Genomic DNA, 115,343 nt, shown 5'->3' with positions numbered 1-115,343 from the left:
CACTCTCGATTTGCCGCCTGCTGAGCTGCATGCCTTTGCTGCTGCGGTACAGCGCCGTTTCCGTAACCCATTTATTCGCCATGCGCTGCTTTCTATCGCGCTGAACGGCATGACCAAATTCCGTACCCGCCTGCTGCCGCAACTATTGCTGGCGCAGCAACAACAGGGTAGCTGGCCGCCGCGCCTGACCTTCGCCTTTGCCGCGTTGCTGGCGTTTTATCGCGGTCAGCAGGGCGATAAAAGTTGGCCGTTGCAGGACGATGCCCACTGGCTGCAACGCTATGCCGAACTCTGGCCAGCGGTGCAATCGCAACAGTGGCCCGTGGAACAACTGGTCAGCACGGTTCTGAGCGATGCCAACCACTGGGGCGAAGATTTAACCCGGCAGCCAGGGCTGGTGGCTGCGGTAAGCCAACACCTGCAAAACATCATCGTTCACGGGATGCGAACGGCGCTGACACAACTGAGATAACGCTATGCAAGATGCGATAAGAATACATTCACGCGATAACGTCGCTGTGGCGTTGCGCGATTTGGAAGCCAATACCCTCGTTGAAATCGATCACGTCCGTGTTGAGCTGCGTCAGGCCGTGGGTCGCGGCCATAAATTTGCGCTGCAACCGCTGGCGACCGATGCGCTGGTGATCAAATATGGATTGCCGATTGCGCACGCTACGCAGCCGATTGACGCGGGTGAAATCATCCATTCGCAGAACGCGCGCACCAACCTGAGCGATCTCGACGAATATGATTATCAGCCCGATTTTCTTGCACTGCCGCCGCAGGCAGGGGATCGCGAAGTACAGATTTACCGTCGCGCCAGCGGCGAAGTGGGGATTCGCAATGAATTGTGGATCCTGCCAACCGTGGGTTGCGTTAACGGCATTGCGCGCCAAATTCTGCAACGTTTTCTCAAAGAGACGGACGATGCGGCAGGGATCGATGGCGTGCATCTGTTCAGCCATCCGTTTGGTTGCTCGCAGTTGGGCCAGGACCATGAAAACACCCGCACCATGTTGCAGAATATGGTGCGTCATCCGAATGCTGGCGCGGTGCTGGTGATTGGTCTGGGCTGTGAGAACAATCAGGTGGATGTGTTCCGCGACACCCTCGGCGCGTATGAAAGCGATCGCGTGCAATTTATGGTGTGTCAGCAGCAGGATGATGAAGTGGAGGCCGGACTCGAGCGGCTGCACGCGTTATACAACGTGATGCGTCACGATCAGCGCCAGCCGGGCAAACTCAGTGAGCTGAAGTTTGGTCTGGAGTGTGGCGGTTCGGACGGTTTTTCCGGCATCACGGCGAACCCGATGCTGGGGCGTTTCTCCGATCAGATGATCGCCAATGGCGGCACCACGGTGCTGACCGAAGTGCCGGAGATGTTCGGGGCGGAGCGCATTCTGATGAGCCGCTGCCGCGATGAAGCCACCTTTGACAAAACGGTGGCGATGATTAACGACTTCAAACGCTACTTTATCGACCATCAACAGCCGATTTATGAAAATCCTTCACCGGGCAATAAAGCCGGGGGCATCACCACGCTGGAGGAGAAGTCACTGGGTTGTACGCAAAAAGCCGGGCAGAGCCAGGTGGTGGATGTGCTGAAATACGGTGAGCGCCTGAAAACACCAGGTCTTAATCTGCTCAGCGCGCCAGGCAATGATGCCGTTGCCACCAGTGCCTTAGCGGGCGCGGGCTGCCATATGGTGTTGTTTACCACCGGACGTGGCACGCCTTATGGCGGCTTTGTACCGACGGTGAAAATTGCCACCAATACGCAATTGGCGGAGAAAAAGCCGCACTGGATTGATTTCAACGCCGGACGACTGATTGAGGGCATGAGTATGGATGCGATGCTGGCCGATTTTGTCGAGATGATCGTCGCCATTGCCAACGGCAAGCCAGCGCGCAATGAAGCCAATGACTTCCGTGAACTGGCGATTTTTAAAAGCGGAGTGACGCTGTAAACCGCGTAGCGGCGCGATTTATCGCGCACGAAATTGCACGATAAATCGCGCCGCTACGGGAAATAATTATACTGCGGTGCGCGTCTCGCGTTCTGCTTCGGCCTGACATACCGCCGCGGTAAACAGAATATCGGTTGACGAGTTCAGCGCGGTTTCGGCTGAATCCTGCAACACGCCAATAATAAAGCCCACCGCAACCACCTGCATCGCCAGATCGTTGGGTATGCCAAACATATTACAGGCAACCGGGATCAGCAGCAGGGACCCCCCCGCCACCCCTGAAGCGCCACAGGCGCACAGCGAGGCCACCAGGCTAAGCAGAATCGCCGTCGGCACATCAACAGAAATCCCCAGCGTATGCACTGCCGCTAGCGTCAGCACGGTAATGGTGATTGACGCACCTGCCATGCTGATGGTGGCACCCAGCGGAATCGAGACTGAATAGGTGTCTTCATCAAGGCCCAGGCGTTTCGCCAGCGCCATATTCACCGGAATATTGGCCGCGGAACTGCGGGTAAAGAAGGCGGTCACGCCGCTTTCGCGGATGCAGGTGAACACCAGCGGGTAAGGATTGCGGCGGATTTTGTTGAACACCAGCAGCGGGTTGACCACCAACGCCATCAGCAACATACAACCCAGCAGCAGCGACAACAGGCTGGCATATTCCCACAGCGCATCAAAACCGGTGGAGGCAAGAATCGATGCCACCAGGCCGAAAATACCCAGCGGCGCACAGCGGATCACGCAACGTACCACCCAGGTCGCGGCGTTTGAGGCATCATTGAGGAAAGCTTTGCTGCTCGGGCTGGCGTGACGGAATGCCAGGCCAAGCCCCAGTGCCCATACCAGAATCCCGATGTAATTGGCGTTCATCAGCGCTTCGATCGGGTTTGCCACCATGCTCATCAGCAGGCCATGCAGCACCTCGGCGATCCCGGACGGCGGAGTGATTTCAGTTTTACCGACATTCATCGACAACATTTGCGGGAACAGATGGCTGAAAATCACCGCCACCACTGCCGCAAAGAAGGTGCTGAGCAGATACAGCATGATAATCGGGCGGATATTGGTTTTCTGCCCTTGCTGATGGTTAGCAATCGAGGAGATTACCAGAACCAGGACCAACAGCGGTGCCACAGCTTTTAGCGCGCGAACGAACAGTTCACCCAACAGGCCGACCGCCAGCGCGGCATCACGCGAGAACCAGGCCAGCGCCACACCGGCAATCAGACCCAGCATAATTTGTTTTACCAGGCTGCCCGCAAACAGCGCGCCCAGACGTCCAATGATGTTTGTTTGCATATCACGATCTTTTTATATGGCGGTAATAAGTTTGCTGCGCGGAGCCACCACGCAGCCCTAGTTTAACGGGCGGAGTATAAGGAAAACATGCGTTGAAGAAAGAGAAAATTCTGTCTTTGTGGGAATGATTGGGTTTTCGATCTGCTAATGATGTCATCTGTGACAGCAGTATAAAATGTGACTGTTTATGGTTGCAAAATAAAGCAGGGGCGATTAACGCCCCTGTAGCAGATTATGATGATATCTTCTTCTGGTCGTTTCTGCGGTTAACCCAGGCATTAATCAGCAGTGTTCCCCCCAAAATCACCCCAACCACCGTCAGCGAAACCCCCACCGGGATATGCCAGAACTCGACGATCAGCATCTTGATACCGATAAACACCAGCACAATCGCCAGACCGTATTTGAGCATTGAGAAACGCTCGGCCACGTTTGCCAGCAGGAAGTACATGGCACGCAGACCGAGGATGGCGAACAGGTTAGACGTCAGCACGATAAACGGGTCGGTGGTGACGGCAAAGATTGCCGGGATACTGTCGACGGCAAAGATCACGTCGCTCAGCTCCACCATGATCAACACCAACAACAATGGGGTGGCAAACAGCACGCCGTTTTTACGCGTGAAGAATTTCTCACCCTCCAGACCATCGGTCATGCGCAGGTGCTTGCGCAGCCAGCGCACCAGCGGTTTGTCGCCGACTGCGTTGTCATCTTCTTCTTTCGCCAGCGCCATTTTCAGGCCAGTGAACAGCAGGAAGGCACCGAAGATATACAGAATCCAGCTGAACTGCGTAACCAGCCAGCTACCACCGAAAATCATGATGGTACGCAGCACGATCGCGCCCAATACGCCATAAATCAACACACGACGTTGCAGTTGCGCCGGAATAGCGAAGTAGCTGAATAGCATCAACCAGACAAAGACGTTATCGACTGCCAGCGCTTTTTCCAGAATATAACCGGTGAGGAAAGCGAGGGTTTGGGCGGTGGCAACCTCGCGCCCGGCGGTGCCGTTGAGGTACCACCAGAAGGCGGCGCTGAACAGCAATGAGATGGAAACCCAAACCAGCGACCAGACAGCCGCTTGTTTGAATGACATTGTTTGTGCGCCGCGACGTCCCTGAAGAAAGAGATCGATGGCCAGCATGATAAGCACTACGACAGCAAAGCTGCCCCAGAGTAGTGGTGTGCCTACAGATTGCATAAGCGTATCCTGTCCTGAAAATAAAAAAGGCTGATGTCAGAAGACGTCAGCCGCTTTATTAGGTATAAGCAAACCTCGCCTTCCGGCAAGGTCTCACTTACAACTCAGAATAGATTCCGCGTTGCCTGATGACCGGATGGGCAAATAGCGCATCGTAATGACGATCAATCAGCTTACAAGTTACTCCCCTTTGCTGTTGCGTAAATTACGTGCTGCAAAGTGAATAAGCAATAAGACGTCGGAAATATTTAGACATATTTACACAACAAACCACATTTCGTAGCGGCGCGATTTATCGCGCCGCTACGGGGGTGTATCATCAATTAGCCTGATCTGCCGGGAAAACCACGCCAGTCTGACGGCGGATTTCCGTCAGCAGCGCTGCGGTGATCCGCGACGCCTGTAACCCCGGGTGTTCCACCAGGCCCTGGCTTACCAGTTGCGCAAAGGTTTCGGCCTCATAAAGCATCGAGTTGATATGCTGTGGTTGGGTCAGGTTCTGGCTCTCGCCGCCACGCGGGGTAAAACGCAGTTGCTGGCACTCGGAAATTTTCTCGATCACCAGTGAACCTGCTTCGCCCTGAATCTCACTCGGAATCAGTGAATCGCTGACTTTCGAATGCAAAATCGTCACATCAAAATCGCCGTAGCCCAACACCACCACGCCGTGTGCATCCACGCCGCTTGCCAGCAGTGACGCTTGTGCAGTGACCCGTTGTGGTTCACCCCATAACGTCACCGCCGCTGCGAGGCAGTAGTAACCAATATCCATGATCGAACCATTGGACCAGCGCGGATTAAAGGTATTGGGGTTTTCACCATCAAGATAACGCTGATAACGTGATGAATACTGACAATAATTAAGCAGCGCTTTGCGCAGCTTGCCGACCTGCGGTAACGCTTTTTGTAACTGCAAAAAAGTGGGCAGGCTGGCAGTTTTAAAGGCTTCGAACAGCACCACCTTGTTGTCACGCGCGCAGGCGATCATCGCTTCTGCTTCACGCAGGTTGGAGGACAGCGGTTTTTCGCAGATCACATGCTTGCCGTGCGACATAAACAGCAGCGCCTGCTCGCAGTGCAAGGCATTGGGGCTGGCGAGGTACACCGCATCAATGGCATCGCTGGCGGCCATCTGTTCCAGCGAGGTGAAGGTTAGCGGGCAAGGATAATCTGCGGCGAACGCTTCAGCCTGCTGCTGGCTGCGCGAATAGATGGCGCTCAGTTTCATTTTGCCGCTTTCATGTGCGGCGTCGATAAACTGGCGGGTGATCCAGTTGGTTCCCACAATAGCGAAGCGAATCACGTACGGTTTCTCCGGCAAGGGTAAAACGGCAGAGTAACACGCTGACCCGGTGGCGTAATTAGCAAACGCAGGCGAAATTTGATCCTGAGATCCGCATTCCAATATGATGATGCAGCTACGATTTATAACCCGGAAAGAAGAGGACGCGCGGGTGAGCGGAAGTAAAAATGCCCTGAACTGGACCACATTGCTGATTGCTATCCCCGTGGGGTGTGCGGCCTCGCTGGTCACGCTGGCTTTTCGCGGGGTGATCGATCTGATTAACCGTTTGTTATTTAACAGCGATAACGAAATCACGGTGGCGATGCACGCCTGGCCGTGGATTTTCTGGCCGCTGTTGGTTGGCGCGGGCGGCCTGTTGGCCGGGTGGTTTTTACGTTATGCCGTGACCATCGAGCAGCAGGAAACGGTGAAAACCGATTATCTGGAGGTGATCAACGCCCGGCTGGATGCGGTGCCGACCAAAACATCGCTATTTCGCGCCCTGTCATCGATCGCCAGTATCGGCAGCGGTGCCTCAATCGGTAAAGAAGGGCCGATGGTGCAGCTCTCGGCGTTGTGCGGCAGCCTGATCGGGCGCTGGTTGCCAAAATCGCTTGGCCTGCGTAACAGCGATATTGTGGCGATGGCCGCCGCAGCCGGACTTTCGTCGGTGTACCACGCACCGCTTGCCTCGGCCATTTTTGTTGCGGAGATTGCCTTTGGCATCTCCGCGTTGCAACGTCTGATCCCGCTGGTGATCGCCTCGGCGGTTGCGGTGATGACCATGTGGTCGCTGGGGTTCCGCAGCGCGCTTTATCCGCTTTCCAATGTGACTTTCCAGATGGATATCACCAGCCTGCTGCTGACGGTGGTGATTGGGCTGGCATCCGGGCTGGCCGGCTGGTTGCTGATTAAATTGATTGCGCGCAGCAAGACGATGTTCAGTCGGGTACGTTCCCTGCCGCTACGGCTGGGCGCTGGCGGGTTGGCGGTGGGCTTTCTGGCGCTAATCTCCACCGATATTCTGGGTAACGGCTATGAAGTGATCGTCAAAATCATCGATGGTCATTATCTGCTGGGTGGCTTGCTGGCGTTGTTGGTATTAAAAATCCTGGCGACCACGCTTTCGGTTGGCTCCAATGCGGTCGGCGGATTGTTCACCCCTTCGTTACTGATTGGCGCGCTGCTGGGGGCGTTGCTGGCAAGTTTAGGGGCGGTGTTGCATCTGCCGGTCGGCGATACGTTGTTATACGCGGCGGTCGGTATGGCGGCGGTGCTGGCGGCCGTCAGCCAGGCACCGTTAATGGCGATGCTGATGGTGCTGGAGATGACGCTTAACAGCAGCCTGCTGTTCCCGTTGATGATTGCGTCGGTGCTGGCCTCGATGCTGGTGTACCGCCTGCAATCCGCCAGTACCTATCCGGTGGTCAGTGGGCATCTGAGTCGTTCCGAAGCTAAATACGATTTCGATAATATGCGTGTCGACCAACTGATCATTCCCGGTGCCGCCTTGCAGCCAGAGGAATCGGTGGGGCAGGCGCTGGCGGTCAGCTCGCTGAAGCGTGAGCGTTATGTCTATGTCATCAATGCCAGCGGCCAGTTTCTCGGCGTAGTGTCGATTCACGATATTGCGCGCAAAGTGCTGGCGGAGGAGATCACCCTGCATTCACCGGTCAGTACGGTGATGGACAGTAATTTCCCGTGTATTTATCAGAACCAAAGCATGCGCGAAGGGTGGGAGGCGTTTGCCCGTGTCACGCTGGAACGTCTGCCAGTGCTGAATAACCCGCAGGAGCGCCGTTTCCTTGGCGCGTTGACTAAAACCAGTCTGATTCAGAAGGCGCAGGAATTTTTGTAATCCTGCCAGGAGCAGCGCCCGATGCAGGGCGCTGCTGGCGGCTTAACGAATGGCGTAGGTTTCAATTTCTACCCGCTGCCAGGTTCGCAGCATCGAATCCACCTGCACTATGGTGCTGGCCGGACGGATGGTGCCAAAGGTTTCAAGATGCGCCTTTGCCACCTTTTCCGCATCGTTGATGTCACGGACATACACCACGGTACGAACCACATCCTCCATTTCCATATCCGCCTGCTGAATCACGCTGGCGATGGTGTTCATGATCGATTTTGTCTGCTCGTAAGCATCGGCCTTTTCAAAGTCAGGCGTGGCGCAGGTGCCTGAGATATGCAGCTGATTGTCGGCTTTGACCGCCCGTGAGTAACCAAAAACAGACTCATAGGCACCGCCGGAAGAGATTTTAACTTTCGTGGTCAGACTCATTTTATGCTCCATAGATACACAGGTGATAAAGAGAGGTCAGGACGGCAAGGGCTTGCCGGTACGGTCCTGCATTTTCCACAGCGCCAGCAGACCCAGCACTGCGCCGCCCATCAGGTAAAACGCCGGGATTAGCGTGATACCGGTTTTTTCGATCAGCCAGGTATTCACCAGTGGCGCGGTGCCGCCGAGCAGTGAAACCGACAGGTTGTAGCTAATGGCGAAGCAGCTGTAGCGTACGGTGGTGCCGAATAGCGAAGTCAGGGTGGCAGGGATGGTGCCCTCGAAGAACAACATGCCGAGAATTAACACCGCCATACCGATGACGATCGCCGCCAGGCCATGACTTTGAATCGCCCAGAATACGGGGATCGCAGAAAGGATGATCAGCACACAGCCGGTCAGGAGCATGCGCTTTCTGCCAACCCGGTCACCCAGCATGCCGAACAGCGGGATAAACAGCAGCAGCGCGAGGGTCGCAATCAGCGACAGCCGGGCGCTGAATTCGGCGGATTTCCCCATAAAGCTCACCAGGTAGCTCGGGATATAACCCAGCACGATGTAGTAGTTGATATTGAAGGTGGCGACCAGACCGGCGCAACGTAGCAACTGCGGCCACTCTTTAAGGAATAATGTCCAGCGCGCTGGGGACTGCGCTTCGGCGCGGGCTTTACCGGCCTGCATTTCACGAAATACCGGGGTTTCATCGACGCGCAAACGGATAAACAGCGCGACAATGCCCAGCAATCCGGCAATCACGAACGGCACCCGCCAGCCCCAGGCAATCATGGTGTCATCGCCCAATGTATTGCTGATCACATTGACGATAACCCCGCCCACCAGGAAGCCGGAAATGTTGCCAAACTCCAGCCAACTGGTGAAAAAGGTGCGGCGTTTATCCGGGCTGTGTTCGGCGATAAAAATGCAGGAGCCGCCATATTCACCGCCGGTGGAGAGCCCCTGCAACATGCGCATCAACACCAGCAGAATCGGGGCGGCGATGCCTATGCTGTGATAACCGGGGATCAGCGCGATGCAGAGGGTGGCAATCGACATCAGGCTGATGCTGGCAACCAGCGCGGTACGGCGGCCATATTTATCGCCAATCGGGCCAAACAGAAAGCCCCCTAACGGCCGGATAACAAATCCGGCGGCAAACGCCGCATAAATGGCGATCAACTCGTTGTAGCTGTTGCTGGTGGGGAAGAAAACTTTTGCCATCGTCATCGCCATCGAGGAGTAGATAGCGAAATCGAACCATTCCACCATATTCCCCAGCGTGACGCCGGTGACTGCGCGAGTTAAATTTCCGTCGCGCGCCATGTGACGCGATGTCGGTCGCTCCTTTACATAGCGAACTGCTCCCTGAAGTGCTGGATTTATTGTTTGTTGTTTCATTGTCTTACCCTGTCTGTTTGAAGTGGAGTACGACGCCTGTGAAAAAAATGCTTAACGCATATAACTGCCCCCGGAGATAACCAGGGTTTCGCCGGTGATATAGCCCGGTTGTGAACTGAAGGCCCACACCCAGTCGGCGATCTCTCCGACACTGGCCGCGCGCTGCATCGGCACGGCTTTAACACCTTCATGAATACGCCCGCTTTTTAGCGTGCCTTCGGTCTCGACCCAGCCGGGGGCGATGGCGTTCACCACGATTTTTTTGCCAACCAACTCAATCGCCAGCGATTTCACCAGCGACACCACCGCAGCTTTCGAGGCGCTGTACAACAGCTGACCCGGCGAGACGGCAAAGGCATCGACTGAGGCAAACATCAGCAACGCGCCACCCTGTTCGCTGATAAATTCGCTGGCGACTTTGGCGGTATTTACGCTACCCAGCACGTTGACGTCGAAAATCTGGCGATAGAGCGCATCGTTGCTGCTCTCCAGCGTGGAAACCGGAAAAATCCCCGCAGCGTTGATCAGCGCGCTAACGCGACGGCCCTGGAGCGCACCGGCCACCGCGTCGCGTAACGCGCTGTAGCTGGTGATATCAGCCACCACCGGCGTGATGCCGGGTTGTGGCGGTATTTCGCTGCGATCGATGGCGATCACCGCCCAGCCTTCGCGCTGAAACTTCTCCATCACGGCTTTGCCCATCCCGGAGGCGGCACCGGTGACCAGGGCAACAGGTTGTTTGTTCATGGTTTTTCTCCCGTCAGGCGGTTAAGGAAGCGTTGTGCAACAGGCTGCTATGCATGGTTTCCAGCAGATCCAGCGTGCGCCAGGTTTCATCAAGGTTGGCTTGCCACAGACGGCGCACGATATCGATACGTGCCTCATGCGGCTGCTGGGCCGCCAGCAGGCTGGCGATGTTGGGGATGCCCTGTTCACGCAGCTGAATCATGCGCGCGATAAGCCGCGTTTGCTGGCAGTAGGTCGGCCATTGCGGGCCGCGTGGGGCAGAAAGCCCGACAAAATAGAGGTTCTCCAGCGTGGTCGGCAGGGTCATGGCGGCGGTGCGTAACGGTACGCCATCCTGCCAGTCGAGCAGGGTCGCATCGAGGAACGGTAAACGGGTGTGAAAACCGGTGGCCCAAAGAATGCTGTCGTATTCTGTGGCGCTGCCATCGCTGAAATGCACCGTTTTGCCGTCGATATGAGCGATGGCCGGACGCACGCCGATACGGCCATGCTGGATCCAGTACATCAGCAGGGTGTTGACCACCGGCGGCTGTTGTTCGAGGTCCCAGCTTTCTGGTTGCGGCATGCCGGGATAGTTTTCCCAGCGGCCCACGGAGATCATGGTCAGCACCTGGGTGACCGCATTCTGCATTTCCGGCGGTAACTGATTAAGGAAAGGAATTTCAGCGCGCGGCATACCAAGCAGCGCCTTGGGCTGGAACACCTGACCCCGGCGAATCACGATATCGGTAGTCAGACGATGCTGAGCGGCGTCAACCGCCAGGTCGCAGCCAGAGTTTCCGCAACCCACCACCAGCACCTTGCCTTGCAGCTGATCGGTGTTGCGATACTGGCCGGAATGCAGCGAGATACCGCTGAAGTGGCTCGCTTCTGCCGGGAACGCGCAGTCCCACAGGTGCCCATTGGCGACCAGCACGCCCTGGTAATGACGTGTCTGACCATTTACCGTCACCTGCCAGCCTTCGCTACCTGCCTTACCCAGCGGAACAATGCGTTCAACCGTGCTATTGAAATGGATTTGTGCTCTGAGGCCGAAGTGGTCGGTGTAGCTGTCGATGTAGTGCCGCACCTGATCGCGGCTGGGATAGACTGGCCACGACTCGGGCATTGGGAAGCCATCAAAACCGGAGCTTTTTTTCGGGGTAATCAGATGCAGGGCATCGTAGTCATGATGCCAGTGGCCACCGACCTGGCTACTTTTCTCAAAGCAATCAGCGTCGATACCCAGCTCTTGCAAGGTGCGCAGCGCCGCCAGACCAGCAGCTCCTGCACCAATCACACAATAGCGCGCCTGTGATGTCATACGTCTCTCCTGCAAAGTTATTGCAACATTGGGGTAACGTGATTGACATAGTTTTAAGCGGCTATTTGCACGGGATGAATAGGGTTATGATTTTGGTTCATATAGGTTTGCCCTATACCCACCGTTTTCCATCAGCATTCGATATGGCTGTACGCCATCTGTACCTCCTGCAAATAACGTCGCATCAGCTGCATCATTTCGCGGGTGGCGGATGAGATCGCGGTATCGGCGCGGTGGATAAAGGCAAACACCTCAAAAGCCGGAGGCTCGATCGGCACCCACTTCAGTTTGTCGCTATAACCCAGGTGGTGGAGGATCGGACGCGTAGCGATAAGATCTCCCAATCCCCGCGCCGCCAGTTCCAGCGCGGTAGCCTGGTGCTCCACTTCAATAATCGGCTCCAGCCGTGCGCCAATCTCCTGCGCCCGTTGGTTGAGCAGACGGCGAATCGGATCGCTGTTATGCCAGGTGGCTTCGCTGAGAATCAACGGGGCGTTGAGCAGCGCCTGCATATCCTTACTGCCTTCCAGCCGCGCGTCGCTGGCTGAGATATAGCCAATCTGCGTGGACCACACCGGTTCACTGATCACCAGGTTTTTGTTGTTCACCGGCAGCATCACCAGACCTGCTTCAATTTCGCCATCAATTACCGAGCGCGCGACCTCCGAGGAGTTGGTTCCGACCAGTCGCATCCGCACCCCCGGATAGCGCGCGCGGAACTCACAAATCAGATCGGCCAGAAAATATTGGTAAGCGGAACTGAAGGTGCCAAACGAGGCGAGACCATCCTTGAGCTGGCGCACCGACTGCACCGCTTCGTAGCCGCGTTGTGCCGCCTGGGTGGTGGCGCGGGCATGGGGTTCGAGACGTAGTCCGGCCTCGGTCAGGATCAGACGACGGTTGGTGCGAATAAACAGATGGGTGCCCATCTCGCTTTCCAGCCGCAGAATCTGGTCGGACAGCGACGGCTGCGAGATATGTAACGCCTCAGCCGCTTTCGAGATGGTGCCAAAATCGATAGCGGCAAGAAAATAGTTCAGCTGCTGAAGTGTCATTGCGCCAACCCATTAAGTGAGGGAAATCAGACGCCTCTGAGCATATGCGCTACCACAGGAAAAGCAAACCGGTCAGGCGGCGTTGCCGCGTAGCGCCTGGTCGGTCATCCACAGCCGCGCATCGAACTCCAGTTGATGGTAATCCGGCTCCATATGACAGCAGAGTTGATAGAAGGCTTTGTTGTGATCTTTCTCTTTCAGGTGCGCCAGTTCATGCACCACGATCATGCGCAGGAAGGGCTCCGGTGCGAGGCGGAAAAAGGTGGAGATGCGGATTTCCGCTTTGGCTTTCAGGTTGCCGCCCTGCACGCGGGAAATGGCGGTATGCAGGCCAAGGGCGTGCTTCATCACCTTGATTTTATTGTCCCAGATAACTTTGCTCACCGGCGGCGCGCTGCGCATATAACGGTTTTTCAGGCTTTGCGTGTAGTCGTACAGCGCTTTGTCGCTCACCACATCGTGGGTATCCGGGTAGCGCTGCTGGAGAAAAGCCCCCAGACGTTGGTGGTCAATCAGCGTCTGGACCTGGGTGAGGATATGTTCAGGGTAGCCCTGGAGGTAGATTAATGACATTGGGATTCCCGGCGAAAGACAGTATACTGCGCCCCCTTTTTAGGGCGAAAATCGCGCAAAGTGTACCACGCCGGAGATTCCATGAGCCAACTTGAACTGACTGAACGCACCCTGACGTTGCACCGCTTTCCACCGATGCGTGAAGAAAGCCCGTTGCAGGCGTGGGATGCGGCAGATGAATATCTGTTGCAGCAGGCGCTGCCGGATGGCCCGGTGCTGGTGTTTAACGACAGCTTTGGCGCGCTGACCTGCGGATTAAATCCGCGCCAGGTCTGGCACGTCAGTGATTCCTGGCTCAGTCAGCAGGCGGTACGCCAGAATCTGCATCTTAACCAGCAGGATGAAGATCAGGTGACGTTCCTCGACAGCCTGGCGGCGTTACCGTCGGCCCCGGCGGCGGTATTGATCAAAATTCCTAAGACGCTGGCGCTGCTGGAACATCAGCTGCGTGCGTTGCGCGATGTGGTCACCCCGGACACCCTGATTCTGGCGGCGGCAAAAGCCAAAGATATCCATAGCTCCACGCTGCAACTGTTTGAACGTATTCTCGGCGAGAGCAAAACCTCGCTGGCGTGGAAAAAAGCGCGTCTGATTTACAGCCGCTACACCGCGCCCAAGCTGCCTGCCCTGGCGCAAACCACTGTCTGGCCGCTTGACGGCACCGATTATCAGATCCACAACCATGCCAACGTGTTCTCCCGCAGTTCGCTGGATATTGGCGCGCGCTTTTTTATGCAGCATCTGCCGCATGATATCGAAGGGGAGATTGTCGATCTTGGCTGTGGCAATGGGGTGATTGGCCTGATGGCGCTGGAGCAGAATCCCCAGGCGGAGGTGTTGTTCTTTGACGAATCGTACATGGCGGTGGCATCCAGTCGTCTGAACGTTGAAGTGAACCGACCGCAGGATGTGGATCGCAGCCAGTTCCGCGTCAATAACGCGTTGAGCGGCTTCCCGTCCGATCGTCTGCACGCGGTGCTCTGCAACCCGCCGTTCCATCAGCAGCATGCGGTGACTGACCACCTGGCGTGGCAGATGCTGCGTGATGCCAAACGATGTCTGCAATATGGCGGCGAGTTGCGCATCGTTGGCAACCGCCACCTCGATTATCACCACAAAATGAAGAAGCTGTTTGGCAACTGCACGCTGGTGGCGTCGAATGCCAAGTTTGTGGTGCTGCGTTCGGTCAAACTGCGTTAATCACAGGCTGAGCGCCAGCTCGGTGGCTTGTGCGATGGCGCGGCGGGCATCCAGCTCCTGCGCTACATCGGCCCCGCCAATCAGCCTGACCTTTTTGCCGCGCGCAGTGAGTTGATCTGCCAGCACCCGCAGCGGTTCCTGACCGGCACAAATCACCACGTTATCCACCGCCAGCACCTGGGTTTGGTCCTGATGACGCAGGTGCAGACCCTGGTCGTCAATCTTCAGATACTCCACATCGCCCCACATGATGACGCCGTGGGCCTGCAAACTGGCGCGGTGAATCCAGCCGGTGGTGCGCGCCAGCCCGGCACCCGGTTTGCCAGATTTACGTTGCAGCAACCAGATCTGCCGATCAGCGGGCAGCGGCTGGGGGGGAATCAATCCGCCACGAGCCGCCAGTGCGCGGTCAACGCCCCAGCTTTGGTAGAAATCTTCGTGATGACCTGTCTGATGCAGCAGATATTCTGCGGTATCAAAACCGATGCCTCCCGCGCCAATAATGGCCACCCGCTTGCCGACCGGTTTTTTATCCCGCAATACGTCGAGATAGCTGAGTACGCACGGATGATCGATGCCGGGTAACGTCAGTTGGCGCGGCGCAATGCCGGTGGCGACGATCACTTCATCGGCGTCCTCCAGTTGGTCGGCGCTGACGCGGCACTGGGTATGAATCTCCACGCCAGCGGCCTGGAGTTGGTGGCGGAAATAACGCAGCGTTTCGCTGAACTCCTCTTTGCCGGGGATCTGACGGGCGATATTAAACTGCCCGCCAATCTGCGCCTCGGCTTCATATAGCGTCACCTGATGCCCGCGCTGTGCCGCCTGCAAGGCAAATGCCATACCCGCCGGTCCTGCGCCCACCACCGCCAGCCGTTTGGGTTGAGTGGCAGCGGTCACCGGCATCAGTGTTTCATGACAGGCGCGGGGATTGACCAGACAGGAGGTCACTTTGCCGACAAAAATCTGGTCAAGACAAGCCTGATTACAGGCGATACAGGTATTAATCGCTGCGTCATCACCCGCCTGGGCTTTGCTGACAAAGGCGGCATCGGCGAGAAACGGGCGCGCCATCGACACCATATCCGCAATGCCGTCACGTAACAGCTCGGCAGCCACCGCCGGATGGTTGATGCGGTTGGTGGCAATCACCGGCACGGAAACGCGCTCGCGCAGGTGTTTGGTCACCCAGGCAAAACCGGCGCGTGGCACGCAGGTGGCGATGGTTGGAATACGCGCCTCGTGCCAACCGATGCCGCTGTTAAACAGCGTGACGCCGCACTGCTCCAGTTTTTCCGCCAGATCCAGCGTTTCATGCAGCGTGCTGCCGTTGTGCACCAGATCCAGCATCGAGATGCGAAAGATAATAATGAAATCGTTACCGACCGCCTCGCGTACTGCACGCGTCACCGCCAGCGCGAAACGTTGACGGCGTGCCACATCGCCACCCCAGTCGTCGTCCCGCTGGTTGGTGTGCGCCACCAGAAACTGGTTTATCAGATAACCCTCTGAACCCATGATTTCGACGCCATCGTAACCGGCCTGCTGAGCGAGGCGGGCGCATTGGGCGAAGTCGGCGATGGTTTGCCGAATGTCGGCGTCGCTCAATGCCTGGGGCATAAACGGATTGATCGGTGCCTGCAACGGTGAAGGGGCGACCAGATTGCGCTGATAACTGTAGCGTCCGGCGTGCAGGATTTGCAGGGCGATTTTGCCGCCCCCGGCATGTACCGCATCGGTGATGGTGCGATGCCAGCCGCACTGACTTTCCTGATTAAGAATGGCCCCACCCTGGGCGACCACCCCTTGCGGATTGGGCGCGATACCGCCGGTAACAATCAATGCCACCCCTTCACGCGCGCGTTCTGCATAGAAGGCAGCGAGCCGGGATGCGCCATCGGCATGTTCTTCCAGGCCGGTATGCATGGAACCCATCAGAAAGCGGTTTTTGAGTTGGGTAAAGCCTAAATCCAGCGGAACAAACAACTCAGGATGCGGAGTCATAATCACTCATAAATTAAGTGGTCGGATGAGTTAACTTTAGCGTCAATTAATTGGGAAGGAAGTGCAATGCATCCAGCTTGTGAGAAGTGTCAAAAAAGCGCGATAAATCGCGCCGCTACCGCAAGGTGCCATGCGCAATCTCGCCTCTGACGCTGGATGATCTTGCCCGTATCACGTTATGCGTAACAGCTTTTCCGTAACATGGTTTTGAGTGATCTTCATCACAGTTTTAACCCCTGTAACCCGGTTTTATGACCCCCATTGCAACACCACTGAATGGGGAAGTTATGAAAATCGAAACGCAATCCTGCGTGATCACCGGAAAACAACAAGTCAGCGTGGCGCAGCAGCAGGTGGAGTGGAACGGCAAAGGCACGCTGGTACGCATTACGCGCGGCGGTATTTGCGGCTCAGACCTGCATTATTATCAGGAAGGTAAAGTCGGTAGCTATGAAGTCAAGATGCCGATGATCCTCGGCCATGAAGTGATTGGTTTTGTGGTGGAAAGTGATGATCCACGCCTGAAGCCGGAACAAAAAGTGGCGGTTAACCCGTCCAAACCTTGCGGTGAATGCAAATATTGCCGCCGTGAGCAGGAAAACCAGTGCGTTTCGATGCGCTTCTTCGGCAGCGCCATGTATGTGCCGCATGTCGATGGCGGGTTTACCCAGTACAAAGTGGTGGACAGCGCGCAGTGCATCCCTTTCCCACAGGACGCAGACGAAAGCGTGATGGTGTTTGCCGAGCCGCTGGCGGTGTGCATCCATGCCACCCACCAGGCAGGCGATCTTACCGGTAAGCATGTGTTTATCTCCGGCGTTGGCCCGATTGGCTGCCTGATCGCCGCAGCGGCCAAAGCGCGTGGTGCGGCATCGATTGTCTGTAGCGACATCAGCGAACGTTCACTGGCGATGGCCCAGCAAATGGGGGCCACTGACGTGATTCATGCCGCCAACGGCGACTTCACCCCTTACCTGGCAGACAAAGGCTACTTTGACGTGTCTTTCGAAGCCTCTGGTCATCCTTCTTCGTTGCAACGCTGCCTCGACGTGACCTGCGCCAAAGGTACTCTCGTGCAGGTGGGTATGGGCGGAGCAATTCCCTCGTTCCCGATTATGCAATTGATTGCTAAAGAGATTAACCTGGTCGGTTCCTTCCGCTTTACCCATGAATTCAATACCGCTGTCGAGTGGCTGGCACAGGGCGTGGTCAACCCGCTGCCGTTGTTCAGCGGAGCATATGGCTGGCAGGACATTGATGCGGCGTTGCAGTTTGCGGGCGACAAAACCCGGGCGGCAAAAGTCCAGTTAACATTTTAAGGAGATACGATGAGTCAGCTATTTTCCCTCGAAGGTAAACGCGTACTGATCACCGGTTCGGCGCGCGGAATTGGTTTCCTGCTGGCACGCGGTCTGGCGGAAGCGGGTGCGGAAGTGATCGTCAACGCCACCACCCCAGCCGGGGCCGAGCAGGCGGCAGCGAAACTGCGTGACCTTGGCTTGCGTGCTCAGTCGAAAGCCTTTGATGTTACACAATCGGCGCAGGTGCAGCAGGCGGTAGACGAGATTGAAGCCGAGTGGGGCGCCATTGATGTGCTGGTGAACAACGCGGGTATTCAGCGTCGCCGTCCGTTCCTCGAATTCCCTGAGCAGGACTGGAATGACGTGATTGCCGTGAACCAGACCGCGGTATTCCTGGTGTCACAAACGGTGGCGAAGAAGATGGTGGGACGTCAGCAAGGCAAAATCATCAATATCGGTTCGATGCAGAGCGAACTGGGCCGCGACACCATCACGCCGTATGCCGCTTCCAAGGGGGCCGTCACCATGCTGACACGCGGTATGTGCGTTGAGCTGGCGCGTCACAATATCCAGGTCAACGCCATTGCACCGGGCTACTTTGTTACCGAGATGACCCAGGCACTGGCTGACGATCCGGCTTTCACCGGTTGGCTCACCAAACGTACCCCAGCGGCGCGTTGGGGCAAACCTGAGGAGCTGATTGGTGCAGCGGTGTTCCTCTCCTCAAAAGCCTCCGATTTCGTCAATGGTCACTTGCTATTCGTCGATGGCGGTATGCGCGTGGCGGTGTGATGTGACTGGCGCATTCACCAGGGTGCGCCTAAACCTTAATCACCTCTTGTTTCTCTATGGATAATAAAAAATGCCAATAACCATAATCGTTCTGGGCGTGGTTCTCCTGCTGGTTTTAATGATTGTTTTCAAGGTCAACGGCTTTATCGCTCTGGTGTTTGTCTCCGCTGTGGTGGGGATTGCCGAAGGGATGACGCCGCTGAATGTCATGGCGTCGATCCAGAAAGGTATCGGCTCAACGCTGGGCGGGCTGGCGATGATCCTCGGCTTCGGTGCCATGCTTGGGCGGCTGGTGTCGGACACCGGGGCCGCGCAACGGGTCGCGACCACGTTGATTGCCGCCTTCGGGAAGGAGCGACTGCAATGGGCGCTGGTGGTCACCGGGCTGATTGTTGGTCTGGCGATGTTCTATGAAGTGGGCTTTGTGCTGCTGCTGCCGCTGGTGTTCACCATCGTTGCCGCTGCCGGGTTGCCGTTGTTGTATGTCGGTGTGCCGATGGTGGCTGCGCTGTCCGTTACGCACTGCTTCCTGCCGCCGCATCCTGGTCCAACGGCCATCGCCACTATTTTCGGCGCGAACCTCGGCACCACGCTGTTGTACGGCATGATCATCACCATCCCGACGGTCATTGTCGCCGGTCCAATCTTCTCGAAGTTCCTCAAAAGCTTTGAAAAGTCACCGCCGGAAGGGCTGTATAACCCGAAAATCTTCACGGAAGAGGAGATGCCGGGCTTCGGAATCAGTATCTTCGCCGCCGTGATCCCGGTGGTGCTGATGGCGGTCGCTGCGGTGTTTGAATTAACCACGCCGAAAGAGAATCCGCTGCGTCAGTTCTTTGAATTTATCGGCAACCCGGCAGTGGCGCTGTTTATCGCCGTGGTCATTGCAGTCTTCACCCTTGGCCTGCGCAATGGGCGCAAGATGGAGCAGGTGATGGATATGTGTGGCGAGTCGATCGCTGCCATCGCCATGATCATCTTTATCATTGCCGGTGGCGGTGCCTTCAAGCAGGTGCTGGTGGATAGCGGCGTGGGTAACTACATCGCCGATATGATGAAAGGCTCCTCGCTGTCTCCGCTGCTGATGTGCTGGACGGTGGCCGCGATGCTGCGTGTCGCGCTCGGTTCTGCCACGGTTGCGGCGATCACCACCGCGGGTATCGTGACGCCAATCATTGCGGCGACTCATGCCGATCCGGCGTTGATGGTACTGGCGGTCGGATCCGGTAGCGTGATCGCCTCGCACGTTAACGATCCGGGCTTCTGGCTGTTCAAAGGGTATTTCAACCTCAGCGTGGTTGAGACGTTGAAAACCTGGACGGTGATGGAAACGCTGATCTCGATCCTGGGTCTGGCGGGCGTGTTAATCCTTAACGCGTTGATCCACTAAATAATATGGCTGCACAGGGAGGTGAGCTATGACAACAACGTTGCAGGATATTGCCGAGCGGGCGGGCGTTACCCGGATGACCGTCAGCCGTTATCTGCGCACACCGGATAAGGTCGCAGCACAAACCGGCGAGCGTATCGCACGCGCAATGGCTGAGCTTAATTACGATCCCCAACGCCCGGTAGCGATGCCGGGTCATGCACCGGGACGTACCTTGGGAGTGTTGATCCCATCGTTTAAAAATCAGATCTTTGCCGATCTGCTGAGTGGCATCGAACAAGCCACTCGCGCCAGTCACTGTCAAACGCTGATCGCCAACTACAACTATGATCCCCTAGCGAAGAGGAGCTGGTACGTAACCTGCTTTCCTGGAATATTGACGGCATTATCCTGAGCGATAAGCACCATACGCACCGTACCGTGAAATATCTGCGTGCGGCTAACATCCCGATTGTTGAGGTGATGGATACCCAGGGGCCGTGTCTGGATATGCAGGTGGGTTACAACAACTTCGATGCGGGCTACGACATGACGCGCACGTTGCTTGAACAGGGGCGGCGCTGCATTGTCTATCTCGGCTCGCTGGACGATCGGCGTGATGAGTGTCGGTTTCAGGGCTTTCGTAAAGCCATGCAGGAGCAGAAGTTACGGGCGGCACGCATCAACCCTCGCGCCATATCATCCCAGCGTCTGGGAGCCACCATGCTGGAACAGGCATTGCGGCTGCACCCTGAACTGGACGCGATTTTCTGCACCAATGACGATTTGTCCCTCGGCGCTTTGTCGTGGTGCCAGCGTCAGGGGATTGCGGTGCCGGATAAGATCGCCATCAGTGGTTTTCACGGCCTGGAGAGCAGCCGTGAAATGTATCCCAGCCTCGCCAGCGTGGTCACGCCACGCTATGAGATTGGCTACCAGGCGGCAGAACTGCTGCTGAAGAAGATCGCCGATCCGGCGTTCACGGTGGACAGCGTTGATCTTAACTACCAGATTTTTATCGGTGAAACCCTTCAGTCACGGCAGCGGATCCACGAAAAACGTGACTGATAACCGCTGGCGAAATGGGTGTTGTAGCGGTAGCTGGACCCGCTCTCGGCCATGCAATAGGTACACATCTCCACCACCTCAATCTGCGCAGCCGGGATACCGCGTTGTTGCAGTAAGCCCCGCGCCAGATGCGGCAAGTCAAACCAGATCCCGTGCTGTTGTGGTTGTGCCTGGGGACGGATAGCACGCAGATTTTTCGGTTGGGTTTCGGACCAGCTCAGGGAGGGCAAACCCGGTTGTTCCTGCATTTCATCCACTAAATTTCTACCCAGTTCGTAGCAGCACGGCCCAATCGCCGGGCCGATGGCGACATGCAGCGTGTTCGTTTGCGCGCCCAACGTGAGTAGACGATCGATGGTGCTGTTCAACACGCCGGACAGCGTGCCTTTCAGGCCAGCATGCACCGCCGCCACCTGGCGACTATGGGTATCGGCAAACAGCACTGGCAAACAATCGGCGGTGTACACCGCCACCGGTCGAGATCCCTCGCCAATCACCGCGTCAGATTCGCAGCTTTTGGGCGGCAGGTTATCGGTCGCCATCACCACGGTCGCGCTATGGCGCTGGTGTCCGTAGGCCGCGTCGTCAGGAGCTGCAACGCCCGCAGGCTGAAAGGCGTACTCCAGCCAGCTCAACGCATCCAGCAGGGATGAACGTGGAATCTGGAGTGGGTGGTGAGCCATAAGTATCTCCTTTATCTTGCCGATCGCTTTGTACTGCCAACCGCGTTGGTTAACTGCTACATTTTTAACGCTTTACCTAAACTGACCGCAATCGCTTAAGGATGAAATGATGAAAAAAACCACCTGGCTGGCCGCCTCCGGCCTGATGGCATTGGTGCTGACCGGCTGCGCGCAGCCAAACAAACAGCAGGCACAGATGCAGCTTGCCCAGCAATCGGTGCTGGCCGTCAACTGGTTCCAGCAGTCGGGCGAATATCAGGCGCTGAGCTGGCAGGCATTCAATACTGCGCGTATGGCGTTTGATCAGGCCCCTTCGCTGGCGGGTAAGCCGAAAGCGGTGATTGTCGATCTTGACGAAACGATGATTGATAACAGCGCCTACAGCGCGTGGCAGGCGAAGAATGGTCAGCCATTCAGCGGAAAAACCTGGTCTGCCTGGACCCAGGCGCGCCAGGCGACGGCGGTACCGGGGGCGGTCGATTTCGCGAACTACGTGAACAGTCACGGCGGCATCATGTTTTACGTCTCCAACCGTGACCAGAAAGATTACGCCGCGACGGTGGATAACCTGAAGAAGCTCGGTTTCACCGGGGTGAGTGAAAAAACGGTACGACTCAGTACTGGCAGCTCCAACAAACAGGCGCGTTTCGATGCCATCAAAGCGGAAGGTTATAACGTGGTGCTGTACGCCGGGGATAACCTGAATGATTTTGGTGGGGCGACATGGCATCAGGGCAACGCGCAGCGTCAGGCGTTCGTGAGCAGCAACCATCAGCGTTTTGGCACCCAGTTTATCGTCCTGCCTAATCCACTTTATGGTGACTGGGAGAGCGGGATGGCGGAAAACTACAACAAGTTGACGCCAGAACAGCAGTTGCAGGTACGTGAAGCGCGTCTCAAAGCGTGGAACGGTAAATAATTCGTCAGGCAAAAAAGCGCCTGTGATGCGGGCGTTTTTTATCCGCTTTAGGTCCGGCAATATTTACTTTTCATTGCAACTATTACTACCCTCATTATTTTCCTGATCTCTTGCCACCACAACCGGTCGATAATGGCGTGTTATTCTGCAATAAAGCTTATTTTATGGTGAAATCGTCTAATCATAAATTTTATAATTAAGATATTTCCTGGTAAAAATGGTCTGCCTGGTATGGAAGATCGAAAGTCCTGATCAAAGTACGTGTATTTTTTTGTCATTGCATTAAAAACTCACCATTGAAATTAATATATAACTTTATGGTTTTAATGCATATCATTCGGCGTAACATTGCGACCATCTCTTGCATAACCTTACATTTCTCTGACGTAAACTGAATCTCAATTTACATTGAGAGGCATTTTGTCGCACGTAGAAATATTCCTGGTGCATAACTACTCTTAAGCGTCTATAACCATTTTCTGTGAGGAATCTCCAGTTTTTCCCCTGAATCAGGTCTTATTCACGGCGTTATTCGCCTGGATGCGATATTCCCGGACATTAAGAGAAGATAATTGTGACGACACTCAAACCCTTATTAGCGAAAAATCGCAGTTGGGCATTACAGCGCCGCCAGCGTAATCCGCACTATTTCGAAAAATATCTTCATCAGCAGAAACCCCATTCCTTGTGGATTGGCTGCTCCGATAGCCGTGTTCCGGCGGAAGTGTTGACCGGCGCGCATCCCGGCGAGCTTTTTGTCCATCGCAATATCGCCAATATGGTGGTGCCTGATGACGACAACTTAATGAGCGTATTGCAGTACGCCATTTTCTATCTCGGCGTACAACGCATTGTGTTGTGCGGCCACTACGGCTGTGGCGGGGTGCAGGCCGCGCTGGGACTGCCGGAAAGCCCGCTGGCTAAAGAAGAATCGGCGCTGGCGCGTCGCATTGCAGCCCTGCGTCGTGACCTGGCGCAGGGACTGGCGGCGTATCGTGCTGCCGATGCGCAGGAAGAGGAGAGCGACAAACTTAACCGTCTGGTGGAGGCCAACGTGCTGGCCCAATTTGCTCAACTGACTGGCAGCGAACCGGTGCGTTCGGCATGGCAGGCCGGTCAGACGCTGGACGTGTTTGGTTGCGTGTATGACCTGCAATCAGGACATCTCAAAGAGTTAATTCAGCAATCTACAGAGGAATCGATACCATGAATCTGCATACCTTGCGCCAGGATATCCCGGCCGGTCTGGTGGTTTTTCTGGTGGCGCTGCCACTCTGTCTCGGTATTGCCCAGGCCAGTGGCCTGCCGCCGTTTGCCGGTCTGCTCACCGGGGTGATTGGGGGGTTGCTGGTCACCGCGTTAAGCCCGTCGCGCTTCGCCGTGAGCGGCCCGGCCGCCGGGTTAGTCACCATTGTGGTGGCGTCAATCGAGACGCTGGGCAGTTTCTCCGCCTTTCTCACCGCATTGATTCTTGCCGGTTTGTTGCAGTGCCTGTTTGGTTTGTTGCGTGCCGGACGTTTTATCGCGCTGGTGCCGGGTAGTGTTATCAAAGGAATGCTGGCCGCGATTGGTATTTTGCTGATTATCCAGCAGATTCCGGTGGCGCTGGGGGCCGCAGGCGATGCGGAGCTGGTGTCGCTGGTCAATGGCGAGTTTGCCTTCTCCACCTCGGCGATGCTGGTGGCGGGCGTTGGCCTGGCGATCCTTTGGTTGTGGACCACGCCTGTCGTCAAATCGATCAAAGCGTTGAGCTGGATACCGGGTCCGTTGGTGGCGGTGCTGGTCGGCTGTCTGGCGACGCTCTTCGGTTTGGCTGGCCTGCCGCGTATTGCCCTGCCGGAGTTTGACAGCATGGCTCAGCTTGCTGCTGAGTTGGAAACTCCCGACTGGCTGGCATGGCGCAATCCATCGGTGTGGGTGGTGGCGGTGACGCTGGCGCTGGTTGCCAGCCTGGAAACATTGCTCAGTCAGGAGGCGCTGAAAAAGCTGCGTCCACAACATCCGGCACCGTCACCCAATAAAGAGATGTTTGCTCAGGGGGTGGGAAATCTGACCGCCGGTTTACTTGGGGCGATGCCGATCACTGCGGTGATTGTGCGTAGTTCGGTTAACGTCAGCGTGGGTGCACAAACCAAGGTATCGATTCTGCTGCATGGCGTGCTGCTGCTGATTTGCGGTTTGTGGTTCAGCGATTTACTGAATGCCATCCCACTCGCCAGCCTCGCTGCGGTGTTGTTGTATACCGGGTACAAACTGGCGACGCCACGCTTGTTCATCGAACAAATACGTATGGGTGCGCAGCAATATGTACCGTTCCTCGCCACCATTGGCGGCATCATCGTGTTTGGCATGCTGGCGGGGATTGGCATCGGTATTGCGACCCAGCTTTTGTGTAGCCTCTATCAAAGCCATCGTAATGCGTTGCAACTCACCCGTTATGACGACCATTACGTATTGCGCTTCCAGCAGAATCTGACCTTTATTCACAATCCCAAATTGCAGGGACTACTGGCGGAGATCCCGGAAAATAGCGTGGTGATTGTGGACCACGATAATGCTGAGTATCTCGATCCGGACGTGAAGGCGGTACTCCAGGATTTTGGCGAAAGTGCGGATAAACGTGGCATTCGTCTGAGTCAGTGGCCAGTCGCGGTAAAATAGCAATCGGTTAGCCACTGAAATTTGTGTTTTGGCTTAAAAATCGGATATCTCGGATATCCGATTTTTTTGTTTACAGGGCATAATTATCCCGCTTTTCTCCAACATCCTTTAGTACCGGCGATGGATTCAGCCGCAGAGTTGAAGGATGAACACGAGCTTAATTAACGAATCAGATTACTAACTTTTCAGGTTTAATGCCTGCTGATGCCCACCGGCGTATGGCAGCGACTTTCCAGGTTACAGGGTTCAGACGTATGCGCGTTAAGCTGTTTGCAGAGAATAATTTTAAGAAGAATGCTCTCTCACTGTTCCTCATCACGCTTTTCTTCTGCTTTATCGGCAGCCATTTGCGTGTGCCGCAGGAGCTGTCGCTGTTCTGGCCGGTCAACGCGCTGATTGCCGGGTTGATGGTGCGTCATCCTTATCTGCACCGCATCTCCAGCTATGTGGTGTGCTTTGTCGCGATGGTGTTTAACGACACGGTATTTTCAGGCTGGGCGCTGCCTGCGGTCACTCTCAATGTAGCGAATATCCTGTTTATTCTGGTCGCGGTGAGCATGCTGATTAAGCATCTGCTGCCGCCCTCGGCGAATAGCCAGGTGATCAACGCGATGCGTATTTTCCCCGCCTGTCTGTTGGCGGCGCTGGCCTGTGCTACCTGGGGTGCCTGGGCGCAGGAAGTGGATTTCAACGCTCGCTTTATTACCGCCTGGGGCGACTGGTTCAGCGAACAATTCTCCACGTCGTTGATGTTGCTGCCGGTATTACTGGCACGCCCGCTGCGTACCGTCCCCTGGCGTTCATTGTTGCATCCCGGAAAACTGCTGCCGCTGACGGGCGTGGTGCTGTCGCTCACCATTGGCGCGATGATTGGTGGCGCGGGTAGCCTGACGTTCCCGGTCCCGGCATTGATTTGGTGTGCGATTGTCCTGCCAATCCCCATCACCAGTCTGGTGCTGCTGCTCACGGGCATCACCGAGATTATCCTGGTTTCTCACGGGGTGATGAATATTCAGGGCGATGATGCCTTGTTGCCTATCAGCCATCTGACCTCGGTTCGCCTCGGCGTCGCCACCATCACCATCAGCCCGTTGCTGGTGGCTGTCAGTATGGATGCCATCCGTCAGCTAAACCAACGTTTGTCATTACGCGCCAATTTTGATTTTCTCACCCAGCTGTTATCGCGTTCCGGGTTGTATGAAAATCTGCGCCAGGAGCCATTCTCACCGCAGCGAGCGGCAGGTGTGGTGATGCTGGATGTCGACTATTTCAAAACCATTAATGACAACTTCGGTCATGATGCGGGTGATGGTGTGCTGGAAGAGATCGCTCGCCGCATTCAGGATGTGGTGAATAATCGAGGTCTGGTTTGCCGTTTTGGTGGCGAAGAGTTCGTGGTGGTGGTGTTTGATTACAATCACAGCCAGCTTTATCAACTGGCCGAAGCGATTCGTCAGTCGATGGTCAGAGAGAAATTCTGGTTGCAGGGAAATACCGTCACCGTGACGGCCAGCCTGGGGCTGGCGCTTGGCAATGCAGTGAATGAGCGTGAGTGGCATGGGGTGGTGAACCGCCTGATTTCGGCGGCTGACAAAAATCTTTACCTGTCGAAGCGCAACGGTCGCAATCAAACCTCGCCCGCTGTCGAGCCACGCGCGCTGGTTAACGACGTGGCCTGATAATCACATGCTGCTTTTCAGGGCGCTGCTCTGCTGATGGCGCTCCAGCGCCAGTTCGATCAGACGGGTAATCAACGAGCGATAATCCAGACCGGCTGCCTGCCAGAGCTTTGGATACATGCTGATGTTGGTGAAACCAGGCAAGGTATTGACTTCATTGACGATGATTTCCCCGCCTTCAGTCAGGAACACATCGACACGCGCCATCCCGCTGCATTCCAGTGCCTGAAACGCCTGCAATGCCACGGCGCGAATCGCTTCGCTATCGTCTGTGCTGATCGTGGCGGGGACAACTACCTGTGCACCGTTCTCGCTGATGTACTTGGTGTCATACGAATAAAACGCATCGTGCACCACCACTTCACCGCAGGGGCTGGCGACCGGCTCATCATTACCCAATACGGCGCATTCAATTTCGCGACCCTTAATACCTTGCTCAATCAATACCTTGCGATCGAAGGTAAAGGCGAGATCGAGCGCTGCCGCAAATTCTTCGAGACGGCTGACTTTACTGACGCCAACCGAAGAACCCTGATTCGCCGGTTTGATAAACAGCGGCAGGCCAAAACGATCCACCACCGCCTGTGCATCAAGCCGGGCACGTTGCGCCTGAGTGACGCTAATCCAGGGGGCAACCTTAAGACCGGCATCGCGCAGCAGACGTTTGGTGAAATCTTTATCCATGCTGACGGCGGAACCCAGTACGCCAGAACCGACAAACGGTAGATTAGCCATGCGCAGCAGGCCTTGTAGCGAGCCATCCTCGCCCAGCGTACCGTGGACAATCGGGAAAATGACATCAACCTGCGACAACGGGTGGGCATTCTGACGCGTGATCAACTGCTGCGATGCCTGGCCGGGCACCAGCGCCACATTCTCGCCAGAGCGATTAAGGGCAATCAGTGAGGGGTTCTCTGCATTTAGCAGAAAGCCGGATGCATCATTCAGATGCCACTCGCCCTGTTTATCGATGCCCAGCAACACCACTTCAAATTTGCTGGTATCAATGGCCTCAAGAATATTTTTGGCTGATTGTAATGACACTTCATGCTCGGCTGATTTACCACCGAAAATGATCCCCACACGTTGTTTTGCCATTGTTTTTTGTCCGATTGCGATAAAGCGAATGGCTAAGATAGCACGGGGTGGTAAGAGGGGAAATCAGATGAGGAGAAGGGCGGAGAGCGGCAAAAAAATCCCCTCGAAAGAGGGGATGTGTGATTTATTCAGGCCAGCATCTGGGAAATGATGAATGAACCGTAACGCAGTTAGGTTTCCGTTAATGCGGGTGTGAATGTAACCGTGTGTTTTTGCAACGCCCATCAGGCGCATTGTACTCATGTTTTTTTAGAAGATGGCGTGTTAGAGAAAAGGGATGCCCAGCCTCATAGTCGCAATTCTGGAAGTGGCATTTATAAGGTGTATCACCGGTGTGGGTGTTAATATGAATGCTCAATCCACGACGTGTCGAAAAACTTAATCCGCAGTCATCACAACAATAGCGATGCTCTTTGTGACATCGATTGATATGGATCTTAAGTTCAGATAAGGATTTGAACGTTTTTTTGCAACCACTCTCCTGACAAAAAAATCTCTTCGTACTGCATGAACTATTCTAATATGCTGGTTTAATTCACCAGAGGTATTAAATCCTCGGTTACACTTCTCACACCGATAGTTTCGCAAGTTGCCATGCTTCGCAAGGTGTTGTGCCAGCGCACTCGGATAGAAAAAAGAGCGATTGCAACCAGCCTGATCACAGAAATAGGTTTTATCCCGGGTATGGATATTATAATGTTTCGCTAAACCACTACTGTGAATATAATCCAGTCCACAACCCTCCCAGTCACATTTAAAAGGACGGCCATCAGAATGAATATCTTTCAGATGAGCATGGTAATTTTTCTGTAAGTTGCTTTGGTAATTACAGTTGGCCCACAAGCAAACGTAATTGTGGGTAGGAGGGTCAATGATAAAACTTTCATCCAATAGCGATGTTTTATCAATTTTCCCATATAAAGCTCGACCAGTTTTCACATCCCAGTTGGGATTCTTCCATAATTCCTGTTGTTTCCATGCAATAAAGCCCTGTTTATAAGTGATATGCGTTTTATCACTATTTTTTCGAGCCAGACCATCATGATCGTTAAAGGTTTTAGGATTGTTTCCAACCATGGAAAATAGATTAATCCCGTCAATCCTTCCCGCAGGATCAGGATTCATCCAGCGCATTATCCAGGGGGCATAATATCGATAACCATAATAAACCAGGCCAGTTATGTCGCGATCTTTACCTGAATAATGAAGGGTTTTATAACATGCTTCTATTTGGCTGCGCGTTAACCAGATGGCTGTTCCGCCGTAAGGATAATATTCTTCGCGGCTGATGATTCCCGCTTCGCCATCAATTTCCAGTGTACTGCTGTGATTCCGATTCTGAATGCTGTGGCGTTGAAGTTGGTTATCCGTTCCTTCAGGCATACCTGACAACCAGCAGTAGATTCGCAAATTATTGACGGTTATCACCGTTAATTTTTCTTTCTGTCTGGTTCCCGTATGGCGCATACGCATTTCAATTCCTGGCAAATAACGGATGACATGCTGTTGCACCGAATTGGCATTTTTTTGTGACGAGGATTTTAGCACGCGTGTGCCAGGCACGCAGTAACGATACTGCTCACGCTGCATGATATTTCCGTTTGATTGCATTGTACTTTTCTCCATCAGGATGAAAAGCGCAGGATTATAGAAATCATATCCAAAAAATAGCCTTCCCTGATGTCAGGGTTGCAAAAAAAATTCCCCTCGGAAGAGGGGATGCCTAATCTATTCAGGCTAACACCAGGGAAATAATGCCTTAACTATACCAAGGTATAGCTTGCGTGAATGTCGGGTTGATCAAAAAAATGGCAAATTGATTCTCGTGAGTAGTAACAGCAGCAGGATCATATCGACGACTTCGCTTAATGCTTGCCAGTTACGCGATGGGTTTAACTGGAAGGCATTACGTAATGACTTGAAATTTATTGATGTTATTTTTTCAAGGTAACGAATTATTAATCTGATATTTTTATTTTTTTTCATAAAAAAATATGAAAATTCCTGGTGTTTAATTGCATGGAACTGTTTACTGTCAGCCGTTTTTTTCTGCGATACATGCCGAAATATGTAATTTCAGGCGTTGCATTCCTTCAGAACTCTCATTTATATTGCGCAAGAATTACACACGGAAAGATTTGTCCTGCCATTTTCCCTGCCATTTTTACAAGGAGTAAATATGAGCAATTCTTATCAAAATGAGATCCCGAAGGCGCGAGTCAATATCAAACTGGACCTACATACAGGGGGGAGCCAGAAGAAAGTTGAACTGCCACTTAAGTTATTGGTTACGGGGGATTTTAGTCATGGTCAGGAAACTCGCCTGATTTCTGAACGAGAAAAAGTCGAAGTTAACAAAAACAATTTCAACAATGTACTGGCGGAGTTTTCGCCTGCCATCAATCTGAATGTACCGGATACACTTGCCGCTGACGGCAGCGAACAGTGGCTGAACCTGACTTTCCGCGAGATCAGCGACTTTGAACCGGAACAGGTTGCCCGCCAAATCCCGCAACTTAAAGCGATGCTCGCGATGCGCAATTTGTTGCGCGACCTTAAATCCAACCTGCTCGATAACGTTACCTTCCGCAAAGAATTTGAAGCCATCCTGAAAGATCCCGCGCTGAGCGATGAATTGCGCGCTGAACTGACCTCCCTGGTGCCAGAAAAGGCCTGATCACCCGTCATTTAATGGATTAATACGAGAGAATAGTCATGTCTGCAAAGAATGAAACTGCTACTGGCGGTCAAACGACTGTGCTTGAAAGACCAGCTTCGGCCGGTATTTATAACTCCCTGTTCGAAAAAATTAATCTCAATCCGGTGTCGCAACTTCGTGAGTTAGACATCTGGCAGGACAATCAGGCAATGTCCGATGCCAGTGCGGATGAACGCGTTACCGCAGCGATGCAGGTGCTACTGGAATGCCTGAAACAACATGGTTCGAAAGTTGAGAAGCTCGACAAAACGTTGCTGGATCTCCACATTGCACACCTTGATCAACAAATCAGTCGCCAGCTTGACCTGGTAATGCATCACCCCGTTTTTCAGCAAGTTGAGTCCACCTGGCGTGGTCTGAAATCTTTGGTTGATAAGGCCGATTTTCGCCAGAACGTCAAAATTGCCCTACTGGACCTTTCCAAAGAAGCCCTGCGTCAGGATTTTGAAGATTCACCGGAGATTATCCAGAGCGGCCTCTATCTGCAAACATACGTCAGCGAGTATGACACTCCCGGTGGTGAACCCATTGCGGCGATGATCTCGGCGTGGGAGTTTGATGCTTCCGCCCAGGATATTGCCCTGTTGCGTAATATCGCCAGGGTGGCGGCCTCGGCACATATGCCATTTATCGGTTCCGTCGGCCCGGCATTTTTCCTGAAAGAAAATATGGAAGAGGTCGCCGCCATCAAGGATATCGGCAATTACTTCGACCGCGCCGAGTACATCAAGTGGAAGTCCTTCCGGGAAAGTGATGATGCGCGTTATATCGGCCTGACTATGCCCCGTGTGCTGGGACGGCTGCCTTATGGTCCGGATACCGTGCCGGTGCGTAGCTTTAACTACGTCGAGGAGGTGAAAGGCCCGGATCATGACAAATATCTGTGGATTAACGCGTCCTTCGCCTTTGCCGCCAACATGGTGCGCAGTTTTATCCACAATGGTTGGTGCGTACAAATTCGCGGTCCACAGGCGGGTGGTGCAGTACAGGACTTACCTATCCACCTCTACGATCTTGGCACGGGTAATCAGGTAAAAATACCTTCCGAAGTGATGATCCCGGAAACCCGTGAATTTGAGTTTGCCAATCTTGGCTTTATTCCGCTGAGCTACTACAAAAACCGCGATTATGCCTGCTTTTTCTCGGCTAATTCGACGCAAAAGCCGGTTCAGTATGACACTGCCGATGCCACCGCCAACAGCCGCATCAACGCACGACTGCCTTACATTTTTCTGCTATCGCGAATTGCGCACTATCTGAAGATGATCCAGCGTGAAAATATCGGTACCACCAAGGATCGACGTCTGCTGGAGATGGAGTTGAACACCTGGGTACGTAGCCTGGTCACGGAGATGACTGATCCCGGCGATGATCTTCAGGCATCGCACCCCCTGCGCGACGCTCGGGTAGTGGTGGAAGACATTGAAGATAACCCCGGCTTTTTCCGCGTGAAGTTGTTCGCGGTGCCGCATTTCCAGGTGGAAGGCATGGATGTCAACCTGTCGCTGGTTTCACAGATGCCAAAAGCGAAATCGTAAGGGTGGTAATCAGGGATGAAAACCGAACAACCGCTGTGGGGGCGGGGGGTGATGATCTCGCCCCAGCATTTCCAACAGCAGACGGCCTGGATGGATTGGCGCAGTGAGTGTCTGGCAAACATGGGGCTCAATCATCCCTGGGGGGTATTTCAGGCTGAGTTTGAACTGGAATCGCTAAGGCAGGGTCGGCTTCAGCCCCGGCATCTGCGGGTCCGTTTTCGCGATGGAACGTTGATTGATACGCAAAATGCCGATCCACTCCCTCCGACACTGACATTGAGTTCTGAGCACAAGGAGGGGGTCGTGGTGCTGGCGCTCCCGCAAATGTACGCCAACGGCGGCAATTGTCTGCAACCCGACCAGGTGGCGGAACGTCCGGTGCGTTTTCGTCAGCACTGGCGCGACATTCGCAATCTGTTTGGTGATGACTCAAAACAGATTGCCGTGTTGCATCCGGAGCTGGCGCTGCGCTTTGCCCATCAGGACAACAGCGATTGGTTGACCTGTCCACTGGTGCGTCTGCAACGGGATGCGCAGGGAACCTGGGCAATTGACAGCCAGTTTCTTCCCCCGCTGCTGGTGATGAGTGGACATCGCGGGTTAATGACTTCTCTGGAACAACTGATGACGCAGCTGCGTGCGCGGCTGGTTCGTCTGATGGCGATGCGTCGTGAGAGCAACCAGCGTATGGCTGATTTCGCTGTCGCAGATGTGTCGTTGTTCTGGTTGTTAAATGCGTTGAACAGCGCTGAGCCGGTACTGGCAAATTTCTTGCGCTATCCGCAAAGCGCGCCAGAGCGGTTATATCCGGAACTGGCACGGCTGGCGGGTAGCTTGCTGACATTTTCCCTTGAGCACCAGGTCAACGCGATACCTTGCTATCAGCATGATGATCTCAACAATGTATTTCCGCCGTTATTGAGGCTGCTTTCCCAGCTGCTGGAAGCCAGCCTGCCTTCACGCGTGGTGGCGATTGAGATGAGCCATGATCGCAGGCTGCGCCAGTGGCGTGCTCGCCTCAATGATCCTCGTTTGCGTGAAGAGGCGGATTTCTATCTTTCGGTACGCTCACCCTTACCCGTGGTGCAACTTCAGGAACAGGTTCCACGTCAGTGCAAAGTGGGCAGCCCGGATGATGTTGTCAGCCTGGTGAACACTTCACAGTTGGGGGTTCCACTCCAGCCATTGAGCCATGTTCCAGCCGCCATTCCGTTGCGGCTGGAAAATCAATATTTCTCACTCGACCTGTCGCATCCGGCAGCACGCGCGATGCTGGAGAGCGGTTGCTGCATGTTTTACGTCCCCGGTACCCTGGGTGACCCGGAACTTGAACTCTTTGCGGTACTAAGAACATGAGTGACAACCAACTGGAAAGTCCCGTGGATATTGATGCACTGATGCTGAACTGCTGGCTCCAGGTCATCAGTCTTCGGCATCAGCCACAATTCAGGGAGGGAGAGGGCAAAGCGTTATGGCAGCGTTGCGTGACTGACATCGAGCGGGTTCAGAAAGCCCTGCGTAATGCAGGCGTCAGTGACGAAAGCCGTCACGATATCCTGCGCGCGCATTGTGCATTACTCGATGAAGCGGTCAAGGGGCGTGGCGTGCAGGATGATGCCTGCACGCAGTGGTATCACCTGCCGCTTCAGGGGCACTTTCTGCATACCATCGATGCCGGTGAAACGTTGTGTGACCGGATGCGGCAGGTACTTAGCCAGCCCGCTGCGGATGCTCAGGTAGTGAAGTGCTTTCATCGGGTGATGTTGTTGGGATTCCTTGGCGGCTATCCGTCGCTGGACGTTGCGGAGCGTCAAAACCTGATCGGTGCGCTCAATGAACGTGTTCCCCCTTGCTCGCTCACCACTGATCAGCCTCTGTTGGTTGGGGCTGGCAGCGGTTTGTCGCAGGGCGTGTTGAGCCACTGGCCGGTTCGCCTGGGAATTGCCGCGTTGCTGTTGTTGGCTTTGTGGTGGGGGCTGGATCGCTGGCTGGATCAACTGATAGCGACACTGCTGCCAGAGGTGAAAGGATGAAGTCTGCACTTCAGCGTTGGAAGATGTGGTGGGCTGCTTTCCGTCGTCCTCCATATTCTGCTCCGTCATTCAGTAAGGCTTTGCCAGAAGCGGGCTATCGCCTGCCGGTGGTGCTGTGTTGCGGCGATGACGCAGAGGGCTGGCCGCAGGGAGAATTTGTCCGACTCGTGCCACAGGGGTGCTGGATACGCATCACGGCCAGCAGCGAGCTCCAGCATGTTTTGCGTCAGTTGCTGCAATGTCGTCCTGGCTGGGGTGGGCAGATTGCCGTCTGTATCAGCGTTAATCCGCAGCAGCATACACAACAGTCAGCGCTGGAAAACCAGCTTCATGAATTACGTTGGCAAATTGGTGTGCTGCGGCGTGAAACGCGGCAGGCGTTGCCGTTGCTGATAACCATCAGAGTGGCGGGCAACGTCACGCTGACGGCAACTCCTCTGTGGCAAGTCATGACCTCAGAGGCGGGAACGCAGATCTGGTACCAGGGACAGGCACCACAATCCATCGAGCAGTGGTTAGCAAAGGCGGATAGCACCGTGCTACAGCAGCAGATGCTGTTTAACGCGGTGGAGCGTGGTTTCAGTCAGCAGGTGCGCCAGATCTTTACTGCGCAGCATCCGGATGTTGATGCAGTGCCACCTTATGCCATCCTCAGCGCGCTGCAATCCGCGCTGGTGCAGGAACAGCCGGATTCACTTTGGCGGCAATGGCTGTCCAGGCACACCGCTTTGCAGTTGGTTGCTGGCTGGTCGGCAAACCAGGATGAGTATGCCCAACCTGATTTCCTCCTACCCTTGTTACCTCGCGGGCAGGGCTTTACCCCTTTTCGCCGGGCGCTGCCGGTTGTCCTGACGGGCTTGTTTGTTTCCGCGATCATCGCAATGAGTTGCAGCGCATGGCACAACCAGTCGCTTATCCGTCGTATCGCGTTTGATCTCGCCAGTTACCAGGCTATCGCCATGACTGAGGCAGCACCAAAAGCGGCGGCAGTTGCGGTACTGAGAGAGGATGCTGCTCAGCTGAACCACTGGGCTCGACAGGGGGCACCTTTGTATCTGGGACTGGGGCTGTATCGTGGTGAGCGTCTGCACCTGCCCGTCTTGAATGCTATCCGCAGCTGGCAGCCTCCTCCACTGCACCCACTCCAACCTGAACCCCAACCGACGATTGCCCAGCTTGACAGCCTGGCCTTGTTTGATTCTGGCAAAGCCGTGCTGAAACCGGGCTCTACCAAAGTACTGATTAATGCCCTGATTGGCATTCGAGCCAGACCGGGCTGGCTGATTGTGATCAGCGGCCATACCGACAATACCGGCGATCCCGGATTTAATCAGCAGCTTTCACTGAAGCGTGCCGAAGCCGTGCGTAACTGGATGCGGGACACCGGTGCTATAGCGGAGAGCTGCTTTGCGGTGCAGGGATACGGTGTCAGCCGTCCTCTTGCTACCAACGATACATCGGAGGGGCGCGCGACCAACCGGCGTGTCGAAATCCATCTGGTGCCGCAGGCAGATGCCTGTCAGGTGCCAGATGACACCCTGCTGTCATCACGGGATGGTGACGGTAATCAACACTTAACGGAGTAAAAATTATGGCGATTCCAGTTTATCTATGGCTGAAGGACGATGGCGGCGGGGCGATTAAAGGCTCGGTCGAGGCTGAAAACCGTGAAGGAAGCATTGAGGTGGTTGCAATGAAACATCAGGTGCATATCCCCACCGATGACAACACCGGCAAGGTGACAGGCACACGTATCCATGCGCCATTGCAGTTTACCAAAGCGATCGACTCCTCCAGCCCCTATCTCTACAAGGCGGTGAGCACCGGCCAGACGCTTGAGAGCGCTGAACTGAAATATTACCTCATCGATAGTGGTGGGAACGAAGTGGAGTACTTCAACATCAAGCTGGAAAAAGTCAAGGTGGTAAAGGTGAGTCCACTGGTGCATGACATCAAAGACGCCACCAAAGAGAAGCGCAATCACCTGGAAGAGATTGAGCTGCGCTACGAGAAAATCACCTGGAACTATAAAGACGGCAACCTTGTTCATTCTGATGAGTGGAATGCGCGACCTGTCGCGGTTGCTGCTGGCTAAACCAGCGCGGGCGGCATTGCCGCCCGCTTTTATTCTGCTCGGCAAACAACACCGGAAGTTCACACCTGATGGGCATGGGTTACGGCCAGGGGCGGTAGCGTGCCTGAATTGGAGAAAGAGATATGGAACATCAATCCGCCGTTTTGTTGCGGCGCCTCAATCCCTTCTGCGCGCGAGCCCTCGAGGCTGCGGCCTTTTTATGTCAGACGCGTGCCCACGCAGAGATCACGCCTGAACACTGGCTGCTGAAGTTACTGGAGGCAGGGGAAGGTGATCTGACGGTGATCGCCCGTCGTTATGCATGGGATTTGGATGCCATCTGGCAATCTTTGTTGCGTTATCTGGATACTCTGCCTCGTACCGTACGCAGCAATCCCTCGCTTTCAGCTCGCTTGCAAACATTGCTGAAGCAGAGCTGGTTGTGTGCTTCGCTGGAAAATGAAAGCACTCAGATTCGCACGCTCCATGTGTTGATGGCGATCGTGGATACCCCAGCGCTGCTGGTGTGTGATGAACTCTGGCCGCTACTGACATTGGGTAAAACTCAGCTTGATCGCTTGTGCCCACTGCTTGAAGAACAGTCCGATGAGCGGGTCAGACCGCCTGAGATTTTTAGTGCCGCAGCGGCATTGCCTGTTCCCGGTATAAAACACGATGCACATCAGGCGGTGCTGGATCGTTTTACCCTTGATCTCACGGCCCGCGCTCGCGCTGGTCATATCGATCCGGTATTCGGGCGTGACAATGAAATCCGTCAGATGGTGGATATCCTCGCCCGCCGACGCAAAAACAATCCGATTCTGGTAGGGGAACCTGGCGTGGGTAAAACCGCGCTGGTGGAGGGGCTGGCGCTGCGTATCGTGCAGGGAAACGTACCGGATAGCCTGAAGTCAGTTAGCGTTCGTACTCTTGATCCGGGCCTGCTCCAGGCGGGGGCGGGTGTAAAAGGTGAGTTTGAACAACGGCTGAAAAATATCATTGCGGCAGTACAGCAGGCAACCAGCCCGGTGCTGCTGTTTATTGATGAAGCCCATACCCTGATCGGTGCAGGCAATCAGGCGGGTAGCGTCGATGCTGCCAATCTGCTGAAACCGGCACTGGCAAGGGGGGAACTCCGCACTATCGCGGCCACTACCTGGGGTGAATACAAACAATATTTCGAACGTGATGCAGCATTGGAACGGCGTTTTCAACGTGTGCAGGTTGATGAGCCAGATGATGAAACCGCTTGCCTGATGCTACGCGGCCTGAAACCCCGCTATGCACAACACCACGGCGTCTACATTTCAGACGAGGCGGTGCGTGCTGCGGTGGCCCTGTCGCGGCGTTATTTGACGGGCCGCCAACTGCCGGATAAAGCCGTTGATCTGCTGGACACCGCCAGTGCGCGGGTACGCATGAGCCTGGACACTGTGCCGGAATCGCTGGTACGACTCAGGGCGCAAATTGTCGCGCTTGAGATCGAACAACAAGCATTGCTGGAGGATTGTGCTGTCGGCCATTATGACGGCAACAACCGCCTGGCGGAGACCCGGCAGCTTATCCGCCAGCATAATGACGATCTGGCTGTGCTGGAAACGCGATACCAACAGGAAAAAAAACTAACGGAACAGCTGCTGGCTTGCCGCAGCGATCCTTCCCGCGAACAGGAGATTGCCGCGCTACAGGATGAGCTGATTAAGGTTCAGCAGACTGCACCACTGCTGGCGCTCGATGTGGACGCACGCACGGTGGCGAATGTCGTCGCTGACTGGACTGGCATCCCGCTCTCCTCATTAATGAAAGATGAACAGAGTGAGTTGCTGATGCTGGACAACGTGCTGGCCCAGCGCATTGTTGGACAAGATCACGCGCTGCATGCAATTGCACAGCGGTTGCGGGCAACCAAAACCGGTCTCGCTGCGGAAAATGGCCCACAAGGGGTATTTCTGCTGGTGGGTAGTAGCGGATCCGGAAAAACCGAAACCGCCCGGGCGCTGGCGGATACCCTTTACGGTGGTCAGCGCTCGCTTATCACCCTCAACTTCAGCGAATATCAGGAAGCGCATACTGTCAGTCAGCTTAAGGGTTCACCTCCGGGATACGTCGGTTATGGTCAGGGCGGTATCCTTACGGAAGCGGTACGTAAGCGTCCCTATAGCGTGGTGCTGCTGGATGAAGTGGAAAAAGCGCACCCTGATGTGTTGAACCTGTTTTATCAGGTATTCGATCGCGGAGTTATGCGCGACGGTGAAGGTCGCGAGATCGATTTTCGCAATACCGTTATCCTGATGACCTCCAATCTCGGCAGCGACCCACTGATGCAACTCCTGGAGGAGCATCCCGACACCAGCGATGCTGAGCTACAGGAACGGTTACGTCCACTGCTGCGAGACCATTTCCAGCCAGCCCTGCTGGCACGCTTCCAGACGGTGATCTACCGGCCACTCACACCGGCAGCGATGCGCACCATCGTTGCCATGAAGTTGGACCTGGTCAGCCAACGCCTGGCTCAACATTATGGCGTCTGTACCAGGCTTGAAGAAAACCTGTATGACGCCCTCACCTCCGCCTGCCTGCTGCCGGATAGCGGCGCACGTAATATCGACAATCTGCTGAATCAACAGATTCTCCCGGTACTAAGCCAACAACTGCTGAGGCTGATCGCTGCCGGGCATAAACCCACCGTCCTGAAGCTGGGCTGGGATATTGAGCAGGGCATTGTGCTGTCTTTGGAAGATCAGAGCGTTGGTGTGGCTGGTGGATAAGCATGGCTACATTCACCCGCTGCGTAAAACGATACCTGTGCTGAACAGCGTAATACTCGCTGCCGATTAAAGACCCCTTAAGGATGGAGGAGCCGAAAGTATGTCCGAAATAATCCGTCGTATTTCGTGTGCCGCTTTTTTAGCCGGCATGGCGTTTTTGTCGATCTGTATGCCGTCAAAGGCCGGGGCCGGTGTGATTAAAGCGATTAATCACACCCACTGGGCAATTAATCGCTTCAGCATCAATGGTCAGTCCGGCATCGATATTATCGGCCCGTATCAGGGCGGCGGGGGTGGCTGTTGTTTTAGCGTGCCGGAGAAATGGCAGCCGGGAATGACGGTGAGGGTGGACTGGGAAACCGGGGTCGGTGATATGGAGGGTTTTCCGGGATTTGCTGACTGGGAAAAATATCTGTCCTGGAAAAAAGAAATGAAGGCCCTGAGCCGCCAGCATACCAGGACGGTGCCGCTGCCGGATTATAACGGTCAGGATACCTGCGGAATCACCATCCATTTCCTGCCCTGCGACGAAATTAAAGTGACCACCAGTTGCTGGTCGCCGCGAAATGCGAACTACCCGATTAAAGAACCCTTAAGGATGGAGGAGCCGAAGGTATGTCCGAAATAATCCGTCGTATTTCGTGTGCCGCTTTTTTAGTCGGCATGGTGTTTTTGTCGATCTGTATGCCGTCAAAGGCCGGGGCCGGGGTGATTAAAGCGATTAATCACACCCACTGGGCAATTAATCGCTTTAGCATCAATGGTCAGTCCGGCATCGATATTATCGGCCCGTATCAGGGTGGCGGGGGAGGCTGTTGTTTTAGCGTACCGGAGAAATGGCAGCCGGGAATGACGGTGAGGGTGGACTGGGAAACCGGTGTTGGATCTTCTGATGATTTTCCCGGATTTGCTGACTGGGAAAAATATCAGGCTTGGACGAAAAAGAACCACGCGCAAAAACGCCAGCATACCAGGACGGTGCCGCTGCCGGATTATAACGGTCAGGATACCTGCGGCATCACCATCCATTTTCTGCCCTGCGACGAGATTAAGGTGACCACCAGTTGCTGGTCGCCGCGTAATGCGAACTACCCGATCAAAGAACCCTTAAGGATGGAGGAGCCGAAGGTATGTCCGAAATAACCGGCAAAGCACAGGTCTGGTATCCCCCGGCATTTCCGGCGCAGGGCCGTTTACCGGCGGCTGCCACGCTGGTGGGCGAAAACTGCAAAAAGCAGAACAGCCGGGAGCGGGCGTATCGTCAGGAACTCTGTCTGGCTGCCGGACGGCGGGTGGAGCCTCCCTGCTGCAAAACGCTGCATATCAGCCTGTTTTTCGACGGCACCGGCAATAACCTGAATAACGACCTGTATCTGTCTGACCCGCCACATCCGACCAATATCGCCCGGCTGTTCAGTGCCACCATCGGCAGTGGTTATGCGGGCGGTGTCGGTGCACAACAGGCGCAGTTGTTCGATATCGGGGCGGAGAACTATTTCAAATTCTATATTCCCGGCGTGGGCACGCCGTTCCCGGAAATTGATGACCTGGATTACAGCACATGGGGGCTGGCATTCGCCAGTAACGGGGAGGACCGGATTAACTGGGCGCTGTTGCGTATTATTGATGTGCTGAAAAGGACGTTAAAAGACCCCGGTCAGGACGGCCTGAAACTTTCCGAAAGCGAAAGCCGCGCAGCGCTGGAAAATATGAAAACCAGCTGGGCCCACTTCGGTTTTGGCGGCAGTCATAACCGCTATGAGGAATTTACCCGGCAGCTGCGGGCGCTGAAAGCCCGGCTGAAAAACGCACTGGAGCAGCCGGAGCCGGGCAAACCGAAGTTGCTGGGTATCAAACTGTATATTTACGGCTTTTCCCGGGGAGCCGCCGCAGCGCGTGCCTTTGTCAGCTGGCTCAGTGAACTGCTGCCCCCTCCCGCAGCGGGTGAAGACAGACCCGAGCAGTGTCTGGCGGTGGAGGGGATGAAAATTCCCCTCAGCGTGGAGTTTCTCGGTCTGCTGGACACGGTGGCTTCGGTGGGAGTGGCACATATGGTCCCTCTGGCTGACGGGCATATGTCGTGGGCGGATGGCACGCTGGAGCTGCCGGATGAGACCACCTACGGCGGCCTGATTAAACGCTGTGTGCATCTGGTGTCTTCCCATGAGCAGCGCCTGTGTTTTCCGCTGGATTCCATCCGGCGCGGTAACGGGGAATACCCGGCGAACAGCGTCGAGGTGATTTATCCGGGCATGCATTCTGATGTGGGGGGCGGGTATCCACGGGGCGATCAGGGGAAAGCAAATGATAAATTAGACCGTTTACTGCTATCTCAGATTACTTTGCATGATATGTACGCTGCTGCATTTACAACAGGGGCACCATTAAAAGTTCCAGAATTTTCAATTCCAGATGCACTGAAGCAGCAAAACTGGAGGATATTAGATTCTGAATTACAGATTGAATTTGCGGTAGCCCCGGATTTAATCCACCGCTTCAACGCCTGGCGCGAACGCACCCTTAACCTCCCCACCCCCGACACCCCTGATGATCTTCAGGCCGCCGATTACCAGCCCACTCAGGCTCCGGTCTGCCTGGAAGTGGCCGCCGATGCACAGATGGCCTGGATAACCGGCTGGCGCATCAACCGTTATGCGCTGAAAACGCTGTTGCAGACTCCTTTCTATCAGCGCGCCACAGACACGCAGGCCGGTCCGGAGGTCCGCAGGCAGGCCAGAATCCAGCGGGATAAGGACCAGGCTGCCGTGGAGGCCAGAAGACGTAAATCGGTCAGGCTGAAAGATTATCTCCCGGAGCCGGGTATTAAAGACTTCGACCCGGATATGGCGCAGACGCAGTTAAGGGAGGCGGCACAGGAATTTGCGGAGGATTATCACAAAGTCTTTCGCAGCCTGAACAGCGCAATGGAGGTGTTGGTGGATAAGACGCAGCAGGTGGTCTTTCTGCTGAACAGCGATGATGAGGAGACGGAGTACTTCAGAATGAAAGCGGCAGGGGAGCAAAAACACCGGGAACTGCTTGAATCTGCTGACGGGTTACTTATGGCGTTGTTTGATGACCAGGTGCATGACTCGCGCGCCTGGTTTCTCCACGCCAGTCTGGGCAGTCGTGAACCCTGGGGCAGCTACTTCCGCTACCGGATGATTTACTTTGGCGACAAGTGCAGCAAGTCGCTGGCAGCGCTGGTGGTTGACGGGAAGGTACCGGGGATGGTCACCCAGGATGAGCCAGTCCTCCTCCGCTTCAGGGTCAAATCCGACAGGGACATTCCCCCGGCTCTGGCCGTGTACGACGTGGAGGTAGTGGACCGGCAGAGCGGAGCGCCCGTGCCGCTGCTGGCGGAGTCTGCCAGTCTGCGTCAGTTCACCCGGGAACCCGGTGTGGTGGTGGCACAACAGAGAGCGATCAACAGTGAACAGCATCTGGCCCAGGTGAAAAGCGCCCTTCAGGAAGGATGGCGTGAAAAGGCACAGTCAGCAATCGCATAACCAAAGGATAATCAACGGATGATGAGCGAACTACCTCCCCAACCAATCCAGACCGGTGGAGACCCGCGTACCTTCAGCGAATACGTCACGTTGCGTGATGAGATAGGCAAACTTTCTCATCCTGCCCGGCCTGATGTGGACTGGCGACATGTCGAGAAGCTCTGTCTCGCATTGTTTGAGTTGAATGGCGTGGAGTTGCAAAGCGCCTCCTGGTACACCCTGGCGCGCATACACACGGCTGGGGTGCATGGCTTGAACGAAGGGTTGAGTATCCTCGAGGCGCTGATTGCACGCCAGTGGGCGGTACTGTGGCCGCAGGCCATGTCGGCGCGCATGGATATCATTAGTACCCTGGTACGTCGGATCCAGAACTTTCTGCGTTGCTGTATGTTTCAGCATCAGGATGAGTTAACGGGGTTGTATCGCAGCGAAGCATTGCTCCAGTCACTCCGTGATACGCTCACAGGCTATGGCATGAGAGATGCAGCTCAGACAGGCGCTCTGTACGAGCAGATAAAGTCTGCGATCGCGCATCTTAAGGAGGGGGCGGTAAATATGCCGCAGCCTCTCTACGAACCGCCGACTCCGAAAGTCTATGTCATTCAGCCTACAATGGGAGCATCAGCTTCAATGTTAAAGCCTTTCGTCAGCGGTGCCTGTTGCGCGCTACTGGCTGGGGCGATGGTGTTGGGAGGTGTGGTCTGGTTCAGGTATGAGCAAATGCAACAACAGGCGCACATGGAACAACAACGTAGGGTAAAAGAAGCTATTCCGTTTGAGCGCTTACAGAGCTGGCAGCAAGGAATGGCTGAGTTACAGCAATTGACAGAACAGCTTAACCGTCTGGATAAAACGCGCGGCAAATACCTGACGGTAAGTGAATTGAAATCCAGCATATTTTCAGTGATGCAGGCATTTAATCAGCACCCTCCAGTTGAGGAGCAGATACGGCGTTACGCTGAAGACGAGGGAAATCAGAGCGGTGAACAGGTTCAGATCGAAATATTGCTGAGGCAGTTGGAGTATCGGTATCAGTTGCTGCGGGAGGAGAAGGGAAGCTGATGCTGGGATCGATAGGTTCAATTGATGTTATATAAGCAGATTTTTATAGAATCAGCTCAGTAAGCAGCGTTAGATTTCGGGCATATCCAATAATGGCATTGGTATTGACCGGGAAATAGCCCACCATTGAGGTGGGCTCTGTTGCTTAGTCTTGGTATTTGGCTCTTGCTCTCACTTCCTGCATGTTCATTCCGTGATGAAAACGCTGATGTCCACACATCCAGCATGAGCAGGGGCATGGCGTATGGTAAGCCTTCCCGATATTCGCCCCTTCAGGCCAGCTGTAAGCCGCATTATTATATCGACTGCGTTTAGTTTTGAGCCTTTTCATATGATGGCGACGAAACGCGCGATTTCTTGTTTTCATGGGTAATCCCCGAATAAACCGTCGGGGCAGCTACACCTTCGTGTGACCGCCGGAACGTGTATTCGGAGTAGAGGATTTTACGCATTATTCAGATCCTTATTAAAATCCATTCGCCTGAATGCGGGAAAATTTTACTCGTTCGTATTCCAGTTTCTGAAGTGATTTTTCAATCTTTCAACAGTATGTCGCCACTTTGGCGTAGTAGGTTTGCAAACGGTATTCTGATTGCCGAAGAATCCAACCTCGTTCCTGGCTTCCTGCTCACTGCGGGTTTCAAGCCATTTTACCGGCACAAAATACTCTGACTTATCAGGATTATCCGCATTTTGGCGGTACAGTTCGCCATGCTTGAGTACGTCCATCGCGAGTTTTTCACCGGCTTCGGTATCCAGTGTAAAACTGCTGGCAGGTTCAACGGCGCTTTGCACGATGCCAACGCCGACATAACCGGTAGCCGGGATTTTCACCCATACGCGATCGCCAGGCTGAAGTTGTTTTAAGGTCTGGCTATACCAACTTCCACCACCGGCGCTGATAAAGCCATAGCGGCGCGCTTCTTCCCAGTTACGGCTGGCTGGGTCACCAAACGAGACATAGAACTCACCGTTCCACGGCTCCTTGGTTTTAGCACTGGCCCCTGCGGTGGCTTGTGCGGCGTTGGTTTGCGTCTCGCTGGGATCGATAAGCCAGGCGCGACTTAAAAACTGCTCCTCACCATTCTGAAAGACCTTAAAGAACAGAACGTTAATGGAAATACCATTTTTACTGAGATAGTCCACGATACGCTCAGTGGAGGGGTCTAGCTCTGCTGCCACGATAATGATTTGGTGCGACTGGTTAATGGATTCTTCTTCTAACTCAGCATTGAAACGTTGCTGGAAGGCGTCGCCCAGATTGCCGCCGCCAGAGAATTTTTCATAAATCTGTGACAGGCGGTCAGCGGTTAAATCATCTACCCATGAGGCGTAATCCAGCGCCTGAGCTACCACCTCGCGCGGTGTGCGGTCGCGTTTAATCTCAATCAAGATTAGCGAGGCATCAGGTGCGATAGCCAGCAGGTCAATACGCCCTTTATCGAGCGTATTTTCCTGATGACCGATAATCATCCACTGGTCTGAAAGAATGGTTGGGTCGTTTAAGATCATTCTTTCCAGCAAACTCTCACTGGCCAGCTTGCTGATAGTCAATGGTTGGGGTTTGTCACCCACCCGCCAGATAGCATGGTGAACCGGCATCGTCTGTTCCTTAGCTTAATGCTGCTTCAGTGAGTGCATCCGCCAGGTGAAGCTGGGTTTGCTGGGCGGATTGCAGGCGAGATTTGAGAGTATCACAATAGGTGAATAGCTCTTTGACAGTCTTAACGATTAAATATTGCTCTTTTAAAGGTGGAACAATCACAGGGATTTCTTTCAGTTTGGATGCTTTAATACCCATAGCAGTCATGCCAGTTGCATTAGCAATAAGCTGATTTTGAAAAGGACCGGACATAAACTGCAAAAGCATAAAAGGAGAAATTTTCTCCATATGCCACTGCAAGCAAATCGCTCTCTGTGCTAATGCGAATTTTTCCTCAATATCTATAATTGCCGCATTTCCTAAAGGAGCTTCAGTAGTAAAAAGTAAATCACCTTTTTTAGGGAAGCCCCGAGTCATCCAGTCTACATAGTCATTTTCAGAGATAAATTCTTCGGGTTGCAGATCGATATATCCATTTCTAATGTTTTTTGCTGTAATAAGGCGGATGCCAGTGTTTAGTTTGTTCGGTGTTTTCCCTCGGTAATCGATGAATCTTGCAATGTTTCCGAGCCTGACCCATCCCCAACTTTCAGGAATATGAAGATAAACATCACTAGAATTTATTACATAGCTTGCGGAAGTTTTTAAGCTTGAGCTGGCAACTAATCGATTTTTTTCTTGCTCAATACGTTCAAGCAGTTCGGATACCGGTTCATCGTTCGGGTCTTGAGGCACCAGTTTACCCGTTACTGCCAGTTGCAGAATGGTTTGCTTAAGTGCGTCGATGCTGGCTTCAGTGGTGAACAGCGTGTCGAAATGCTGGCTAATTCGCGCCCAGTTTTCGGCTAAATCTTTGGCATTTTTACTGTCGGTGAGCGTTGCCAGTAGAGTTTCTACAAGCTGAGAATGTGCATCCATACTGGTCAGGGATTGTTGTTCCAATTGATCGCAGAGGGACATGAGTTCATTAATTTTGCAGATAATTCGGTTTTGTTCAGCTTTAGGCGGGAGTGCAAACACTGTGGCAATAAGTTTTTCTCTTGAGATATTCGGCTGAGCTCCACCAGCGCCCATGCCTATAAAAATCCTCTTGTAAGCTTTTAAAAGAGTTAATAAATAGGTGTTCGAAATTCCACCATACGGAGTACAAGCACATACTGCCTGATTAGTGGTGCCACGAACATTTAAGATCGATGTCTTACCAATTGTGGCTCCATACATCGCAATTAATACATCGCCGACCTTATTATCTCGGAGTGAACACTCTTGCAATGCTAGTTCTGTAACTTTCTCCTCTGAGTGCGAAATAAAATCTGAGGTAAGTTCGCCTGATTTAAACCACGGAATATTGCCATTGTAATATTCAGGGTTAGAGCGATTTGGCGTGGAGCCCGCCCCCCAATTACCTATGTCATTTAAATAACACCACTCCCAACCATCAGGCAATTCAAAGGGTGTTTTGGCGTTTGTAATTTCCTCAAGCGATTTAGATTTCCTAATCACTTTACTTTTAACTAATTCGTCTCTTTCTTTTGCAATCTGCTTTAGTAATTCAGACGCAGGTTCATCACTCGGATCCTGCGGCACCAGTTTGCCGCGCACTGCCAGTTCCAGAATCAGCTCACGCAGCTTTTTAATGCCATAAAGGTCAATCTTGCCAGACGTTCCGCGCCCAGCTGTTGAACGGGTTTGCAGTGCAGAAGTCCAGGTATTGATATGTTGGGTGATCAGTTGCTCAACAGACATTAGTTAACCTCCTTGCCCGCAAGTGCGGCACCGAGGATATCGCGCAACTGGTTGCGCAGCTGGCTAATCTCGGTTTGCTGCTGTTGGTACTGAGCAAGCAGTTCGTCCGGGTCGTGACTAACGACTTCACCCTGATACGGGTTTTTAATATCGAGGTTAAAGTTGCGGGCAATAATCTCATCGATGCCCACTTTCCACGCCTGATTGGTTCTCACGCGGCTGGCAAAACCGTCGGCTTCGTTGCCCCACCAGTCGATCTCAGTCTGGAACTCTTCAAACTTCATCGGTTTGGTTTTACTGTAATTTTTCACACCGTCCGGGTAGGGGTGCTCGTAGAACCAGATATCTTTGGTGGGCTGGCCTTTAGTGAAGAACAGAATATTGGTTTTAATGCCGGTGTATGGACTAAACACGCCGTTTGGTAAACGCACAATGGTGTGCAGGTTGCACTCTTCGGTCAGCAGTTTTTTGATTTTGGTTTTAACGCCTTCGCCAAAAAGCGTACCGTCAGGCAGGACCACAGCCGCGCGGCCTTTATTTGCCAGCACTTCAATAATAAGTTGCAGGAACAGATCAGCGGTTTCACGCGTTTGCATCTCTGCCGGGAAGTTCTTCTCAATGCCGTCTTCTTCCGTGCCGCCAAACGGCGGGTTGGTGACAATGACATCAATCTGCTCATCCCAGGATGACAGCGGTTTGTTCAGCGTATTGCCGTGACGGATTTGTACCGGTACCTCAATACCGTGCAACAGCATATTGGTGGTGCACAACAGGTGCGGCAGTTGTTTCTTCTCAACGCCGAAAATCTGCTGTTGCAGCGTCTGATGATCCGCGGTGTTTTTAACGTAGTTATCTTTTACGTGGTCAAAAGCGCAGGCCAGGAAGCCGCCGGTGCCGCAGGCGGGGTCCATAATCGACTCACCCAGTTTCGGGTCAATGCGGTTCACCATAAAACGGGTGACGGCACGCGGGGTATAAAACTCACCGGCGTTACCGGCGCTTTGCAGATCACGCAGGATTTGTTCGTAAATATCACCAAACAGATGGCGCTCGGTGCTGCTGCTAAAGTCGATTTCGTTCAGCTTGTTAATCACCTGACGCAGCAGGGTGCCGTTTTTCATGTAGTTGTAGGCATCGCTAAACGCCTGTTTCACTACATAGCCACGCGGGTTTTTATCCACCGGGGCGGTCAGATCTTTAAGGGTTGGGAACAGGTCATCATTGATAAACTCCAGTAGGCTGTCGCCGGTGATTCCTTCGCTGTTGGCGGCCCAGGTGCGCCACAGGTAGCGCTTCGGGATAGGCAATTGGTAGTTATCCTGCTCCAGTTCTAACTCTTCTTCCTGGGTATCAAAGATTTTCAGAAATAGCAGCCAGGACAGTTGGCCGAGGCGTTGGGCATCGCCGTCAACCCCCGCGTCTTTGCGCATGATGTCCTGAAGGGATTTGATAACGGAGCTGATAGACATAGTGGATTATCCATTTTAAAAAAGGATGCCACCGCGAGCGTAGACTCATCGGTGGCATTAAATTGTTAAGCGGTCAGGCGGAGCGCGGCGGCAACTGGTAGATTTCGTTTTCCAGTTCGTTCACGGCATTTTCATAAGCCTGTTTGTCGCCAAAGCTGCTTTTGATGATCTCAAGTGGACGCCCAAGAGTATCGAAGGGTTTCAGTTTAAGTACCTGGATATCTTCAATCTCTTTGACGCCTTCATCGGCATACTTATCGAGCAGGGCACTGAGTACCCGTTGTGCTGGCTCTGCGTATTTGGTGAAGTAGTTGCGTTTACGCACGTTCGCTGCCCGCTCCTGGCGAGTCAACGCTGGTTGGCCGTAAACCACATGGCAGAGTAAATCGAACGGATCGAGATCTTTGCCCACTTCTTCAGCTAAAACTTCCCAGAGAATCCCCTGTTGCTCAAGCTCCTCGATGATTGCCTGCTTGCGCGCGCTGCCTTGCCACTTTGAGGTGAACTCATCGAGTGAGGCGTAGGATTTTATCAGGGTTTTGCGGGTGTAGTCCTGGAAAGATTCGGTGACCAGCTTTCCGTCGGCGTCGTAATACTGCACGCGCTTAGCCAGCACCTTAACCGAAACGCCGCTGACGTGGAATTTGCGGATTTTATGCTCATCGTCTTCGACAAATACGGTTGGTTCGTCGTCTGGTGTTACGCCGTATTCTGCCGCTTCTTCTTCCAGCGCCGTTACGGCATTGCCTGCTTCTTCTGGAGGTGTTTCATCTGCCAGTTCCTCGTCGAAATCTGATTCAGGGTCAGTGATCTCTTCTGAAGTGGTGCGGATGACCTTTTCAGGGACGCCATCAAAACGTTCATCGGCAAACAACTCAGTGGCTTTTTTAAAGTCGAGGATAGTGAACCACAACTTGCCATACTTCTCGTCAATACGCGTGCCACGGCCAATAATCTGCTTGAACTTGGTCATCGACTGAATATTTTGATCCAGTACCACCAACTTACAGGTCTTGGCATCAACCCCCGTACTCATCAGCTCAGACGTGGTTGCAATCACCGGATAGGCTTTTTTGGGATTGATAAAGTTATCCAGCTGAGCTTTACCCTCATCATCATCGCCGGTGATTTTCATCACATACTTTTCATTCCTGGCGACTTGTTCGGGATTCAGATTAACCAGGGCGCGGCGCATGCGGTCGGCGTGATCGATGTCGTTACAGAAAACAATGGTTTTATCCATTGGATTGGTGCGCTTCAGATAGTCAGTAATGGTTTGCGCCACCAGCAGGGTGCGCTCGTCAATCACCATTGTGCGGTCGAAATCTTTTTGATTGTAGATCCGGTCTTCAATCTGCTCGCCGTTTTTATCAATCTGACCCTTGGTTGGCCGCCAGCCCTGTAGGTCGACATCAATATCCACGCGCACCACTTTGTAGGGAGCAAGAAAGCCATCCTCTATGCCTTCTTTAAGCGAATAGGTATATACCGCGTCGCCAAAATAGTCGGTGCTGGAGACATCATCCGTCTCCTTAGGGGTCGCAGTGAGGCCCACCTGCGTGGCGTTGCCAAAATATTCGAGAATTTCACGCCATGAACTGTCTTCTGAAGCACTGCCGCGATGGCACTCATCGATGACAATCAGGTCGAAGAAATCGGGAGCAACCTGTTTATAGGCTTTCTGTGACTCTTCTGGTCCGGTGATGGCCTGGTATAGCGCAAGGTGGATTTCAAAAGCCGGATCAATGGTGCGACCCGTCACTTTGGTCATTGCGCTACCGAAGGGCTGAAAGTCGTTATTCTTGCTCTGGTCGACGAGAATATTGCGGTCAGCAAGAAAGAGAATACGCTTCTTGTTTTTCGCCTTCCACAGTCGCCAGATGATCTGAAACGCGGTGTAGGTTTTTCCTGTCCCTGTTGCCATTACCAGCAATACACGTTTCGCGCCAGCAGACACGGCTTCAATGGTTTTATTTACGGCCTGGAGCTGATAATAACGGGGGGCTTTACCGCTGCCATCATCGAAGTAATCCTGAGTAATGACCGGGAGCTGCTCTGAGGTATAACCTTTCCAGATACAGAATTTGTGCCACAGCTCAGCAGGCGTTGGGAAGTCATGCAAGGCGAGCTCCGATTCGAGCTGTGATGGATTGGTTTTATCGTGAAAGATAAAACCGTCACCGTTGGAAGCAAAAATAAATGGAACGTCAAGCAGTGAGGCATAGCCTAACCCCTGCTGCATGCCTTTGCCGACTTCATGCTTATTAGCCTTGGCTTCAATGACCGCTAACGGTAACCCTGGCTTATGGTAAAGCACAATATCTGCTGATTTGACCGCGAGACGAGCCGCCAGTTTCCCACGCACCACGACCTTGCCATCGCGCAGTTTTACTTCCTGGCGGATCTGGGCCATGACATCCCAGCCCGCATCTTTGATAGCCGGAAGGATAAATTTGGTGATGATATCGGTTTCAGTCAGTTGAGCTTTGTTCACGCCAGCCATAGCATTTCCGGTCAGATAAAAATGAAGGAAGATGGACCGATTTTTGCACAAATAAAGTGCTTCGTTAATGCCTTTTGCCAACAAAATCAGACCGGTGAAATATTTTGTCTTTCTAAGTTAAATTTGAAGTTTTGTGCTTTTTGTTAAATTGTCCTTATTGATGTCCTCTTGTGTTCATCACTGCTCGGGGTATGATTTTGCTATCCCGATGCTCTCTGGCTGGGCTTTTCAGGTAAAAAGTAAGCCTGTTTCCCGGTAAGGTCTGTCTCTGAATTCGCCATCGTTAGTAATAAAAACAGAACTCGTTACGACAGCCAGAATGGCTTTAAATGGCACGGCTTTTATTCCTGACAGATTTTGAAAACGGGCAGTTCGGTGAGTTCTTTTAATCTTTTGCTGATGATCTACAGGGTTTGATATGGCGGAACACTCTTCTTCAATCGATGACGAATCTCAAGGGTATATCCTTAAATCACTTGAGGATATGCGGCGTAAATTGCTGGATTTGACTACACGAAACAGGCTATTAAATTTTCCGGTTAACCAAAAGCACTCTTCTTTACGTATCATCAATGAGCTGCCAGATCAGCTATTTCAGACTCTCAGGTCAGAACAAGTCATGCAGTTCGCTCCTGTACCGGATCCGACCAAAGCACAGTTACAGCAATTTGGTTATCTCGAAAAAAGCGCCTCTATAGCAGAAGAAAAAGCAACGAAATCATTGCCTGATGCGAAAACCTGGGCTGGTAAACTGGGCATCAATACCAGCTATGAGTTACTGAGCAGCGCTCAAAACAATATTTCAGCAGACGATTATGAGCTGGTAATCAAAGCGAGAGATGTCATTCTCGAGCATCTGAAAGAAAACGGAGGCTCCTTAGCAGGCATCAGAAGTACTGAGGCTAACTCCGGCCTCCCTGTTGAATATCTGAATTCACTTTTCACCCAGCTCGGCTACAAAGATATCGGTGAGTTTGAACGCGATACGAAAGCGGGAAAACCGTTGCGTAAACCCTCAGTCCAGGCATTCCTGATTGATGACCAAATACAGACACTTTACTATCCCGCCGAGCTGGAAGCCGTGTTGCGTTCTATCCACGGTAAAGCGCAGGTCGCAATTGAAGAAACGGGTGCTGGGATTCTCTATTTGTCCCTTGGCTTTCTGGAATGGTATGAAAGCGAAGATTCAGACAAGGCTCGGCTTGCTCCGCTCTTTACTGTTCCGGTAACGCTTGAGAAAGGTAAGCTTGATCCACAGGCCGGTCTCTATCGTTACCACTTACGTTATACCGGGGAAGACATCATCCCTAATTTGTCGTTACAGGAGAAATTGCAGGGTGATTTTGGTATTGCGTTGCCAAATCTTGATGATGAGACGTTGCCTGAAAATTACTTCAAACAAGTACAGGCAATCATCGAGAAGAATAAGCCACGTTGGAATGTCCGTCGCTACGGAGCATTAAGCTTATTAAACTTCAGCAAAATGCTGATGTATTTAGATCTTGATCCAGAGCGCTGGCCTCAAGGCAGTAAAAACTTACTTAACCATGAAGTGATCAAACGCCTTTTTACATCCCAGGCGGGAAACAATTCGAATATAGAAGACTTGTCCAGAGAGTATTCGATCGATACTCTCGATAACATTCATGAAAAATTTCCGCTTATTTATGATGCTGATAGTTCGCAGCATAGCGCTCTGATTGATGCTGTAGATGGCGTAAATCTGGTTATCGAAGGGCCACCAGGGACGGGTAAATCACAAACAATAACGAACCTTATTGCCGCTGCGATGCTAAATGGTAAAAAAGTTCTCTTTGTTGCGGAAAAGCTCGCTGCGCTAGAAGTGGTAAAACACAGACTCGATAAGGCGGGGTTGGGTGATTTTTGTTTAGAGCTCCATAGTCATAAATCGCATAAGCGTAAGGTTTTAGAGGATATTCAGCAACGGCTGCATAATCCGGCATTGCAAAAAACGCCTGCGCAAATTGACGCAGAGATTTCACGCTATGAAGAATTGAAGAGCCAGCTAAACAGTTACGCTCAGGAAATTAATGAGATCTGGAAGAATACCGAGCTTACTATTCACCAAATTTTGACCGGGGCTACACGCTATCGACGTGAATTGGGTATCGATCCAACTCAGCTTCATATTGAAAACCTTTCGGGGCAAAAATTGGATCGCGTGGCGCAGTTAAGACTACGTGACCAAATCAAAGAGTTTAAAGATGTCGTTGTGGAATTTCGTCAACAGGTCGGTGAGCAGGCTGAACTATGGGAGCACCCTTGGTATGGCGTCAATAACGTTAATATCCAGCTTTTCGACAGTGACAGAATCGTTTCAATTCTGAATGAATGGAATGTAGCGCTAATCTCATGGCAACAGGCACTCTCAGATTTTCTAAATCAGTATTCGATTGTTACTGCCAATCATGACGAAATGAGCTGGCAGACTCAGTTGATTGAGTTGTCCGGGCGACTTCCCGATCTGCCTGCTGAAGCTGATTTTCAGGCTTACACCAGACTTGATGACAATAAGCTTGAACATTTAAAAAATTGGCTGGCGGATTTCAATGTCGTTCAGGCCGATTATCGTCATATAGCTGACTACCTGATGCCTGAAAAACTGCGTCTCCTTGAGGAAGGGGGGGCAGTGCCGGACTTCCCTGATATCACTAAAACGTTTGGGCTGGATAGCGCTACTACCCTTGCTGATGTGGTACGTCTGATTCGTAGCTTAGAGCAAATGCATGCTTCTTTTGAGTCAGATCGCGAGCATCTTTCGGCATTACTGGAATCTTTACCCTCTTCTGTTTCCGAAAGGTTTCCTGTTACTCCGCAAGGTTTTAATCAAATAGCGACATTTATTTATATTGCATTTGAGCTACCTGGCGATTTAGTTAAATACAGAAATGAAAGGTTCGATGATGATGGTATCGAACCGCTGATTGAAGAGTTAAGCCAGCGGTTGGCATCGTTACAGACCCTGCGCGACCAGTTAAAGTCACGCTTTGTCCTGAATAAAGTCACTGATGATGAACAGCTGAAGGCTATTGAAAGCAGCTTGCACAACTCCGGCTTGTTTAGCTGGTTAAGCGGTTCATGGAGACAAGCTAAAAATGCGCTAATTGGCTTATCCAGCGCATCTAATACAAAATGGAAAGCGCTTTATGATGAGTTGCCCAAGCTTCGTCAGTATGCTCAAGAACTGGCTGAGTTTGAGGCCCGTAATTTTAGCCAAATTTTCGGTGAACTTTATCAAGGATTAGAAACTGAGCCGAGCCAGATAAGGGTACTTCGAGACTGGTATAGCAAAGTGCGTAGTGTCTGGGGTATCGGCTTCGGCGCTAACGTTGCCATAGGCAGCGCTTTACTTACTTTGGATAGTCAGATTTTCAAAGGTATCCAGCAATTAAAGCATCAAGGCGTGGATACTCAGGTCTTACAGCATCTGACCAAACTGAAAGAGTATGAAGAAACTATCCCGTCAAACATTTTGTTTCCTGATAACACTCAAACACTAGCCGGTGAAACAAACATTTTTTCACCGCTCATAACTAACCTTAAGAATGCTCTGTTTCCAATACAGCAATGGTTTACAGCCGAGCAACATACGTTGGAGGCAGTAAATGAAAAGATCATCATCTTGCATAGAATACAAGAAAAACAGCGTGCTTTAATTGAAGGTGCGTTGCCTGGTGATATTTTTTCAATAGCAAATGAAATAGCTTTCGGAGCAAGTAAAGATAATACAAAGCCTCTAAATGTGATGAGTGAAACCATTACTTTCACCGAGGGAGTTCGTGATGTAATTAAGAATTCTAATTTGACTGATGTTATCAAAAAGTTATCCGGCGGTGATGAATACCGAGGCCTACAGAAGCATTTTCATACCCTTAAGCAGAAATGGGAAACTCAAAAAAACCGGGGAGTGAATTTTGTACAGGAGACTCAGCTTGATACTGCACAATGGCAACAGCGATGCAAGGATCGTCTTTCTGGTTTAATAGATCGTAATGAAGATGCAATATCTAAACCACGATGGTTGAATGGTTGGCTTAATTTTACCCGCGTTTCTAAAGCTATTGAAAATAACGGGCTTCAGCGTATCCGCGATGCGATTATGAGCCATAAACTTGCAATTGAACACATTGATACCGGCTTGCAGGTGGCTGTTTTTGATCAGCTGGCACGCGAAGTCGCTTCTGAACGTCCATATCTTCTTCGAGTATCGGGAAATAGTCGTAGCGCCATGCAGAAAACATTTCGTGACTATGACAAGGTGCTTCAAACACTACAGCGTGAGCGTATCGCGGCTGTTATTGCGAGCAATCCGGTTCACCAGGGAGCATCAGGGGGAAGAAAAGCAGACTACACGGAAATGGCTTTGATCAGAAACGAGACTGGTAAGAAAACGCGACACATCCCAATTCGTCAACTGATTAATCGAGCCGGTCGCGCACTCCTCCAGTTGAAGCCCTGTTTTATGATGGGGCCAATGTCCGCTGCTAATTACCTTCAACCAGGTGACATTGAATTTGATCTCGTTGTGATGGATGAAGCTTCTCAGGTTAAGCCTGAGGATGCGTTGGGAGTTATCGCGCGCGGTAAGCAAATTGTCGTGGTTGGTGACCCTAAGCAGCTTCCGCCAACCAGTTTCTTTGATCGTGCAGGTATTGATGACGATGACGAAGACACTGCGGCAGTAAGTCAGACTGACAGTATTCTTGATGCGTCTTTGCCGCTTTTTAAAATGCGCCGTTTAAGATGGCATTATCGTTCTCAGCATGAGAGCCTGATTGCCTACTCTAATCGTCATTTTTATAACAGCGATTTAGTGGTTTTCCCTTCGCCCAATGCTCATGCTCCAGAGTATGGTGTTAAATTCAGCTTCGTTAAAAACGGTCGTTTCATTAACCAGCATAATATTGAAGAAGCTCGGGTTATTGCTAAGGCTGTGGCTTTGCATGCAATCCATTCTCCCGAGGAGTCTTTGGGGATCGTTGCCATGAACTCAAAGCAGCGTGAACAGATTGAACGTGCCATTGACGAAATGTGCCGTGAAGACACCCAAGCTGAGACAGCTATTGATCGGTTAAGAATGAAAAGCGATGCACTCTTTGTTAAGAACCTCGAGAACGTTCAGGGTGATGAGCGCGACGTCATTTTTATTTCCTTTACCTATGGGCCGGGTGAGGCTGATGGCAAAGTGTATCAACGTTTTGGTCCTATCAACTCAGATGTTGGCTGGCGTCGCTTGAACGTTCTATTCACTCGTTCCAAAAAACGCATGCATATTTTCAGCTCAATGCGAGCGGAAGATGTGCAGGTAACGGAAACATCTAAGCGTGGTGTTCAGGCTTTGCGCGGCTTTTTACACTTTGCTGAAAAGGGCAACATGGATGGGCTTTCTCAGTTTACCGGCAAAGCGCCAGATAGTGATTTTGAAGTTGCCGTTATAAAGGTGCTAGAAAATGCTGGCTTCCGTTGTGAGCCTCAGGTCGGCGTAGCTGGGTTCTTTATTGATATTGCCGTTCGTGATCCCGGTAAGCAGGGACGTTATTTAATGGGGATTGAGTGTGATGGTGCAACTTATCACTCCGCTAAGTCAGCTCGTGACAGGGATCGCTTACGGCAGGATGTGTTAGAGGGATTGGGATGGCGGATTCGTCGTATATGGTCAACAGATTGGTTCAGTAATCCGGATGAGGTTTTAGCACCGATCCTTCGCGAATTACATCAGCTGAAAACTCAGGCTTCTGGTGAATCCTATTCGGAGGAACAAGCTATCGCTGAGTTAGTTGTTGAGGAACATAAAAACCTTGCGGATATTTTTGCATACAACAATACTTCCGAGCCCTTGAAAGCAAGACTCGAACGTTTCGCTCGGGAAATTATTGATGCAGCTTGTCCCGACATCCCTGTTGAAAACAGACTACTTCGACCGGCAATGATTGAAGCTTTGGTAGAGCATCAACCACTTTCACGATCAGAATTTGTGGAACGGATACCAAAATATTTGCGTGAAGCCACTGATAGCAAAGCCGGTAAAACATATCTTAATAGTGTATTAGCGTTGATTGATGGAGAAGACATCTCAAGCGAGATTTAGGACTTCACTTGAAATGTTGGGGCATGGATGCTCAACAGCAACATATGGGCCAGACTGGTAATTATTAATCTTGATCATAAAGGAGGCTATGATTGTTTTTAAATATGAAGGTTAATCATTTTTATTCAACTAAGGTTGTAATCATTTTATAAAAATACCATTCATTTATCGAACGATTATAGGGTGTCAATGAAATGGGGAGTTTGTGTATTAAGCTGTTGATGCGATAAATTCAGCTTCAATTGCAGTTGCGGCATGTAGATTGAATTAACAAATAGTCTTAAGCCGCTTTGCTATGACTGAGAACCTTCTGCAAATTCCTGCTCAACTGCTCGTGCCATTGATGCCATTTCATCGAGCCAGTCTTGTGGCACGCCGTTGACGGCAACTGAATAGATTTTCATAACAAACAATAACTCGTAGGGCGCGCAGACATTGTCATTGAGCTCATAAATTCCTTGCGCATGGCCTTCTCCCGTAGACGTTATATGCCAGAAAAGGGCCTGAATATCACTGTAGAGTGAAGCCTCCTGTCACGGTCATTTCGCAGGGCACAGCAACTCCATTTCCTGCAAAAATTATCGTGTGAGAGTTTTAACGGACGATTCAGAGATGAGTTTCTCAATGAGCACTGGTTCAGCGATATTGTACACGCCAGGAAAATGATTAATGGCTGGCGGCAGGATTATACGAGTCTGCCGCCCACATTCATCGCTGGATTACCAGACTCCAGCAGAATTTTCAGCGGAGTGGCGAAATAGGAGATATGAAGAAAAACCATCCGACAGTACTAAGTGAAGGTTGTATCTAATCCAGGAGGCAGGTCAAGGGATGTCAATTTTGTTGAAAGAGAGTTATTATCAGACATGAAAAATAAATATTATGATTATTCAGGGTTAGTTTGAGCTAAATATTAAATTGTGGCTTTTTCTTGTATTTTATTACTGCCAGGATTGATGTAGCCATAATCTTTTAGCCGCTATAAAGCGGCCAGTGTATTATAAGATGAGTGACGCTTTTTTCAGCGGAAACTTTAAGTTAAGTTTTTTTCTAAAACTCTCTAATTTGCATGCTTATTGATTTTATTATTTTAATTGATTTGCTTTCATTGTTGATGAATTCATCAGTGTTACTGGTTTGTATTAAGATCCCTTTAAAACCTTCTCTGCTATTTATTAGTTTAACTAGTTTGTTAAGTGCGTCATTTAATTTTTCTTCCTGTTTTTGCACTTTAATAAATACACCATTCCCATTCACCTTCTCTTTTAGTAATGCATCTGCGCCCGAGTTACGATGAACTGGGTTGCATTCTAAACCTGTCAAATGCATTTCAATCCATTGATCCTTTTTTAAAAATGATTCCACACCCTTTTTTAATAAATTGGATTCGGATTTGATAGGTGATAGCAGCCTATCATTGGTTAGGTGAACTGCATCTATTGACTTATCAATACCAATATACTTTCTATTTAACATATTTGCTGCTACAGGGGTTGTTCCACTTCCACAAAAAGGATCTAAAACAATATCTCCTTCATCTGTAGTCAAAGCGATTATTCTTTCCAGCAATAAAATTGGCTTTTGTGTAGGATAACCCGTCCTTTCTTTGGCTTTAGGGTTTAAGTATGGTATATCCCATACGTCACCTAAAGGGACACCTTCCTTAGTTGCTTCCAAAACAACATTGCCTTCTTTGTCTCTTAAGTAAGCTGATTTCCCTCTGTCATCTCTTTTCCTTCTTTGAAGAATTTGATCTATATTTGTCGTGGCACTATAGTCAACAAAAGTTTTATTCCATTTAAAAGAGTTGGTTTTACTATAAAAAAGTATGTTCTGATGCTGTTGAAGCAAACCTTTTTTAGCATTCGACCAGCGTTTATAAGACCAAATTATTTCAGATTGAAATGCCTCAGGCCCAAAAACCTTATCTAAAGCATATCTGGCTATGTGGACAGCGTTTCTATCGCAATGGAAAAAGATTGATGCTGTATCTTTCATTACTTTCCGACATAAAGTCAATCTTTTTTCGATAAAATCATAATAATCACTATTACTATGCCATCTGTCTTCATAGGTATATTTTTTACTGCCATCTTTATTTGAACTTGCCTGCCTTTTTCCGGTGAAAAATGGCGGGTCTAAATATACTAAATCCACGGAGTTTTCTTGTATTTCATGCAATACATCAATGCAATCTCCTAAATGAATTCTATTTTCCACCTGTTTTTACCTCTGCAATTTTTTCCAGTATTTTATATAGATCTACAGATGTGTATTCTCTAATAAAATCCCAGGCAGAATCGCCGTAGTAATAATAACCATCTAAGGCATTATAAAGATCTTGTAGAACTTTTTGTATTTTTTGTGCCTGAGTTCTATTTGGATAATAAAACATCACCCTAACTGGTTTATACCCGGCGGCATGAATAACTCTTAAACGAGTATGTTCTTTAGTTATATGATCTCCATCCGTTGTTGCATCTCGCCATTTAATTTCAATTGCATTTCCATCTGGCACAAGCATATCTATTTCAAATTTTTTAGGCCTAACTCCTAAAGTGTTATCAACTCTAGTTGTTGCAGAGTCAGGAAATTTACTTTTTATACATAGTTTTGCTGCTTCTTCTAAAAAGGATCCTGCATATTTGTATAAAAAACGCCCTTTATTTTGATAAACATCAATGTCATGACCTTCCTCAGAAGTTACACCTAAAACTTGATAAAGAATGTGATGGGATAGATCGTCACCATCCATTTCCGACACTCTTTTTTCTATTTGGGACTTCAATCTTTCTTCGTATTTATCAGATAAAGTCTTAATTTCATCGTAAAGAATCATGATCATATCCTAGAGAAAAAGGTAGTGTACCAAACTAATAATAATCAAAAAACCCCTTAAGCCAAAGTGACATCCTGACCTGATTCACACATAAAGTTCTGTGAATTAAGTCAAGTTATTATGCATACTAAAGATTATTTAACTTAAGATTCTATGCATAAGGATTGTTTCATTATAGGCTGCTAACACATAACTTATGTAAAACTCGCCGATTAATTAATCAGTAATCCACCTATTTGTATTGATGCGAACGCAATCCATTCCTCCCCCATGATCTATTTTAATTGCTATAAATGGCAAGTTACGAGAGGCGTAGTTCATTATTGTCGATGTAGCAGAAAATGAGAGGAAAAATTTTGCTGCCAATTACAAAGTCCTCAAACAAAAAAACCACCGTGGGAGGTGGCCTAATTGCATGATTTTCATCATTAAATTTGGTGGCCCCTGCTGGGTTTGAACCAGCGACCAAGCGATTATGAGTCGCCTGCTCTAACCACTGAGCTAAGGGGCCAGCGGAGCGGGGATTATAAAGTATCTCGCCAGGGTGATCCAGCCATTGATAGCTGGTTGCTCAAAATTAGCGCAGTATCTGACTCCTTGATATCCATAAGAAAATTCGTAGATCCCTTATCCGTTGTGACAGCAATCCCCTTAATCCGTAGACGAATCTGAGACAGGGCAGGAATGCCCTATCTGCTTGTTACCTTCATGCCTGCTGATAACGTGATGCCGGTTTGTTCAGCGACAAATAAGGTTGCAACGCTATCCGGGCGTTATCGAATTCCTGCCATAGCCCAGTGTTTTCCAGCGACGGGATGGTGACCGACTCACCAGCATCCAGTCCACTCAGCGCGGCACTTACCAGATCTTCCACTTCCATCAGCATTTCTGCCGGGAATGTGGTAATTGGGGTGCCTGAACGATCGAAAATTTCGGTACGCGTTGCACCGGGCAGGACAGCCTGGACGTGGACACCGCTATCAGCCAGCTCACGCTGCATGGCGCGCGTTAGTGTCAAAACAAAGGATTTCGTCGCGTCGTATGCGCCGTTAAAGCGCTCATGGATCAACGCCAGCACGGAAGCAATATTAATGATGGTGCCGTGGCCGCGCGCACGAAAAGCCTGGGCTGCGACATGAGCTAATTGGGTTGGTGCGACAATATTCAACGCCAGCATGGCTTGAATACGTTCGATATCCGCATCAACAAATTCACCCTCTACGCTCATTCCTGCGTTATTCAGCAGCAAAGTGATTTGGTGGTTGTCACGAATTTCTTGTTCAATGCGCTGCAAATCCTGCGTTTTGGTGAGGTCTGCCGGGAGTACGGAGACTTCCACGCCTGCTGATTCTCGCAAGCTCTGCGCCAGCCCGTTAAGGCGGGTAGCATCGCGTGCCACCAGAATCAGGTTGTAACCGCGAGCGGCCAGTTGTTTTGCGTAGGTTGCGCCAATACCGCTGGATGCGCCGGTGATTAAAGCCAGTTGAGATGATGACATGGTCGATTCCTCTAAATGATGGTTATCATATTTGACGTGATAAATATGACGGTCATAATATTTTTCGTCAAGCTGGAATATGATGGTCGTAATAATTACTATGATTGTCGTAACTGATGATCAGGAGGGGCAGAAGATGGAAAAGCTGAGCCACAAAGCGCGTACGCGTCAACGCATTCTGGATGAGGCGGCCAAAGTGATGCGTGAGTGTGGTACTGAGAGCATTGGCGTGGCGTCGTTAATGAAGCGTGTCGGTTTGACGCACGGTGGTTTCTATGCCCATTTCGCGTCGCGTGAAGCATTGGTTGAGGCGGTGATTGAACAGATGTTTGCTGACTCAGCACAACGTATCGCCGCGATTGTGCAGGTCGAGGACCCGGCTCAGCGCCTGGCATTGCTAATCGATAATTATCTCTCTGATATCCATCGTGCGATGCCGGGTGAAGGTTGCCCACTGCCCGCGCTTGCCAGTGAAATGGCGCATTTGCCACTCGAGGCGCGTACGTTGTTTTCCCGTCGGCGTGAAGCGGTCCGCCAGCGTCTGGCTGAACCTTTGCAGCTGTTGGGTAATGCTCAGGCTGACACCCTTGCTGCCAGCATACTGGCCGAGATGGTGGGAGCGATGGCGCTGGCGCGCGCCTGTCCGGATGAAGCCGACGCGAACGATATTTTGGCTGCCAGCCGTCAGTCAGTGAAGCAGCGCGCCGGGTTGGTGTTGGCATGAGTGAACACAACATTCGCGACATCATCGCTCCGCATTTGCAGGTGTTGTTTTGCGGTATCAATCCAGGCCAATCCTCAGCGCACACCGGTTTCCATTTTGCACATCCGGGTAATCGCTTCTGGAAGGTGATTCATCTGGCGGGATTTACCCATGAACAACTCAAGCCGGAACAGGAGCAACGCTTACTGGAAACGGGTTGTGGCATCACCATGTTGGTGGAGCGTCCTACCGTACAGGCCACAGAACTGGCGGGTGATGAGCTGCGCGATGGCGGCAGTCGATTGCAGGAAAAGGTGCTGCGTTATCAGCCGCGTGCATTGGCGGTGCTGGGCAAAGATGCCTTCCAGCGCGCATTTCGCCAGCGTAAGGTGGAGTGGGGCGAGCAGCCGCAAATGCTCGGTGCTACCCGGTTGTGGGTGCTGCCCAACCCGAGCGGCCTGAATCGCGCTTCGCTGGAGGAGATGGCTGCCGCCTATCGCCAGCTGTATGAAGGATTACAGTTGTTCTGAGACAATAAAAAACCCCGGCAAGCCGGGGTTTTTTGTTTAGGACCAAATCAGTCGTCGAGGAAGCTACGCAGTACTTCGGAACGGCTCGGGTGACGCAGTTTACGCAGCGCCTTGGCTTCAATCTGACGAATACGCTCACGCGTTACGTCGAACTGTTTGCCTACCTCTTCCAGCGTATGGTCGGTATTCATATCGATACCAAAACGCATACGCAGTACTTTCGCTTCACGCGCAGTCAGACCCGCCAGCACGTCGTGAGTTGCGGAACGCAGGCTCTCAGAAGTAGCAGAGTCCAGCGGCAGCTCCAGCGTGGTGTCTTCGATAAAATCGCCCAGATGCGAATCTTCATCATCACCAATCGGCGTCTCCATAGAGATCGGCTCTTTAGCGATTTTCAGCACTTTGCGGATTTTATCTTCCGGCATCAGCATACGCTCAGCCAGTTCTTCCGGCGTCGGTTCGCGGCCCATCTCCTGCAACATCTGGCGCGAAATACGGTTGAGTTTGTTGATGGTCTCAATCATATGCACCGGAATACGGATGGTACGAGCCTGGTCGGCGATAGAACGGGTGATGGCCTGACGGATCCACCAGGTGGCGTAAGTTGAGAACTTATAACCACGACGGTATTCAAACTTATCAACCGCTTTCATCAGGCCGATGTTGCCTTCCTGAATCAGGTCGAGGAACTGCAAACCACGGTTGGTGTATTTCTTAGCGATTGAAATCACCAGACGCAGGTTAGCTTCCACCATCTCTTTCTTCGCACGACGCGCTTTGGCTTCGCCGATAGACATACGACGGTTGATGTCTTTGACCTGCTCAATGGTCAGGCCGGTTTCTTCTTCAATTTGCAGCAGTTTTTGCAGGCAACGCATAACGTCATCCTGCACTTCCAGCAGTTTTTCAGACCACGGCTTGTTCATTGCCAGCGCGGCTTTGAACCAGCTTTCACTGGTTTCGTTGCCGGTGAACAGCGTGATAAAGTTTTTCTTCGGCATTTTGCACAGTTCAACACACAGCTTCATGATGATGCGTTCCTGAGTACGCACACGTTCCATCATTTCACGCATGTTGTTCACCAGGTAATCGAACTGCTTCGGTACCAGGCGGAACTGTTTGAACACTTCAGAAAGATTCTGAATTTCGGCAACTGCGTCGGCATGACTGCGGCCCTTGGCTTTGATCACCGTGCGGGTCGTTTCATACTGTGTACGCAGCTCAACGAATTTTTCGCGCGCCAGTTCTGGATCGATAGAGTTATCGTCGTCAGAACTGTCGTCATCGCTCTCTTCGTCGTCTTCATCGTCGTCATCGCGGTCTTCTTCAGACAGCTCAGAACCGACGTGAGTCGCAGTTGGTGCCAGATCTTCTTCTGCATTCGGATCGACAAAGCCGGTGATCAGGTCGGACAGACGTGATTCGCCCGCTTCAACACGATCGTACTGATCGAGCAGATAGGTGATCGCTTCCGGATATTCTGCAACGGAGCACTGAACCTGGTTGATGCCGTCTTCGATGCGTTTAGCGATGTCGATTTCGCCTTCACGCGTCAGCAGTTCAACAGTACCCATTTCACGCATGTACATGCGCACCGGGTCGGTGGTACGGCCAATTTCAGATTCAACGCTGGATAACACCTGAGCGGCGGCTTCCGCGGCATCTTCGTCGGTATCGGCACTGTTTTCATTCAGCATCAGATCATCGGCATCAGGGGCTTCTTCCACCACCTGAATACCCATATCGTTAATCATCTGGATGATGTCTTCGATCTGATCGGAGTCGACGATATCTTCCGGCAGATGGTCATTGACCTCAGCATAGGTCAGATAGCCCTGCTCCTTACCACGGGTGACAAGTAGCTTAAGCTGTGACTGCGGGTTTTGCTCCATAAGACGGTATCCACACTTCTGTTAATTAGATTGGTGTCGGTCGGCAGCGAGCCAACAATAACAGTGAAGGCGTTGTGTTTTTGCCGCTGCCTTCGTCGCGGCCAGGGCTTTTGCCCTTCTATAATCGGCACTTAAGCCGCTTGGATTCTTTTTTTCGGGCCTGGCTTCTCGCCAGGTTCCGCTAATGCTTATCGCCCCGGTTCCCTGCCATTTTAACGGTATCGGCAACCAAGGCGCTTAAAACGATTATTTCTTTGCCAGTGCCTGGCTCAGTGCCCAGAATTCACGGCGTTCGGCGGCACTTAATCCTTCGGTACGGTCGCGCGCGATAAGCGCTTCAAGGCGCTGCTCCAACGCGGAATCGTAAAGACTTGCCAGCGAATCCTGGAAGACCGCTTCGGCCTCTTCATCCACTATCATGTGGTTCCAGGTGGCCAGTGTTTCAAGTGTCTGACTAAAATTTGTCCCGCGATATAACTCTAGTAGCTGTCCGGTCGTCAGGCCAGGATTCTCAGAACAACGGCTGACTAACTCCACGAACAGCGGCAAACCCGCCATTTTTGACTGCTCAAGACCTTCGAGAGCAGGCACCATCGCGGCGAACTGCGGATTTTGCACCAACAAGGCAACCAGCACGCGCATGGTGGTGCGCTTCAGTGGCGGTGCAGTGGGTGCGGCACCACTCTCGGCCTGTTTCGGCAGTAGCTTCTCTAACTGGTTATCGTCAAGAATGCCGAGTTTATTACCTAATTCCTGGCGCATATAAATGCGCAGGGTTTCGCCCGGGATCTGGCTGATCAACGGCAGCGCCAACGTACTCAGGCGTGCTTTACCGTCGCGCGTGCTCAGATCAACTTGCGGCAGCAGGCTGTCGAACAGAAACGTGGAGAGCGGCATTGCCTGCTCCATCCTTGCTTCAAACGCCACTTTGCCCTCTTTGCGCACCAGCGTGTCCGGGTCCTCGCCATCAGGCAAAAACATAAAGCGTAGCTGACGACCATCATTCATGTAAGGCAATGCGGTTTCGAGTGCACGCCAGGCGGCTTCACGACCCGCGCGGTCGCCGTCGTAACAGCAAATCACGTTTTCCGTCGAGCGAAACAGCAGCTGGATATGTTCGGCGGTGGTCGAGGTTCCCAACGAAGCAACGGCATAATCAATGCCGAACTGCGCAAGTGCCACCACATCCATATAACCTTCCACGACCAGCAGACGCGCTGGTTGGGGATGATTTTTCTGCGCTTCATACAGGCCATACAACTGACGGCCTTTATGGAAAATCGGTGTTTCCGGCGAGTTCAGGTATTTCGGCGTATCGTTGCCCAGCACCCGGCCGCCAAAACCAATGACTCGTCCACGTTTATCGCGAATCGGAAACATGATGCGGTCGCGAAAGCGATCGTACGTCCGGCCTTTGTCATTGCTAACCAGCATGCCAGCTTCCATCAGCGACTCTCGATCATCTTTCTGCTGACCGAAGCGCTTGAGCGCGTTATCCCAACCCGGTGGAGCATAGCCAATAGCGAAGTGATCAATCACTTGCTGGCTAAGGCCGCGGGTGGCGAGATACTGCTGAGCAAGCTGTGCCTGCGGCTGGCGCAGACTCTGCTGATAAAAGGTGTTCAGGCCTTCCAACAGTTGGTAAAGGCTTTGGCGCTGATGGCGTTCCATCTGGCTGGGGCCGTTACCCGCTTCATAAGGCACTTCAAGGCCGTGCTGGGTGGCCAGTTCCTCAATGCTCTCAACAAATTCCAGACGATCGAAATTCATCAGGAAGTCGATGGCATTGCCGTGGGCACCACAGCCGAAGCAGTGATAAAACTGCTTATCGCCGTTTACGGTGAAAGAGGGCGTCTTTTCGTTATGGAATGGGCAACACGCGTGATAGTTCTTACCCTGCTTTTTCAGCTTTACGCGGGCATCGATAAGGTCCACGATGTCCGTGCGGGCAAGTAAGTCATTGATAAATACGCGTGGAATTCGTCCAGCCATAAGCCCCGATTTTTCAGCTCATAAACGGCAACAAGCCGCGCTTCCTTTCGGAAAGCACGGCCTCTTACTTGACTCTGTCTGCGTTGATCACGCGGCGGAGGCGAACCTCCGAAAGAAATTAGTACAGACGAGTGCGGCGTGCGTTTTCGCGAGCCAGTTTCTTGGCATGACGCTTAACAGCAGACGCTTTAGCGCGCTTACGTTCGGTAGTCGGTTTTTCATAGAACTCACGACGACGAACTTCAGCCAGAACGCCTGCTTTCTCGCAGGAACGCTTGAAGCGACGCAGTGCTACGTCGAACGGCTCGTTTTCACGTACTTTAATTACCGGCATGTAACTCTCACCTCGATAAAATTCGGTTTTGCTGCTGGCTGCGGCGCCAGCACATTTCAAAATGGTGCATAATTCTACTCCAACCGCGGTTGGCTTGTAAAGCACCAAGGACAAATTGAAACCAACAGGGGCGTTTGCCATTGCGGCTGCCGGTTTTTTCAGGCCGTGGAGTATAGCGCACTCTTTGCGCGGCGGAAAAACACTTTTTCCAGCCCAAAGATGTCCGGCCGGTGATCTCCCTGTGATACACTGCGCGCCGCAAGAAGAGGGTACGAAAGCTATGCGAGTTCTGGGTATTGAAACGTCCTGCGATGAAACCGGCATCGCGATTTATGACGACGCGTCCGGTCTGCTGGCAAATCAATTATATAGCCAGGTAAAATTGCATGCCGATTACGGCGGTGTGGTGCCGGAACTGGCATCGCGCGATCATGTGCGTAAAACGGTGCCGTTGATTCAGGCGGCGTTAAAACAGGCCGGATTACAGCCGCAGCAGATTGATGCGGTGGCTTATACCGCCGGACCGGGTCTGGTCGGGGCGCTGTTAGTGGGTGCGACCGTTGGACGCGCGCTGGCGTTTGCCTGGAATGTACCGGCGGTGCCGGTCCATCATATGGAAGGCCATCTGCTGGCCCCGATGCTGGAAGATAACCCACCGGACTTCCCGTTTGTCGCGCTGCTGGTATCGGGCGGGCACACTCAGCTGATAAGCGTCACGGGTATTGGTGAATACGCGTTGCTAGGCGAATCTATCGATGATGCGGCAGGTGAAGCCTTCGATAAAACCGCCAAGCTGCTGGGTCTCGACTATCCGGGCGGGCCAATGCTATCGCGGATGGCACAGCAGGGCACACCGGGTCGCTTCACGTTTCCACGCCCGATGACCGATCGCCCCGGCCTTGATTTCAGCTTCTCCGGCCTTAAAACGTTCGCAGCCAACACCATTCGTGAACATGCGGGGGATGAACAGGCGCGTGCCGACATTGCCCGCGCCTTCGAGGACGCGGTGGTGGATACCCTGATGATTAAATGTAAGCGTGCGCTGGATCAGACCGGTTTTAAACGTCTGGTGATTGCGGGTGGCGTGAGCGCCAACCGTACGTTACGTGAGCGTATGGCTGACATGATGCAGGCCCGTGGCGGCGAAGTGTTTTACGCCCGTCCGGAATTCTGCACCGACAACGGCGCAATGATTGCTTACGCAGGCATGGTGCGTCTGAAAGGTGGTACGCGTGGTGAGTTGGGCGTTAGCGTCCGGCCACGTTGGCCATTGGCGGAATTGCCTGCCATCTAAAATAAAAAAACCGGCCTTGCGCCGGTTTTTTTATTCTTTCTTCTTTTTCTTCCGCTTCCAGATTTTGTTTTCCTGGCCGCGCCACAGGCGTTGGATGTTGTCATGATGGCGCAACAGAATCAGGCAGGAAAGCATCGATACCGGAAAAGTGAACTGTGGTTTGAACCACCAGACGTAAAACGGCGCGATGAGCGCGCTGACGATCGCGCCCAACGACGAGTAACCACTCAAGAGGACCGTCAACAGCCAGGTACCGGTCATCAACCCGGTCAGGTCCCAGCCAATCGGCGCGATGGCACCGAATGCCGTTGCCACGCCTTTGCCGCCGCGAAAACGAAAGAATACCGGATAGATGTGACCGAGACAGGCAGCGATGGCCGTCAGGCCAAGGTAGAGCGGAGCAACATGCAGCAGCCAGGCAATCCACACTGGCAACATGCCTTTGGCGATATCGAAAATCAGTACCGCTGCCGCAGGCACTTTTCCGCCGATGCGCAGCACGTTAGTCGCCCCCGGATTACCAGACCCCTCGGTACGTGGATCGGGCAGGCCAGCGAGTTTGCATACCAGTATCGCGCTGGAAATGGAGCCGCAAAGATACGCGAAAATAATCATACCAAGCGCGATAGCACTCATAGTTCCATACCGTTCCTGTAGGGTCGTTTTGTTCTCGGTAAGTGTGGATAATACGCATAATCCGCCGGAAGTGGTATCCGGCATAGCCAAAAACAGAGACTACATCATGGATATCGTATTTATCGAGCAACTCACCGTGTTCACCACCATTGGCGTTTACGACTGGGAGCAGGGCATGCAGCAGAAGCTGGTGCTCGATGTCGAAATGGCGTGGGACAACCGTCAGGCGGCTGCCAGCGACGATGTTAATGATTGCCTCAGCTATGCTGACGTCACCGAAGCTATTTTAAACCATCTTAACGGCCAGCGTTTTGCCCTGGTTGAACGCGTGGCAGAAGAAATTGCGGATCTGTTGATGAACCGTTTCAAAACGCCCGGCGTACGCATCCGCGTAGGCAAACCGGGGGCTGTAGCGCAGGCAGCAACGGTTGGCGTGCGTATTGAGCGCGGGACTATTCCTAAATAAATCCGATGTGATTGCCATCACAATGAAACCAAACCAAATTATGGTGTGTCTTAGTTGCAGCCGCCGCGCTTAGTGCGGCTTAGTTGCCGGAAACCTTAAGGTTTCCTTCAGACTGGCGCAGGCATAATTTAAGGCGGTAAGCAGATGCGACCGCCTTTTTACTGTTTAAAACGGATAGAGGAAAATGTTGATGGCAGATATTCATCAGCTTTGGGTAGCTGCAATCCTGGGGATAGTGGAAGGTCTGACCGAGTTCTTACCGGTCTCATCCACTGGCCACATGATTATTGTCGGCCACCTGTTAGGCTTTGAGGGTGAAACCGCCGAAACCTTTGAAGTGGTGATTCAGCTCGGTTCCATTCTTGCTGTCGTGGTGATGTTCTGGCGTCGGCTCTTTGGCTTAATTGGTATTCACTTTGGTGAAGTCAAACATGAAGGTACGGGTAAAGGTCATCTGACCCTGATCCATATCCTGCTGGGTATGGTCCCGGCGGTGGTGGTTGGTCTGGTGTTGCACGATCAAATCAAAACCCTGTTTAACCCGATCAACGTGATGTATGCACTGGTGGTCGGAGGCGTGCTGCTGTTGGCAGCGGAACTGCTCAAACCTAAGCAGCCGAAAGCGGTCGGGATTGACGATATCACCTACCGCCAGGCATTTATGATTGGTTGCTTCCAGTGTCTGGCGCTGTGGCCAGGTTTCTCACGTTCTGGTGCAACCATCTCAGGCGGTATGCTGATGGGCGTGAGCCGCTATGCGGCATCGGAGTTCTCGTTCATTCTGGCGGTGCCGATGATGATGGGGGCAACGGCGCTGGATCTCTACAAGAGTATGAGTTTTCTGACGATGCAGGATCTGCCGATGTTCGCCGTCGGCTTTGTGACCGCTTTCGTGGTGGCGCTGATTGCGATCAAAGCCTTTCTGGAACTGATTAAACGTATCTCGTTTGTCTCATTCGCCATCTACCGCTTTATTATTGCGGGCGTGGTTTACATGCTGTTTATGTAAGACCTTGCGCGGCCAGCTCAGGCTGGCCGCGTGTCGATCAATCCTTCCTGCACCGCGACTCTGCGCCGACGGGTTAATTCTTCCCGTACTTCTGCCCCTTTGAATCCAGCCTCAATCACCGCTTTGGTTGGTACGGCCTGTGCCAGGGCAAAAGCCTTGCGCAGATAATCTCCCTGCGGATAAGCGTTGCTCTCCAGACCGGCACGACCACGGGCATCAGCTTCACTGGTCAGCGCCAGTTGCTCCACACGCTGTGGTTTACGCCAAGCGTCGACGCGATCGAATAACGCCACCAACATCTCGGCCGACTGCCGCTCAATGGTGTGCACCATATCGTGAAATTCGGCGACGATCAGCGCCAAATCGCGTATCGCATTGGGGACGCGTAAGCGCTCGCACAGCGCAGCCACAATTGGTACGCCCGCCAGGCCGTGACCGTGATGGCTCGGCCACTTTTCGCGCGGCGTAACCGCTTTGCCAGCGTCGTGAAATAGCGTGGCAAAACGGACATCCAACTCATCCGAGAGCGCCGCGGCAAGGGTTAACGTCATCAGCGAATGAATGCCGGTATCAATCTCCGGATGCCATTTAACGGGCGCGGGAATGCCAAACAAGTTATCCAGTTCCGGGAACAGCACCTGCAAGGCACCGCAGTCGCGCAGCACCTGGAAATAAACCTGCGGATTACGTGTCAGCAGCGCTTTTTCCGTTTCCTTCCAGACGCGCTCTGGCGTGAGGTGTGCCAGTTCGCCACTGGCGGTCATATCGCGCATCAGCGCCTGGGTTTCTTCGGCAATGCGAAAGTTGAGGTGAGCGAAACGGGCAGCAAAGCGCGCCACACGTAATACGCGCAGAGGATCTTCATTAAAAGCCGCAGAGACATGACGCAGGGTTCGATTGGCCAGATCGTGTTGACCACCGTAAGGGTCGATCAACTCGCCGTTGTCTGCCTGAGCGATGGCATTGATGGTGAGATCGCGCCGTTGCAGATCCTGCTCCAGCGTGACGTCAGGGGCGAACCAGGTCACAAAGCCGGTGTAGCCATTGCCGCTTTTACGTTCAGTCCGTGCCAGCGCATACTCTTCACGGCTTTGCGGATGCAAAAAAACCGGAAAATCCCGGCCAACTTGCTGATAGCCCTGCGCCAGCATCGCATCAGGCGTGGTGCCGACCACCACCCAATCTTTATCTTTTACCGGTAAACGCAACAGCGCATCGCGCACCGCGCCACCGACCAGAAACGTCTTCACTCAACTACTCCAGAGGTCAACTGCCTTTGCGTGCCATCCACGCATCTGACTTTAATTGTTACATAGTTTGGCCAAAATTCGGACATGCCAAAAGGGGCATCTTACGATCCCCTTAAGAAAAAGAACAAAAAGGTGCTTAGTTCATCCAGCGATTGTTCTTTTTGCGACGCGGCACCATATGCGGCAGTACCAGACCCAGCAGCAAACCGACACCCAACACGCCACCGCCATACATAAACCATTGCATGATGATGGTGCGTTGCTTGTCATCTAACTGGACGTTGGCGGCACTGACTTTTTTCTGCGCGACGATCAACTCGTTTTTCAACTTCTGATTTTCGTCTTTCAGATCGTTGATGGTGCTGTCGCTGTTGGCCACTTTATTTTGCATTTCCGACGTACGCTGGTTCCAGCTGTTGTCGATGTTTTGCAGCTTATCGGTGAGATCTTTCACCTGCTGTTCCAACTGTGGCACACGGGTACGCAGGCTGGGGTCGGTACTCAGCTGTGACAGCGGAATCCAGGTAGTACGACCCTGTGAGTCCTGGATTTGACCATACTGGGAGTCAGTGTTGGTTTGCAGCAACTGCACTTCCTCCCCGGCATTCAGCTTGCCAACCAGACGATATTGATCGCCAGGCCCGCTGCGTACCCAGGTGGATAATTCATCGGAGATATAACGCTTTTCGGCAGCATGGGCTGTCGAGATGGCGCTGAAAGCCAGCAAAGAAAGAGCGGCAAAAGTAATTTTTTTCATTCGATATCAAAGTTTGGTAAAGGCGTAAAAACACTGGCACAGTCTGGAGAGGCTTCCCATAAATCTGAATGAGAACTATCCTGGTCTCAATCTGGTGCGAAAAGGGTCGTAAAAGCAAAAGAAACCCAAGACAGCGCGCATTCAGTGCATTACTCTTCGCCAGATTAACTTCTTAACGTGCCAGCAGCGTATTCAAAAAAATTATGACCATCGAAATCGAATTAAAGTTCATTGCCACGCCAGAAGCGGCCGAAAAACTTGCCACCACCCTGGCGGCAATGCCTCATCAACATGTGGCGGCACGCGAACTGACCAACATCTATTTTGAAACCGATGACAATCAGTTGCGTCGCTGGGATATGGGACTGCGCATTCGTGGCGTTGATCAACGCTATGAAATGACACTTAAAACATCCGGCAAAACCGTGGGTGGTTTGCACCAGCGCCCGGAATATAACGTGGATCTTGATGCGCCAGACCTGGACATCGCGCTGCTGCCAGCCGAAATCTGGCCGCAAGGCACCGATGTCGCTGCACTACAGCAGCGGCTGGAACCGTTATTCAGCACCCATTTCCAGCGTGAGATGTGGCTGGTGCAATTTGCTGACAGTGAAATAGAAGTGGCGTTTGATCGTGGTGAGGTTGCTGCCGGTGAATTCAGTGAACCGCTGTATGAAGTGGAGCTGGAGCTGAAACAAGGTAGCCGTGCGGACCTCCTGAGTTTCGCTGCAAAGCTGATTGATATGGGGGGATTACGTCTTGGCAGCCTGAGTAAAGCCGCCCGCGGCTATCAATTGGCACAAGGTAATCCACCCCGTCCATTGCGGACCTTTCCGCTATTGAAGATACCGGCAAAAGCGACGGTGGAGCAGGGGATGATCAACGCTTTGTCTGCGGGGCTGAATCACTGGCAATACCATGAAGAGGTCTGGTTGCGAGGTAACCCGGCAGCAAAAACGTCAGTTCTGGAAGCGCTGGACGCGCTGCGTCAGACATTTTCACTGTTCGGCGCGCTGGTACCGCGCAAGGCCAGCAGCGATTTGCGTCAGAAATTGACGCGCATCGAAGAGGTGCTGACGAATGACGACCAGGAAGCTCAGGAACTCGGTTTTTCTCTTGCCTCTGTAGAAGCTCAGTTAGCGCTTACTCACTGGCTGGTCGAATCACAGTGGCATAACTGGTTGGATGATAAGAACAAAAGCAAATTGCAGGGTTCCTTCAAGCGCTTCAGCGACATTATGCTGAGCCGCATCGCCGCCGACCTGAAAGAAACGTTTGTTGATGTGCAGTTGTTTAATGAGTTTCAGGATAAAGCCACTCGCCTTAATCGTCAGTTGCTGGCGGTCCATCTGTTGGCAGGGGCCTATCCGGCAGAAGAGGTGAACAACTGGATGTCATCCTGGCAGACATTGCAGCACGCTATCCATATCCAGCAGGAACGTGGTTTGAATACCTTAGTGAATCAGGCGGTTAAACAGGTGCCATTCTGGCTCAATAGCGGCGCATCGCGTTAACGCGACGCAAAACAAATTCAGGGAGGGGAGATGTTGTTACCGTTATCCGCGCTGATGCAGGCGCAACTGAACAGTGCGGCAGACAAATTAGGTCTGTCGCCAGACGCACTGACCCCTGAACAGGCAGGCGCGCTCGCATTCAGTGACTTTATTGTCGACAACCTGCAACAGCATCCTGAGTGGTGGCAGCAGTTGCAACAACAACCTCCCCAACCTGAAGAGTGGCAACACTACGTCGCGTGGCTTAATGACACTCTGGCGGGCATTGGTAACGAAAGCGACCTGATGCGCGAGCTACGCCTGTTTCGCCGTCACATGCTGGTGCGAATTGCCTGGATGCAGTGCCTGCAACAGGCCAGCACCAGTGAGAGCCTGCAACAACTGAGCGTACTGGCCGAAACCCTGATTGCCGCCGCACGCGACTGGGTATGGCAGGATTGCTGCCGCGACTTCGGCACCCCCTGCAATGCCGCTGGCGAAGCACAGCCGATGTTGATTCTCGGCATGGGCAAGCTGGGCGGCAACGAACTCAACTTTTCCTCAGATATCGACCTGATTTTCGCCTGGCCAGAAAATGGCGTGACGCGCGGTGGCCGGCGTGAACTCGATAATGCCCAGTTCTTTACCCGTATGGGCCAGCGTCTGATCAAAGTACTCGATCAACCCACGGTGGATGGCTTTGTCTATCGTGTGGATATGCGCCTGCGTCCGTTTGGTGACAGCGGTCCACTGGTGCTGAGTTTTGCGGCGCTGGAGGATTACTATCAGGAACAGGGACGTGACTGGGAACGCTATGCCATGGTTAAAGCGCGTCTGATGGGCGATGACCAGGGGCGCTGGAGCCAGGAGTTGCAGCAGATGCTGCGGCCTTTTGTCTATCGCCGCTATATTGATTTCAGCGTCATTCAGTCACTGCGCAACATGAAGGGAATGATCGCGCGCGAAGTGCGCCGTCGTGGCCTGAAAGACAATATTAAATTGGGTGCGGGTGGTATCCGTGAAACCGAATTTATTGTTCAGGTATTCCAACTGATTCGCGGTGGGCGTGAGCGTTCACTTCAGCTGCGTTCCTTGCTGCCAACGCTGTCAGCCATTGGTGAGCTGGGTTTACTGACGGCACAGCAGGTGGAGCATTTGCGTGAGGCCTATTTGTTTTTACGCCGCCTGGAAAACCTGTTGCAAAGCCTGAATGATGAACAGACTCAAACCCTGCCGGAAAATGCACTGGATCGGCAGCGTCTGGCCTGGGGCATGGGGATGGCGGATTGGACAGCGCTCATTAACCAGCTTGAATGGCATATGGCCGGTGTCCGCGCCATCTTCGATGAACTGATTGGTGACGATACACCCGATATTGATGATCAGCGTGAACTGGCGGAATTCGCGGTGTTATGGCAGGACTCGCTGGAAGAAAGTGAGCTGGCCGTGCTGGTACCGCAGTTGGATGAAACACAGCGACATGCGCTGTTTGAGGCGTTAAACGCCTTTCGCCTGGATGTGGGCCGCCGTACCATTGGGCCGCGCGGTCGTCAGGCGCTTGATCAACTGATGCCGCGTCTGCTCAGCGAGGTGTGTCCGCGCAATGATGCGGCGGTGCTCCTCAATCGCCTGACACCGCTGCTGCTCGGCGTGCTGACGCGCAGTACCTATCTCGAACTGCTGACGGAATATCATGGTGCGTTGCGTCATTTGATTCGCTTGTGTGCCGCTTCGCCCATGGTTGCCAGCCAGTTAGCGCGCTATCCGTTACTGCTGGATGAACTGCTCGATCCGGCAACGTTGTATCAACCCACCGCGACGGATGCCTATCGCGATGAGTTGCGTCAGTATCTGATGCGTATTCCCACCGACGATGAAGAGCAGCAACTGGAAGCATTGCGTCAGTTTAAGCAGGCGCAGCATCTGCGAATCGCCGCAGCCGACATCGCCGAAACGCTACCGGTGATGAAAGTGAGTGATCACTTAACCTGGCTGGCCGAAGCGATCATCGAATCAGTGGTACAACAAGCGTGGAACATGATGGTGCAGCGCTATGGCCACCCATCGCATCTGAGTAACGACAACGAGCGCGGTTTTGCGGTTGTCGGTTATGGCAAGCTGGGCGGTTGGGAACTGGGTTATAGCTCAGACCTCGATCTGGTTTTCCTGCATGATTGCCCGGACGATGCGGTCACCGATGGAGAACGATCGATTGATGGCCGCCAGTTTTATCTGCGTCTGGCGCAACGTGTGATGCATCTGTTTAGCACCCGGACCTCTTCAGGCATTTTGTATGAAGTGGATGCTCGCCTGCGTCCATCAGGCGCGGCCGGGATGTTGGTCAGCACATTCGCTGCTTTCGATGATTATCAACGTAATGAAGCCTGGACCTGGGAGCATCAGGCTCTGGTGCGGGCACGTATTGTGTTTGGCGAACCGGCGTTGTGCGAGCAATTTAATCAGATCCGGCGCGGCATTCTTTGCTTGCCGCGTGATGCGGATACTCTACAGAAAGACGTACGTGAAATGCGTGAAAAAATGCGCGCGCATCTCAGCAACAAACATAAAGGGCGCTGGGAAATTAAAACCGATGAAGGTGGTATCACCGATATTGAATTCATCGCGCAATATCTTGTCTTAGGCTACGCCGCCCGGCAGCCAGCGCTGACCCGTTGGTCAGATAATGTGCGTATCTTTGAGCTGATGGCGCAGCACGACATTATGCCGGAAGAGGAAGCGCGTGCGCTGACGCATGCCTATGTCACGCTGCGTGATGCATTGCATCATCTGGCGTTGCAGGAGTTACCCGGCCATGTGGAGCCGGAAGCCTTCGCGGCAGAGCGCGCGACGGTCAACGCCAGCTGGCAGCGCTGGTTGGCTGGGGCTGAATCTGACAGCGCGGAACACTAAGCCATCTGTGCTATTATCCGCGCACTATTTTTATCGCAGTCTGGAGTCTCTGGAATGAAAGTAACACTGCCCGCATTTAACCAGGCCGCTGTGCTGGTTGTCGGTGACGTGATGTTAGACCGCTACTGGTATGGCCCCACCAGCCGTATCTCGCCTGAAGCACCGGTACCGGTGGTGAAAGTGGATACCGTGGAGGAGCGTCCTGGCGGCGCGGCCAACGTTGCGATGAACATTGCAGCGCTGGGGGCGGCTTCACGCCTGATCGGCCTGACCGGCGAAGATGATGCGGCGCGTGTGCTGAGTAACACGTTGCAGCAGGTGAAAGTGGACTGCGATTTTGTGGCGGTTAAAAGCCATCCAACCATCACCAAACTGCGCGTCCTGTCGCGTAATCAGCAGTTGATCCGTCTCGATTTTGAAGAGGGATTTGAACAGGTTGATCCTGAGCCGATCCATCAACGTCTGCGTCAGTCACTGGCACAGGCGGGCGCGCTGGTACTGTCTGACTATGCCAAAGGGGCGTTGAACAGCGTTCAGACCATGATCCAACTGGCGCGGGAAGCTAAAGTGCCGGTGTTGATCGACCCGAAAGGCACCGATTTCGCTCGCTATCGCGGGGCGACGCTGCTGACGCCGAACCTGTCAGAGTTTGAAGCGGTGGTGGGTAAGTGCAAAAGCGAAGAAGAGATCGTCAGCCGTGGTATGCAACTGGTGGCGGATTACGATCTCTCTGCGTTGCTGGTGACCCGTTCTGAAAACGGTATGACCTTGTTGCAGCCGGGTAAAGCACCGCTGCATCTGCCCACTCAGGCGCAGGAAGTGTACGACGTGACCGGTGCCGGTGATACGGTAATTGGCGTGCTGGCGGCGGTTCTGGCGGCGGGTGAAAGCCTCGAAGATGCCTGTTTCCTTGCGAACGCGGCGGCCGGTGTCGTGGTGGGTAAATTGGGTACTTCAACCGTGAGCACTGTCGAGCTGGAAAACGCCATTCACGCCCGCCCGGATAGCGGCTTTGGTGTGATGAACGAAGCGCAGTTAAAAGCGGCGGTGGCGCAGGCGCGTCAGCGTGGTGAGAAAGTGGTGATGACCAACGGCGTGTTCGACATTCTGCATGCCGGGCACGTATCTTATCTGGCCAATGCCCGCAAGCTGGGCGATCGTCTGATTGTGGCCGTCAACAGCGATGCTTCGACCAAACGTTTGAAAGGCGAAACGCGTCCAGTTAACCCGTTGGAAAACCGTATGATCGTCCTGGGCGCACTGGAAGCGGTAGATTGGGTTGTCTCATTTGAAGAAGACACGCCGCAGCGTCTGATCGCTGAAGTGTTGCCAGACCTGCTGGTGAAAGGTGGCGACTACAAGCCAGAAGATATCGCGGGTAGCAAAGAAGTGTGGGCCAACGGCGGCGACGTGCGGGTGCTCAACTTTGAAGATGGTATCTCCACCACCAATATCATCAAAACCATTCGCAGCCATTAAGCTGCCTGATGTCACGTAGCGGCGCGATTTATCGCGCCGCTACGGTTTTTTTAATTGATCATTTTGTTTCTTCTGGCTTAACCACATCGGCGGCTGGTGGCGCGCTGCGGCTTTCCAGTTGGGCCAGACGCTGTTCCAGCGCGGCCAGTTTCTCACGGGTGCGCAGCAACACCTGCGTCTGCACATCAAACTCTTCACGGTTAACCAGGTCCATACGGGTTAATTGTGCCTGCAAAACCTGACGAATTTTCTTTTCGACATCGTCGCCAAATTCGCGAATGCCTTTCGGCATGGCTTCATGCACCTGGCGGGCCAGTTGTTCAATTTTTTTCGTGTCGATCATGATAATTTCCTGGTTACGGGGGCCGATGACAGCGCGTATTCGGTCTTAATAGGCATTAAGTGTAATGCCAGAAACGAAAAGGTTAAACCTGAAATCTGCACCGCAGGAAATGCAAAAGCATTTGCGCTTTTGTTGATTGCCCGACCAGGTGATTGGCGTTATAGTGACTTCGCTTATTCTCAGGGCGGGGCGAAATTCCCCACCGGCGGTAAATCAGCTTCGGCTGAAAGCCCGCGAGCGCTTTCGCTGCAAAGTGAAAGGTCAGCAGATCCGGTGTAATTCCGGGGCCGACGGTTAAAGTCCGGATGGGAGAGGGTAACGACATCAAACGGGATATGCCCGTGTCACGTTATTGCCATGTGTTTTAAACGCACTCCTAAGCTCGCCCTGATTCTGGTAACTCATATTTTTTAAATAAAGGTTTTTTACCATGAATCAGACGCTACTTTCTGAATTTGGCACGCCGGAACAGCGTGTAGAACGTGCTATCGAGTCACTGCGTAATGGTCGCGGTGTGATGGTACTGGACGATGAAAATCGTGAAAATGAAGGCGACATGATCTTCGCCGCTGAAACCATGACCGTTGAGCAGATGGCGCTGACAATTCGCCACGGCAGCGGGATTGTGTGCCTCTGCCTCACCGAAGAACGCCGTCAGCAACTCGACCTTCCGATGATGGTGGACAACAACACCAGCTCATTCGGCACCGGTTTTACCGTGACCATCGAAGCCGCACAGGGTGTGACGACGGGTGTTTCCGCCAAAGACCGTATCACCACCATCCGTACTGCTATCGCTGATAATGCGAAACCGAGCGACCTGAACCGTCCTGGCCATGTTTTCCCGCTGCGCGCCCGTGAAGGCGGCGTGCTGGCACGCGGTGGTCACACTGAAGCGACCATCGATCTGGTCACCCTGGCGGGTTTCAAACCTGCCGGCGTACTGTGCGAACTGACCAATGATGACGGCAGCATGGCGCATGCGCCGGAAGCGATTGTGTTTGCTAAACAGCATGATATGCCTGTGGTGACGATTGAAGATCTGGTGGCGTATCGCCGTCAGCATGAAACACGTCACGCCAGCTAAGCTGCGTGGACTGAGAAAAAGGCTGGATCGATGATCCGGCCTTTTTTTTCATTCAAATTCTCTGATAAAGATCATCATGGTTATCAGCGTTAATCCTGACGTAAATCAGCGTATCGTAATGATTAATAAATCGGCACTTTTGTCAGGGGATTAATCATGAGCAACACCCGCATGCCAGCCCTGTTTCTTGGTCACGGCAGCCCGATGAACGTACTGGAAGATAACCGCTATACCCAAGCCTGGCAGAAACTGGGGGCGACTTTGCCGCGCCCACGCGCCATCCTGGCGGTTTCGGCGCATTGGTACACCCGCGGCACTGCGGTGACGGCGATGAGCAATCCACGCACCATCCACGATTTCGGTGGCTTTCCGCAGGCGCTGTTTGATGTGCGTTACCCAGCCCCCGGGTCACCAGAGCTGGCACAAGAAGTCGCGGAACTGCTGTCACCAGTGATGGTGCATCTCGATCAGGAATGGGGATTTGATCACGGGTCCTGGGGTGTGCTGGCAAAAATGTACCCGGAGGCGGATATCCCGGTGGTACAGCTGAGTGTCGATGGGACTAAACCTCCCGCCTGGCATTTTGAGTTGGGCCGCAAGTTGGCCGCATTGCGTGAGAGTGGCGTGATGATTGTTGCCAGCGGTAACGTGGTACATAACCTGCGTATGTTGCGTTGGGAAGGCGCTACCGAAGCCTACCCGTGGGCGGAAAGTTTCAACCAATATGTGCTGGATAACCTGAATTATCAGGGTGATATTACGTCACATCCGCTGGTTAATTACCTGCAACACGAAGGCGCGAAACTATCGAACCCAACACCGGATCATTATCTGCCGCTGTTGTATGTGCTGGGCGCACGTCACGAAGATGAAAGCGTTTCTATTCCGGTGGAAGGAATGGAGATGGGTGCCATCAGCATGTTGTCGGTGCAGGTGGGATAAAAGTCGTGTTGCATCGCGGCGCGAGACATGGCGCCGCGATGAAGTTACTCAATAAAGGTATGCGGATAGAAGCGTGACAGATCCTGGGTGATCAGCGCGCGATCCTCGCGGATACCGATCCCGGCGGGTTGATCGTCAATCAACCAGCTACCAATCAACGTGTAGCTATCACCAAATTTCGGTAACGGGTGGAACTGCTGCACAATCATACCTTCTTCACCGTAAGGCCCATCAGCTCGCGCGATTTCCTGTCCGTGCTCGATGATACGGATATTGGCCCCTTCGCGTGAAAACAGCGGTTTCACCACATATTTATCCATCTGCGGCACATTTGCGGCATCGGCGAAATAGGCAGGCAACAAATTAGGATGGTTAGGGAACATCTCCCACAGCAAAGGCAGCAACGCTTTGTTGGATATGATGCTTTTCCATGCCGGTTCCAGCCAGCGCACACCGGCATCTGCCAGTTTGGTGGAGAACATCTCGCGCAGCATAAATTCCCACGGGTACAGCTTGAACAGGTTGCTGATCACCTGATCATTGACGTCAGTAAACTGCCCCTTTTCACCCAGGCCAATCTCGTCGATGTAGAGGAATTCACTCGGCAGCCCGGCTTCGGTCGCACAATCCTGCAAATATTGCACGGTGGCGCGATCCTCTTCGGTATCACGACAGCAGGCAAAGTGCAGCCAGTTAAAACCATGCTGTTGATGCAGCGCGGCAAAGCGCTCAATCAACTTCTCTTGCAGGCTATTAAACTGATCGCTACCTTGCGGCAGGTTGCCTGCATTGAGCTGATCTTCCAGCCAGATCCATTGGAAAAAAGCGGCTTCATACAGCGAGGTTGGCGTATCGGCATTATTTTCCAACAGCTTGGCATCACCTTTGCCATCCCAGGCAAGATCGAGACGTGAATAGAGCGACGGCTGGCGTAATTTCCACGAATCACGCACAAAATCCCAGGTGTGTTTAGGAATGCAGAAGCGGGTGAGCAGCGCTTCGCTGTTCACCACTTTTTCTACCACTTGCAGGCACATTTGATGCAGTTCTGCGGTGGTGTCTTCCAGTTGCTCAACCTGCGCCAGCGTGAACTGGTAATACGCTTCTTCACACCAGTATGGCTCGCCGTGCATGGTATGAAACTGAAAACCATACTCGGTGGCTTTTGCGCGCCAGTCCGGGCGTTCGGTAATGGCAATACGTTGCATGGTGCGGCTTAGCCTCCCAGCGAGCGAGAGCTGGTACCGGTGGCACTGCTACGCTGCATGGTATTTTGCTTCGCTACGGTTTCACCAAAGCCGCCACGGGTGATGGTCGAAGTCGTCGCGGGTTTGGGAGCCAGGGCGGTTTTCGGCACGGTCATGGTGCGGCCAGAGGTGGCGGAACCGTAGTTTTTGCCAGACGCATCAACAAACTGGCCGTTAGCCGGGCTATTGGGGGTTTTGGGCGAGAACAGCGGCTGTTGCGCAAATCCGGCACCACCACCCATCATACGGCCCATCATATAACCTGCCATCAGCGGCATCCAGAAGCTGCCACTTTGTTGGGCCTCGGCATTGGTGCCTGCCTGCGCCGGGGTTTGCTGACATTGGTTTTCACCAAACTCCGCCACACAATCTTCACGCGTCGCATATTTTGGCGCGGTGCGTTCCGCTTCTTTCAATGCGTTGTTGTAGGCAGTGGTACATTGCGCGCTCTGGCTCGGATTAGCCTTGCTGCAATCATCCGCATTCTGGTACAGCGAAACTGTTTCATCGCTCTGTTCGCAGCCAGCCAGCATAAACACTGCGGTTACCGCGAGTGCAACGGGCGTCAAATGGCGCGCCTGCCAGCTTTTGCGAAAAGCGGCATGTCTAATGTTTTTAGTCCGTTTCATTTGTTTTCATCCTGTGCCCAAAGGTGACGCTTAGGATAGGGGATGAGTGGTGGAAATTGAAGCGACAGGCCGGGCAGTAAGGGGATCTTTACGTAGCTATACGTTTGAATGAGAAAGGGGCCGCTTGCGGCCCCGGAATGGCTTAGTTACTGAAAGGATTGCTGGTGCTACGTGCCGCTGCCGGACGCGCTTTAGCGGCGGCAGATGCAGAAGACGCTTTAGGACCATTATCCACGCTGGCTGCTTGCTGCGAGTTTTCCGGTGCTACCGTTTCCGGCGAGGTGGATGTCTCTTTACCAAGCTGGCCGTTCAGCAGTTGCAGATCCTGTTCGTTGAGCGTGCCCAGCGCATATTTAATATTGAGCTGGTTGATCATGTAGTTATAACGCGCATCCGCTAACTGCTGCTTCGCGTTATACAGCGTCGTGGTGGCATCTAACACATCAACAATGGTACGCGTACCCACCTGATAACCGGCTTCCATCGCATCCAGAGAACTTTGTGAAGACACGACAGCCTGTTTGTAGGCATCGATGCTACTGATCGAAGCGTTCACGTTGTTAAAGGAGGAACGCACGGTCTGAATGGCGCTGCGATGGGCGCTTTCCAACTGCTCGCTGGCGCTGACAAAACTGTACTGCGCCTGTTTCACCTGCGAAGTCACCGAACCACCGCTATACAGCGGCAGGGAGAAGCTCAGACCCACCTGGTTAGAACCGGTGATGGAGTCAGAGGTGCTGGAGCTTTGATTCGCACGGCTACCGCCGTATTTGCTGTTCGACATACCGGTTGAGGCAGTCAGATCCAGTGTCGGCATATGGCCGGTTTCCGCAGAGCGGATTTGCTCACGCGCCAGATCCTGACTCAGGCGTGCAGACAACAGGCTGAGGTTGCGGCTTTCAGCCTCTTTTAACAGCGAACTAACGGCATCCGGACGTTTTGTTTTGAAGCGGTCAATATTCAGCTCCGCCAGCGACAGGTAATCCATGCCGGTGATCTGGCGCAACGCTTCGACAGCGTTATCGAGGGTGTTACGGGCGGTCACTTCGCTTGCCAGTACGCTGTCGTACTGCGCGCGGGCGTTCTGCACGTCAGTGATAGCAACCAGACCGACATTAAAGCGTTGTGTTGTCTGATCCAGTTCACGATAAATCGACTGTTTCTGCGCTTCGGTATAAGAAAGGGTATCAATGGCGTTCAGTACATTAAAGTAGGCGGTAGCGGTGTTCAGAATCAGATCCTGTTGGGCGATCTGATAAGTGACATCCTGAATACCGGCAGTTTTTTCCTGCAACGTCAGAGCACGCCATTTCGACATATCGAAAATCGTTTGCGTTAATTGCAGTGATGCGCTGGTCGTGTTGGAATGAAGGCCGCTGCTGTCGCGGAAACCATTGTTATAGGTATAATCTGCACCCAAGCCTAATTGCGGCAGTAACGGGCTGCGCGCTTCATTAATTTTCTCAAAAGCTGCATCGCGATCGGCGGCAGCAGAACGCAGTGTCGGGTTACTTAAACGCGCCTGCTGATAAACCTGCAGCAGGTTCTCTGCCTGGCTGGCAAGGCTGAAACCGCCCAGGCTCAGTCCAATAAAAAGTGGGAGCAGTTTTTTCATTTGCATTCCTTTTGTTGCAGCAAATTGCACTGGTAGCGCTGCAGGTAAGCCAAAAAATAATCGCCGATTCTAGCAGAGACGGCGCGACAGATAAGTTGGCTGAACGTGCCTTCTTCCTCTAATTTACGTAAATAATTCAGAAAGAACCACTCGGACGGAGCACAAGGGTTGGCTTTTCTTCGCTCCATCCCAATCTGCATAAGGAGCCAGAAGATGGCGGATAAAAAAAAATCCCCTGTGACTTTCACAAAAAACGATGTAGAAATTATTGCACGCGAAACACTTTACGACGGTTTTTTTTCCATTGTTCGCTATCGTTTCCGTCACCGTCTTTTTAATGGCGAAATGAGTGGTGAAGTGCAACGCGAAGTTTTTGAGCGCGGCCATGCTGCCGTACTGCTACCCTATGATCCCCTGCGTGATGAAGTTGTGCTGATCGAACAGATCCGCATCCCGGCGCTTGACTCCAGTGCAACGCCCTGGCTGCTGGAGATGGTGGCTGGCATCATTGAACCGGGTGAAACCACGGAGCAGGTGGCGCGTCGCGAAGCCGTTGAAGAAGCGGGCCTCAAGGTTGGGCGCACCAAACCGATAGTGAGTTACCTTGCCAGTCCGGGCGGCACTTCAGAACGCCTGTCGATCCTGGTGGGAGAAGTGGATGCCAGCCAGGCAGAGGGAAATCACGGGCTGGAGGAAGAGAATGAGGATATTCTTGTCCATGTGGTGAGCCGCGAACAGGCTTATCGCTGGGTGGAAGAGGGGATTATCGATAACGCAGCGTCTGTCATCGCCTTGCAATGGCTGGCGTTGCACCATGAAAAACTAAGAGAAGAGTGGAAGCCAAAATGAGACAGCGCTATACCCCTGACTTTCCCGAAATGATGCGCCTGTGCGAAACCAATTTCGCCCAGTTACGCCGCCTGCTGCCAAAAAGCGATGAGGCAGGTGCTTCGGTGACCTATCAGGTGAATGGCGCCAGTTATCAGCTGACCATCGAGGAATCCACCCGTTACACTACGTTGGTGGAAATCCGCCAGGTCGCACCGGCGGTGAGTTACTGGAGTCTGCCGTCGATGTCGGTACGGCTCTACCATGATGCGATGGTCGCTGAAGTGTGTTCCACTCAGCAGATCTATCGTTTTAAAGCGCGCTATGATTACCCTAATAAAAAACTGCATCAGCGCGATGAAAAACATCAGATAAACCAGTTCCTTGCGGATTGGTTACGCTATTGTCTGGCGCACGGTGCTGTGGCACTGCCCGTTTGCTGATAGCGTATAATGCGCGCAATGGCGTGGAGATTAAGGAAACGCTTTGGATAGCCTGCTAACTCTTTCTGCGGCGAGTGGGGCCGATATCAGGATTTTACAAATCACGGATACCCATCTTTTCGCGGGAAAACACCAATCGCTGCTTGGGGTGAACACCTGGTCGAGTTTTGATGCGGTGCTGGATGCCATAGAGGCCCAGCAACGCGATTACGACCTGATTATCGCCACGGGTGATCTTGCTCAGGACCATTCGGTCGAAGCTTATCAGCATTTCGTGGCGGGCATTGCGCGCCTGCCTAAACCCTGCGTCTGGTTGCCGGGCAACCACGATTTCCAACCTGCGATGGTCAACACGCTGGCCGATGCAGGAATTGCAGCAGACAAACATGTGCTGCTGGGGGATTACTGGCAACTGGTGCTGCTGGATAGTCAGGTGTTTGGGGTGCCGCATGGCATGTTGAGCGAATATCAGCTGGAATGGCTGGAAAAAACGCTGGCAAAATTCCCGGAACGGCATACGTTGGTGTTGTTGCACCACCATCCATTGGCCTCAGGATGTACCTGGTTGGATCAACACAGCCTGCGCAATCCTCACCAACTGGAAGCGGTGCTACAGAACTTTCCGCGCGCGCGGAATCTGGTGTGTGGTCACATTCATCAGGAGCTGGATCTCGACTGGCATGGCCGCCGGGTGCTGGCGACACCTTCTACTTGCGTGCAGTTCAAACCGCATTGTACTAACTTCACCATAGATACCGTGGCGCCAGGCTGGCGTTGGTTTACGCTCAAGTCGGATGGCACTTTGCACACCGAAGTGAACCGTTTGCAAAGTGAGGAATTCCGGCCTGATCTTGACTCTGAGGGCTACTAAACGATGGCGGCACTGATTTATCTGCACGGATTCAACAGTTCACCGCTCTCAGCAAAAGCCACGCAGCTACAGCTTTGGATGCAGCAACATCATCCGGCGGTTGAGGTGATTGTGCCGCAACTGCCACCGTTCCCGGCAGATGCCGCCCTGATGCTCGAAGATATGGTTTTACAGCACTCGGGTGAAACGCTGGGTCTGGTCGGATCTTCGCTTGGCGGTTATCTCGCCACCTGGTTATCACAATGTTTTATGCTGCCAGCGGTGGTGGTCAATCCCGCCGTTCGGCCCTTTGAACTGCTGGTGGATTATCTCGGTGAGAACCGGAATCCCTACACCGGTCAGCAATATGTGTTAGAGTCACGCCACATTTACGATCTGAAAGTAATGCAGATTGACCCTCTGGAAGCGCCCGATCTAATCTGGCTGCTGCAACAGACCGGCGATGAAGTGCTCGACTACCGTCAGGCGCTGGATTATTACAGCGCGTGCCGTCAGACGGTCGAAGAGGGCGGCAATCATGCTTTTATCGGATTCGAACGCCATTTTGCGCAGATTGTTGATTTTCTTGGGCTAAACCACCCTTGAGAACTGCGTAGTGTGCCAATATTCATATTGCTAATCAGACAGTTACGATGAGCCAATCAAGTTATAATGCCGATGCCATTGAGGTCCTGACCGGCCTTGAACCTGTACGTCGTCGTCCTGGCATGTACACCGACACCACGCGCCCAAACCATCTGGGCCAGGAGGTGATCGATAACAGCGTCGATGAAGCGCTGGCTGGCCACGCCAAACGGGTTGAAGTGATTTTGCATGCTGACCAGTCACTGGAAGTCATTGATGACGGCCGTGGTATGCCGGTTGATATCCACCCGGAAGAAGGGGTGCCGGCGGTTGAGCTGATCCTTTGCCGACTGCATGCGGGCGGTAAATTCTCCAACAAAAACTACCAGTTCTCCGGTGGCCTGCATGGCGTGGGGATCTCGGTGGTTAACGCCCTGTCAAAACGTGTTGAAGTCACGGTGCGCCGCAACGGCGAAATCTACAACATCGCGTTTGAGAATGGTGACAAAGTACAGGATTTGCACGTTACCGGTACGGTAGCGAAGCGCAACACCGGGACCAGCGTACATTTCTGGCCGGATGAAAGTTTCTTCGACAGCCCCCGCTTTTCCGTTTCCCGCCTGAGCCATCTGCTGAAAGCCAAAGCAGTGCTTTGCCCGGGCGTGGAGATTGTGTTTAAAGATCAGGTCAACAACACTGAGCAGAGCTGGTGCTATCAGGATGGTCTGACCGACTACCTGTGTGAGGCGGTAAACGGCCTGCCGACGCTGCCGGAAAAACCCTTTGTCGGCAGCTTTGCCGGTGATGTGGAAGCGGTTGACTGGGCGCTGCTGTGGCTGCCGGAAGGCGGTGAACTGCTGACGGAAAGCTACGTCAACCTGATCCCGACCATGCAGGGCGGTACGCATGTCAACGGTCTGCGTCAGGGGCTGTTGGATGCGATGCGTGAATTCTGTGAATTTCGCAATATCCTGCCGCGCGGCGTGAAACTCTCAGCGGAAGATATCTGGGATCGCTGTGCCTATGTGTTGTCGGTGAAAATGCAGGACCCGCAATTCGCCGGGCAGACCAAAGAACGTTTGTCTTCGCGCCAGTGTGCGGCCTTTGTGTCGGCGGTGGTGAAAGATGCCTTCAGCCTGTGGCTGAACCAGAACGTGCAGGCCGCAGAACAGCTGGCGGAGCTGGCGATCTCCAGCGCCCAGCGTCGTATGCGTGCGGCGAAAAAAGTGGTGCGTAAAAAGCTCACCAGTGGTCCGGCACTGCCGGGTAAGCTGGCAGACTGTACCGCCCAGGATCTGAATAAAACCGAACTGTTCCTGGTCGAAGGTGACTCCGCAGGCGGATCGGCCAAGCAGGCGCGCGATCGTGAATATCAGGCGATCATGCCGCTGAAAGGTAAGATCCTGAACACCTGGGAAGTGTCTTCTGATGAAGTGCTGGCCTCGCAGGAAGTGCATGATATCTCGGTGGCGATCGGTATCGATCCTGACAGCGACGATCTCAGCCAACTGCGTTACGGCAAGATCTGTATCCTCGCCGATGCGGATTCCGATGGTTTGCACATCGCCACCCTGCTGTGTGCGCTGTTTGTGAAGCATTTCCGCACCCTGGTCCAGAATGGCCACGTCTATGTAGCGATGCCGCCGCTGTACCGTATCGATCTCGGCAAAGAAGTGTATTACGCACTGGATGAAGACGAGAAAGAAGGTGTGCTGGAGCAGCTGAAGCGCAAGAAAGGCAAGCCAAACGTTCAGCGCTTTAAAGGTCTGGGTGAGATGAACCCGCTGCAACTGCGCGAAACCACGCTTGATCCTAACACCCGCCGTCTGGTACAGCTCACCGTCAGCGATGACGATGTGGAGCAGACGCTGCGCGTGATGGACATGTTGCTGGCGAAGAAGCGTTCCGAGGACCGCCGTAACTGGCTGCAAGAAAAAGGCGATTTAGCCGACATCGAAGTTTAAGAAATCAGGGCGCTGCGGCGCCCTTTTTTATCGGCAACGCTGAAAGGAAGTAACGTGTGAAGATCACGCTGGAAGAACTACGCGCCTGGGTTACGGTGGTGGATACCGGGTCAATTACCAGCGCCGCTGAGCAACTGCAACAGACCAGTTCCGGTATCAGCCGGGCACTGAGTCGTCTTGAGAGCAAGCTCGAAACCACGCTGCTGCATCGTACCACGCGTCGTCTGGCGTTAACGGAAGAGGGGCAAATCTTCCTCGAACATGCGCGCCAGATCCTCGCCTCCGTGGAGCTGGCGGAGGAACAAATCGCCCAACGACGTGATGTTCCCGCCGGGCGTTTACGCGTCAACGCGGCCGCTCCCTTTATGTTGCATGTGATTGTGCCGCTGGTGGACGCCTTTCGTCAGCGTTTCCCGCAGATTCAGCTGGAACTGAATACCGACGATATCGTGATTGATCTGCTGGAGCAGCAAACCGATATCGCGATTCGTGTCGGCGAATTACGTGATTCCTCGCTGCGTGCGCGGGTACTGGGCAGCAGCGCGATCCGCCTGCTGGCCAGCCCGGCTTATCTGGCAAAACACGGCATGCCGGAGACGGTAGCCAGTCTGCACGATCATCAACTGCTGGGGTTCAGCCAGTTGGAGGCGCACAATGTCTGGCCGGTGTGGCAGCAGGAAGGCGAATTTCTGCGCGTCAAACCCACGCTGTCGGCATCGAGCGGTGAAACCCTGCGTCAACTGGCGCTGGCCGGTCAGGGCATCGTGCGATTATCCGATTTTGTCAGTCGCGGCGACCGCGTCAGTGGCAGGCTGGTACAGGTGCTGGAAGCGGAAACGCGTGAACTGCGGCTGCCGATTCACGCGGTGTACTACCGCAATCAGTCGCTGGCCTCACGGATTAGCTGTTTTCTGGATTTTTTGCGCGAACAAATCGAAGAGAAAGGCTTACTGTAGCGGCGCGATTTATCGCGCGGCTTTTACGGCATCGCGCACGAAATTGCGCGATAAATCGCGCCGCTACGGGAGAATTACGACGCTGCCGCTTCCAGCACCAAAATCTTCACATCCACCACATCATCTTTGATGGTGGCGCGGTGCGCATCCATGTGCGGCATCTGTTGATGTTGCTCCAGATGACGCAGCGAATCCCACTGCTCCAGCATAAAGATCGAATCGGGTGAATTGTGCTTCCACGGTACCTGCGCCTGATGATCCACCAGCGCGTCATATTGGTGGCAACCCTCTTCCTGCAACACGGTGGGGATCAGGCGATGAATCGCCTCCAGTACCGTGGCACGACGTCCTGGCTTGATACAAATTTCTGCAACGACAGTCAGCATGAGATGTCCTTTTTTCCTGTGGTGTTTACAGTTAAGCAAAAATTTGGCTGAGATGAGTCCGATAACGTGCGATGTCGCGTGGCACATCTGGTTGTTTAATCACGTCATTACAAATAAAGGTCGGCAGCCCGGTCATACCGAGGAACTGATTGGCCTTATGGAAATGCAGATACACACCATCAACGCCAACCCCTTCGAAGAACTGCTCAGGATCGGTAAAGGCTTCCAGTGGCGCATTCCAGGTCAGCGACAGCATATATTTTTTACCCTGGATCAAACCGCCGGAGCCGTATTTTTTGCTGTCGTCTGAGCGGCTACGGCCATCGCTGGCGTAGAGTGAGCCATGACCTTCGGTAAACACGTCATCGATATATTTTTTTACCGTCCAGGGTTCACCCATCCACCAGCCCGGCATTTGATAAATCACCACATCGCTGGCGAGATATTTTTGGACTTCATCGGCCACTACGTAGTGGCTATCCGCCACCGTGATATCGACCTCATGGCCCAAATCGCGCAGCAGGCTGGCTGCCACCTCGGTTAGCGTATGGTTCAGTTCCCCTTTCGAATGGGCGAAGGTTTTACCACCGTCGATAATCAAAATTTTGCTCATGCTGCATGCGCTCCTTATGAGAAATTAACGCTCACTCTACGCGCGCGGACCAGGCAGAAAAATGCGTGTCAGATCACAAGACTTTTGCTTTTAACGCAATAATGCGCCAGCGTGTGGAACAATTGGAATGCAAACACAAAACAGAGAAGAAAAATGAAAACCATGTTATTCAGTGCGTTACTTCTGGTCAGCGGCGTCGCTCAGGCGCAATCTCACCTTGATCAGGTACGCGAAAGCAAAACGCTCAAAGTCTGTACCACCGGGGATTACAAACCGTATAGCTATTTGCGCAGTGACGGGCAGTATGAAGGGTTAGATATCAGCATGGCGCAGTCGCTGGCGGAAAGTCTCGGTGCCAAAGTGCAATGGGTACCCACTACATGGAAAACCCTCAGCGAAGATTTTGTCGCGCAGCATTGCGATATCGCGCTGGGTGGCGTGTCAGTCACTCTGAAGCGCCAGCAAATTGCCTGGTTCGCTCAACCGTTGGGGGTGGATGGCAAAATCCCGTTGGTGCGTTGCGCTGATAAAGCGAAGTATCAAACCATTGAACAAATCAACCAGCCGCAGGTGCGGGTGATTGAACCGGCAGGCGGCACTAACGAAGCCTTTGTGCACAGTCATCTGCCGAACGCTTCGCTGACGCTGTTCCACGATAACGTCACCATTTTTCAGCAACTGGTGGATAACAAAGCGGATGTAATGATCACTGATGCGTCGGAAGCCTTGTTCCAGCAGAAACACTATCCGCAGCTCTGTGCACTTAATCCGGATCAACCGATGCAGTATGGCGAGAAGGCGTACATGATCCCGCGTGATGATATGAGCTGGAAACAGTACGTTGATCAGTGGCTGCATCTCAGTACCGCCACCGGTGATTATGCGCGTATCGCGGAGCAGTGGTTGGGTGTGATCAAATAACCAAACCGCACGATAAATCGCGCCGCTACCATACCCTGCAAAATCCGTAGCGGCGCAATTTATTGCGCAATTAACGATACAAACTGGCTTTACCCAATCCGCCAAACAGGTTCATTTTGTAGCGAATCACCTCTTTTGCTGCCGCAATCGCATCCGGGTAGATCACATTCGGATCCCACCAGGTTTCGCGCGCCAGAATTTCGCGTACTTTCTGGAAGTAGGCGAACTTCATATCGCTGGAGATATTGATTTTGCCTACCCCCAGCGTCACTGCTTCGGCAATTTCCGCATCCGGGTTGGCGGAGCCGCCATGCAGCACCAGCGGAATGCTCAGACGCTGTGAAATGTCGCGCAGAATATGCATCTGCAACTCCGGCTTCATATCCTTCGGATAGATGCCGTGCGCGGTGCCAATCGCGACCGCCAGGGTATCAACACCGGTTCGCTGGACAAAATCCTCGGCCTGGGCTGGTTCGGTGTAGATCACCTTACTCACGCCGCCTTCTACCGTGGTGCCGGTATCGCCAATGGTGCCCAGTTCGCCCTCAACGGAAACGCCCACGGCATGCGCCAGTTTCACTACCTCTTTGGTCAGCGCCACGTTCTCTTCATAGGGTAACAGCGAGCCGTCGATCATCACTGAGGTAAAGCCGCACTGGATAGCGCGCAGCACCTGAGCGATGGAAGCACCGTGGTCAAGGTGTAGGGTGAAGGGGACGGTGCTTTTCAGCGTGCGCTCACGGACGTAGCCAAAAAATGCATCAGTAACGAATTCCAGTTCGCTGGGATGGATGGAGATGATCGCCGGGGTTTGAGTCGCCTCAGCTTCCTCGACCACAGCGCGAATAAAGCAGCTATCCGCCACATTAAATGCGCCAATGGCGAAACGATTTTCACGGGTAGGTGCCAACATCTCTTTCATAGAAATCAACATGTTATGTTTTCCTTAAGGTGATGTTTAGTCAGGGCCGACGGCAACGCCGACCCGATGATGAATAAAATTGGGAAGAAATCTGTCTTCCGTAAACCTGCGCGATAAATCGCGCCGCTACGATGCTGTGCCCGGTAATTAGACCTTACCGGCCGACCCCGACCAGCTCAGATACTCGGCCACCACTTCGCGGCAGGCGGATTCCATCAGCCCGAGCAAATCTGCCAGCTCGGCGTGGGGATGTTGTTTAAGTGCCTGTTGCAAGGCGTTCTTACCGGCATCAAATACCGCTGCGCCAACATTGATCTTGGCGACGCCAAACTGGCTGACGCGGCGCAGATCCTCAGCCGGCGTGCCCGATCCGCCATGCAACGCCAGTGGCAAGGGCGACACGGCGTTCAACTCCTGCAAACGCTGGAAGTCAATCTTCGGTTTGACGCCAGCCGGGTATAGCCCATGTGCCGTACCTACCGACACCGCCAGCAGGTCAATGTGCGTCTGCTCCACGAACGGCAGCACGTCGGCCACCTGGGTCATCTTCACCGCGGCATCCGCCAGTTCATAGGTTGGGGCATCGGCGATATGGCCCAGCTCACCCTCGACGCACACCCCAGCGGTATGCGCCATCTTCACCACCTGGCTGGTCTGACGAATGTTCTCCGCCAGCGGTTCAGATGAGGCATCGATCATCAGGCCGGTAAACCCGGCACGAAACGCCTGGCCAATCAGCGGGAAGGCTTTACCGTGGTCAAGTGCCAGCGCCACCGGCACCGTGGCGCTTTCCGCCAAAGCCCGCACCAGCGGCACCGCAAGCTGAGGTGGGAAATGCGTGCTATGCCCCTGATAAACATTGAGGATCAGCGGTGCGCGCTGTTGTTCGGCGGCCTGAATCGCCGCCCGTGTGGTTTCCAGGTTGAAGCAGTTAATCGCCAGCACCGCGTATTGTTGTTTCGCTGCTGCCTGAATCAGGTCATTCATCATGGCAAACATGGTGGCTCCTTATTCCAGTGTGAATTTGATCTCTTCATCGCGGACGCCAGGGGCTTCCACATCGTCGAACTCTTCATCCGCCTGGGTCACGGTTTTCTTCATCAGCGACAGCATCACGCCACACACCACGGTGCCAATGCCGAGCGCCAGACAGAACAGCCAGGGTTTGGTAAACAGCGGCACCACAAACATCCCGCCATGCGGCACCGGCGCTTCCACGCCCCACACCATAATCAGCCCGCCAGCAATCGCCGAGGCGACAACACAGCTGGCAACCACGCGCAACAGGTCACGGGCCGCAATCGGGATCACCCCTTCGGTAATCATGCAGATACCCATCGGGAAAGCGGCTTTCAGCGCCTCTTTCTCCGCTTTGGTGTACTTATGCCGTGTCAGCAGGAAGGAGAGGGTGATGCCGAAGGGAGGGATGATGGAGCCGACAAATTTCACCGCCTCTGGACCGTAAATGCCATCCACCAGCATGCCGTCGGCAAACAGCGACATGGTTTTATTGATCGGACCGCCAAAGTCGAAGGTCGCCATCGCACCGAGAATCGCCCCCATGACAAACTTCGAGCCACCCTGCATCGATTCCAGCAGATGAATCAGCGCCTTCTGCAACCAGACAATCGGCTGGCCGATAAAGGTCATCATCAGCAGCCCGGCAATGATGGTACTCAGCAACGGCAGCACCATGATCGGCATCAGTCCCTGCATTGATTGCGGCAGTTTGATGGTGCGGCGTAGCAGCAACACGGTATAACCGACGAGGAAGCCACCGAGAATGCCACCAATAAATCCGGTGCCGATCTGGCCGCAAATAAACCCGACGATCAAACCTGGGGCAAAACCGGGACGATCGGCAATCGAGTAAGCGATAGCCGCGCTGATCAGCGGCACGATCAGCCCCATCCCCCAGCCACCGATCTGGTTCAACATCCAGGCGATGGTGCCGGTTTGCTTACCGACATCCGGCCCGCCGATCACCTGGCCCAGGGCGATACAGATCCCGGCAGCGACGATCAGCGGGATCATCCAGGAGATACCGGTAAGCAGATGGCCTTTGATCTCCTGACCGTACTGACGTTTGTTGTCACTCATGATGGATCTCCTCAGGCACGCGCCAGCGAATCCGCCACTTTTTCGAGGAATTTCACCGGTGACTTGATCACCACTTCGGTTTTGACCCTCACGATAGGTTTGCCCTGAAAGCGCTCTTCGCCTTTGATCTTGACGTCAACGGCGAGGATCACCACATCGGCTGCGGCGATCGCTTCACGCGTCAGTTCCGTCTCGGTGCCGATGGTGCCCTGAGTTTCGACGTGGATGGTGTGGCCCAGTGCATGGGCGCCCTTAATCAGTTTTTCGCGCGCGATATAGGTATGCGCGATGCCTGCCGTGCAGGCCGCTACACAGACAATATTCATGTGTCACCTCAGAGGAGTTGGGTTAACAGAGGTCGGTTTCGGCGTACTGACTAAACAGCCGGATGATATTGCTGGGGTCGTTTTCCGCCAGCAGTTGGGCAATCACCTCATCATCGGCCAGCGCGCTGGCCACCTGCGACAACAGGCGAATGTGGGTGGTGTTCTGATCTTCCAGTCGCACCGCGAACAGGATGATGCAGCGCACCTGGCTGCCATCGAGCGTTTCCCAGGGAATATCCTGCTGGGTGCGGCCAATGGCTAAGGTGGTTTGCCGCACGGCGGCAGACTTGCCGTGCGGGATGGCGATATGGTTTTCAAATCCGGTCGAGCCTTCCGCTTCGCGCAGCCAGACATCGGCGATAAACGCCTCGCGATCGCTGATGGCGCCGTCCTGATACAGCAGCTCGGTCAGCTCGTTGATCACTTCTTCTTTGCTGGTGGCAGTCAGGGCCAGATTGACGCGGCGCGGCGTCAGAATGCGAGAAATATCCATCAGTCAGACCTCATTCAATTAATGTTCAGCCAGGACGCAGCGCGTCCCCTGTGGCAGCTGGCTGCCAATCATGGCGTCGGTAACCCGCCGGATATCGTCATCGTTAAAAAATGCACTGACATACACGCTGGGGATGGCACCGCTGTTGAGGTGAATCGTGGTAATCACCAAATCCACCGTTTCGCGCTGACAAAATGCCGCGTGGTTGCTGGCTGATACCACGCCTGCGATTTCCCAGTCCGGGAAGGCGCGCAGGATGCGACTTTTCAGCAAATGCGACGTACCCACTCCGCTGGAGCACACCACCAGAATGCGTTTATGGGCAATTTGCCGTTCCAGCGCGGCCTGAAAATGGACGCAAAGGTAACCAATTTCGTCATCGGCGACTGGCGAGAGATCGAACGTGCGCGCGGTCAGTTGCATGGCCTGTTGTGTCAGTGAAAATATTTCTTTCATTTCCTGCTGAATATCATCCAGCAATGGATTACGAATATGGATGTGATATTTAAGGCGATTTAATAAAGGCTTAATATGCACCAGTAACCCGTCAAATAATAAACGGTCCTGAGATAAATCCTGCTGAATAAAGGCCGAGAAGCGATCAATTAATTCACAGGTTATTTTAACCGACTCCGCCGTGGAAAATTGGTTATGCATTGGCGCATGGTCGCCACGTTCCTCCACCACAATGCCGGATGAGACGATATATTGATAAATAAAACCGACTTCATCGGCGGGTAGCGCACAACCGATACGTGCCTCAATCTGCGTAACCATCTGTCGGGCGATGGTCAGGATACGCTTATCGAGATCCTGCGCCGCCAGCATGGTCTGCAACGCCAGTACGTTCCCCTGCGCCATACGGTGCATCATGATCAAAATGTGGGTGCACAGATTGAGATACCAGGCATCGCCCAGCGGGTAACTCAGTTGCTGCTCCATCTGTTGCAGCAGCGCCTGGACAAAGGCCACATCCTCATCGCCAAAATAATGGACCAGTGCCTGCTGGCTGCCGGGATCAAGCCGTGGCAGCAAGGGCGTCCCGGCGACGTTTTGCTGCATCACATCATTAATCAGCGACACCATCGCCTGACGCAGCGTCTGTTCGTTGCCCTCGATATGGGTGCCGCCTGGGCCGCGCGCCAGCGTCAATCCCAACGGTTGCAGCCACTCTTCAATCACCTTCAGGTCATTAACAATGGAGGCATGGCTGATAAAATAACGTTCGGACAACTTACTGATTGAGGTTTCGCGTGGTGCATCACTCAGCAACTGGGAGGCAATTTTTACCCGACGGCTGTTGTGGCTCAGCGCTTCGCTGTTGTCATCGCCATTCAGTTGTTGTTCCAGTTGCAGGCGTTGCTGAACATCATCAACCCGCAAGCGTACGCCGCGGCCAGGGGTTTTCTCCAGCACCATCGCCCAGTTGTTCAGCCAGTTTTCCAGCCATTGCAGGTCACGGTAGATGGTTTTTTCGGATACGCCGAGCTGTTGCGCCAGTTGCTTCAAGGGTTGCGGCGCGGCCTGCTGCAACAGCAGTTTCACTAATCGGTGTTGTCGCGAAGTCAGTATTTGCATTCGTTCACCTTTATTTTGGCAAAACAGTTTCCCGTCAGGTTGTTTTTTATATTTTCCAGATGCCAGAAATCAGGAGCGCAAAAAATCTTTCTTATGGAGTATGAATTTAGAAAAGGACGGGGAAAGCAACAATACTAAATGTTGTCCTCCGAAGAGGACAGGATTAATACGAATTGGATTATCTGAAAATTAATTGGGATCGTGATCACAGCGCGTTGGAATTATTCATTGTGATCCTGATCGCATTCTATTTTGTTTTTTTAATCTGCCTCACATTTATTTTCCAACCATGATTCCTGATGTCAGAGATGGCTTCCCCTGTGACTAAGCCACGGGAATAAGGTACTATCCTCGCCAAACGACCGCCGGATGTCCCGCCGCCGTGGGCCACGAAGTGAGGATGCAAGCTTAATGAGCGAATTGACGCAGGATGGTGCAGAGCGTCTTGCCCTGCACAAATTTACAGAGAACGCGTACCTGAACTATTCCATGTACGTGATCATGGACCGTGCGCTGCCCTATATCGGTGACGGCCTCAAGCCGGTACAGCGCCGTATTGTCTACGCGATGTCTGAGCTGGGTCTGAACGCCAGCGCCAAATTTAAGAAATCAGCACGTACCGTGGGTGACGTGTTGGGTAAATACCATCCGCACGGTGACAGCGCCTGTTATGAAGCGATGGTGCTGATGGCACAGCCGTTCTCTTACCGCTATCCGCTGGTGGATGGTCAGGGCAACTGGGGTGCGCCGGATGATCCGAAATCGTTCGCCGCGATGCGTTATACCGAATCGCGCCTGTCCAAATATGCCGAAATCCTGCTGAGTGAGCTGGGCCAGGGCACGTCGGATTTTATCCCCAACTTTGACGGCACCTTGCAGGAACCGAAGATGTTACCGGCGCGTCTGCCGAACATCCTGCTGAACGGCACCACCGGCATCGCCGTAGGTATGGCGACCGACATCCCGCCGCATAACATTCGCGAAGTAGCGCAGGCCGCGATCACCCTGATCGAGAAGCCAAACACCACGCTGGATGAACTGCTGGATATCGTGCACGGACCGGATTTCCCGACCGAAGCCGAGATCATCACCCCGCGTGATGAGATTCGTAAGATTTACCAGAACGGTCGCGGCTCCATCCGCCAGCGCGCGGTGTGGAAAAAAGAAGAGGGTGAAGTGGTCATCACCGCGCTGCCGCACCAGGTTTCGGGGGCGCGCGTGCTGGAGCAGATTGCTGCACAGATGCGCAATAAAAAGCTGCCAATGGTGGAGGATCTGCGTGACGAGTCCGATCACGAGAACCCGACCCGTCTGGTGATTGTGCCACGCTCTAACCGTGTCGATCTGGATCAGGTGATGAACCACCTGTTTGCCACCACCGATCTGGAAAAAAGCTACCGCGTTAACCTGAACATGATCGGGCTGGATAACCGTCCGGCGGTGAAAAACCTGCTGGAAATTATCTCTGAATGGCTGGTGTATCGTCGCGATACCGTCACCCGTCGTCTGAACTACCGCCTGGAACGCGTGTTGCGTCGCCTGCATATCCTTGAAGGTTTGTTGGTGGCGTTCCTCAATATTGATGAAGTGATCCACATCATCCGTACCGAGGACGAGCCGAAAGCGGTGCTGATGTCGCGCTTTGATATCAGTGAGACGCAGGCCGAAGCGATTCTGGAATTAAAACTGCGCCACCTCGCTAAACTCGAAGAGATGAAGATTCGCGGTGAGCAGGCAGAGCTGGAAAAAGAGCGCGATCAGTTGCAGGCGATCCTCGCCTCTGAGCGCAAGATGAGCAACCTGCTGAAGAAAGAGTTGCAGGCTGACAGCCAGACCTACGGCGACGATCGTCGTTCACCGCTGCGTGAACGTGAAGAAGCCAAAGCGCTGAGCGAAACTGAGCTGGTGAGCGCCGAGCCGGTCACCATTGTACTGTCGCAGATGGGGTGGGTACGTAGCGCCAAGGGCCACGATATCGACCCTGCCGGTCTGAGCTACAAAGCGGGGGACAGTTATCTGGCCGCCGCGCGAGGTAAGAGCAATCAACCGGTGGCGTTTATCGATTCCACCGGCCGCAGTTATACCCTTGATCCGACATCGCTGCCGTCGGCGCGTGGTCAGGGCGAGCCGTTAACCGGCAAACTGACGCCGCCACCGGGTGCGGTGATGGAGCAGGTGCTGATGGAGCCGGATGAGCAGAAACTGCTGATGGCTTCGGATGCGGGTTATGGCTTTATCTGTACCTTTGCCGATCTGGTGTCGCGCAACCGTTCGGGTAAAGCGCTGCTGACGCTGCCGGAAAACGCCAAAGTGATGACGCCGATGGCGGTGAATCACGAAGATGACATGCTGCTGGCGATCACTCAGGCCGGCCGCATGCTGATGTTCCCGGTGGGCGAGCTGCCACAAATGTCGAAAGGCAAGGGCAACAAAATCATCTCTATCCCATCCGCAGAAGCCGCAGCGGGTAGTGACAAGCTGGTGTGGTTGCTGATTCTGCCGACCGGCAGCGCGATTACCTTACATGTAGGCAAGCGCAAGCTGGTGCTGCGCAGCGAAGAGTTGCAGAAGTTCCGCGCCGATCGTGGTCGTCGTGGTACGTTGTTACCACGCGGTTTGCAACGTATCGACCGTGTTGAGCTGGATGCCCCAACGCGCCACAGCGAAGCGAGTGAAGAATAACCCTGCAAAATAATAAAGCAGGCAAGGGTATGCCATTATTGAGGAAGCTATGTTACTAATTTTACGGGCTATTTTTGTAATCATCTATTCGATTCTGGTCTGTGTGTTTGGTTGTATTTGGTGCCTGTTTTCACCGCGTAACCCGCGCCATGTGGCCACTTTTGGCCACATGTTTGGTCGCTTATCATCGGTGTTTGGTGTCAAAGTGGAACTGCGTAAACCGGCCGATGCCGCGAGCTATGGCAACGCCATTTATATCGCAAACCACCAGAACAACTTCGACATGATCACGGCAGCCAAAATTGTGCAGCCCACCACGGTGACCGTTGGCAAAAAAAGCCTGTTGTGGATCCCGTTTTTTGGTCAGTTGTACTGGCTGGCGGGCAACCTGTTGATTGACCGTGATAATCGAGCCAAGGCACATGGCACCATTGGTGAATTGATCGATCAGTTTAAAAAGAAACGCATTTCGTTCTGGATGTTCCCGGAAGGGACGCGCAGCCGCGGACGTGGCTTGCTGCCGTTTAAAACGGGCGCGTTTCATGCCGCTATGGCAGCAGGGGTGCCCATCATCCCGGTGGTGGTGTCCAACACCCATGACAAAATCAAACTCAATCGCTGGAACAACGGTCTGGTGATTGTTGAGATGTTACCCCCGGTGGACACTGCCGCGTTTGCCGACAGTTCAGTACGTAAGCTGGCGACCCACTGCCGCGAATTAATGTCGGCGAAGCTGGAAGAATTGAACGCCGAAGTCGCCGAGCGTGAAAAAAACGGTAAAATCTGACCGTTCCCACGGGGCAGGCAATCTGCCCCGTGCCATCTCCCCGCTTGGGGGACAGCACAGCAATAGCAATTAGAAAAAATGGACGGCGTCCTCACGCCACGCTCAAAGGGTCTGAAGTTTTATGTCTTGCAGCAGACGTCAGTTTATTCAGCTTTCTGCCGGTGTTGCGCTTGCTACCAGCGCTATGCCATACACCGCGCGTGCCGCTTCCGCACCCGCTGGTGATACACCTCTTCCGGTCCCGCCGTTGATTGAATCACGCCGCGGTCAGCCACTCTTTCTCACGCTCCAGCGTAGCCACTGGTCATTCAATGGCGACAGCAACAAAGTGCCGGTTTGGGGCATCAATGGCATGTATCTTGGCCCGACGGTACGTGTGTACAGCGGCGACGACGTAAAACTGATTTACAGCAATCGTCTCAATGAGCCGGTGGCGATGACGGTGAGTGGTCTTCAGGTGCCAGGCGCCCTGATGGGTGGCGCGCCGCGTATGATGTCGGCGGGTGTTGACTGGGCACCCGTGCTGCCAATTCGTCAGGGAGCAGCGACCCTGTGGTATCACGCTAATACCCCCAACCGTATGGCCCCGCATGTCTACAACGGGCTGGCGGGGATGTGGCTGATTGAAGATGACGTCAGCAAGACGCTGCCGCTGCCAAAGCATTACGGTGTGGATGATTTCCCGCTGGTGATTCAGGACAAGCGTCTCGACAACTTTGCCACCCCGGTGTACGACCCGCCGCAGGATGGCGGCTTTCTCGGCGACACCTTACTGGTCAATGGCGTGCAAAATCCCTATGTGGAGGTTTCACGCGGTTGGGTGCGTTTACGCCTGTTGAACGCGTCTAACTCACGCCGTTACGATCTGGCTTTCTCCGATAATCGTCCGTTTACGGTGATCGCCAGCGATCAGGGCTTTTTGCCTGCGCCGGTCGCGGTGCAGCGTCTGTCGCTGGCTCCGGGTGAACGACGTGAAGTGCTGGTGGATATGTCGCAGGGTGATGTCGTGTCGATCACCGCAGGCACTGCGGCGGGTCTGATGGATCGTTTGCGCGGGCTGTTTGAACCTTCATCGATTCTTGCCAACACCCTGGTGTTGACGCTGCGGCCGACCGGTTTGCTGCCTTTGGTGACGGATAATCTGCCGATGCGTCTGCTGGCGGATCAGATTCTGGATGGTGCGGCGGTACGTACCCGTGAATTCCGCATTGGCGATGGCATGCCGGGCATCAATGGTGCGCTGTGGAATATGGGGCGTATTGATACCACCGCGCAGCAGGGCAGCTTTGAACGCTGGATCCTGCATGCCGACCGCCCGCAGTCACTGCATATTCAGGGCGTGATGTTCCTGATTAAAAGCGTCAATGGCGCGCAGCCGATGGGTGAAGATCGCGGCTGGAAGGATACGGTGTGGGTTGATGGTGATGTCGAATTGCTGGTGAGCTTTACGCAGAGTTCGTCGGATCACTTCCCGTTTGTTTATTACAGCCAAACGCTGGAGCTGGCGGATCGCGGTACTGCGGGGCAGTTATTGGTTAATCCATCGGCGTAATTTTTTTCCCTCACCCTAACCCTCTCCCGCAAGCGGGAGAGGGGAATGATAGGTACACGAGCCGGCAAGCGGGAGAGGGGATTGAGAGGTGCACGGGTACTTCCTCCCTCTCCCGCTTGCGGGAGAGGGCCGGGGTGAGGGCAATAGCGCGCACCTAACCGCCAAATTTCTCCGGATCCGGTCCCAACCGCTTACCAATATCCAGCGTGGTGATCTCACTGATCTCCGGTTTTTCCAACCGGAAATCAAACACCTTAAAGTTCTCCTCAATACGCGCCGGCGTCACAGACTTCGGAATCACCACTAACCCGCTGTCCAGATGCCAGCGAATAACGATTTGCGCCGGAGTTTTGCCATATTTCTTCGCAAGGCTTTTGATCACTTCCTGATCAAACACCCCCTGGCCGCCTTGCGCCAGCGGACTCCAGGACTCAGTCTGGATTTGGTGCAGGGCATTCCACGCGTGCAGGGTGCGCTGCTGCAACATCGGGTGCAGTTCTATCTGGTTTACCACCGGGGAAACCCCGGTCTCATCCATCAGACGTTTCAGATGCGCTTCGTTGAAATTACACACCCCAATACTTTTGGTCAGCCCCTGTTGCTGCAACTTAATCATCTGTTCCCAGGCACTCAGGTACAGATCTTTAAACGGACAGGGCCAGTGCATCAGGTAAAGATCCACCTGATCCAGTTTGAGTTTTTCCAGGCTGGTTTCCAGTGCCTGCTGCGCATTTTTCTGGTCATCATTCCACAGCTTGGTGGTGACGAAAACCTGTTCGCGAGGCACGTCCGTCTCCTGCAACGCCTGACCAATCGCCTCCTCGTTTTTGTAGGCGGAAGCCGTATCGATAGAGCGATAGCCCACCTCCAGCGCTTTTAATACCGCTTTGCGTGCTTCATCAATACTTGCCTGCCAGACACCCAGCCCGAGCTGCGGCATCATATTGCCGTCGTGCAGTTTAATCAGTGGTTGGTCTGCCATAGTTGCTCCTTATTTGTCGCAGTGACTCACCGGAAACACTGAGGTTAAGTCTAGTCAACAAACCTTAGCCTCGGGTTCATTGTGGCAACTCTGCGGCATTTTTGTGCTGTCTGTTTCTGCCGGAATCTTGCCTGATTCTCCAGCAAACTGGAGCTTTCGCCCGAGGTGCGGCAAACTGCCTTTTTTGCTGCGAGAGACTATGCCATGCCTTATGACACGCTTTGCCGTCAGCTTGCCCGTCAGGTGATTGCGCTGATGAAGCCTGGTAGCCAGCCGCTATGTCAGCTGGATAACGTGCGATTGATCTACGCCGACGAGCCGTTGCCGCGCACGCCGATGATGTATCAGCCCGGCATTGTCATTCTGTTTCAGGGGCGTAAAACCGGCTATCTCGGCAGCACGGTGTTCCATTATGACGCCACCAAATACCTGATGCTCACCGTGCCGCTGCCGGTGGAGTGTGAAACCGAAGCGACGCCAGAAGAGCCGCTGGCGGGAATGTGTCTGACGGTCGATAACGCCAGCCTACAGGATTTATTGATGGAGATTGGCGACGATCAGGATTTTCAGCCGCAGCCGCAAACCTCTGGCATTCATTCCGCTTTTCTCAGTGAAGAGATGCTGTGCGCCGCTGAGCGTCTGCTGGATGTGATGCGTAAACCGCGTGACGCGCGCGTGCTCGGGCCGCAAATCGTGCGGGAAATTATCTACTACGTGCTGACCGGGCCTTGTGGCGGCGCGCTGTTATCATTGATCAGCCGCCAGACGCAATTTAGCCAGATCGCCCGTGCGTTGCGCCGTATCGAAAGTCATTTCAGTGAAAACCTTAGCGTGGAGACGCTGGCGGCAGAGGTGAACATGAGCGTATCGGCGTTCCACCACAACTTTAAAGCCGTAACGCAAACCTCGCCGTTGCAGTATCTGAAACGCTATCGCCTGCATCAGGCGCGCCTGTTGATGTTACAGGATGGGATGCGTGCCAGTGCCGCGGCGGTACGCGTCGGGTATGAAAGCCCTTCGCAGTTTTCACGCGAGTTTAAGCGTTATTTCGGCGTCACGCCGGGAGAGGAGGCAAGCCGCGTGCGTCAGACGGTGTTTGAGTCCACCGCCGACGCCGCGCAGCTTCTATGACGCCTTCGGGCGTCTTTTTTTCCAGATCACCAGAATGCTGCCCGCCAGCCCGACGAACAACAAAACTACCGGCAGCAGCATCAGAATCGCCATCACCTGATCTTCATGGCGTTTGATAAACGGCACCTGGCTGATGCCATAGCCGAACGCCACCACAATGCATACCCACAGCCAGCCGCTCAGCCAGTTAAAAAACTGAAAACGACCGTTCTGCAAACCGGAAATGCCTGCCATGGTTGGCAGCAGGGTACGCACAAACGCCAGAAAGCGACCCACCAGCAGCGCCATCAACCCGTGGCGGTTAAACAACTGCCAGGCGCGTTGGTGATATTGGGCTGGCAGGTGCATCAGCCAGCTTTTGACAATTTTGGTGTTGCCCAGCCAGCGTCCCTGAAGATAGCTCAGCCAGCAGCCAAGGCTGGCCGCGGTGGTCAAAATCAGCATGGTCGGGACAAAGTCCATCACACCTTTGGCAACCATCGCCCCAGCCAGCAGCAGCAAGCTGTCGCCCGGCAGAAAAGACGCTGGCAATAAACCGTTTTCCAGAAACAGCGTCACAAACATCACACCGTAGACAATCCACACCACATCCGGATTGGCCAGCGCGGCAAAATCCTGATGCCAGAGCGCCTGGACAATCTCATGTAAAACACCCATCTGCTATTCCATCAAGTCACAAGGATTTTATTTTAACGGCCTGCGTAGCAGCAGACGTTGATCTCTGCCACGCGGCATCAGGCTTGTTGAGGCTTTGTTGAAGATTTTAGCGTTTCAGGCGCTCAAACCCGGCTTGCAGATCCTCAATCAGGTCGGCAACGTGTTCCAGACCAATATGTAGCCGCACCAGCGTACCGGTAAAATCGACGCCACCTGCCGGGCGAATCTCAGCCAGCTCTTCCGGTTGATTGGCGAGGATCAGCGACTCATAACCGCCCCAGGAGTAGGCCATGCTGAAGTGGTGGAAACCGTCGAGATAGTGCGCCAGCTGCTCGCCGCTCAGCTTCTCATGCAGGATGAAGGAAAACAGGCCGCTACTGCCGGTAAAATCTCGCTGCCAGAATTCATGCCCCTTGCACTGCGCCAGCGCCGGATGGTTAACGCGCGCCACTTCCGGGCGAGCGGCCAGCCACTCCGCCACCTGTAAACCACTCTCTTCATGCTGGCGCAGACGCGTACCCAGCGTGCGCAGACCACGGCTCGCCATATAGGCAGTATCGGCGTCCACCATCTGGCCCATCAGGTAGGAATTTTCACGCAGTTGATCCCAGCAGCGGGCGTTAGCGACGGCAGTGCCGATCATCGCATCGCTGTGACCGATCAGGTATTTGGTCCCGGCCTGGATCGAAATATCGACGCCATGCTCCAGAGCGTTAAACAAAACGCCCGCCGCCCAGGTATTATCGAGCATGATGATGGCATCAGGGGCTTTGCTGCGCACTGCGGCGACAATCGCCGGGATGTCCTGCACTTCCATGGTGATAGATGCAGGGGATTCCAGGAACACCACGCGGGTATTGGGTTGCACCAACGCGCTGATTTCGCTGCCAATGCAGTGATCAAAAAAGGTGGTGGTGACCTGAAGTTTGCTGAGGATTTTGGTACAGAAGTCCTGAGTCGGTTCGTAGACCGCGCCACTCATCAGTACATGATCGCCAGCGGCGACAAACGAAAGAATAGCGTTGGCAACCGCAGCAGCACCACAAGGATAGAGCACGCAACCGGCACCGCCTTCCAGTTCGGTCATCGCATCCTGGAGGGAAAAGTGTGTCAGGGTGCCACGACGGCCATAAAACAGTTCGCCTTTCGCCCGCCCAGCGGTGGCGCGTTTTTTATCGGCGACGGTGTCAAACACCAGCGATGAGGCACGCTGAATCACGCTGTTGACTGAACCCTGAGTGTAACGTTTGCTGCGTCCCGCGCTGACCAGCGTGGTGTCTATTTTTTTCGTTGCCATCACTGCCTTTCCTGCCGCATTTCACAAAACCACCACGTTAACACGAATCGCTCCTGTGCGTTGCCCCTGATTACGGAATATCAGACAGTCACCTTCATTGAACGAAGCGTGATCCGTAGCGGCGCGATTTATCGCTCATTCCCGTGCGCAATGCAGGAAAAAACCGCGCGATAAATCGCGCCGCTACGGGCGTACCTTTACATCACTCCCATGATATGTGGCAGCCACAGCGACAGCGCCGGGATATACGTGATTAACATCAACACCAGAAACAGCATGCAGTAGAACGGCAGCATCGCGCCGACCACCTGTTCAATCTTCTGCTTACTGACCGCACTGGCAACGAACAACACGGTGCCGACAGGTGGCGTGATCAGGCCGATACCGAGATTGGTCATCATGATCATGCCGAAATGCACCGGATCCACGCCGAGTGAGGTAGCGACAGGCAGCAGCACAGGCGTCAGGATCAGGATGATCGGTGCCATATCCATCAGCGTACCGATCACCAGCAGCAGCACGTTAATACACATCAGGATCACGTACTTGTTGTCCGACAGGCTGGTAAAGGCTTCGGTAATCGCGGTGGGCAGTTGCATAAAGGTCATCACTGCGCCAAAACCGGCCGCGAAGGCAATCAACACCATCACGATGGTGACGGTTTTGATGGTGCGAAACAGCAGGATGTGCAACTGGCTCCACTTAAAGTCACGATAGATAAACATGGTGACGAAGAATGCCCACAGGCAGGCAATGGCCGCAGATTCCGAGGCGGTGAAAATCCCGGACAGAATGCCGCCGAGAATAATGACGATGGTGAACAGCCCCCAGAAGGCATCAAAGAAGATCTTCAGCGCCTGGCGAAACGGGATCGCTTCACCTTTGGGATACCCACGTTTGCGCGCAAATCCCAGACACATCACCATCAGACATGCTCCGAGCAGCAGACCGGGAAAAATACCGGCGACAAACAACGAGGAAATGGTCACCACGCCGCCCGTTGCCAGCGAATAAATCACCGAGTTATGGCTGGGTGGCGTCAGCACCGCCTGCACCGAGCCGCTGGCGGTCACCGCCGCCGCAAAATCGCGTGGATAACCTTTCTCCTCCATTTGCGGGATCATTACCGAGCCTATCGAGGCGGTATCCGCCACGGAAGAACCGGAAATTGCACCGAAAAACGTCGATGCGACGATATTCACCAGCGATAAGCCGCCACGAATAAAGCCGACGAAGATATAGGCAAAATTCACCAGGCGTCGGGCGATCCCGCCTTCAGCCATGATCGCGCCCGCCAGAATAAAGAACGGGATGGTGAGTAACGAAAACTTATTGATGCCGTTGGTCACCTGAATCACCACCGCTTCAAGCGGCAGGTCAATCCACCAGGCACCGATAAAGGCGCTAAACCCGACCGCGAAAGCGACCGGAAAGCCGACCAACAGCAACAGAATCAGACTGCCAATCAGGATGAATGCGTCCATCACGATGCTCCGAGGTTAGTGGGTGCCGCCAAGCGTGACGATTGGGCGCTGGCTCTGGTCGCCATTCAGCAGACGTTCCAGGGCAAACAGCAGGGTAAAAACGGTGCCAATCGGGATCGGTAAATACATTTCGCCATAGGTGACATTGGGCAGTGAGGCCAGCGGCTGAATCCACATCGCGGCACACAGGTTGTAGCTGGCGCGGAACAGCACCACACATAAGGCGATTAACAGCAGGTTACACAACAGCAGCGCCCATTTTTGCCCGCCAGGTGACAAGCGATCGGTCAACATAGAGACACAAATATGGGTGCCGGCTCGCAGGCCGACCGGCGCGCCGACAAAGGTAAAAATGATCATACAGATAATGGCAACTGGCTCTGGCCATGAGAGCGCGCTGTTCAATACATAGCGCGCAAAGATGCCGACGGGAATGACCGCTACCATGATCATCAACGCTGCCGCCGCCACCCACATGCACAGCAGGTACAACCGATCCATCCACCGGGAATATGCGTTCATAATTGGATCCTGAGTGAAACGCCACGCCTGCGCGCGGCGTGGGGGGTTATTTCACCTCGGCGATCTGTGTCATCAGATCCTGATACTTGCCGCCAAACTGATCGCGTACCGGTTGGGTAGCTTTGACAAAGTAGTCGCGATCGATCTGTTGGAAGGTGACGCCTCCGGCCTTCATTTTCTCAATCGATTGCTGGGTGTAGCTGGCCCACAACTGACGTTCCTCATCCTGAGCTTCTTTGCCCAGCTTCTTCAGTAACGCCTGATCGTCAGCAGAGAGGCGATCCCACGCCGGTTTGGAGAACAGGATCATCTCTGGCTGAATAAAGTGGCCGGTGAGGGTGTAGTACTTCGCTACGGGCAGGTAGTTATGGGCGACAAAGGTCGGTGGGTTATTCTCGGTGCCATCCACCACGCCGGTTTGCATGGCGCTGAACACTTCACTGACGCCCATCGCTACCGGGTTAGCGCCCATTGCTTTTAGCGTGGCGAGCGAGATGGCGCTGTTCTGCACGCGGATCTTCATGCCTTGCAGATCTTCCGGTTTGCTCAGTGGTTTCTTGGTGATCATGTTGCGCGTCCCGGCATCGGTCCAGCCGAGAAACACCATGCGGGTGTTGGGATCTTTATTGAATTTATCGACGATCTGCTCACCTACGCTGCCATCCAGCACTTTGTGCATATGATCTTCATCGCGGAAGATAAAGGGCAGAGTAAGCACGCTGGTTTCCGGCGCGATGGTGGTCACCGGGGCCAACGAAACGCGGATCATATCAATCGCGCCCAGTTGAACCTGTTGTAAGGTTTGATCTTCATCGCCAAGCACGCCACCGGCATACACCTTCATCTCCAGACGACCCTCGGTGGCCTGTTTCAGTTTCTCCCCCATATGCTCCAGCGCGACCACGGTGGGATAACCGGCGGGCTGCACTTCCGCCACCTTAAGGACTTTGGCCTGGGCATTACAGGCCAGCAGGGCGATCATGGAGGACAACGAAACTGCGAGTAGTCTTTTTTTCAGCGTCATTTTTTGCTCCAGCAAGAGGTAGCGAAATCGGACAGTGCAACGGCACCGTTAAAAGGCAGGGCTGGCTCAGAATAATGAAAATCGTGTGGTGAAAAAGTGGGCAGATGTTGATTGAATGAAATGCATCACATTTTGAAACGATGTTTTAATAATTTTATACAGTACGTCACATTTATAAAACCTGCTCACAATCGAAAGAAACTGTGGTGGAAAAACGCACTTTTCGTTTGTAAATAGTAATGAGAACTACTATCAATTCGGCCCGCTAATTTGTTATGATCCGGCGCTCGATCGTGAACTATGCAATTGAAGTTGGAGATGCAGCGTGGTAGCCAGTGATTTGATGCAGACGGATCTCTCCGTTTGGGGCATGTATCATCATGCCGATATCGTGGTAAAGGTGGTCATGATTGGCCTGTTGATGGCCTCTGTGGTCACCTGGGCAATCTTCTTTGGTAAGTTTGCTGAGTTGAGTTCAGCCAAGCGCCGACTGAAACGCGAACATCTCGCCCTGAGTGATGCGCGTTCGTTAGATGACGCCTCCAGCACTGCCGCCAGCTTCAAGGGTAACAGCCACAGCGCCGTGTTACTTAACGATGCACAGAACGAGCTGGAACTTTCAGCCGGTGTCGAAGACACCGATGGTATTAAAGAGCGTACCAGCTTCCGTCTGGAACGCCGCGTTGCCGCTTTCAGCCGTCATGCTGGCCGCGGTAACGGTTTCCTCGCCACCATTGGTTCGGTTGCTCCGTTTATCGGCCTGTTCGGTACGGTATGGGGCATCATGAACAGCTTTATCGGCATCGCACAGACGCAAACCACCAACCTCGCGGTGGTCGCTCCTGGGATTGCGGAAGCGCTGCTGGCGACCGCGATTGGTCTGGTCGCTGCTATCCCTGCCGTGGTCATCTACAACGTATTTGCCCGTATGATTGCCAGCTACAAAGCGTCGCTCGGTGATGTGGCGGCGCAGGTGCTGCTGCTGCAAAGCCGTGACCTCGACCTGGGAAACGTGACTAACGAAGTGGCTCGTCCGACTGCCGCACAGAAACTGCGCGTAGGATAATTGCGATGGCGATGCGTTTAAACGACGACCTGGAAAGCGATGGCGAAATGCATGAAATCAACGTGACGCCGTTTATCGACGTGATGTTGGTTCTGCTGATCATCTTTATGGTGGCCGCGCCGTTGGCAACCGTGGATGTTCGCGTCAATCTGCCCGCTTCCACCAGTGCGCCGCAGCCGCGTCCGGAAAAACCGGTTTATTTGTCGATTAAAGAAGATAACCAGGTTTATATCGGCAACGATCAGGTCACCAAAGAGACGCTGGTCAATGCGCTGACGGCGCAGACGGAAGGCAATAAAGAAACCACCATCTTCTTCCAGGCTGACAAATCAGTAAGTTATGAAACCCTGATGTCGGTGATGGACCAACTTCGTGAAGCCGGATATCTGAAGATTGGCTTGATGGGTATGGAAACGGTGAAGAAGTAGTTTCACTGAAAGTTATGAGGGCGCCCTAATGGGCGCCCTTTTTGTTATGGGCGTAATCGACGACCAAAAAGGAAAACCACGAATCAGGCGGATTAACGGGCAATTATCCTGCGGATCAACTTTGTTAATGTTTGGTTACGTATAACCCTGCTTTTGTAAAGTGCAATGGTGAATTGGATCACATTCATCAGGGAGACGTCACGATAAAAGGGACATCCCCGCATGGAAGACACTGGAAAATCCTATGAGCTCACCTTCTTCTTTACAAAAGTCATCGCAGAGCGGTGCCAAAACTATCTTTAGCGTAACCAGCGGCAACTTCCTTGAAATGTACGATTTCATGGTGTTTGGTTATTACGCGACCGCGATTGCAAAAACCTTTTTCCCCGGTGATAACCCGTTTGCGTCATTAATGCTGACGCTGATGACCTTTGGCGCAGGCTTCCTGATGCGTCCGTTAGGGGCGATTGTGCTCGGTGCCTACATTGACCATCATGGCCGCCGCAAAGGCTTGCTGGTCACGCTCGGTATTATGGCGCTGGGTACGCTGACGATTGCCGTGGTGCCAGGCTATGCCACCCTCGGGGCGGCGGCACCGGTGTTGATTCTTATTGGTCGTTTGTTGCAGGGCTTTTCCGCCGGTGTTGAATTGGGCGGCGTATCTGTGTATCTGGCTGAGGTGGCCCCGAAAGGGCGTAAAGGCTTCTACGTTAGCTGGCAATCTGGCAGCCAGCAGGTGGCGGTTATCTTCGCGGCGCTGCTGGGACTGGGCCTGAACCACCTGTTGGAAAAAGAGGCGGTGACTGACTGGGGCTGGCGTATTCCGTTCGTCATTGGCTGTCTGATCGTACCGTTTCTGTTCTGGATTCGCCGTATGCTGGAGGAGACTGAAGCCTTCAGTCAGCGTAAACATCATCCGACCATGCGTCAGATTATGCGCTCGGTGGGACAGAACTGGGCTCTGGTGTTAGCCGGTATGCTGATGGTGGTCACCACCACGGTGATGTTCTATATGATCACCGCGTTTACCCCCACATTCGGCAAAACCGTGCTGATGATGAGCGATAAAGATAGCTTTCTGGTAACGCTGTTTGTCGGTCTTTCCAACCTGTTCTGGTTGCCGGTGATGGGCTCGTTGTCCGACCGGATTGGTCGCCGTCCGTTGCTAATAACCTTTACCATCCTGATGATCCTCACGGCCTGGCCGGTGCTGCACTGGCTGGTCGGATCGCCGACCTTCGCTCATCTGGTGATGGCTGAACTCTGGTTATCCTTCCTCTACGCCAGCTACAACGGGGCGATGGTGGTGTATCTGGCGGAAATCATGCCAGCCGAGGTACGCGCATCCGGTTTCTCGCTGGCTTATAGCCTGGCAACCGCGCTATTTGGCGGCTTTACCCCGGCTGTCTCCAGCTATCTGATTCACGCCACGGGTGACAAAGCGATGCCAGGCGTATGGCTGTCGTTCGCGGCGGTGTGCGGTTTGATCGGCACATTGCTGATAGGCCGGATGGTGAAGCAGTATCGCACGCGCCACAGCGCGACGGCGGTGAATGCTTGATTATAATCCAGTCGTAGCGGCGCGATTTATCGCGCGTCTTTTTGCCAGAGGTTGCTTTTGCTAAAAAACAGCGCAATAAATTGCGCCGCTACGGAAAATTTAAAACGACAAATCCACCACCACATTATCCGTGTAATTACCCGCAGCCGGGGTATTTTGCGTGGTCAGAATCTGCGCGGTATAGGTATAGCCGCGTGTCAGGCCATCGGTGCTGACGGTCGTTGAGGTGCTGCTGCTCCAGCGGTCCGTACCGGTGGGTCCCCAGCGTGTGGTGGTGGTGGTTCCCTGGTAGATGTCATAGCTTAACCGGTTGGTGCCACTCGCCATATTCCGCACGCCATTCGCCGCATAGCTGCCATTACTCAGGCCCACGGTATAGGTGCTGCCTTTGCTGCATACCACGCTAATGGTCTGCTGCACGGTGGAAAAGCTGCTGACCAGTGGCGCGCTGCCAAAACTGACGTTAGGTGCAGTGATGGTGGTGCAATCATTCGATATCACCACCGTCACGGTAATTGGAATGGTGCCGGTTCCGGTCTGCGGTGTCAGACAAAGTCCACCCACGCCAAGGCTGGTGCAAATGTTATAGGTGACGTACAGGTTGAGCGTCGCCGTATAGGTGCCCGCCGCCACCGTCTGCCCCGTCACCGTTTTCAGATACACCGGCAAGGCAAAGTTCAGGCTGCCGAACAGACCGGCAAGGTTCGCCAGCACCGCTTGTGAAAAGGTATAGGTCGATCCCCCCACCGTCAGTTCAGTGGCGCAGGCGCTGTCCATACACAGGCGCAGCGGAATGTTATCGCTGCCGGTATCGCCGCTGCGTTTCAGGGTGCCACGCGTGCCATTGACGTTGGACGCGCTGGCAAGCTGAAAGGTAATTTGGTTGGTTCCTAATAAGGTCAGGGCTGAACCTGCGCCACAGTTCACGTTCGCGGTGGTTGAGGTGGAACTGATGGTCGAATTGACCACAAAGGTGGTGACCGAGCCAAAACTGGCCGTTGATGCAGGTAGGCTACAGGCGGCTTGTACCAGACCTGGCAACAGTAACAACGTCAGCAGGAGCAGCATTTTTTTCATGGTGATATGCCTGTTGTAGAGTTTTCGCTATTGGGTAGCGCAGCGCCAGGTGGCGGCGGTGGCAACGCGCAGGTGAGCGGGCCATAGGTTTTCAGCGCCAGCGGCTGACCATTGGCGATCGTGAGTTCAGTGCGACAACTACGACCATCCGGCGTGGTGACCTGGATAGGATTGCTGGCCTCCAGGTTCTCCATCCAGGTAATCCCATCCCAGCCGACATACTCGGTTGCCTGCCCGGCACGTAGCACCTGGCTGGAGACGGGGAGCGGTTTTCCGTTGCTGTCATGCAGAATGACGCTGGCAGAACGCAGTTTCTCTACCGGGAAATTAAGCAGATAGCCGCTCTGGCGCTTCACGGCGAAACGCTGCTCGACACGCGGTGATGTCATATCCGCAGGCAGGTCCAGCGTATCGATATCGTATTTCGCGGCGTAGTAGCTGCTAATCGACGGAACCAGCAGATAACCTTCTTTATCGGTGCGTCCCATCGACTGGTTTTCGTAGCGGATGTTGACGTCGGGATAGTTGGTTTTCACCAGCACAAAGGCGTCGTTGATCTGATTGGCGACAAACAGGCGGTTATCCATCAGCACCAGCGCGCCGCTGAAATCTGCCCACTGGGTGATGTTATCGTCGTCGCCATAAAAGCCCGCCGACGTATCCACTTTGTTGTTGCGGTAGCGCAGGCTCCCCTGGCGATAATCGCCGCTGTTACCGCCCTGATTAGCCCAGGAAGCATCCCACGAATAACCGCCGTCGCTCGGCATGGCGCGTGACAGGTAGATGCGTTGATTGTTTTCTCCCTGCTGGTCGCGTTCCATACTGACCGAAGCACTGCCTTGTTCGCCAAACGGAATCACCAGCGAGATGGCTCCGCTCCATTCCCCTTGCTGTTGATCGCGGCTGGCGGAAATATACAGGCTGCTGTTACCCCAAAGATTTTTGCTCCACGACAGGTTCCACAGGCGTGTACGTTCGCCATCGCCGCTGTTGATATCGAGGTACGCCAGTCCGAGGCTCCCGTATTGATTCATCGACACGCTGGCGGTGTATTGCGCACTGCGACGTGCCAGCGAATAAGAGGTGTCCTCCGAGTCACTGCGATTGCCTACCAGCGCCAGATTGCCAAAATCCACGGTCCGCAGCGTGTGTTGCGTGCCAAGGCTGAGCCAACTGTTGTTGTACTGATAACCCCAGCTATATTGCGTGCCGGGTTTACCGCTCATCTGGCTCTGCGCCAGCGCGCCATTGATCACTCCCCAACTGCCGAGTTTCACCTGACCGCCAGCACCGCCCATCGCGACCTCATCACTGCCTTCGGCGTGAGTTTCCAGCGTCAGCCAGTCAGTCAGACCGTAGCGATATGAACCGCTGGCCGCGGCTGCGCCGTAGTCGAAGTTTTTGATGCCGTAATTTTCACGCATCGCCCCGGCGGAAAATGAGTAGTCGGACAAGCCTTGTCTCAGCAGATTGCTGGAAACGTAAAACGGCAGCGTGGTGGTAACCTGACGGCCCACCGCGTCGGTGGTGGTGATCACCGCATCGCCAGCACCGTTGACAAAGGGGACATTGGTGAGTGACCAGGGGCCGGGTTGAACGTTGGCCTGGCTGGAACGATAGCCATTAATAAACAGATCAACGGTGGACGGCACCGCCGCCTGGCCGGAAAACTGTGGCAACGGGTAAGTGACCAGGTCCGGACGCACGCTGAAGTCACGGCCAATCTGCACGCCGCCGAGACGCACGCTATTGCTCCAGGAGAGAGAATCGGTGATGAGATCCCCGGCGCGCCAGCTGACTATCGCTTCCTCGTTTTCGTTACTCCACCAGGTGTCATAACGGATATAACCCTCCTGCTGCTGCGGAGCGCTGCCCTCCAGTTGCTGCTGCCACACGCCGTTGCTGGAGAATTGTCCGGCAGCACCAAATAAGCGCAACTCATTCCAGGTCGCGAGACGCGTGCCGCTATGATCGGTGCGGGTGGCGTAGAAGTCGTAATTGAGCAGCGCTCCCGTGCTGCTACGACCGGGATAGCGCGGGCCATTGTGCGACTGACCAATCACCTGGCCCGGTAACCAGGCCGGGGGAACGGTCAGCAGCAGGCGTTGACGTTGGTTGTCATAATCCACTTTGACGCTGTTCAGCTGGTTAACATTGATCTGCT

The 115,343-nt window shown here is 53.3% G+C and carries 93 protein-coding genes, 1 tRNA gene, 3 pseudogenes and 1 riboswitch (2 of these 98 cut by a window edge); of the genes and pseudogenes, 49 read left to right on the top strand and 48 right to left on the bottom strand.

Annotated features, from left to right (window positions below; genetic code table 11):
* A protein-coding gene (locus L579_RS06680) for a tagaturonate reductase (RefSeq protein ID WP_036625560.1) crosses the window boundary here: on the top strand, positions 1-472 show its 3' end. The gene continues 977 nt to the left of window position 1, outside the view; only the last 472 of its 1,449 coding nucleotides appear in the window; its start codon lies beyond the left edge, outside the window; its stop codon occupies positions 470-472.
* A 4-nt stretch (positions 473-476) separates the two neighbouring features.
* Positions 477-1,967, top strand: coding sequence for a UxaA family hydrolase (locus tag L579_RS06675; protein ID WP_021183516.1), 1,491 nt, complete (start codon positions 477-479; stop codon positions 1,965-1,967).
* 66 nt (positions 1,968-2,033) lie between these two features.
* Here L579_RS06675 and sstT read toward each other — a convergent pair whose 3' ends face one another.
* The 3 genes from sstT to L579_RS06660 all read right to left on the bottom strand — a co-directional run bounded on the left by sstT (position 2,034) and on the right by L579_RS06660 (position 5,776).
* Entirely contained in the window at positions 2,034-3,269 is a 1,236-nt protein-coding gene (gene sstT / locus L579_RS06670) for a serine/threonine transporter SstT (RefSeq protein ID WP_021183515.1), read from the bottom strand.
* 232 nt (positions 3,270-3,501) lie between these two features.
* Positions 3,502-4,473 carry a TerC family protein gene (locus L579_RS06665; protein WP_036625557.1) on the bottom strand — a complete coding sequence of 324 codons (972 nt, stop codon included), beginning with the start codon at positions 4,471-4,473 and terminating at the stop codon, positions 3,502-3,504.
* Positions 4,474-4,792: 319 nt separating this feature from the next.
* Positions 4,793-5,776, bottom strand: a complete 984-nt coding sequence (locus tag L579_RS06660) for a Gfo/Idh/MocA family protein (RefSeq protein ID WP_021183513.1) — start codon at positions 5,774-5,776, stop codon at positions 4,793-4,795.
* 151 nt (positions 5,777-5,927) lie between these two features.
* Between L579_RS06660 and L579_RS06655 the strand changes: the two genes are divergently transcribed.
* Positions 5,928-7,616, top strand: a complete 1,689-nt coding sequence (locus tag L579_RS06655) for a chloride channel protein (RefSeq protein WP_021183512.1) — start codon at positions 5,928-5,930, stop codon at positions 7,614-7,616.
* A 42-nt stretch (positions 7,617-7,658) separates the two neighbouring features.
* On the opposite strand, the gene L579_RS06650 is transcribed toward L579_RS06655, so the two are convergent.
* The 6 genes from L579_RS06650 to L579_RS06625 all read right to left on the bottom strand — a co-directional run bounded on the left by L579_RS06650 (position 7,659) and on the right by L579_RS06625 (position 13,112).
* Positions 7,659-8,039 carry a Rid family hydrolase gene (locus tag L579_RS06650; protein WP_021183511.1) on the bottom strand — a complete coding sequence of 127 codons (381 nt, stop codon included), beginning with the start codon at positions 8,037-8,039 and terminating at the stop codon, positions 7,659-7,661.
* Positions 8,040-8,075: 36 nt separating this feature from the next.
* The gene (locus L579_RS06645; protein WP_021183510.1) at positions 8,076-9,434 is read right to left on the bottom strand and encodes an MFS transporter; all 1,359 of its coding nucleotides are present in this window, start codon (positions 9,432-9,434) and stop codon (positions 8,076-8,078) included.
* A 51-nt stretch (positions 9,435-9,485) separates the two neighbouring features.
* Positions 9,486-10,181 carry an SDR family NAD(P)-dependent oxidoreductase gene (locus L579_RS06640; RefSeq protein ID WP_021183509.1) on the bottom strand — a complete coding sequence of 232 codons (696 nt, stop codon included), beginning with the start codon at positions 10,179-10,181 and terminating at the stop codon, positions 9,486-9,488.
* A gap of 13 nt (positions 10,182-10,194) precedes the next feature.
* Entirely contained in the window at positions 10,195-11,484 is a 1,290-nt protein-coding gene (locus tag L579_RS06635) for a flavin-containing monooxygenase (RefSeq protein WP_021183508.1), read from the bottom strand.
* 131 nt (positions 11,485-11,615) lie between these two features.
* On the bottom strand, positions 11,616-12,539 hold the full coding sequence (locus tag L579_RS06630; protein ID WP_021183507.1) for a LysR family transcriptional regulator: 924 nt from the start codon (positions 12,537-12,539) through the stop codon (positions 11,616-11,618).
* A gap of 72 nt (positions 12,540-12,611) precedes the next feature.
* Entirely contained in the window at positions 12,612-13,112 is a 501-nt protein-coding gene (locus L579_RS06625; RefSeq protein WP_021183506.1) for a M48 family metallopeptidase, read from the bottom strand.
* Positions 13,113-13,193: 81 nt separating this feature from the next.
* Between L579_RS06625 and rlmG the strand changes: the two genes are divergently transcribed.
* Positions 13,194-14,312: a 23S rRNA (guanine(1835)-N(2))-methyltransferase RlmG gene (gene rlmG, locus L579_RS06620; protein ID WP_021183505.1), complete on the top strand. Its 1,119-nt coding sequence runs from the start codon at positions 13,194-13,196 to the stop codon at positions 14,310-14,312.
* Here the strand turns inward: rlmG and L579_RS06615 are convergent, their stop codons facing one another.
* The gene (locus L579_RS06615) at positions 14,313-16,316 is read right to left on the bottom strand and encodes an NADPH-dependent 2,4-dienoyl-CoA reductase (RefSeq protein WP_021183504.1); all 2,004 of its coding nucleotides are present in this window, start codon (positions 16,314-16,316) and stop codon (positions 14,313-14,315) included.
* A 287-nt stretch (positions 16,317-16,603) separates the two neighbouring features.
* Here L579_RS06615 and idnD point away from each other — a divergent pair, with 287 nt between their 5' ends.
* The 4 genes and pseudogenes from idnD (at position 16,604) to L579_RS06595 (ending at position 20,846) form a co-directional block, all read left to right on the top strand.
* Positions 16,604-17,635: an L-idonate 5-dehydrogenase gene (gene idnD, locus L579_RS06610; protein ID WP_021183503.1), complete on the top strand. Its 1,032-nt coding sequence runs from the start codon at positions 16,604-16,606 to the stop codon at positions 17,633-17,635.
* 9 nt (positions 17,636-17,644) lie between these two features.
* Positions 17,645-18,409 carry a gluconate 5-dehydrogenase gene (idnO, locus tag L579_RS06605; protein WP_021183502.1) on the top strand — a complete coding sequence of 255 codons (765 nt, stop codon included), beginning with the start codon at positions 17,645-17,647 and terminating at the stop codon, positions 18,407-18,409.
* A gap of 70 nt (positions 18,410-18,479) precedes the next feature.
* Positions 18,480-19,799: a gluconate:H+ symporter gene (locus tag L579_RS06600; RefSeq protein WP_021183501.1), complete on the top strand. Its 1,320-nt coding sequence runs from the start codon at positions 18,480-18,482 to the stop codon at positions 19,797-19,799.
* Positions 19,800-19,827: 28 nt separating this feature from the next.
* Positions 19,828-20,846: pseudogene (locus L579_RS06595) on the top strand (LacI family DNA-binding transcriptional regulator).
* On the opposite strand, the gene L579_RS06590 reads toward L579_RS06595, so the two are convergent.
* Complete coding sequence (locus tag L579_RS06590; RefSeq protein WP_021183498.1) at positions 20,810-21,529, bottom strand: polyphenol oxidase family protein; 720 nt, start codon at positions 21,527-21,529, stop codon at positions 20,810-20,812. The pseudogene L579_RS06595 and the gene L579_RS06590 overlap by 37 nt on opposite strands.
* A 109-nt stretch (positions 21,530-21,638) precedes the next feature.
* On the opposite strand from L579_RS06590, the gene L579_RS06585 reads away from it, so the two are divergent.
* The 4 genes from L579_RS06585 (at position 21,639) to L579_RS06570 (ending at position 26,788) form a co-directional block, all read left to right on the top strand.
* On the top strand, positions 21,639-22,448 hold the full coding sequence (locus L579_RS06585; RefSeq protein ID WP_036625550.1) for a 5'-nucleotidase, lipoprotein e(P4) family: 810 nt from the start codon (positions 21,639-21,641) through the stop codon (positions 22,446-22,448).
* 568 nt (positions 22,449-23,016) lie between these two features.
* Positions 23,017-23,658: a carbonic anhydrase gene (locus tag L579_RS06580; protein WP_036625547.1), complete on the top strand. Its 642-nt coding sequence runs from the start codon at positions 23,017-23,019 to the stop codon at positions 23,656-23,658.
* Positions 23,659-23,660: 2 nt separating this feature from the next.
* Positions 23,661-25,109 carry a SulP family inorganic anion transporter gene (locus tag L579_RS06575; RefSeq protein WP_152521873.1) on the top strand — a complete coding sequence of 483 codons (1,449 nt, stop codon included), beginning with the start codon at positions 23,661-23,663 and terminating at the stop codon, positions 25,107-25,109.
* A 254-nt stretch (positions 25,110-25,363) separates the two neighbouring features.
* Entirely contained in the window at positions 25,364-26,788 is a 1,425-nt protein-coding gene (locus L579_RS06570) for a GGDEF domain-containing protein (protein WP_021183494.1), read from the top strand.
* Positions 26,789-26,791: 3 nt separating this feature from the next.
* On the opposite strand, the gene ddlA is transcribed toward L579_RS06570, so the two are convergent.
* From ddlA to L579_RS06560, 3 genes are all read right to left on the bottom strand, one after another.
* A complete protein-coding gene (gene ddlA / locus L579_RS06565; protein WP_021183493.1) occupies positions 26,792-27,886 on the bottom strand; it encodes a D-alanine--D-alanine ligase in 1,095 nt (364 codons plus the stop codon).
* Between the two features lie 181 nt (positions 27,887-28,067).
* On the bottom strand, positions 28,068-28,316 hold the full coding sequence (locus L579_RS24325; protein ID WP_369758276.1) for a C2H2-type zinc finger protein: 249 nt from the start codon (positions 28,314-28,316) through the stop codon (positions 28,068-28,070).
* Positions 28,265-29,476 carry an RHS repeat-associated core domain-containing protein gene (locus L579_RS06560; protein ID WP_161628637.1) on the bottom strand — a complete coding sequence of 404 codons (1,212 nt, stop codon included), beginning with the start codon at positions 29,474-29,476 and terminating at the stop codon, positions 28,265-28,267. The genes L579_RS24325 and L579_RS06560 overlap by 52 nt, the downstream gene beginning before the upstream one ends.
* Positions 29,477-30,065: 589 nt before the next feature.
* Between L579_RS06560 and tssB the strand changes: the two genes are divergently transcribed.
* The 11 genes and pseudogenes from tssB to L579_RS23005 all read left to right on the top strand — a co-directional run bounded on the left by tssB (position 30,066) and on the right by L579_RS23005 (position 43,589).
* Positions 30,066-30,563, top strand: coding sequence for a type VI secretion system contractile sheath small subunit (gene tssB / locus L579_RS06555; RefSeq protein WP_021183490.1), 498 nt, complete (start codon positions 30,066-30,068; stop codon positions 30,561-30,563).
* Positions 30,564-30,601: 38 nt separating this feature from the next.
* Complete coding sequence (gene tssC, locus L579_RS06550; RefSeq protein ID WP_200864653.1) at positions 30,602-32,143, top strand: type VI secretion system contractile sheath large subunit; 1,542 nt, start codon at positions 30,602-30,604, stop codon at positions 32,141-32,143.
* A gap of 15 nt (positions 32,144-32,158) precedes the next feature.
* On the top strand, positions 32,159-33,499 hold the full coding sequence (gene tssK / locus L579_RS06545) for a type VI secretion system baseplate subunit TssK (protein ID WP_021183488.1): 1,341 nt from the start codon (positions 32,159-32,161) through the stop codon (positions 33,497-33,499).
* On the top strand, positions 33,496-34,176 hold the full coding sequence (gene tssL / locus L579_RS06540) for a type VI secretion system protein TssL, short form (protein WP_021183487.1): 681 nt from the start codon (positions 33,496-33,498) through the stop codon (positions 34,174-34,176). Before tssK ends, tssL begins: the two co-directional genes overlap by 4 nt.
* Positions 34,173-35,762: an OmpA family protein gene (locus tag L579_RS06535; protein WP_021183486.1), complete on the top strand. Its 1,590-nt coding sequence runs from the start codon at positions 34,173-34,175 to the stop codon at positions 35,760-35,762. The genes tssL and L579_RS06535 overlap by 4 nt, the downstream gene beginning before the upstream one ends.
* A gap of 5 nt (positions 35,763-35,767) precedes the next feature.
* Positions 35,768-36,271 carry a type VI secretion system tube protein TssD gene (gene tssD, locus L579_RS06530; RefSeq protein WP_021183485.1) on the top strand — a complete coding sequence of 168 codons (504 nt, stop codon included), beginning with the start codon at positions 35,768-35,770 and terminating at the stop codon, positions 36,269-36,271.
* A gap of 122 nt (positions 36,272-36,393) precedes the next feature.
* Complete coding sequence (tssH, locus tag L579_RS06525; protein WP_021183484.1) at positions 36,394-39,018, top strand: type VI secretion system ATPase TssH; 2,625 nt, start codon at positions 36,394-36,396, stop codon at positions 39,016-39,018.
* 148 nt (positions 39,019-39,166) lie between these two features.
* Positions 39,167-39,646: a DUF3304 domain-containing protein gene (locus L579_RS06520; RefSeq protein WP_235056572.1), complete on the top strand. Its 480-nt coding sequence runs from the start codon at positions 39,167-39,169 to the stop codon at positions 39,644-39,646.
* A 71-nt stretch (positions 39,647-39,717) separates the two neighbouring features.
* Positions 39,718-40,161 (top strand): annotated as a pseudogene (locus L579_RS06515) (DUF3304 domain-containing protein); the annotation flags it as partial.
* Complete coding sequence (locus L579_RS06510) at positions 40,149-42,527, top strand: T6SS phospholipase effector Tle1-like catalytic domain-containing protein (protein ID WP_021183481.1); 2,379 nt, start codon at positions 40,149-40,151, stop codon at positions 42,525-42,527. The pseudogene L579_RS06515 and the gene L579_RS06510, both read left to right, overlap by 13 nt.
* 18 nt (positions 42,528-42,545) lie before the next feature.
* Positions 42,546-43,589, top strand: a complete 1,044-nt coding sequence (locus L579_RS23005; RefSeq protein ID WP_021183480.1) for a VasL domain-containing protein — start codon at positions 42,546-42,548, stop codon at positions 43,587-43,589.
* A gap of 498 nt (positions 43,590-44,087) precedes the next feature.
* Here the strand turns inward: L579_RS23005 and L579_RS06495 are convergent, their stop codons facing one another.
* The 4 genes from L579_RS06495 to hsdR all read right to left on the bottom strand — a co-directional run bounded on the left by L579_RS06495 (position 44,088) and on the right by hsdR (position 50,910).
* Complete coding sequence (locus tag L579_RS06495; protein WP_021183479.1) at positions 44,088-45,191, bottom strand: hypothetical protein; 1,104 nt, start codon at positions 45,189-45,191, stop codon at positions 44,088-44,090.
* Between the two features lie 10 nt (positions 45,192-45,201).
* A complete protein-coding gene (locus tag L579_RS06490; RefSeq protein WP_021183478.1) occupies positions 45,202-46,938 on the bottom strand; it encodes a restriction endonuclease subunit S in 1,737 nt (578 codons plus the stop codon).
* Positions 46,938-48,407 carry an N-6 DNA methylase gene (locus tag L579_RS06485; protein WP_021183477.1) on the bottom strand — a complete coding sequence of 490 codons (1,470 nt, stop codon included), beginning with the start codon at positions 48,405-48,407 and terminating at the stop codon, positions 46,938-46,940. Before L579_RS06485 ends, L579_RS06490 begins: the two co-directional genes overlap by 1 nt.
* A gap of 73 nt (positions 48,408-48,480) precedes the next feature.
* Positions 48,481-50,910: an EcoAI/FtnUII family type I restriction enzme subunit R gene (gene hsdR / locus L579_RS06480; RefSeq protein ID WP_021183476.1), complete on the bottom strand. Its 2,430-nt coding sequence runs from the start codon at positions 50,908-50,910 to the stop codon at positions 48,481-48,483.
* A gap of 418 nt (positions 50,911-51,328) precedes the next feature.
* Here hsdR and hhe point away from each other — a divergent pair, with 418 nt between their 5' ends.
* Both hhe and L579_RS23220 read left to right on the top strand, forming a co-directional pair.
* Positions 51,329-57,019 (top strand): DUF4011 domain-containing anti-phage protein Hhe, encoded by a 5,691-nt coding sequence (hhe, locus tag L579_RS06475; RefSeq protein WP_036625537.1) that lies wholly within the window; start codon positions 51,329-51,331, stop codon positions 57,017-57,019.
* 587 nt (positions 57,020-57,606) lie between these two features.
* Positions 57,607-57,817: pseudogene (locus L579_RS23220) on the top strand (transposase); the annotation flags it as partial.
* Between the two features lie 252 nt (positions 57,818-58,069).
* On the opposite strand, the gene L579_RS06470 reads toward L579_RS23220, so the two are convergent.
* The 4 genes from L579_RS06470 to L579_RS06455 all read right to left on the bottom strand — a co-directional run bounded on the left by L579_RS06470 (position 58,070) and on the right by L579_RS06455 (position 61,356).
* Positions 58,070-59,239 (bottom strand): DNA-methyltransferase, encoded by a 1,170-nt coding sequence (locus L579_RS06470; RefSeq protein WP_021183473.1) that lies wholly within the window; start codon positions 59,237-59,239, stop codon positions 58,070-58,072.
* A complete protein-coding gene (locus L579_RS23000) occupies positions 59,229-59,858 on the bottom strand; it encodes an ApaLI family restriction endonuclease (RefSeq protein ID WP_071783565.1) in 630 nt (209 codons plus the stop codon). The genes L579_RS06470 and L579_RS23000 overlap by 11 nt, the downstream gene beginning before the upstream one ends.
* Before the next feature lie 435 nt (positions 59,859-60,293).
* Positions 60,294-60,369, bottom strand: a tRNA-Ile gene (locus L579_RS06460).
* A 195-nt stretch (positions 60,370-60,564) separates the two neighbouring features.
* Entirely contained in the window at positions 60,565-61,356 is a 792-nt protein-coding gene (locus L579_RS06455) for an SDR family NAD(P)-dependent oxidoreductase (protein ID WP_021183472.1), read from the bottom strand.
* A gap of 136 nt (positions 61,357-61,492) precedes the next feature.
* On the opposite strand from L579_RS06455, the gene L579_RS06450 reads away from it, so the two are divergent.
* The gene (locus L579_RS06450; RefSeq protein ID WP_021183471.1) at positions 61,493-62,080 is read left to right on the top strand and encodes a TetR/AcrR family transcriptional regulator; all 588 of its coding nucleotides are present in this window, start codon (positions 61,493-61,495) and stop codon (positions 62,078-62,080) included.
* Positions 62,077-62,589 carry a G/U mismatch-specific DNA glycosylase gene (gene mug / locus L579_RS06445; protein ID WP_021183470.1) on the top strand — a complete coding sequence of 171 codons (513 nt, stop codon included), beginning with the start codon at positions 62,077-62,079 and terminating at the stop codon, positions 62,587-62,589. Before L579_RS06450 ends, mug begins: the two co-directional genes overlap by 4 nt.
* A 47-nt stretch (positions 62,590-62,636) precedes the next feature.
* On the opposite strand, the gene rpoD is transcribed toward mug, so the two are convergent.
* The 3 genes from rpoD to rpsU all read right to left on the bottom strand — a co-directional run bounded on the left by rpoD (position 62,637) and on the right by rpsU (position 66,807).
* The gene (gene rpoD, locus L579_RS06440) at positions 62,637-64,481 is read right to left on the bottom strand and encodes an RNA polymerase sigma factor RpoD (RefSeq protein WP_013510546.1); all 1,845 of its coding nucleotides are present in this window, start codon (positions 64,479-64,481) and stop codon (positions 62,637-62,639) included.
* A 246-nt stretch (positions 64,482-64,727) separates the two neighbouring features.
* Positions 64,728-66,473 (bottom strand): DNA primase, encoded by a 1,746-nt coding sequence (gene dnaG / locus L579_RS06435; protein WP_021183469.1) that lies wholly within the window; start codon positions 66,471-66,473, stop codon positions 64,728-64,730.
* A 118-nt stretch (positions 66,474-66,591) separates the two neighbouring features.
* Entirely contained in the window at positions 66,592-66,807 is a 216-nt protein-coding gene (gene rpsU, locus L579_RS06430) for a 30S ribosomal protein S21 (RefSeq protein WP_001144069.1), read from the bottom strand.
* Between the two features lie 280 nt (positions 66,808-67,087).
* Here rpsU and tsaD point away from each other — a divergent pair, with 280 nt between their 5' ends.
* Positions 67,088-68,101 (top strand): tRNA (adenosine(37)-N6)-threonylcarbamoyltransferase complex transferase subunit TsaD, encoded by a 1,014-nt coding sequence (gene tsaD, locus L579_RS06425; RefSeq protein WP_021183468.1) that lies wholly within the window; start codon positions 67,088-67,090, stop codon positions 68,099-68,101.
* Positions 68,102-68,131: 30 nt separating this feature from the next.
* Here the strand turns inward: tsaD and plsY are convergent, their stop codons facing one another.
* Complete coding sequence (gene plsY / locus L579_RS06420; protein WP_036625533.1) at positions 68,132-68,737, bottom strand: glycerol-3-phosphate 1-O-acyltransferase PlsY; 606 nt, start codon at positions 68,735-68,737, stop codon at positions 68,132-68,134.
* Positions 68,738-68,843: 106 nt separating this feature from the next.
* On the opposite strand from plsY, the gene folB reads away from it, so the two are divergent.
* Both folB and bacA read left to right on the top strand, forming a co-directional pair.
* Positions 68,844-69,203 (top strand): bifunctional dihydroneopterin aldolase/7,8-dihydroneopterin epimerase, encoded by a 360-nt coding sequence (gene folB / locus L579_RS06415; RefSeq protein ID WP_036625522.1) that lies wholly within the window; start codon positions 68,844-68,846, stop codon positions 69,201-69,203.
* Positions 69,204-69,393: 190 nt separating this feature from the next.
* On the top strand, positions 69,394-70,212 hold the full coding sequence (bacA, locus tag L579_RS06410) for an undecaprenyl-diphosphate phosphatase (RefSeq protein ID WP_021183465.1): 819 nt from the start codon (positions 69,394-69,396) through the stop codon (positions 70,210-70,212).
* Between the two features lie 17 nt (positions 70,213-70,229).
* Here the strand turns inward: bacA and L579_RS06405 are convergent, their stop codons facing one another.
* Both L579_RS06405 and L579_RS06400 read right to left on the bottom strand, forming a co-directional pair.
* Positions 70,230-71,462: a multifunctional CCA addition/repair protein gene (locus L579_RS06405; RefSeq protein ID WP_036625517.1), complete on the bottom strand. Its 1,233-nt coding sequence runs from the start codon at positions 71,460-71,462 to the stop codon at positions 70,230-70,232.
* Between the two features lie 136 nt (positions 71,463-71,598).
* Positions 71,599-72,219, bottom strand: a complete 621-nt coding sequence (locus L579_RS06400) for a TIGR04211 family SH3 domain-containing protein (RefSeq protein WP_021183464.1) — start codon at positions 72,217-72,219, stop codon at positions 71,599-71,601.
* Between the two features lie 203 nt (positions 72,220-72,422).
* Here L579_RS06400 and L579_RS06395 point away from each other — a divergent pair, with 203 nt between their 5' ends.
* From L579_RS06395 to hldE, 3 genes are read left to right on the top strand one after another with little or no spacing between them, the layout of a single operon-like run.
* Positions 72,423-73,733: a CYTH domain-containing protein gene (locus tag L579_RS06395; protein ID WP_021183463.1), complete on the top strand. Its 1,311-nt coding sequence runs from the start codon at positions 72,423-72,425 to the stop codon at positions 73,731-73,733.
* A 30-nt stretch (positions 73,734-73,763) separates the two neighbouring features.
* Positions 73,764-76,622, top strand: a complete 2,859-nt coding sequence (gene glnE / locus L579_RS06390) for a bifunctional [glutamate--ammonia ligase]-adenylyl-L-tyrosine phosphorylase/[glutamate--ammonia-ligase] adenylyltransferase (RefSeq protein WP_021183462.1) — start codon at positions 73,764-73,766, stop codon at positions 76,620-76,622.
* A 54-nt stretch (positions 76,623-76,676) separates the two neighbouring features.
* Complete coding sequence (gene hldE, locus L579_RS06385) at positions 76,677-78,101, top strand: bifunctional D-glycero-beta-D-manno-heptose-7-phosphate kinase/D-glycero-beta-D-manno-heptose 1-phosphate adenylyltransferase HldE (protein ID WP_021183461.1); 1,425 nt, start codon at positions 76,677-76,679, stop codon at positions 78,099-78,101.
* A 58-nt stretch (positions 78,102-78,159) separates the two neighbouring features.
* Here the strand turns inward: hldE and L579_RS06380 are convergent, their stop codons facing one another.
* The gene (locus L579_RS06380; protein WP_021183460.1) at positions 78,160-78,444 is read right to left on the bottom strand and encodes a ubiquinone biosynthesis accessory factor UbiK; all 285 of its coding nucleotides are present in this window, start codon (positions 78,442-78,444) and stop codon (positions 78,160-78,162) included.
* Positions 78,445-78,615: 171 nt separating this feature from the next.
* Positions 78,616-78,765, top strand: a riboswitch (FMN riboswitch).
* A 109-nt stretch (positions 78,766-78,874) separates the two neighbouring features.
* On the opposite strand from L579_RS06380, the gene ribB reads away from it, so the two are divergent.
* Both ribB and ygiD read left to right on the top strand, forming a co-directional pair.
* Complete coding sequence (ribB, locus tag L579_RS06375; protein ID WP_021183459.1) at positions 78,875-79,531, top strand: 3,4-dihydroxy-2-butanone-4-phosphate synthase; 657 nt, start codon at positions 78,875-78,877, stop codon at positions 79,529-79,531.
* A 156-nt stretch (positions 79,532-79,687) separates the two neighbouring features.
* The gene (ygiD, locus tag L579_RS06370; RefSeq protein ID WP_021183458.1) at positions 79,688-80,473 is read left to right on the top strand and encodes a 4,5-DOPA dioxygenase extradiol; all 786 of its coding nucleotides are present in this window, start codon (positions 79,688-79,690) and stop codon (positions 80,471-80,473) included.
* 44 nt (positions 80,474-80,517) lie between these two features.
* On the opposite strand, the gene L579_RS06365 is transcribed toward ygiD, so the two are convergent.
* The 3 genes from L579_RS06365 to tolC all read right to left on the bottom strand — a co-directional run bounded on the left by L579_RS06365 (position 80,518) and on the right by tolC (position 83,964).
* Entirely contained in the window at positions 80,518-81,681 is a 1,164-nt protein-coding gene (locus L579_RS06365; RefSeq protein WP_021183457.1) for a glutathionylspermidine synthase family protein, read from the bottom strand.
* 8 nt (positions 81,682-81,689) lie between these two features.
* Entirely contained in the window at positions 81,690-82,349 is a 660-nt protein-coding gene (locus L579_RS06360; protein WP_021183456.1) for a DUF1190 family protein, read from the bottom strand.
* 142 nt (positions 82,350-82,491) lie between these two features.
* Positions 82,492-83,964: an outer membrane channel protein TolC gene (gene tolC, locus L579_RS06355; RefSeq protein ID WP_021183455.1), complete on the bottom strand. Its 1,473-nt coding sequence runs from the start codon at positions 83,962-83,964 to the stop codon at positions 82,492-82,494.
* Between the two features lie 213 nt (positions 83,965-84,177).
* On the opposite strand from tolC, the gene nudF reads away from it, so the two are divergent.
* From nudF to L579_RS06320, 6 genes are read left to right on the top strand one after another with little or no spacing between them, the layout of a single operon-like run.
* Positions 84,178-84,813: an ADP-ribose diphosphatase gene (nudF, locus tag L579_RS06345; protein ID WP_021183454.1), complete on the top strand. Its 636-nt coding sequence runs from the start codon at positions 84,178-84,180 to the stop codon at positions 84,811-84,813.
* A complete protein-coding gene (locus L579_RS06340; protein ID WP_013510528.1) occupies positions 84,810-85,235 on the top strand; it encodes a DUF1249 family protein in 426 nt (141 codons plus the stop codon). The genes nudF and L579_RS06340 overlap by 4 nt, the downstream gene beginning before the upstream one ends.
* Before the next feature lie 43 nt (positions 85,236-85,278).
* Entirely contained in the window at positions 85,279-86,106 is an 828-nt protein-coding gene (cpdA, locus tag L579_RS06335; RefSeq protein ID WP_021183453.1) for a 3',5'-cyclic-AMP phosphodiesterase, read from the top strand.
* A 3-nt stretch (positions 86,107-86,109) separates the two neighbouring features.
* Complete coding sequence (yqiA, locus tag L579_RS06330; RefSeq protein ID WP_021183452.1) at positions 86,110-86,691, top strand: esterase YqiA; 582 nt, start codon at positions 86,110-86,112, stop codon at positions 86,689-86,691.
* A gap of 47 nt (positions 86,692-86,738) precedes the next feature.
* Positions 86,739-88,634, top strand: a complete 1,896-nt coding sequence (gene parE, locus L579_RS06325; RefSeq protein ID WP_021183451.1) for a DNA topoisomerase IV subunit B — start codon at positions 86,739-86,741, stop codon at positions 88,632-88,634.
* A gap of 56 nt (positions 88,635-88,690) precedes the next feature.
* Positions 88,691-89,590 carry a LysR substrate-binding domain-containing protein gene (locus L579_RS06320; protein WP_021183450.1) on the top strand — a complete coding sequence of 300 codons (900 nt, stop codon included), beginning with the start codon at positions 88,691-88,693 and terminating at the stop codon, positions 89,588-89,590.
* Between the two features lie 74 nt (positions 89,591-89,664).
* Here L579_RS06320 and L579_RS06315 read toward each other — a convergent pair whose 3' ends face one another.
* Both L579_RS06315 and L579_RS06310 read right to left on the bottom strand, forming a co-directional pair.
* Positions 89,665-89,976, bottom strand: coding sequence for a putative quinol monooxygenase (locus L579_RS06315; protein ID WP_021183449.1), 312 nt, complete (start codon positions 89,974-89,976; stop codon positions 89,665-89,667).
* A gap of 31 nt (positions 89,977-90,007) precedes the next feature.
* Entirely contained in the window at positions 90,008-90,589 is a 582-nt protein-coding gene (locus tag L579_RS06310) for an NAD(P)H-dependent oxidoreductase (protein ID WP_021183448.1), read from the bottom strand.
* A 153-nt stretch (positions 90,590-90,742) separates the two neighbouring features.
* Between L579_RS06310 and L579_RS06305 the strand changes: the two genes are divergently transcribed.
* Positions 90,743-91,510 carry a transporter substrate-binding domain-containing protein gene (locus L579_RS06305; RefSeq protein WP_021183447.1) on the top strand — a complete coding sequence of 256 codons (768 nt, stop codon included), beginning with the start codon at positions 90,743-90,745 and terminating at the stop codon, positions 91,508-91,510.
* A gap of 70 nt (positions 91,511-91,580) precedes the next feature.
* Here the strand turns inward: L579_RS06305 and L579_RS06300 are convergent, their stop codons facing one another.
* From L579_RS06300 to L579_RS06275, 6 genes are all read right to left on the bottom strand, one after another.
* Positions 91,581-92,444, bottom strand: coding sequence for a ketose-bisphosphate aldolase (locus tag L579_RS06300; protein ID WP_021183446.1), 864 nt, complete (start codon positions 92,442-92,444; stop codon positions 91,581-91,583).
* Positions 92,445-92,579: 135 nt separating this feature from the next.
* A complete protein-coding gene (locus L579_RS06295) occupies positions 92,580-93,431 on the bottom strand; it encodes a class II fructose-bisphosphate aldolase (protein WP_021183445.1) in 852 nt (283 codons plus the stop codon).
* A 9-nt stretch (positions 93,432-93,440) separates the two neighbouring features.
* The gene (locus L579_RS06290; RefSeq protein ID WP_021183444.1) at positions 93,441-94,532 is read right to left on the bottom strand and encodes a PTS fructose transporter subunit IIC; all 1,092 of its coding nucleotides are present in this window, start codon (positions 94,530-94,532) and stop codon (positions 93,441-93,443) included.
* A gap of 11 nt (positions 94,533-94,543) precedes the next feature.
* Positions 94,544-94,858: a PTS fructose transporter subunit IIB gene (locus L579_RS06285; RefSeq protein WP_013510517.1), complete on the bottom strand. Its 315-nt coding sequence runs from the start codon at positions 94,856-94,858 to the stop codon at positions 94,544-94,546.
* A 22-nt stretch (positions 94,859-94,880) separates the two neighbouring features.
* Positions 94,881-95,351, bottom strand: a complete 471-nt coding sequence (locus tag L579_RS06280) for a PTS sugar transporter subunit IIA (RefSeq protein WP_021183443.1) — start codon at positions 95,349-95,351, stop codon at positions 94,881-94,883.
* 18 nt (positions 95,352-95,369) lie between these two features.
* Positions 95,370-96,929, bottom strand: coding sequence for a BglG family transcription antiterminator (locus L579_RS06275; protein ID WP_021183442.1), 1,560 nt, complete (start codon positions 96,927-96,929; stop codon positions 95,370-95,372).
* Between the two features lie 411 nt (positions 96,930-97,340).
* Between L579_RS06275 and parC the strand changes: the two genes are divergently transcribed.
* From parC to ftsP, 3 genes are all read left to right on the top strand, one after another.
* Complete coding sequence (gene parC, locus L579_RS06270; RefSeq protein ID WP_021183440.1) at positions 97,341-99,611, top strand: DNA topoisomerase IV subunit A; 2,271 nt, start codon at positions 97,341-97,343, stop codon at positions 99,609-99,611.
* Positions 99,612-99,660: 49 nt separating this feature from the next.
* Positions 99,661-100,398 (top strand): 1-acylglycerol-3-phosphate O-acyltransferase, encoded by a 738-nt coding sequence (locus L579_RS06265; RefSeq protein ID WP_021183439.1) that lies wholly within the window; start codon positions 99,661-99,663, stop codon positions 100,396-100,398.
* 121 nt (positions 100,399-100,519) lie between these two features.
* Positions 100,520-101,950 carry a cell division protein FtsP gene (gene ftsP / locus L579_RS06260; RefSeq protein WP_021183438.1) on the top strand — a complete coding sequence of 477 codons (1,431 nt, stop codon included), beginning with the start codon at positions 100,520-100,522 and terminating at the stop codon, positions 101,948-101,950.
* A gap of 154 nt (positions 101,951-102,104) precedes the next feature.
* Here the strand turns inward: ftsP and dkgA are convergent, their stop codons facing one another.
* Positions 102,105-102,932, bottom strand: coding sequence for a 2,5-didehydrogluconate reductase DkgA (gene dkgA / locus L579_RS06255; protein ID WP_021183437.1), 828 nt, complete (start codon positions 102,930-102,932; stop codon positions 102,105-102,107).
* Between the two features lie 204 nt (positions 102,933-103,136).
* On the opposite strand from dkgA, the gene L579_RS06250 reads away from it, so the two are divergent.
* Complete coding sequence (locus tag L579_RS06250) at positions 103,137-104,063, top strand: AraC family transcriptional regulator (protein WP_021183436.1); 927 nt, start codon at positions 103,137-103,139, stop codon at positions 104,061-104,063.
* Here L579_RS06250 and L579_RS06245 read toward each other — a convergent pair.
* From L579_RS06245 to L579_RS06225, 5 genes are all read right to left on the bottom strand, one after another.
* Complete coding sequence (locus L579_RS06245; RefSeq protein ID WP_013510509.1) at positions 104,058-104,720, bottom strand: DedA family protein; 663 nt, start codon at positions 104,718-104,720, stop codon at positions 104,058-104,060. The two genes, L579_RS06250 and L579_RS06245, sit on opposite strands and share 6 nt — an antisense overlap.
* A 106-nt stretch (positions 104,721-104,826) precedes the next feature.
* On the bottom strand, positions 104,827-106,017 hold the full coding sequence (gene metC, locus L579_RS06240) for a cystathionine beta-lyase (protein ID WP_021183435.1): 1,191 nt from the start codon (positions 106,015-106,017) through the stop codon (positions 104,827-104,829).
* Between the two features lie 197 nt (positions 106,018-106,214).
* Positions 106,215-107,501, bottom strand: coding sequence for a TRAP transporter large permease (locus tag L579_RS06235; RefSeq protein ID WP_021183433.1), 1,287 nt, complete (start codon positions 107,499-107,501; stop codon positions 106,215-106,217).
* A 15-nt stretch (positions 107,502-107,516) separates the two neighbouring features.
* Positions 107,517-108,023, bottom strand: a complete 507-nt coding sequence (locus tag L579_RS06230; protein WP_021183432.1) for a TRAP transporter small permease — start codon at positions 108,021-108,023, stop codon at positions 107,517-107,519.
* Positions 108,024-108,069: 46 nt separating this feature from the next.
* Entirely contained in the window at positions 108,070-109,047 is a 978-nt protein-coding gene (locus L579_RS06225; protein ID WP_021183431.1) for a TRAP transporter substrate-binding protein, read from the bottom strand.
* A 343-nt stretch (positions 109,048-109,390) separates the two neighbouring features.
* On the opposite strand from L579_RS06225, the gene exbB reads away from it, so the two are divergent.
* The 3 genes from exbB to L579_RS06210 all read left to right on the top strand — a co-directional run bounded on the left by exbB (position 109,391) and on the right by L579_RS06210 (position 112,102).
* Positions 109,391-110,113, top strand: coding sequence for a tol-pal system-associated acyl-CoA thioesterase (exbB, locus tag L579_RS06220; protein WP_200864655.1), 723 nt, complete (start codon positions 109,391-109,393; stop codon positions 110,111-110,113).
* Positions 110,114-110,118: 5 nt separating this feature from the next.
* Positions 110,119-110,541 carry a TonB system transport protein ExbD gene (gene exbD / locus L579_RS06215; RefSeq protein ID WP_021183429.1) on the top strand — a complete coding sequence of 141 codons (423 nt, stop codon included), beginning with the start codon at positions 110,119-110,121 and terminating at the stop codon, positions 110,539-110,541.
* A 244-nt stretch (positions 110,542-110,785) separates the two neighbouring features.
* The gene (locus tag L579_RS06210) at positions 110,786-112,102 is read left to right on the top strand and encodes an MFS transporter (RefSeq protein WP_021183428.1); all 1,317 of its coding nucleotides are present in this window, start codon (positions 110,786-110,788) and stop codon (positions 112,100-112,102) included.
* 99 nt (positions 112,103-112,201) lie between these two features.
* Here L579_RS06210 and L579_RS06205 read toward each other — a convergent pair whose 3' ends face one another.
* Both L579_RS06205 and L579_RS06200 read right to left on the bottom strand, forming a co-directional pair.
* Complete coding sequence (locus L579_RS06205; RefSeq protein ID WP_021183427.1) at positions 112,202-113,179, bottom strand: Csu type fimbrial protein; 978 nt, start codon at positions 113,177-113,179, stop codon at positions 112,202-112,204.
* Positions 113,176-115,343, bottom strand: the 3' portion of a protein-coding gene (locus tag L579_RS06200; protein WP_021183426.1) for a fimbria/pilus outer membrane usher protein. Its footprint extends 271 nt past the window's final position; only the last 2,168 of its 2,439 coding nucleotides appear in the window; its start codon lies beyond the right edge, outside the window — the gene reads right to left on this strand; its stop codon occupies positions 113,176-113,178. Before L579_RS06200 ends, L579_RS06205 begins: the two co-directional genes overlap by 4 nt.

The organism is Pantoea sp. AS-PWVM4 (assembly GCF_000468095.1).
GTDB classification, from domain to species: Bacteria; Pseudomonadota; Gammaproteobacteria; order Enterobacterales; family Enterobacteriaceae; genus Pantoea; species Pantoea phytobeneficialis.
This window is presented reverse-complemented; position numbering and strand designations above follow the sequence as displayed.

Coding starts and splice junctions, on each gene's coding strand:
- L579_RS06665 (WP_036625557.1), bottom strand. CDS start 4,473: ATGCAATCTGTAGGCACACCACTACTCTGGGGCAGCTTTGCTGTCGTA.
- L579_RS06300 (WP_021183446.1), bottom strand. CDS start 92,444: ATGTTGATTTCTATGAAAGAGATGTTGGCACCTACCCGTGAAAATCGT.
- L579_RS06340 (WP_013510528.1), top strand. CDS start 84,810: ATGAGACAGCGCTATACCCCTGACTTTCCCGAAATGATGCGCCTGTGC.
- bacA (WP_021183465.1), top strand. CDS start 69,394: ATGGCAGATATTCATCAGCTTTGGGTAGCTGCAATCCTGGGGATAGTG.
- tssK (WP_021183488.1), top strand. CDS start 32,159: ATGAAAACCGAACAACCGCTGTGGGGGCGGGGGGTGATGATCTCGCCC.
- L579_RS06280 (WP_021183443.1), bottom strand. CDS start 95,351: ATGGATATTTCTCGCATTCTGACGCCGCGCCGCGTCAATCTGGCCCTG.
- L579_RS06560 (WP_161628637.1), bottom strand. CDS start 29,476: ATGCAGCGTGAGCAGTATCGTTACTGCGTGCCTGGCACACGCGTGCTA.
- L579_RS06380 (WP_021183460.1), bottom strand. CDS start 78,444: ATGATCGACACGAAAAAAATTGAACAACTGGCCCGCCAGGTGCATGAA.
- rpoD (WP_013510546.1), bottom strand. CDS start 64,481: ATGGAGCAAAACCCGCAGTCACAGCTTAAGCTACTTGTCACCCGTGGT.
- folB (WP_036625522.1), top strand. CDS start 68,844: ATGGATATCGTATTTATCGAGCAACTCACCGTGTTCACCACCATTGGC.
- L579_RS06400 (WP_021183464.1), bottom strand. CDS start 72,219: ATGAAAAAAATTACTTTTGCCGCTCTTTCTTTGCTGGCTTTCAGCGCC.
- rlmG (WP_021183505.1), top strand. CDS start 13,194: ATGAGCCAACTTGAACTGACTGAACGCACCCTGACGTTGCACCGCTTT.
- tolC (WP_021183455.1), bottom strand. CDS start 83,964: ATGAAAAAACTGCTCCCACTTTTTATTGGACTGAGCCTGGGCGGTTTC.
- exbB (WP_200864655.1), top strand. CDS start 109,391: ATGCAGACGGATCTCTCCGTTTGGGGCATGTATCATCATGCCGATATC.
- ftsP (WP_021183438.1), top strand. CDS start 100,520: ATGTCTTGCAGCAGACGTCAGTTTATTCAGCTTTCTGCCGGTGTTGCG.
- tssL (WP_021183487.1), top strand. CDS start 33,496: ATGAGTGACAACCAACTGGAAAGTCCCGTGGATATTGATGCACTGATG.
- rpsU (WP_001144069.1), bottom strand. CDS start 66,807: ATGCCGGTAATTAAAGTACGTGAAAACGAGCCGTTCGACGTAGCACTG.
- L579_RS23005 (WP_021183480.1), top strand. CDS start 42,546: ATGATGAGCGAACTACCTCCCCAACCAATCCAGACCGGTGGAGACCCG.
- tsaD (WP_021183468.1), top strand. CDS start 67,088: ATGCGAGTTCTGGGTATTGAAACGTCCTGCGATGAAACCGGCATCGCG.
- tssD (WP_021183485.1), top strand. CDS start 35,768: ATGGCGATTCCAGTTTATCTATGGCTGAAGGACGATGGCGGCGGGGCG.
- dnaG (WP_021183469.1), bottom strand. CDS start 66,473: ATGGCTGGACGAATTCCACGCGTATTTATCAATGACTTACTTGCCCGC.
- L579_RS06315 (WP_021183449.1), bottom strand. CDS start 89,976: ATGCTGACTGTCGTTGCAGAAATTTGTATCAAGCCAGGACGTCGTGCC.
- L579_RS06205 (WP_021183427.1), bottom strand. CDS start 113,179: ATGAAAAAAATGCTGCTCCTGCTGACGTTGTTACTGTTGCCAGGTCTG.
- nudF (WP_021183454.1), top strand. CDS start 84,178: ATGGCGGATAAAAAAAAATCCCCTGTGACTTTCACAAAAAACGATGTA.
- L579_RS06535 (WP_021183486.1), top strand. CDS start 34,173: ATGAAGTCTGCACTTCAGCGTTGGAAGATGTGGTGGGCTGCTTTCCGT.
- L579_RS23000 (WP_071783565.1), bottom strand. CDS start 59,858: ATGATTCTTTACGATGAAATTAAGACTTTATCTGATAAATACGAAGAA.
- ddlA (WP_021183493.1), bottom strand. CDS start 27,886: ATGGCAAAACAACGTGTGGGGATCATTTTCGGTGGTAAATCAGCCGAG.
- L579_RS06275 (WP_021183442.1), bottom strand. CDS start 96,929: ATGCAAATACTGACTTCGCGACAACACCGATTAGTGAAACTGCTGTTG.
- ygiD (WP_021183458.1), top strand. CDS start 79,688: ATGAGCAACACCCGCATGCCAGCCCTGTTTCTTGGTCACGGCAGCCCG.
- L579_RS06495 (WP_021183479.1), bottom strand. CDS start 45,191: ATGCCGGTTCACCATGCTATCTGGCGGGTGGGTGACAAACCCCAACCA.
- dkgA (WP_021183437.1), bottom strand. CDS start 102,932: ATGGCAGACCAACCACTGATTAAACTGCACGACGGCAATATGATGCCG.
- L579_RS06615 (WP_021183504.1), bottom strand. CDS start 16,316: ATGACTCCGCATCCTGAGTTGTTTGTTCCGCTGGATTTAGGCTTTACC.
- ribB (WP_021183459.1), top strand. CDS start 78,875: ATGAATCAGACGCTACTTTCTGAATTTGGCACGCCGGAACAGCGTGTA.
- hsdR (WP_021183476.1), bottom strand. CDS start 50,910: ATGGCTGGCGTGAACAAAGCTCAACTGACTGAAACCGATATCATCACC.
- mug (WP_021183470.1), top strand. CDS start 62,077: ATGAGTGAACACAACATTCGCGACATCATCGCTCCGCATTTGCAGGTG.
- idnD (WP_021183503.1), top strand. CDS start 16,604: ATGAAAATCGAAACGCAATCCTGCGTGATCACCGGAAAACAACAAGTC.
- L579_RS06585 (WP_036625550.1), top strand. CDS start 21,639: ATGAAAAAAACCACCTGGCTGGCCGCCTCCGGCCTGATGGCATTGGTG.
- L579_RS06235 (WP_021183433.1), bottom strand. CDS start 107,501: ATGGACGCATTCATCCTGATTGGCAGTCTGATTCTGTTGCTGTTGGTC.
- L579_RS06630 (WP_021183507.1), bottom strand. CDS start 12,539: ATGACACTTCAGCAGCTGAACTATTTTCTTGCCGCTATCGATTTTGGC.
- tssB (WP_021183490.1), top strand. CDS start 30,066: ATGAGCAATTCTTATCAAAATGAGATCCCGAAGGCGCGAGTCAATATC.
- L579_RS06625 (WP_021183506.1), bottom strand. CDS start 13,112: ATGTCATTAATCTACCTCCAGGGCTACCCTGAACATATCCTCACCCAG.
- L579_RS06510 (WP_021183481.1), top strand. CDS start 40,149: ATGTCCGAAATAACCGGCAAAGCACAGGTCTGGTATCCCCCGGCATTT.
- glnE (WP_021183462.1), top strand. CDS start 73,764: ATGTTGTTACCGTTATCCGCGCTGATGCAGGCGCAACTGAACAGTGCG.
- hldE (WP_021183461.1), top strand. CDS start 76,677: ATGAAAGTAACACTGCCCGCATTTAACCAGGCCGCTGTGCTGGTTGTC.
- L579_RS06640 (WP_021183509.1), bottom strand. CDS start 10,181: ATGAACAAACAACCTGTTGCCCTGGTCACCGGTGCCGCCTCCGGGATG.
- L579_RS06365 (WP_021183457.1), bottom strand. CDS start 81,681: ATGCAACGTATTGCCATTACCGAACGCCCGGACTGGCGCGCAAAAGCC.
- L579_RS06360 (WP_021183456.1), bottom strand. CDS start 82,349: ATGAAACGGACTAAAAACATTAGACATGCCGCTTTTCGCAAAAGCTGG.
- L579_RS06230 (WP_021183432.1), bottom strand. CDS start 108,023: ATGAACGCATATTCCCGGTGGATGGATCGGTTGTACCTGCTGTGCATG.
- L579_RS06310 (WP_021183448.1), bottom strand. CDS start 90,589: ATGAGCAAAATTTTGATTATCGACGGTGGTAAAACCTTCGCCCATTCG.
- L579_RS06265 (WP_021183439.1), top strand. CDS start 99,661: ATGTTACTAATTTTACGGGCTATTTTTGTAATCATCTATTCGATTCTG.
- parE (WP_021183451.1), top strand. CDS start 86,739: ATGAGCCAATCAAGTTATAATGCCGATGCCATTGAGGTCCTGACCGGC.
- L579_RS06395 (WP_021183463.1), top strand. CDS start 72,423: ATGACCATCGAAATCGAATTAAAGTTCATTGCCACGCCAGAAGCGGCC.
- idnO (WP_021183502.1), top strand. CDS start 17,645: ATGAGTCAGCTATTTTCCCTCGAAGGTAAACGCGTACTGATCACCGGT.
- yqiA (WP_021183452.1), top strand. CDS start 86,110: ATGGCGGCACTGATTTATCTGCACGGATTCAACAGTTCACCGCTCTCA.
- L579_RS06635 (WP_021183508.1), bottom strand. CDS start 11,484: ATGACATCACAGGCGCGCTATTGTGTGATTGGTGCAGGAGCTGCTGGT.
- L579_RS06645 (WP_021183510.1), bottom strand. CDS start 9,434: ATGAAACAACAAACAATAAATCCAGCACTTCAGGGAGCAGTTCGCTAT.
- L579_RS06590 (WP_021183498.1), bottom strand. CDS start 21,529: ATGGCTCACCACCCACTCCAGATTCCACGTTCATCCCTGCTGGATGCG.
- L579_RS06285 (WP_013510517.1), bottom strand. CDS start 94,858: ATGAATATTGTCTGTGTAGCGGCCTGCACGGCAGGCATCGCGCATACC.
- L579_RS06650 (WP_021183511.1), bottom strand. CDS start 8,039: ATGAGTCTGACCACGAAAGTTAAAATCTCTTCCGGCGGTGCCTATGAG.
- L579_RS06600 (WP_021183501.1), top strand. CDS start 18,480: ATGCCAATAACCATAATCGTTCTGGGCGTGGTTCTCCTGCTGGTTTTA.
- L579_RS06295 (WP_021183445.1), bottom strand. CDS start 93,431: ATGTTTGCCATGATGAATGACCTGATTCAGGCAGCAGCGAAACAACAA.
- plsY (WP_036625533.1), bottom strand. CDS start 68,737: ATGAGTGCTATCGCGCTTGGTATGATTATTTTCGCGTATCTTTGCGGC.
- tssC (WP_200864653.1), top strand. CDS start 30,602: ATGTCTGCAAAGAATGAAACTGCTACTGGCGGTCAAACGACTGTGCTT.
- sstT (WP_021183515.1), bottom strand. CDS start 3,269: ATGCAAACAAACATCATTGGACGTCTGGGCGCGCTGTTTGCGGGCAGC.
- L579_RS06520 (WP_235056572.1), top strand. CDS start 39,167: ATGGCGTTTTTGTCGATCTGTATGCCGTCAAAGGCCGGGGCCGGTGTG.
- L579_RS06225 (WP_021183431.1), bottom strand. CDS start 109,047: ATGACGCTGAAAAAAAGACTACTCGCAGTTTCGTTGTCCTCCATGATC.
- L579_RS06485 (WP_021183477.1), bottom strand. CDS start 48,407: ATGTCTATCAGCTCCGTTATCAAATCCCTTCAGGACATCATGCGCAAA.
- L579_RS06290 (WP_021183444.1), bottom strand. CDS start 94,532: ATGAGTGACAACAAACGTCAGTACGGTCAGGAGATCAAAGGCCATCTG.
- hhe (WP_036625537.1), top strand. CDS start 51,329: ATGGCGGAACACTCTTCTTCAATCGATGACGAATCTCAAGGGTATATC.
- L579_RS06675 (WP_021183516.1), top strand. CDS start 477: ATGCAAGATGCGATAAGAATACATTCACGCGATAACGTCGCTGTGGCG.
- L579_RS06490 (WP_021183478.1), bottom strand. CDS start 46,938: ATGTCTGTTGAGCAACTGATCACCCAACATATCAATACCTGGACTTCT.
- L579_RS06250 (WP_021183436.1), top strand. CDS start 103,137: ATGCCTTATGACACGCTTTGCCGTCAGCTTGCCCGTCAGGTGATTGCG.
- L579_RS06455 (WP_021183472.1), bottom strand. CDS start 61,356: ATGTCATCATCTCAACTGGCTTTAATCACCGGCGCATCCAGCGGTATT.
- metC (WP_021183435.1), bottom strand. CDS start 106,017: ATGGCAACGAAAAAAATAGACACCACGCTGGTCAGCGCGGGACGCAGC.
- exbD (WP_021183429.1), top strand. CDS start 110,119: ATGGCGATGCGTTTAAACGACGACCTGGAAAGCGATGGCGAAATGCAT.
- L579_RS06305 (WP_021183447.1), top strand. CDS start 90,743: ATGAAAACCATGTTATTCAGTGCGTTACTTCTGGTCAGCGGCGTCGCT.
- L579_RS06570 (WP_021183494.1), top strand. CDS start 25,364: ATGCGCGTTAAGCTGTTTGCAGAGAATAATTTTAAGAAGAATGCTCTC.
- L579_RS06245 (WP_013510509.1), bottom strand. CDS start 104,720: ATGGGTGTTTTACATGAGATTGTCCAGGCGCTCTGGCATCAGGATTTT.
- parC (WP_021183440.1), top strand. CDS start 97,341: ATGAGCGAATTGACGCAGGATGGTGCAGAGCGTCTTGCCCTGCACAAA.
- L579_RS06450 (WP_021183471.1), top strand. CDS start 61,493: ATGGAAAAGCTGAGCCACAAAGCGCGTACGCGTCAACGCATTCTGGAT.
- L579_RS06210 (WP_021183428.1), top strand. CDS start 110,786: ATGAGCTCACCTTCTTCTTTACAAAAGTCATCGCAGAGCGGTGCCAAA.
- tssH (WP_021183484.1), top strand. CDS start 36,394: ATGGAACATCAATCCGCCGTTTTGTTGCGGCGCCTCAATCCCTTCTGC.